The organism is Leclercia sp. TB492 (assembly GCF_049974505.2).
Taxonomy (GTDB): Bacteria; Pseudomonadota; Gammaproteobacteria; order Enterobacterales; family Enterobacteriaceae; genus Enterobacter; species Enterobacter adecarboxylatus_C.
On record NZ_CM127572.1, the window covers coordinates 2,849,944 to 2,963,329 of the forward strand.

Sequence of the window (113,386 nt, forward strand, 5' to 3'; positions counted from 1 at the left end):
CAGCTGCGAACGATGGACCGTATCGGTCTTCGCCTGCTGAATGCGCGCGAGGTAGGCTGAACGGGTCTTTTTCGAGCGCTCAACAATGCGCTGTGTTACCCGTAACAAAGTCGAATTCATAGAAGCTCCTATCATTTATCTGTCCGCGCTCTGGAATTAACAAAGTGTTTAGCAGGCTATAACATCGCTGAAACGCTTGATTGCCGGAGCTCTGGGGCAAAATCGCTTCCGGCAGTGTAATAAAAAAAGCTCCGGGTGGAAATCCACACGGAGCTTAAATGGTTATTTATTGTGCGCTGGCCTGAGCCAGATCATGTTACCGGTAAAATAACCCCTAAGGATTAGCGGTTAATTTACTCAAACTCGTTCCAGGAGCGGCCGTCACGGGTGATCATCGCCACAGAGGCAACCGGTCCCCAGGTACCCGCCTGATACGGTTTCGGTGCATCCTGATCCGCGGCCCAGGCTTCGGTGATGGAGTCGACCCATTTCCACGCCTCTTCCACTTCGTCACGACGCACAAACAGGGCCTGGATCCCACGCATGGTTTCCAGAAGCAGACGTTCGTACGCATCCGCCAGATGGTTCTGGTTGAAGGTTTCGGAGTAGCTCAGATCCAGCTTGGTGGTCTGCAGATTGTGCTTGTGATCCAGGCCCGGCACCTTGTTCAGCACCTGAATATCCACGCCCTCGTCCGGCTGCAGACGGATGGTCAGTTTGTTCTGCGGCAGCTCCTGCCAGGACTCTTTGAACAGGTTCAGTTCCGGATTTTTGAAGTAGACAACCACTTCAGAGCATTTGGCCGGCAGACGTTTACCGGTGCGCAGGTAGAAAGGCACTCCCGCCCAACGCCAGTTGTCGATATCCACGCGGATGGCGACGAAAGTTTCGGTGCTGCTGGTTTTATTCGCGCCCTCTTCTTCCAGATAGCCCGGCACTTTTTTACCCTGGGCGAAACCGGCGGTGTACTGACCGCGGACGGTTTTCTCACGCACGTTGGAGCGATCGATGCGTCGCAGGGACTTCAGCACTTTCACCTTCTCATCGCGAATGCTGTCTGCAGAGAGATCTGACGGCGGTGCCATGGCGATCATGCAGAGGATTTGCAGCAGGTGGTTCTGGATCATGTCGCGCATCTGACCGGCCTGGTCAAAGTAACCCCAGCGCCCTTCAATCCCCACCTCTTCCGCCACGGTGATCTCCACGTGGTCGATAGTGCGGTTATCCCAGTTGTTCACAAACAGGGAGTTGGCGAAACGCAGCGCCAGCAGGTTGAGCACCGTCTCTTTACCGAGGTAGTGGTCGATACGATAAACCTGGCACTCTTCGAAGTATTCCCCGACCTGGTCGTTAATTTCACGGGAGGTCGCCAGCGAGGTACCCAGCGGTTTTTCCATGACCACGCGTGCCGGCTTGGCGTTCAGTTTTGCTTCGCCGAGCCCTTTGCAGATGGCGCCGAAGGTGCTTGGCGGCATGGCGAAATAGTTGATGGTGACGCGATTTTTTTGATCGAGCATCGCGCCCAGATCGGCAAAGGCCGACGTGTCGTTCACGTCGAGGTTGCAGAAATCGAGACGTCCACTCAGCGTATCCCACAAACTTTCATCGATCTTCTCCTTCATGAAAGTTTCCAGCGCTTCGCGCACCACTTTGGTATACGCGTCTTTATCCCAGTCGGCACGGCCCACGCCCAGGATGCGCGTCTCCGGGTGGATCTGACCCGCTTTTTCCAGTTGATACAGGGAAGGCAGCAATTTCCGGCGTGCAAGATCGCCTTTCGCGCCGAAAATGACCAGGTCACATGCCTGGGCTGTTTGCGTTACCGCCATGTCATTCTCCTCAGTTGGATATCCTGGTGCTTTTGCCAGAATATCGTTGTAATTTTATTACATGCACTCTACTGCTTTTATGTCATTCCCGAAACCATTTGCACTTATCCTCGCGTGCGATACGGCGATATTTCGTCAGGGGATCGCCCCGCGCGGGGTAATAACGGTGAAACGGGCGAAACTTTGTTCTGTCAGGCCGTTGCTAAAATCCGACAGCGATCAAGTAATGAAAAAAAACAACAACATTTTTTTCGGGGTTTGCCCTTTTCGGCAAATCACAGGCGTATATTCTTGCTAATTCGAATCGCGATTTCACCCCTTAATGAAATCGTTTCCACCGATGAGCGCCGTGTTAATAATGAACATGCTGGAAAAAATCCAGTTTCAACTGGAACACCTTAGCAAATCCGAGCGAAAAGTGGCTGAAGTAATTCTCGCCGCCCCCGCTCAGGCCATTCATTCCAGCATCGCCACTCTGGCCCAGGAGTCGGGGGTCAGCGAACCGACCGTCAACCGCTTCTGCCGCAGTATGGAGACGCGTGGCTTTCCTGATTTTAAACTGCATCTGGCGCAGAGTCTGGCTAACGGTACCCCCTATGTAAACCGCAATGTCGATGAAGACGACAGCGTGGAGGCCTATACCGGCAAAATTTTTGAATCGGCAATGGCGACGCTGGACCAGGTCCGCCAGTCGCTGGATATGGGGTCGGTTAACCGGGCCGTCGATCTACTGACTCAGGCGAAGAAAATTGCCTTCTTTGGTCTCGGGTCGTCAGCAGCCGTCGCTCACGATGCAATGAACAAATTTTTTCGCTTTAATGTCCCGGTTATCTATTCCGACGACATCGTGCTGCAACGCATGAGCTGTATGAATTGTAACGAAGATGACGTGGTGGTGCTGATCTCGCATACTGGTCGTACCAAAAGTCTGGTTGAGCTGGCCCAGCTGGCGCGTGAAAACGATGCCATGGTAATTGCTCTCACCACCACCGGTACGCCGCTGGCGCGTGAAGCGACGCTGGCGATCACTCTCGACGTGCCGGAAGACACCGACATCTACATGCCGATGGTGTCGCGTCTGGCGCAGTTAACCGTCATCGACGTGCTGGCTACCGGCTTTACCCTGCGCCGCGGGGCGAAATTCAGAGATAACTTGAAGCGCGTCAAAGAAGCGCTCAAGGAATCGCGTTTTGATAAAGAATTGTTCATCAAGGGTGAAGTTCCCTGATCGTCAATTATAAAGTTGTTACTTTTTTCGGCATTCGGTAAGTTTCCTGTTGGTATTACGGCGGACAACGTGCCGAATCATCGTTCACGCAACACCAGGTTGTTTCAGACAACGGAGTATTACATGTCCAGAAGGCTTCGCAGAACCAAGATCGTTACCACCTTAGGCCCGGCTACTGACCGCGATAATAACCTCGAGAAAATCATCGCTGCAGGCGCCAACGTGGTACGTATGAACTTTTCTCACGGGACACCGGAAGATCATAAATTACGTGCAGATAAGGTCCGTGAGATCGCGGCAAAACTGGGACGTCATGTAGCTATCCTCGGTGACCTTCAGGGTCCCAAAATCCGCGTATCGACCTTCAAAGAAGGCAAAGTTTTCCTCAATATCGGTGACAAGTTCCTCCTCGACGCCAACCTGAGCAAAGGCGAAGGCGACAAAGAGAAAGTGGGGATCGACTATAAAGGCCTGCCTGCTGACGTGGTGCCGGGCGATATCCTGCTGCTCGACGACGGTCGCGTTCAGCTGAAAGTGCTGGAAGTTCAGGGCATGAAGGTGTTCACCGAAGTAACCGTTGGCGGCCCGCTCTCCAACAATAAAGGCATCAACAAACTGGGCGGCGGTCTCTCTGCTGAAGCTCTGACCGAAAAAGACAAAGCCGACATTCTCACCGCGGCTGAGATTGGCGTTGACTACCTCGCCGTCTCCTTCCCGCGCTGTGGCGAAGATCTGAACTACGCCCGCCGTCTGGCGCGCGACGCAGGTTGCGATGCCAAAATCGTCGCCAAAGTGGAACGTGCGGAAGCGGTCTGCAGCCAGGACGCGATGGATGACATTATCCTCGCCTCTGACGTGGTGATGGTGGCCCGTGGTGACCTGGGCGTTGAGATTGGCGACCCGGAACTGGTCGGGATCCAGAAGGCGCTGATCCGCCGTGCCCGTCAGCTGAACCGCTCCGTGATCACCGCCACCCAGATGATGGAGTCGATGATCACCAACCCAATGCCGACCCGTGCGGAAGTCATGGACGTGGCGAACGCCGTGCTCGACGGTACCGATGCGGTGATGCTGTCAGCCGAAACCGCTGCCGGCCAGTATCCGGCGGAAACCGTGGCCGCGATGGCGCGCGTCTGCCTGGGGGCAGAGAAGATCCCAAGCATCAACGTCTCCAAGCACCGTCTGGACATTCAGTTCGACAACGTGGAAGAAGCCATTGCGATGTCAGCGATGTACGCGGCTAACCACCTGAAAGGCGTGACCGCAATCATCACCATGACCGAATCCGGCCGTACCGCGCTGATGACCTCGCGTATCAGCTCCGGCCTGCCGATTTTCGCTATGTCCCGTCATGAGCGCACCCTGAATCTGACCGCGCTGTACCGCGGCGTGACGCCGGTGTTCTTCGACAGCAACAGCGACGGCGTGGCGGCGGCGAACGATGCCGTGAATCTGCTGCGCGACAAAGGCTATCTGGTTTCCGGGGATATCGTCATCGTGACCCAGGGCGATGTGATGAGCACCATTGGCTCAACCAACACTACCCGCGTGATGACCGTCGAATAACACGGCGGTTTTGCCGGGTGGCGCTGCGCTTACCCGGCCTACAGGTTCGTAGGCCCGTGCAAGCGAAGCGCCGCCGGGCAAAAAAAATCCCCCGAGACGGGGGATTTTTTATTTCTTGGGATACAGCTCTTTGCGCTTGTAAGGCTCTTTCTCGCCCGGCTTGCGCGTCTTCAGCAGTTTCAGGATCCAGGTGTACTGCTCTACATGCGGTCCCACCAGAATCTCCACCTCTTCGTTCATCCGACGCGCAATGGTGTTGTCGTCGGCGGTGAGCAGATCGTCCATCGGCGGGCGGACTTCAATCGTCAGGCGATGGGTTTTGCCATCGTAAATCGGGAAGAGCGGGATCACCCGCGCCTGGCATACCTTCATCAACCGGCCAATCGCCGGTAGCGTGGCCTTATAGGTGGCAAAGAAATCGACAAACTCGCTATGTTCCGGCCCGTGATCCTGGTCCGGCAGATAATAGCCCCAGTAGCCCTGGCGCACGGATTTGATAAAGGGTTTGATGCCGTCGTTGCGGGCATGCAGGCGGCCGCCAAAGCGACGACGCACCGTATTCCATACATAATCGAAAACCTTGTTCCCCTGGTTGTGGAACATCGCCGCCATTTTTTGTCCCTGCGACGCCATCAGCATCGCCGGAATATCCACGCCCCAGCCGTGCGGCACCAGGAAGATCACCTTTTCGTCGTTGCGACGCATCTCCTCGATGATTTCCAGACCTTTCCAGTCAACGCGGCCGGCGACCTTTTCCGGCCCACGTAACGCCAGCTCGCCCATCATCGCCATCGCCTGTGGCGCGGCGGTGAACATCTCGTCAATGATCGCTTCGCGCTCCGCCTCACTCTTCTCCGGGAAGCAGTAGAAGAGGTTTATCTGCGCGCGGCGGCGGGCGCTTTTACCCAGCTTGCCCGCCAGACGTCCCACTTTACCAAGCAGCGGGTCGCGCACGGATGCCGGAAGCATTGCAATACCGGCAAAGGCATAAACACCCAGCCAGGCGCCCCAGAAGCGCGGATGACGAAAGGATTTCTCAAATTCAGGAATGTATTCACTGTTGTTTTTTTGGGTTTCCATGCTTTTTCCAGGGCGGGTGATGCTTAAAAGAGTAATGCGTTAGTTTAGCGAGGCAGTGCGCAAGGCACAAAAGAAAAAGCCGGTGCAGTAACGCACCGGCTTTTATCGCTGCAGTATTAATTAATACTGAGCTGCGGCATAACCTCTTTGACCTGCGCCAGATAATCGCTACGGTCCTTACCGGTCAACCCTTCAGTACGCGGCAGTTTCGCCGTTAACGGGTTGACCGCCTGCTGGTTGATCCACACTTCATAGTGCAGGTGCGGGCCGGTAGAACGCCCGGTATTGCCCGATAGCGCGATGCGATCGCCACGCTTCACCTTCTGCCCCGGCTTCACCAGCAGCTTACGCAGGTGCATATAGCGGGTGGTGTAGGTACGTCCATGACGCACGGCAACGTAATAGCCGGCGGCACCGCTGCGTTTTGCCATCACCACTTCGCCATCACCGACTGCCAGAACAGGTGTCCCCTGCGGCATAGCAAAGTCCACACCGCGGTGCGGGGCTACGCGGCCGGTAACCGGGTTCAGACGACGCGGGTTAAAGTTCGAGGAGACGCGGAACTGTTTCGAGGTCGGGAAGCGCAAGAAGCCTTTCGCCAGACCGGTCCCGTTGCGATCGTAGAATTTGCCGTCTTCGGCGCGGATCGCATAATAATCTTTCCCGTCAGAGCGTAAACGAACCCCAAGCAGCTGGCTCTGCTCGCGCTTGCCGTCCAGCATTTCGCGGGACATCAGCACCGACCAGGCATCGCCTTTTCTCAGCTTACGGAAGTCCATCTGCCACTGCATGGCTTTGATCACTGAACTGATTTCACCGCTGGTCAGACCCGCTTCACGCGCGCTGGCAACGAAACTGCCGCCGCCTAAGGTGCCTTTGATAGCGCTGTTAACCCAGTCGCCCTGCTGCATTTCGCTGCTCATCTTGAAACCGTTTTCAGCACGATCGTAGGTGCGGGTTTCACGACGGGAGACTTCCCAGGTCAGGCGCTGTAAATCGCCGCTGTCGGTCAGGGTCCATGAAAGCTGCTGACCAATTTTCAGGTTACGCAGATCTTTATCCGCGGCAGCAAGCCGGCTGATTTCACCCATATCGATACCGTACTGGTTAAGCACGCTGCTTAAGGTATCGCCAGTTGAAACCACATATTCATGGACGCCGCTTTCAGGGGCGATTTTGTCATCCAGTTCATCCTGCGGAATAGCTTCTTCTTCCTGCGGGGCCTGGTCGATAGGTTCACTGGCTTCGGGCAACAGTGAGCGGATTTCGTTTCTTTCCAGTTCGATGGTCTTGATAACTGGCGTGGAATTTGGGTGGTAAATATAGGGCCGCCAGACGGCGACCGCTAAGGTGAGAACAGTAAGCGACCCCAGCATGACGCGGTGGGGCCGGGGCAGATTATTAAATGCCAGGGCGACAGAGCGGGCTATCTGTTGCACGTATTCACTTCCTCGTTAATCTCCTTTCAGGCAGCTCGCATACTGGTTCGCCAGTTGGCTGAGGAACTGCGAATAGCTCGCTTTGCTCAACTGGATAGAGGTTCCAAGTGGGTCAAGGGTGCCCATACGCACGGACGTACCCCTTGCCACGGCTTCAACGACCGCTGGCCTGAACTGTGGCTCAGCAAAAACGCAGGACGCTTTCTGCTCAACCAACTGTGTTCTGATTTCATGTAAACGCTGCGCACCGGGTTGAATTTCTGGATTGACGGTGAAATGGCCAAGCGGCGTGAGACCGTAGTGTTTTTCATAGTAGCCATAGGCATCATGAAAAACGAAATATCCTTTACCTTTCAGTGGTGCGAGCTCGGTACCCACCTGCTTGTCGGTTGCGGCAAGTTGTGCCTCAAAATCCTTCAGGTTGGCGTCAAGTTTGGCTCGACTTTGCGGCATAAGTTCCACTAATTTTTCATGGATTGCAACCGCCGAAAGGCGTGCTATCTCTGGGGAAAGCCAAAGGTGCATATTGTACTCACCGTGATGGTGATGCTCGTCACCTTTTTCCCCTTCAGCACTCCCGTGATCGTGGTCATGATCGTCATCATCAGACCCTTTCATGAGCAGCGGTTTCACACCCGTAAGATTAGAAATGTTAACCTGTTTAGCATCCGGCAGCTGGCTTGCAGACTTCTGCATGAAGGCTTCCATCTCTGGCCCAATCCAGACCACTAAGTCTGCGTTTTGTAAGCGTTTTACATCCGAAGGGCGCAGGGAATAGTCGTGTTCAGAGGCACCATCAGGCAGTAACACCTGGGTTTCCGTCACGCCATCTGCAATAGCGGAAGCGATAAAACCGAGCGGCTTAAGCGAAGCGACAACGGCGGCGTTAACATCTTGTGCTGTTGAACCCCAAAGGGCAGCGGATAATGCTGCGAAAAGAAGCGTATTTTTCTGTAACATAATGCGACTATTCATCGTAATGAGTGGGTGGGATGTGATATTATAACATTCGATGACTTCTGCAAGCATAAAATTGACATGACGAATCTGGTAACTATCGAAAACATTTCGGTTTCATTCGGTCAGCGCCGCGTCCTCTCTGACGTTTCGCTGGATTTGAAACCCGGTAAAATTTTGACGCTGCTTGGCCCCAATGGCGCGGGTAAATCGACGCTGGTGCGCGTGGTGCTGGGCCTGGTAGCACCCGACAGCGGCCTTATCAAGCGTGACCGGCAGCTGCGCATCGGCTATGTACCGCAGAAGCTGCACCTGGACGCCACCCTGCCGCTGACGGTCAGCCGTTTTCTGCGTCTGCGTCCCGATACGCGCAAAGAGGACATTCTTCCGGCGCTCAAGCGGGTACAGGCCGGGCATCTGATCGACGCGCCTCTGCAAAAGCTCTCCGGGGGCGAGACCCAGCGCGTGCTGCTGGCCCGCGCCCTGCTCAACAAGCCGCAGCTGCTGGTGCTCGACGAGCCTACCCAGGGGGTGGACGTCAACGGTCAGGTGGCGCTGTATGACCTGATCGATCAGCTGCGCAAAGAGCTGGACTGCGCCGTGCTGATGGTGTCACACGATCTGCATCTGGTGATGGCAAAAACGGACGAAGTGCTCTGTCTGAACCATCACATCTGCTGTTCTGGCACACCGGAAGTGGTCTCCATGCACCCTGAGTTTATCTCGATGTTTGGCCCACGCGGCGCCGAGCAGCTGGGCATTTATCGCCACCATCACAACCACCGCCATGATTTGCAGGGACGCATTGTCCTGCGCCGGGGAAACGGTAACTCATGATTGAATTATTATTGCCCGGCTGGCTGGCCGGGATGATGCTCGCCTGCGCGGCGGGTCCACTGGGCTCGTTTGTCGTCTGGCGTCGGATGTCTTACTTTGGCGATACCCTCGCCCACGCCTCCCTGCTGGGCGTGGCGTTTGGCTTACTGCTGGATGTTAATCCGTTCTATGCAGTGATTGCGGTGACGCTGCTGCTGGCCGCCGGTCTGGTGTGGCTGGAGAAGCGCCCGCACCTGGCGGTGGATACGCTGCTCGGGATCATGGCGCACAGCGCCCTGTCGCTGGGTCTGGTGGTGGTCAGCCTGATGTCCAACATTCGCGTGGATCTGATGGCCTATCTCTTCGGCGACCTGCTGGCGGTGACGCCGGACGATCTGATTGCTATCGCCATCGGGGTGGTAATCGTGCTGGCTATCCTGCTGTGGCAGTGGCGTAACCTGCTGGCGATGACCATCAGCCCGGATTTAGCCTTTGTTGATGGCGTGAAGCTGCAACGCGTCAAGCTGCTGCTGATGCTGGTGACCGCCCTGACCATTGGCGTGGCGATGAAGTTTGTCGGGGCGTTAATCATTACGTCGCTGCTGATCATTCCCGCCGCCACCGCGCGTCGTTTTGCCCGCACGCCGGAGCAGATGGCCAGCGTAGCCGTGGGTGTCGGGATGATTGCCGTGACCGGAGGGTTAACCTTCTCAGCGTTTTACGACACCCCTGCCGGACCGTCGGTGGTGCTGTGCGCGGCAGCGCTGTTTATCTTCAGCATGATGAAGAAACCGGCCAGCTGAGGTAATTAATTGCCCGGTGGCGCTATGCTTACCGGGCCTACAGGATCGCGCTTATCCAGGCCGGATAAGGCGCAGCCGCCCTCCGGCAATTTCCGCAGAGGTTAAGGCATCTCCGGCGGCGTAATGCCAAAGTGATCCCAGGCACGCACCGTCGCCATGCGCCCGCGTGGCGTACGCTGCAAAAAGCCCTGCTGGATCAGGTACGGCTCCAGCACATCTTCAATGGTTTCCCGCTCTTCACCAATCGCTGCCGCCAGGTTATCCAGCCCGACCGGCCCGCCAAAGAACTTGTCCAGCACCGCCAGCAGCAGCTTGCGGTCCATATAGTCAAACCCTTCGGCATCCACGTTCAGCATATCCAGCGCCTGAGCGGCGATCTCATGCGAAATGGAGCCGTCGTGCTTCACCTCGGCGAAATCACGCACCCTGCGCAGCAGTCGGTTCGCAATACGCGGCGTACCGCGGGAGCGCTTCGCCACTTCAAAAGCCCCCTCTTCGCTCATCTCCAGCCCCATGTAGCGCGCGCTGCGGCTGACGATATGCTGGAGGTCGGGCACCTGATAAAACTCGAGGCGCTGCACGATACCGAAACGGTCGCGCAGCGGCGAGGTTAACGAGCCCGCGCGGGTGGTGGCGCCAATCAGGGTGAAGGGCGGCAGATCGATCTTAATCGAGCGCGCCGCCGGGCCTTCGCCAATCATGATATCCAGCTGGTAGTCTTCCATCGCCGGATAGAGCACCTCTTCCACCACCGGTGACAGGCGGTGGATCTCATCGATAAACAGCACATCGTGAGGTTCGAGGTTGGTCAGCATCGCTGCCAGATCGCCCGCTTTCTCCAGCACCGGGCCGGAGGTGGTGCGCAGATTGACGCCCATCTCGTTGGCGACAATGTTGGCAAGCGTGGTTTTCCCGAGCCCTGGCGGGCCAAAAATCAGCAGGTGGTCGAGGGCGTCGCCACGAAGTTTCGCCGCCTGGATAAAGATCTCCATCTGCGAGCGCACCTGCGGCTGGCCAATATACTCATCCAGCAGCTTCGGGCGGATCGCACGGTCCACCAGATCTTCTGTCTGAACGCTGCCTGCCGAGACCAGACGGTCTGCTTCAATCATCCTTTACCTCACAATGCAGCGCGCAGCGCTTCACGAATCAGGGTTTCACTGGTCGCGTCCGGTTTAGCAATCTTGCTGACCATCCGGCTCGCTTCCTGAGGTTTATAGCCCAGCGCCACCAGCGCGGCAACCGCTTCCTGTTCCGCATCGTCTGCTGTCGGGCCGGCAGGTGACGTCAGCACCAGGTCAGCAGCAGGGGTAAACAGATCGCCGTGCAGACCTTTAAAGCGATCTTTCATCTCAACAATCAGGCGCTCGGCCGTTTTCTTGCCGATGCCGGGAAGTTTAATCAGTGCGGCGGGGTCTTCGCGCTCAACGGCGTTAACAAACTGTGGAGCCGACATCCCGGAGAGGATCGCCAGCGCCAGCTTTGGCCCTACGCCGTTAGTTTTGATCAGCTCTTTAAACAGGGTGCGTTCCTGCTTATTGTTAAAGCCAAACAGCAGCTGGGCATCTTCACGCACGACAAAGTGGGTGAAGACAATCGCCTCTTTGCCCGCGTCCGGCAATTCATAGAAGCAGGTCATTGGCATATGCACTTCGTAGCCCACGCCTCCGGCCTCAAGCAGCACTATCGGGGGTTGTTTTTCTAAGATGATGCCTCTGAGTCTGCCTATCACGTGACGCTCCTGCGTTAAGGGCTAAAAGTTACCGCTGCCATAATAAAAAAAGGCTGGATAAACATCCAGCCTGATTTCATATTTAGCGCAATCGACCGCGCGCCAGATTGAGCCGCGACTCGCTTATCTGCATCGCGTTCTGGCTGACGTGGCAGTGGGTAATGGCGATCGCCAGGGCATCGGCGGCATCCGCCTGCGGATTGGCGGGCAGTTTTAACAGGGTTCGCACCATGTGCTGCACCTGGCTTTTGTCTGCTCCACCGTTCCCCACCACGGTTTGCTTGACCTGCCGCGCGGCGTATTCAAACACCGGCAGATCCTGATTTACCGCCGCGACAATCGCCACGCCGCGTGCCTGACCGAGCTTCAGCGCCGAGTCGGCATTCTTCGCCATAAACACCTGTTCGATGGCGAAATAGTCCGGCTGGAACTGGGTAATGATCTCCGTCACGCCCGCGTAGATGAGCTTCAGACGCGACGGCAGATCGTCCACTTTGGTACGGATACAACCGCTGCCAAGGTAGGTCAACTGACGCCCGACCTGGCGGATTACGCCATAACCGGTGATGCGTGAGCCCGGGTCAATACCGAGAATAATCGCCATCACGCCTCTCCGGTTGTCGGTTTACGTTGGGCCATTACAGCGTAGCCGCAACCTCGTCGGAGATTTCACCGTTGTGGTAAACTTCCTGCACATCGTCGCAGTCTTCGAGCATGTCGATCAGACGCAGCAGTTTTGGTGCGGTTTCCGCATCCATGTCCGCTTTGGTGGACGGGATCATGGTGACTTCAGCGGCGTCGGCTTTCAGACCTGCCGCTTCCAGCGCATCACGCACCGCACCCATCTCTTCCCATGCGGTATAGACGTCAATCGCGCCGTCGTCATAGGTCACAACATCTTCAGCACCGGCTTCCAGCGCCGCTTCCATGATCACGTCTTCGTCGCCTTTCTCGAAGGAGATCACGCCTTTTTTGCTGAACAGGTAGGCCACGGAACCGTCGGTACCCAGGTTGCCACCGGTTTTGGTGAAGGCGTGACGCACTTCCGCAACGGTACGGTTACGGTTGTCGGACAGACACTCAATCATCACCGCCGTGCCGCCTGGACCGTAACCTTCATAAATGATGGTTTCCATGTTGGTGTCATCGTCGCCGCCTACGCCACGGGCGATAGCACGGTTCAGGGTGTCACGCGTCATGTTGTTGCTCAGCGCTTTATCGATCGCTGCGCGCAGACGTGGGTTGGAGCCGGCATCGCCGCCGCCCAGACGGGCCGCGGTAACCAGTTCACGAATGATTTTGGTAAAGATCTTACCGCGTTTGGCATCCTGTGCCGCTTTGCGGTGTTTAGTGTTGGCCCACTTACTATGACCTGCCATAAAAAGTTCCTCAAAATTATCCTGCGCCTTTCAGCTTCCAGATGCGTTGGCTGCGCCCGCTCACACCAGTCACTTACCGATGTAAGCTCCTGGCGATTCGCGACCTTGCCGCCTTCCTGGAAACTGAAATGCTTGGAAATTAATTAACATTGATTACAAATTCTTCAATCGCCTGCCGGTTGCTCCACGACTTGGTTAACGACGCGGCCTCGGCCGCGCTAACCCAGCGGTAGGTCAGGTGTTCAGTGAACACGATCTCCCGCTCGTGAGGAAGCGCAAGGCAGAACCAGGATTCCGTATTGCGTTCAGTCCCCGGCGCGTAGCGATGACGTAAATGGCTAAAAATTTCAAAATCCACCGTGCGCTGACAGTCCTTCAGGGTCAGTTGCTCGCGAGCAACGTCAATGGCGACCTCTTCCTTTACTTCGCGCGCGGCGGCCTGCAGCGCGGTTTCACCCTCTTCCAGGCTGCCGGTAACCGACTGCCAGAACGCGGGATCGTCGCGCCGCTGCAACATCAGCACCCGCTTCGTGTCCTGGGCATAAATGACAACTAAGACAGAAACGGGAAGCTTATATGTCATATCAGTTTTTCTCTTCCTTTTTCACCACTTCGATACCCAGCTCGCTCAGTGAGGTTGGGTTAGCAAAGCTTGGCGCTTCGGTCATCAGACAGGCAGCGGCGGTGGTTTTCGGGAAAGCGATAACGTCACGAATGTTGTCGGTACCGGTCAGCAGCATGGTCAGGCGATCCAGACCAAAGGCCAGGCCTGCGTGCGGAGGCGTACCGTACTTCAGGGCATCCAGCAGGAAGCCGAACTTCTCGCGCTGTTCCTGTTCGTTGATACCCAGAATACCGAACACCGTCTGCTGCATTTCCATGCTGTGAATACGCACGGAACCGCCGCCCACTTCGTAGCCGTTGATGACCATATCATAGGCGTTAGCGACCGCGTCTTCCGGTGCCGCTTTCAGTTCTGCCGCGCTCATCTCTTTTGCCGAGGTGAACGGGTGGTGCATTGCGGTCAGACCGCCTTCGCCGTCGTCTTCGAACATTGGGAAGTCGATCACCCACAGCGGCGCCCATTTGGCTTCGTCGGTCAGGTTCAGGTCTTTACCCAGCTTCAGGCGCAGTGCGCCCATTGAATCGGCAACCACTTTCTTGTTGTCCGCGCCGAAGAAGATCATGTCCCCGTCCTGGGCTTCAGTGCGCGCCAGAATGGATTCGACGATCTCAGCGTTGAGGAATTTGGCGACCGGGCTGGTGATGCCTTCAATGCCTTTCGCACGCTCGGTGACTTTGATGTAAGCCAGGCCTTTCGCGCCATAGATCTTAATGAAGTTGCCGTAGTCGTCGATCTGCTTGCGGCTCAGGCTCGCACCGCCCGGCACGCGCAGGGCAGCCACGCGGCCTTTCGGATCGTTCGCCGGGCCGGAGAAGACGGCGAATTCAACGTCTTTCAGCAGGTCAGCAACGTCCACCAGCTCCATCGGGTTACGCAGGTCTGGTTTGTCGGAGCCGTAGCGACGCTCGGCTTCGGCGAAGGTCATGATCGGGAAGTCGCCCAGATCCACACCTTTCACGTCCAGCCACAGGCTGCGCACCAGTGCTTCCATCACTTCACGCACCTGCTCGGCGGTCATGAAGGAGGTCTCGACGTCGATCTGGGTAAATTCAGGCTGGCGGTCAGCACGCAGATCTTCGTCGCGGAAGCATTTAACGATCTGGTAGTAACGGTCAAAGCCGGACATCATCAGCAGCTGTTTGAACAGCTGAGGAGACTGCGGCAGCGCGTAGAATTTGCCTTTATGTACACGGGATGGCACGAGGTAGTCACGTGCGCCTTCCGGGGTCGCTTTGGTCAGCATCGGGGTTTCGATATCGAGGAAACCGTGATCGTCCATAAAGCGGCGCACCAGGCTGGTGATTTTCGCACGGGTTTTCAGGCGATCGGCCATTTCCGGGCGACGCAGGTCGAGATAGCGATATTTCAGACGCGCTTCTTCGGTATTGACGTGGTTGAAGTCCAGCGGCAGTGATTCTGAACGGTTAATGATGGTCAGATCGGTTGCCAGCACTTCGATTTCGCCGGTCGCCATGTCGCTGTTGATGTTCTTTTCGTCACGCGCACGCACGGTGCCGGTCACCTGGATGCAGAACTCATTACGCAGCTCAGACGCCAGCTTTAACGCATCGGCACGATCCGGATCGAAAAATACCTGCACGATGCCTTCACGGTCGCGCATATCGATAAAGATAAGGCTGCCAAGATCACGACGACGGTTGACCCAACCACACAGGGTCACCTGCTGTCCGACGTGGGACTGACGCAGCTGCCCGCAATATTCTGTACGCATGAGATATCCCTTAACTTAGCCGCAGGCTACAAGGTCGCAGCTTTCTGTATGTCAAACTGGATGAAAAAAGGCGGCTATTATACTGGAAATTCCGCCAGACGATAAGAGAGAAGCACGCCAGACGCACGATTGCTGCTCGCATCTTGCATATTCTCACAAAAATTAACAAAAATATCAGACCCACAACATGCCTGGACGCGTAAGGTATTCCGGACGCTAACTTTTTAACAGGAACAACCATGCTTACACTCGACGCTGCCCGTACCGCCCTCGTGGTCATTGATTTACAGGAAGGGATCCTGCCCTTTGCCGGTGGCCCACACACGGCGGATGAGGTGGTCAGCCGCAGCGCACGTCTGGCAGAAAAATGCCGCGCCAGCGGCTCGCCGGTGGTGATGGTGCGCGTGGGCTGGTCTGCGGACTTTGCCGAGGCGCTGAAGCAGCCTGTCGACGCTCAGGGCGCGGCCCATGCCCTGCCGGACAACTGGTGGAACTATCCCGCGTCACTCGGCAAACGCGACAGCGATATCGAAGTGACCAAACGCCAGTGGGGTGCCTTCTACGGCACCGACCTGGAGCTGCAGCTGCGCCGTCGCGGCATTGAGACTATTATTCTGTGTGGGATCGCCACCAACATTGGCGTGGAATCCACCGCGCGTAACGCCTGGGAGCTGGGCTTTAATCTGGTGATCGCCGAAGATGCGTGCAGCACGGCCACCGCCGAGCAGCATCAGGCCAGCGTGACGCATATCTTCCCGCGCATCAGCCGCGTGCGCAGCACCGACGAGATTATCAACGCACTATGATCTATCTGGGTTTACCCCAATGGTCGCACCCGAAATGGGTGCGGCTGGGTATCAACGGTCTTGAAGAGTACGCCCGCCACTTTAACTGTGTGGAGGGTAACACCACGCTGTACGCCCTGCCGAAGGCCGAGGTGGTGGCGCGCTGGCGGGAGCAGACCAGCGACAACTTTCGCTTCTGCTTTAAATTCCCGGCCACCATCTCCCATCAGGCCGCGCTGCGAAACTGCGACGATCTCACCGAAGAGTTTTTCACCCGACTGTCACCGCTGGCCAACCGCATCGGTCAGTACTGGGTTCAGCTCCCCGCCACCTTTGGCCCGCGTGATTTGCCCGCGCTGTGGCAGTTCCTCGACGCCCTGCCCCGGGAATTTACCTACGGCGTGGAGGTTCGTCACCCTGAGTTCTTCATGAAGGGCGACGCGGAGAAAGCGCTCAATCGCGGTCTGCGCGAGCGCGGCGTCAATCGAACGATCCTCGACAGCCGTCCGGTGCATGCTGCCGTGCCGCACAACGAGGCTATTATCGACGCCCAGCGCAAAAAGCCGAAGGTGCCGGTACATGCGGTGATGACCGCCGGCAATCCGATGGTGCGCTTTATCGGCAGCGACAATATGCCGCAAAACCAGGCGCTGTTTACCGTCTGGCTACAAACTCTGGCGAAGTGGGAACAGACCGCCACACCGTACCTTTTTTTACATACTCCCGATATCGCCCAGGCCCCGCAACTGGTCGATGCTCTCTGGCAAGCCTTGCAGGCCGTGGCTCCGTCCATTGGCGACGCCCCCACCATTCCGCAGCAATCTTCTCTTTTCTGATCCCAGCCCCTATCATAGAAGTGCCATCTGCCAAAAAACAGGGAGTTTGTATGGTCTGCGCGCTGTATGCAGTGCTGGGTGCGTTACTGTTAATTAAGTTTTCGTTCGATGTTGCGCGCCTGCGGATGTTGTACCGCGTCTCTTATGGCGACGGTGGGTTTTCGGAGCTGCAAACCGCGATCCGCATTCATGGCAATGCGGTGGAGTACATCCCGGCGGCGCTGATCCTGCTGTTGTTTATGGAAATGAACGGCGCCGAAACCTGGATGGTGCATGTCTGCGGCCTGCTGCTGATCCTTGGGCGCCTGATGCATTACTATGGCCTCCATCAGCGCCTGTTCCGCTGGCGCCGCTCCGGCATGAGCGCCACCTGGTGTTCGCTTGTGCTAATGGTGCTGGCTAACCTGTGGTATATGCCGTGGGAGTTGGTTTTCTCATTGCATTAGCGCACAATACGCCCCTTTATTTTTCCCGGATTTTTACGTTATGTCAGATCGCGACACGCTTTTTTCTGCGCCTATCGCCAGTCTGGGCGACTGGACCTTCGATGAACGGGTAGCTGAAGTCTTCCCGGATATGATCCAGCGCTCGGTCCCCGGCTACTCCAATATCATCTCCATGATCGGCATGCTGGCGGAACGTTTTGTTCAGCCCGACACGCAGGTCTACGATCTGGGATGCTCACTGGGCGCGGCCACGCTGTCGGTTCGTCGTAACATCAAGCACGACGGCTGCAACATAATCGCCGTCGACAACTCCCCGGCCATGGTTGAACGCTGCCGCCGCCATATCGACGCCTGGAAAGCGCCTACCCCGGTAGAGGTGGTCGAAGGTGATATCCGTCATATCGAGATTAAAAACGCCTCGATGGTGGTGCTGAACTTTACCCTGCAGTTCCTCGAGCCCGACGATCGTCAGCTGTTGCTGGACAAAATTTATCAGGGGCTGAACCCTGGCGGCGCGCTGGTGCTGTCGGAGAAGTTCAGCTTCGAAGATGCCACCGTCGGCGAACTGCTGTTCAACATGCACCACGATTTCAAACGGGCTAACGGCTACAGCGAGCTGGAGATCAGCCAGAAGCGCAGCATGCTGGAGAACGTGATGCTGACCGACTCGGTTGAAGCCCACAAAGCCCGCCTGCACAAGGCCGGATTCGAGCACAGTGAGCTGTGGTTCCAGTGCTTTAACTTTGGCTCTCTGGTGGCGCTGAAAGGCGGTAACGCATGATCGATTTCGGTAACTTTTATCAGCTGATTGCTAAAAATCACCTCTCCCACTGGCTGGAAACTCTGCCGGGGCAGATCGCCGCCTGGCAGCGCGAGTCTTTGCACGGCCAGTTTAAGCAGTGGAGTAACGCGGTCGAGTTTCTGCCGGAGATGACCCCGTACAAACTGGATCTCCTGCACAGCGTCACCGCCGAAAGCGAAACGCCCCTGAGCGAAGGCCAGATGCTGCGTCTCGACAAGCTGATGCGCAATCTGATGCCGTGGCGTAAAGGGCCGTTCTCCCTGTACGGCATGAATATCGATACCGAATGGCATTCGGACTGGAAATGGGATCGCGTGTTACCGCACCTGTCCGATTTAACCGGACGCACCATTCTGGATGTCGGCTGCGGTAGCGGCTATCACCTGTGGCGCATGATCGGCGCAGGCGCCCATCTGGCGGTCGGGATTGATCCGATGCAGCTGTTCCTCTGCCAGTTCGAAGCGGTACGCAAACTGTTGGGCAACGACCAGCGCGCGCACCTGCTGCCGCTGGGCATTGAGCAACTTCCCGCGCTGGCGGCGTTTGACACCGTCTTCTCGATGGGCGTGCTTTATCACCGCCGTTCACCGCTGGAACACCTCTGGCAGCTGAAAGATCAGCTTGTCAGCGGCGGTGAGCTGGTGCTGGAGACGCTGGTGATTGAGGGCGATGAAAATGCGGTGCTGGTGCCGGGCGATCGTTACGCCCAGATGCGTAACGTCTACTTTATCCCGTCGGCGCTGGCGCTGAAAAACTGGCTGGCGAAGTGTGGGTTTGTTGATATCCGTATCGCGGACGTCTGCGTTACCACTACCGAAGAGCAGCGCCGCACCGAGTGGATGACCACCGAGTCGCTTGCCGAATTCCTCGACCCGAATGACAGCAGCAAAACGATTGAAGGTTATCCGGCACCAGTACGCGCGGTGTTGATTGCCACCAAACCGTAGCGTTTAGCCGGGTGGCACGCTTTATCCAAAATATTTCAAGTTGCAGCCAGGCGGCAACGCAGCGAATCCCCGGGAGCTTACATCAGTAAGTGACCGGGGTGAGCGAGGCTGCCAACGCAGCTGCAGCTTGAAATATGAAGGATAAATGGACAAAAAAAGGCCCCTGTTGAATTTGCAGGGGCCTGGTACAAACAAGCATCATATTGGGCGACATGATGCGCGGTAAAAACGGTTAGCGGCGATGATATTGTTCGATTATCGCCTTCATCTCTGCAACTGACTCGCCATCCACGCCATAGCGGGAATATTCATCCGCTTCGGCATCCGTCGACATCGACAAGCCTGTGTTGCGATAGCGCATGGGTGACGGCAACCATTTGCCTGCCGAGCTGTGAAGCTCGAATACCCCTGCCTGTAAAAACATTTCCAGGTTGGCGGCGCGAACGCCAGCACCAGCCATTATTATTGGAACACCTGATTGCGCTTTTAGTTCCTTAATTAATGAAATACCTTTTTCGGCGGAAGACTGCTGGCCGGAAGTGAGCACGCGTGCAACCCCCAGTTCCGCCAGATTTTCAAAGGCTTGCTGCGGATTTATGCACATATCAAAGGCGCGATGAAAAGTTACCGCCATCCCCTGCGCGGCGGTCATAATCTGGCGCATGCGCGGCATATCGATATGGCCGTCCTCATTCAGCAGGCCGGTCACCAGCCCCGGGAAACCCAGCTGGTTCACAAGGGCGATATCCTCCAGCATGGCGTCAAATTCGCCCGTGCTGTAGCAAAAATCCCCGCCGCGCGGGCGGATAATCGGGTGAACCGGGATGGTCACCGCCTGACGCACCGATTTCAGCACGCCATAAGACGGGGTCAGCCCGCCCTCTTTCGGGGCCGCACAGAGTTCAATGCGATCGGCGCCGCGTTCCTGCGCGGTCACGGCACACGCCATGCTGTAACAACAGATCTCCAGCAATGCCACGAAACCTCCTTATCTTCAGTTGGGTTTTGCATCATGCCATGCCGCCATACCCGCGACACGGCGTCAGCTCACAAAGTGTCGGGTTTATTCTTCACTGGCGACAATCTGTTCGATGGTCCAGGGGTGAAACTTGACGGTCACGCTGCCGTCGGTAACTGCCAGGGTCGGATTCGGCAGACGTTCGCGATCCCCTTTTGGCGAGCTGGTTTTAACAAAAATCCCGGGCTGGCTTAAGCCCTCGTCGGACAGCAGCGCCAGCGCGCGGGCATTGAGGGTGTCGGGGTCACCAGGCAGCACGATTTCGATGTGCTCCCAGCCTTCGTGGGGATAGCGTTTCTCACCCGGCCACGGCAGTTCAACTACCTCAAAGCGCCAGTGGGCGACGCAGACCGGCTCGTGCAGCTTGAACAGGCAGATCGGACGGCCATTGATGATGTTTTCAGAGAGCAGCTCGCCGCACTGCTCAAACCCGCGCCGCCAGCGATCGGCGGTGGCGTTCTGATGGCAGCGCAGGGAGATATGGTCCGCCGCGAGCGGAGCGATCTCCAGCCCCAGGCGTTCGGCAAGCGCCGTAAAGGCCGCGGTGAAACGCGGTAAATCAGCTGCAATGTCCTGCAGCTCGTCAACAGATTGCCAGTTCGCCATCATTGATACTCTTATCGTCATGCAAAAGCGTTAATTTACTCTGTTGCCCGCCTGCGACCAACCGCTGATTTGAGCCAGTGCTGACGGCAACGGGCAATTGCAGTATACTCCCGGCCTAATTTCTTTAACTGACGCGGCAGCATGATGGTCGCGTCAAAAATGTAAGGTATCCCGGTGAATATTCAGGCTCTTCTCTCAGAAAAAGTCAGTCAGGCACTGATTGCTGCAGGCGCACCTGCAGACTGTGAACCGCAGGTTCGTCAGTCAGCGAAAGTACAGTTTGGCGACTATCAGGCCAATGGCGTGATGGCAGTGGCTAAAAAACTGGGCATGGCGCCGCGACAACTCGCAGAGCAGGTCCTGACGCACCTGGATCTGCAGGGTATCGCCAGCAAAACCGAAATCGCCGGGCCGGGCTTTATCAATATCTTCCTCGACCCTGCCTTCCTGGCGCAAAACGTAGATGCGGCCCTGAAATCCGACCGTCTGGGCGTGGCGCAGCCGCAAGCGCAAACCATCGTCGTCGACTACTCCGCCCCGAACGTGGCGAAAGAGATGCACGTCGGCCACCTGCGCTCCACCATCATCGGTGATGCCTCCGTGCGCACCCTGGAGTTCCTCGGCCACAACGTGATCCGTGCGAACCACGTCGGCGACTGGGGCACCCAGTTCGGCATGCTGATCGCCTGGCTGGAAAAACAGCAGCAGGATAATGCCGGTGAGATGGCGCTGGCGGACCTGGAAGGCTTCTACCGCGATGCGAAAAAGCACTACGACGAAGACGAAGCCTTTGCCGAGCGCGCGCGTAGCTACGTGGTGAAACTGCAGGGCGGCGACGAGTACTTCCGTCAGATGTGGCGCCAGCTGGTGGACATCACCATGTCCCAGAACCAGCTCACCTACGATCGTCTGAACGTGACCCTGACCCGTAAAGACGTGATGGGCGAGAGCCTGTACAACCCGATGCTGGCCGGGATCGTGGCCGACCTGAAAGCCAAAGGGCTGGCGGTCGAAAGCGAAGGCGCAACGGTGGTCTTCCTTGATGAGTACAAAAACAAGGAAGGCGAACCGATGGGCGTCATCATCCAGAAAAAGGATGGCGGCTACCTCTACACCACCACCGATATCGCCTGCGCCAAATATCGCTACGAAACGCTGCATGCGGATCGCGTCCTCTATTACATCGACTCCCGTCAGCACCAGCACCTGATGCAGGCGTGGACCATCGTGCGTAAAGCGGGCTATGTACCGGACTCCGTGCCGCTGGAACACCACATGTTCGGCATGATGCTGGGTAAAGACGGCAAACCGTTTAAAACCCGTGCGGGCGGTACCGTGAAGCTGGCGGATCTGCTGGACGAGGCGCTGGAGCGTGCCCGCCGTCTGGTGGCAGAGAAAAACCCGGACATGCCTGCTGACGAGCTGGAAAAACTGGCGAACGCCGTCGGTATCGGTGCGGTGAAATATGCGGATCTCTCCAAGAACCGTACCACCGACTACGTATTCGACTGGGATAACATGCTGGCCTTCGAAGGCAATACCGCGCCATACATGCAGTATGCCTACACCCGCGTGCTGTCTGTATTCCGCAAGGCAGAGATTGACGAAGCCGTGCTGGCGCAGGCGCAGGTAACCATCAGCGAAGATCGCGAAGCGCAGCTGGCGGCCCGTCTGCTGCAGTTCGAAGAGACGCTGTCTGTGGTGGCCCGCGACGGTACGCCGCATGTGATGTGCGCCTACCTGTACGATCTGGCTGGCCTGTTCTCCGGCTTCTACGAGCACTGCCCTATTCTCTCCGCCGAGAGTGAAGCGGTACGCAACAGCCGCCTGAAGCTGGCGCAGCTGACGGCGAAGACCCTGAAGCTGGGTCTGGATACCCTGGGTATTGAAACCGTCGAACGCATGTAACATCGGTGTCCGGTTAATGCCTGATGGCGCTTCGCTTATCAGGCCTACAAAACCGGGTATCGAAATAACAAAAACCCGGCGCAAGCCGGGTTTGTTGTTTTGTAGCCCCGGTAAGCGCAGCGCCACCGGGGGATACCTGCCGCTATCAGAAATATTTCCGCAGATATTCCGTCAGACACAATATCGCCATCGCCTGACCGTACGGCATCGAGGTCAACGGGATCTGGCGATAGAACTCCAGATCGCTGCCCATCCCGGTACCAAATGACGTTTGCAGCAGTTCACCTTCCGGCGAGATATTCTTCACGATCCCGCGGATGGCTTTCTCGGCCACCTCCGCATACTCCGCCGCCACGTAGCGTTTGCGCACCGCTTTCAGGATCCCGTAGCTGAATCCGGCGGTGGCGGAGGCCTCCAGATAAGAGTTCGGATCGTCGAGCAGCGTATGCCACAGACCGCTCTCGTCCTGATACTTCGCCAGGGCAGCAATCTGCGCATTCAGCACCTGCACCAGATAACGGCGCACGGCGTTGTTTTCCGGCAGGTCCACCAGCTCAAGGAAATCAGGAATAACGATTGTCAGCCAGCTGTTGCCGCGCGCCCAGCGGGCGTTGGCAAAGTTGTGCTGACCGTCGTAGTTCCAGCCGTGGAACCACAGCCCGGTCTCCCGATCCATCAGGTTCTGCACGTGCAGCAGGAACTGATAGACCGCCTCTTCCACGTATTCAGGTTTATTAAGCAGTTTGCCAATCTTCGCCAGCGGCAGGACGGTCATCATCAGGGTGTCGTCCCACATCTGCTGGTGGTTCTCTTCCGCCAGGGTGATGTGCTGCATGCCGCCGTGATCGGTGCGCGGCATCTCAACCATTGCCCACTCGGCCCAGCTCTCCAGCCACGGCAGCCAGGCCGGGTTACGCGTCTCTTCATAGCGATACGCAAGGGTCAAAAACGGTGACATGGTGTTGACGTTTTTGGTGGTGGCCCCTTCGGCAAAGCGCTCGGCAAACCAGCTGTCGATGATATCGCGCATCCCTTCATCCCCGGTCTGGCAGTAATACTGCCAGATGCCGTAGAGACCGACCCCGTGCGTCCACTCCCAGCCCGCCCAGCCTTTGGTGTCGATCACGCGCCCGTCGTCCAGCCGCAGTAAAAACTCGCCGGTTTTATCGTGAATGTTCACCAGGTTATGCGTCACTTTCTGGATCAGCGCTTTCAGCTCATCTCTGGCGATAAAACGCTCTGGCTGACGCAGTAACGGGCTATGTTTGACAGGCCAAACCTTCATAATCTTAACCTCTGTTGTATGTCGAATTCAGTAAAGCACGTTCTTTCACGGACGGTGCAGCGGGTTTATTGCGATTCAGATAGCCGATGTTGTTATTGCCCCACAGGCAGTCGTACGGCATACCGGCCAGCATTTCGACCGTGGCGCGGGCCTGCGGCGTAGCGGCCTCCGGTATCGCACGGCCGGACTCACGCATTTTGGCCGTCTCTTCGCGCAGCGTGCTGTGCGTTTGTAAGTTCAGCTTAAAGCGCAGTGAGACGAGGAAGCCGCAGCACAGGACCAGAATCGTCCCCACGCTCAGGATCATCAGAATGGTGTGGCTTACCCCTTCCGGCTGCACTTTCTGCCCGCTGACAAAGCCGGACATCTGCATGACGATACCCACCAGCATGATGGCTCCCGCCTGCGACGCTTTACGGGTCAGGGTCATGATGCCGGCGAAGATGCCCTCGCGGCGTTGACCGGTGATGACTTCATCGACGTCAGCGATATAGGTGTAGGTGTTCCACGGCACGTAGTTGATCCCGCCGCGACCCAGCCCCGCCAGAGCAGAAACCAGCAGCAGCAGAGCGTAGATATCGCTCATGCCGGCGTAATAGAGCGCGGCATAGGAGATGGATGCCAGACCAAACAGCACCACCACCATGCGGTACGAAGGCGCCGGTCCAAAGCGGATGCACAGCGGGATCATGGCGATGACGGCGAGGAACTGGAAGATGGCCATGGTGCCGAGCAGGTTCGAGGCCATGGAGGCTTCCTGCATCAGGACAAAGACCACGTAGTAGGTGAAGACGGCGTTAAACACGTCCTGCGCGATGTAGCCTCCGAGGTACATCCCCAGATGCTGACGGAAAATTTTGATTCGCAGGGTAGAGCTCAGCTCAACGAACAGACGGTTCAGGCTCTGCCCGAGCGTCAGTTTTTTCTTCTCTTCTTCGGCACGCAGCGCGGCTTCGGTCCACTCTTCACGCGGACGCTCCCAGGTAAAGAACCAGACGAAGGTCAGCATCAGGGCGCAGAGCACTGAGAACACCAGGCTGGCATAGAAGAAGGAGATGGCGTTGTCTTTCCCGAAGTGGGTCAACAGAATACCCGGCAGGAAGGAGGCCAGAATGGCCGACATCTGCGCCATCGAGATACGCGCGCCGGAGAATTTGGTTTTCTGTTTAAAATCATCGGTCATCTCCGGTACCAGGGTTTCGTACGGTACCAGGATCATGGTGTAGACGATATCAAAGATCAGATAGGTCAGCAGGTAGTACCAGAAGCCCATATCCCCGACCCACATCAGCGAGTAGCTGAAGACGCACGGGATGCCGAGCAGAATAAAGAACTTACGACGGCCAAAGCGTTTGCCAAGCCAGGTGGTACCAAAGTTATCGGTCAGGAAGCCCATCAGCGGACTGACAACGGCATCCAGCACCCTTGCCGCAGCAAAGATGAAAGTGGCCTCAATCGGAGAGAGACCGCAGAAGGTAGTATAAAAATATAACAGCCAGGCAGCGGTTAGCGCTGTGGTTCCCGCCCCGAGAAAATCGCCCGATCCGTAGGCCAGATAGTTTGCGAGTCCAATTTTACGTGTTTTCATTACCGTCGACCCTGTAAGTTTCAGATGACTCCCGGTTAGCCCGGAGGGAACGGGAGTGACTACAGGGTTACAGTAAGAGTATCCCTACGCGGATACCTTTCTGTTTCTGCCACCGCCCGGCGGCAACTGGCAAAAATGCAAAGAGATTTACTACGCGCGTCACTCTTTTATAAAACAGCGTTTCTTTTGCTTCAAAAGGCGGGGTCAATTATGCGAGCCAGTCATCAGAATGGGCTGATAACTGGCGAAAAAGCGGGCAGTTAGCGGTAGTTAACGATCACCTCGTTACGCTGCACCTTCAGGGCAGGGATCAGACGGCCCCCGCCGGGTACTTCCCAGATAAAGCGCAGCGGTTCGGCGGCGGGCACATTGTTGAAGGCATTGGTGCTGCCGCTGGCGCCGTCCAGTTCGGTGCAGCGCGCCTGGGAGCATAACCGCACCCGCAGCCCGGCGGGGATTGGGCCATTCAGCTCGTAGCGCCAGACCACCAGGGTCATCAGACCGGATACCGGCTGCTTCGCCGACAGCGGACGGGACGAGGCCGCTACGCCGCGATTGTTAAGGGTCAGGCCGATACTGCTGTCCTGCCAGGCCCCCTCGCCTGCGGCCTGCGCCACCATCGGCAGCGCCAGTAACCAGAGTAGTTTACGCATTATTATTGCCCTCCAATGCTGGCAGTCATGCGGATGTGGCGATTGTCCGAGAGCTCCATATTCGACAGGACCACCAGCTGCGTCAGGCTGCGGCGCAGGAACCGCGACAGTAGCGGACGCAGCGCGTGGTTCACCAGCAGTACCGGCGGCGCGCCGAGCATCTCCTGACGCTGCAACGCCTCCTGGGTTTGCGCCAGCAGACGATCCGCCAGCCCCGGCTCCAGCCCGCCGCCGCCCTGCAACGCCTGCAGCAACAGACGCTCAAGCGGCGTATCCAGCCCAATCACCTGCACCTCGCCGGTACCCGGGAACCACTGCTGGGTAATGGCACGGCCCAGCGCCACGCGCACCACCGCCGTCAGCTCGTGCGGATCGTTTTGCAGCGGCGCATGTTCGGCCAGGGTTTCCAGAATGGTACGCATATCGCGGATCGGCACTTTCTCGTCGAGCAGATTTTGCAGCACTTTGTGCAGCGTGGTCAGGGTCAATACGCCCGGAACCAGATCTTCGGTCAGCTTCGGCATCTCCTGGGTCACGCGATCCAGCAGCTGCTGCGCCTCCTGACGACCAAACAGCTCCGCCGAGAACTGACCGATCAGGTGGTTCAGGTGGGTGGCTACCACGGTACTGGCCTCCACCACGGTATAGCCCTGGATTTGCGCCTGCTCTTTCAGGGCACTTTCGATCCAGATGGCCGCCAGTCCAAAGGCCGGGTCGATAGTTTGTTCCCCCGGCAGCGTTCCCGCCGCCGTACCCGGGTTGATCGCCAGCCAGCGACCCGGATAGGCGTCCCCGCTGCCGATCTCCACCCCTTTCATCAGGATGCGGTAGCGTGCAGGGGGCAGATCCATATTGTCGCGGATATGCACCACCGGCGGCAGGAAGCCCATGTCCTGCGCGAATTTTTTACGGATACTGCGGATACGCCCCAGCAGTTCACCGTCCTGTTGGGCATCAACCATCGGGATCAGGCGATAGCCCACCTCCATCCCCAGCGAATCTTCCAGCTGGACGTCATTCCAGGTGGCTTCCACCGCCTGGGTGTTTTCCGGCATCTTAATCGGTGCAGGCTCGGCCTTCGGTTTGGCTTCACGCCCGCGCAGCCACCAGGCCAGCCCCAGCAGCGCGGCGGTGAACAGCAGGAAGACGAAGTTCGGCATCCCCGGCACCAGGCCCAGCAGCCCCAGTACCGCCGCCGACAGCATCAGCACGTTCGGGTTACTGAACAGCTGAGTTACCATTTGCTCGCCAACGTCCTGATCGGTGGCGACGCGGGTCACGATCACACCGGCCGCGGTGGAGATCACCAGCGCCGGGATCTGGGCCACCAGACCGTCACCGATGGTCAGCAGGGTATAGCTTTCCGCCGCATGGCCCATGCTCATCCCGTGCTGCAGAACCCCGACCAGCAGGCCACCCACCACGTTGATCACCATGATCAGAATACCGGCGATGGCATCGCCGCGAACGAACTTACTCGCACCGTCCATCGAGCCGTAGAAGTCGGCTTCCTGGGTCACTTCTGCACGGCGTTTTTTCGCTTCATCTTCGCCAATCAGCCCGGCGTTGAGATCGGCGTCAATCGCCATCTGTTTGCCCGGCATCCCGTCCAGTACGAAACGCGCGCCCACTTCCGCGATACGTCCCGCACCTTTGGTGATAACCATAAAGTTGATGATCACGAGGATGATAAACACCACGATACCGATGGCGAAGTTGCCGCCCACCAGGAAGTGGCCGAAGGCCTCAACCACCTTACCTGCCGCCGCGCCGCCGGTATGGCCATCCATCAGAATGATACGGGTGGAGGCCACGTTCAGCGCCAGACGTAGCAGCGTGGTAAACAGCAGAATGGTCGGGAATGCGGCGAACTCCAGCGTGCGCTGGGTGAACATCGCCACCAGCAGCACCATGATCGAGAGCGCAATGTTGAAGGTAAAAAGCAGGTCGAGGATGAATGCCGGAAGCGGCAACACCATCATCGACAGAATTAGCAGGATGAGGATCGGCCCGGCCATAATCTGCCATTGAGTCGATTTCAGGTTGCCGGGGAGGCGCAACATTGCCACCAGATTAGCCATCAGTGTCCTTCTCGTTCATAAAATCCAGCGCAGCAGGCACCGGGAGATTCTCAGGTTTCACAGGCCGTTGACCACCGGCCAGACGCCAGCGTTTCAACTGCCATACCCATGCCAGCACTTCCGCCACAGCGGCATACAGCTGGCCTGGGATCTGTTGTCCAATTTCCGCATGGCGATAAAGCGCACGCGCCAGCGGCGGGGCCTCCAGCATCGGAATGCGATTTTCGTTACCAATTTCGCGGATCCGCAGGGCAATCAGCCCAGCCCCTTTCGCCACCACCTTCGGCGCGCTCATTTTGTCTTCGTCATACTGCAGCGCAACGGAGTAGTGGGTCGGGTTGGTGACGATGACGTCCGCTTTCGGCACATCCTCCATCATCCTGCGACGGGCGGCGGCACGCTGCATCTGGCGGATACGCCCTTTAACGTGCGGGTCGCCTTCCATCTGCTTATGTTCATCGCGAAGGTCCTGTTTGGACATCCGCAGTTTTTTGATATGGCTGTAGATCTGGAAGAAAACGTCAAATCCCACCATCGGGATAATGCTCAGCACCACCAGCAGCGAACAGAGCCCCACCAGATCGAGCGCGTTGCTCATCGCGGTCAGCGGAGACTCGCTGATCAGGCGCATCATCTCCGGCCAGTTGTGCCAGATAAAAAATCCGGCCACGCTACCCATCAGCGTGGCTTTCATCAACGCTTTCACCAGCTCAGCGGCGGTTTGCGCCGAGAACATCTTCGCAATCCCGGGCAGCGGGTTCAGTTTTGAGAATTTAAACTGCAACGACTTTCCGCTAAACACCAGCCCGCCCAGCATGATCGGCGATACGAGCGCCACCAGTACGACGCCGGTAATCAGCGGCAGCAGCGCGACCATCGCGCTTTTGATCAGCAGGATAATCTGGCTGAGGATCAGGTTAGGGTCGTTGACCATGCTGTGATCGAAGCGCAACCCGGCCGAGAGCATGCCGGCCAGTCTGCGGGCAAGGGATTCCCCGCCGATCCAGATAATGCACACGCCAACCAGTAAAATCAGCAGCGAGGTGAGTTCTCGGGATCGGGGTATTTGCCCGTCCTCACGCGCTTTTTCAAGTCGGTGGGGTGTGGGGGCTTCTGTTTTGTCGTCGCTATCTTCTGCCACGGCAAGCATCTCGCAGGTAGAGGTCCGGACGCTATGATGCCAAAGCGGGCGCTGAACAATGGGCTAATTAGCGGCGATAAAAGGGCTGATTTAGGGCTTTCGGTTGGGTCAGCGCGTTAATTTATGCCTGTACAGCCTGTTTACAACGGCGTGCCACCAGGGATGCGGCAAGAGACGCAATTTTTTCAGAGTCTTTTGAGGCGCTATTTCTGAGCACCAGGTTCCACTTACTGAGGACCTGTGCGTTAACGACCAGCTCGCTGTCCTGTTTTAAGCGGCCGTTCGATGAAAGCCAGTGCGCCACGTCGCCCCAGTCCCACAGCGGAGACTGACCTTTAATGCGCTGGATAGGGCAAGGAAAATCGCCGCTTCCGCGGGTGCCGTCTTTTAGCATGGCGATTGCCTGGCGCGACATGTTGGTCATTTCGGCTATGTCGCTCAAACCGACAAGGGCGGAGTCGACAGATCCTACGATAGCGCCGATGCCCGCTGATTCGATATTGTCGACCGCTGAGAAGATGGCTGCATCCAGGGATTCAGCTTCACGGTCAAACTCAACGTAGACGGAGCGGCCATATGCGCAAATCAGTGCATCGTCGCAGCCGCTTGCGTACAGCGCATCTTCCAGTCCTTCAGTCTCGTAAGTTACGCCTGATAGGGTCAGAATGAAGTTATAAAGCGCCATAATACCTCTTTGTTTTATCTTCAGACATTTTCTCTTATTCGGTAAAGAGCAGCTGTTGCTGCCCTTTACCGGGCAAAATCAAGGACAGCGTTTTACGTTGCGGATGATTTGCATCGCATGGCTTTCTGCGTTTTTCGGCGTCGACCATACGCTCATTTGGCAATCGCGATGTTCACCTTCAGGATTACCACAGCGTAACTTGCAGAAACAGTGCGCTGAATGACCGGGAGGAACCCAAATCCAGCCTCTCCGGAGGGCATATTCAATTGCCTCCTGAATATGCTTGTTCGGATGTTTCTTCATTAGCCTCCGTTATTAAGATGCTATTATGACTGTTGACATCTGTCAACGATGATTTTATCACTCGACCGTTTGTTGCCTATGGTCAGCAATGACCCTGGTGAGACTATCAGAATGGCTGAATTTGAAATAACGTAAGTCGCGGCAGGTTACTGATTCTGGAAGGATTGTCGTAATAAAGGATGAAAAAGATGCACAAAGAAAAATGCCACCTTTGCAGGTGGCGTTTTTGCCTGGCGGCGCTTCGCTTGCACAGGCCTACCAGGACCGCACAATATTATGATATTGCAGGTTTTGTAGGCCGGGTAAGCGCAGCGCCACCCGGCAATTCCAGCAGATATCAGAACCCTAAGCTGTCCAGCAGGTCGTCGACCTGATCCTGGCTTGCCACGACACCGGCTTTGGTGGTATCGAGCTGCGGGCCATTCAACAGGCTTTCGTTTTCGCGTTGTGGACGCGCGGAAGGTTCCGGCATGTTCTCCAGCAGCACCATCAACAGCTGACGTTCAATCTCCTGGATCACATCCATCATGCGCTTGATCACCTGACCGGTAAGGTCCTGGAAATCCTGCGCCATCATGATCTCCAGCAGCTGCGCGTTGGTGAAGCTGGTATGGCCCGGCACATCGCCAAGGTACTGACGAGTATCGGTGACCAGTTCGCGGGCGTCGGACAGTTCGATTGGATTTTCGAACCACTCATCCCAGCGTTTGGTCAGCGCTTTCGCGCCTTTTTCCATCTCATCCTGATGCGGCTGCGACGCTTCAACACTGTTCAGCGCACGCTCTGCCGCCTGGGCAGTCATTTGCACAACATAATCAAGACGATCGCGGGCATCGGGAATCGCTTCCGCCGCTTCTGCAATCGCCTGATCCAGTCCCAGCTCACGCAGGCTGTCGCGCAGCATGCGCGTCAGGCTGCCGATCCGGGCAATTATGTCGCCGGGTGAATGCTCATCCGTGGGTTTAATCGAAGGCTGCATCATCTCCCGTACCTCACATGCCGAGTTTCTCGAAGATCTTACCGAGTTTTTCTTCCAAAGTTGCAGCGGTGAATGGCTTCACCACATACCCGCTTGCGCCAGCCTGTGCCGCAGCAATAATGTTCTCTTTCTTGGCTTCGGCCGTCACCATCAGCACAGGCAGAGAGGCCATCGCGCCATTTGCACGAATGGTTTTCAGCAGTTCCAGACCATCCATGTTCGGCATGTTCCAGTCGGAAATGACAAAACCAAAGCCGCCGGCATTCAGTTTGTTCAGCGCATCGACACCGTCTTCCGCTTCTTCAACATTATTAAAACCCAGCTCTTTCAGCAGGTTGCGCACGATGCGACGCATGGTGGAAAAGTCATCCACAACCAAAAACTTGAGCTCTTTGTCCGCCATAAAACTACACTCCTCGTTAAATACGTATTGCCTGTCCGGCACTGATTTTTGCCAGCATCTGCTGACTAACCTGACTGAGATCGACCACTTCGCTGACGCCACCCATATTGATGGCCTCGCGCGGCATGCCGAACACTACACAACTTGCTTCATTCTGCGCGATGGTCCAGGCGCCAGCCTGGTGCATCGCAAGCATTCCGGCGGCGCCGTCGTTGCCCATCCCCGTCAGGATCACCCCAACGGCGTTGCGCCCCGCGTGTTTCGCCACCGAATGAAACAGCACATCCACCGACGGACGGTGCCGGTTAACCGGCGGCCCGTCATGAATTTTGATTTGATAGTTTGCACCGCTGCGCGCCAGCTCCATATGCTTGTCCCCCGGGGCGATATAGGCATGCCCTGGCAGAACGCGCTCGCCGTCTTCCGCCTCTTTCACGCTGATCTGACACAATTTGTTCAGACGCTCGGCGAACGAACGGGTAAAGCCTGGCGGCATATGCTGGGTAATCAGAATACCGGGGCTTGAGAGCGGCAATGGCTGGAGTACATGCCGAATTGCCTCTGTTCCCCCGGTGGATGCCCCAATCACCAGTAGTTTTTCCGAGCTTAACAGCGGGCCCGCCTTCAGGGTGACCGGCGCGGCCATCGGCTTGTGCATGGCCACCTGCGCCCGTGCGGCGGTACGAATTTTTTCCGCGATCATCTCGCTGTACGCCAGCATCCCTTCACGAATGCCGAGCTGCGGTTTGGTGACGAAATCCACCGCCCCCAGCTCCAGCGCCCGCAGGGTGATCTCGGAGCCTTTGCCGGTCAGCGAAGAGACCATCACCACCGGCATCGGCCGCAGACGCATTAACTTCTCAAGGAAGTCGATGCCGTCCATACGCGGCATTTCGACATCGAGAGTCAGCACGTCGGGGTTATATTTTTTGATTAAATCCCGGGCTACCAGCGGATCGGGGGCCGTCGCCACCATCTCCATGTCGCTGTGGCTGTTGATAATCTCCGTCATGATCTGGCGCATCAACGCCGAATCATCAACTGACAAGACCCTGATTTTACTCATGCTTTATCCTTACTCAGCGCATATACCGTCTGCCCACGCAGGCTAAACTCGCGCACGAGATTGCTGAAATTCTCCGAGTGCCCGGCAAACAGTAATCCGTCCGGCTTGAGCAACGGTACAAAGCGGCGCAGGATCTCCTGCTGCGTCGTTTTGTCGAAATAGATCATCACATTACGGCAGAAAATGGCGTCAAACGGCCCCGCTACGTTGTACTGTTTCTCCAGCAGATTGACCATGGAGAACTCCACCGCATTCGCCAGTTCGCTGCGCACCCGCACCAGCCCATCGTGCGGGCCGGTGCCGCGCATGAAGTAGCGCTGAAGCTGCTGTGGCGACAAGGTTTTCAGCTCGTCCTGGCGATAGATACCGCTCTGCGCTTTTTGCAGCACTTCGGTATCGATGTCGCTGGCGACCACCTTCCAGCGGCCCGGCGCGGTACCCAGGGTATCGGCCAGGGTGATGGCGAGCGAGTAAGGCTCTTCACCGGTCGAGGCCGCCGCACTCCAGACGCGATACTCGCCGCCGCTGCGGCGGCGGGCATGCTCCGCCAGCACCGGGAAGTGGTGAGCTTCCCGGAAAAAGGCGGTCAGGTTGGTGGTCAGCGAGTTGATAAACGCCTGCCACTCCGCGCTGTTCGGGTTCGCTTCCAGCATGCCGAGGTAGCGACCAAAATCATCCAGCTCGAGCGTGCGCAAGCGACGCACAAGACGGTTGTAGACCATGTCCCGCTTGTGATCGGCAAGCACAATCCCCGCGCGCTGGTAGATTAACTGACATATCCGACGGAAATGCGCATCGGACAGCGCGAGGCGCTGTGTCATCTGTAACAATAATGACGATTGCCCTGAGGGCAGTGGTGATGTCATAGCGCCTTCTTAATCACGTTCAGGTTCCGACTGGAACGGCCTGCGACCGCCCGACTTCTGTAACTGCTTCAACACGTTCATTCACATTAAATACCGCGACCAGCGAGGTCAGATGATCCGCCTGTCCGGCTAACTGGTCGGTGGCGGCCGCGGCTTCTTCTACCAGCGCGGCGTTCTGCTGCGTCACCTGATCCATCTGGCTGACGGCCAGCGCTACCTGCTCGATCCCGCGACGCTGTTCATCGGATGCCGAGGCGATTTCGCCCATAATGTCGTTGACCTGAGTGACCGAACTGACGATTTCAGTCATGGTTTTCGCTGCGGTATCCACCAGCTCCGACCCCTGCTGCACCCGCGACACCGACTCTTCAATCAGCACCTTGATCTCTTTTGCCGCATTGGCGCTGCGGCTCGCCAGGTTGCGCACTTCGCCCGCCACCACCGCAAAACCACGCCCCTGCTCGCCCGCACGGGCGGCTTCCACCGCGGCGTTCAGCGCCAGAATGTTGGTCTGGAACGCAATGCCGTCGATGACGCTGATGATGTCGCCAATCTTCTGTGAACTGGTGGCGATCTGATTCATGGTGTTCGCCACGCGGGAAGCCTGTTCGCCCCCCTTCTTCGCCGTCTGGGCCGCGCTCTTCGCCAGACCGGAAGCCTGACGGGCGTTATCGGCGTTCTGCCCGACGGTGGCGGTCAACTGCTCCATGCTGGCGGCCGTTTGTGCCAGCGACGCGGCCTGCTGTTCGGTGCGCGACGAGAGATCGTTATTGCCTTCGGCAATCTCCGAGATCCCGGTGTGCATGGCATAGCTGCCCTGACGCACCTCGGTTACCGTTTCGCGCAGCGAGCCCTGCATCGCTTTCAGGCTGGCGAAAATAGCCGAAATTTCGTTTTTGCCGTACACCGCCACCGGCCGCGCCAGATCGCCCTTCGCAATGCTGTCGAAATGGCTGCTGATGATCGCCAGCGGCTGAACGATCATCCTGCGTGACCACCACAGCGCGGCGCTGGTCAGTATCGCGGTCAGCACAATCATGGTGGCGAAAATCACGCCGGACATGTGGTAGCTGGTGCGGCTGTCGTTACCCGCGGCCTGCACAAACTGATTTATCTCCTGCTGCCAGGCCTCGGTGCTGGCGTCAAACGCCGCCTGCGACTCCTGTACCGGTGCGGTGAGGAAATCCGACAGCTGGTTGTTTTCCAGCCAGGTCGCCTGATGTTCCAGATCGCTGTACCACTGACTGAACGCACCCTGCATCGCTTTTTTCAGCTCGCTGTCTTTCGCGCCGATCGCTGGCTGTTCGTTAAAGGATTTGAACATGCCGTCAGCCTGCTTCAGGCTGCTGCGCGCGGTGGTCATCAGCGCCTTGATGTCATCAGGCGGATAACTCAGCGCGGTCAGGGTGCCCGCTTTATTCAGCGCCGTGCTGGCCTGCAGCAGAACGGCGCGGCTCTGCGTCAGTAGCGCGCGCTGTTGGTTGCTGCTCTGCATCTCCTGCAAGTTCTGATAACCATCGCGAAAAGCCCAAAACGACAAGCCGTTACTGCCAACCTGCAACACCCCACAGACAATCAAAATCAAAAACAGGGTGGTCGAGATACGAATACGATTTAACATCCACGCTCCCATTTAGCGGCCAGCAGCCGCGATTTAACGTTCGATCAAAATGTTTCCCAGTTATCATCTTTCCCGGTGGTCAGCGCGCGTACGTGGGCCGGTGCATTGACCGGCGCTGCCGGTTGCTGGCTGGCACGCGATGACACCGTTTTTCCAGGTGCAGAAGTAAGACGAAACGCCGAAACGGCCATCTTCAGACGGCTCGCCTGCTCTTCCAGTTGCGCCGCAGCGGTAGCGGACTCCTGAACCAGCGCGGCGTTTTGTTGTGTGACACGATCCATTTCCGATACCGCCAGGGCGACCTGGTCGATACCACGACTCTGCTCATCGGAGGCCGAGGCGATTTCACCCATGATGTCGGTCACGCGCGTTACCGCGTTGACGATGTCATTCATGGTTTCTCCCGCGCTTTCCACCAGCACCGAGCCGGTATCCACGCGCGCGACAGAATCTTCAATCAGGGCTTTGATCTCTTTGGCCGCGTTGGCGCTGCGGCTGGCGAGGTTACGTACTTCTCCGGCCACCACCGCAAATCCACGCCCCTGCTCGCCGGCACGCGCGGCTTCCACCGCGGCGTTCAGCGCCAGGATGTTGGTCTGGAAAGCGATACCGTCGATCACGCTGATGATGTCAGCGATCTTCTTCGAGCTGCCGGCGATGTCGTGCATGGTTTTCACCACGCCATCCACCACCTTGCCGCCGCGCTGTGCGGTTTCCGAGGCGCTGTTCGCCAGCTGTGACGCCTGACGGGCGTTATCGGCGTTCTGCTTCACGGTAGCAGTGAGCTGCTCCATGCTCGCCGCGGTCTCTTCCAGCGCCGATGCCTGCTGCTCGGTGCGGGAGGAGAGATCGTTGTTGCCCATCGCGATTTCGCTGGTGCCGGTGTAGATGGCATCCGAGCCCTGGCGCACGTTAGCAACCGTCTCGCTCAGGGAGCGCTGCATATGGTCCACGGTGACGGCCAGCTGGGTGATTTCACTGCGCCCGGCGATGGTCAGGCTCTGAGTCAGATCGCCGCTGGCAATCTGGCGAATATGGTCGATAACGCGATTTAACGGATTGAGCAGGGTATGGCGAATGCCGTACCAGACCCCTACCAGCACGATCGCCAGCGCCAGGGCGAGGATCCCCATCTGCCATTTGGCAAAGGTGTAATCTTTCACGCTGGCGTTGAATGCTTCCTGGTTACGCGCATCGGACGCGGTAACATAATCCCGCAGGGCGGTGCCCAGCGCGTTCTGCTTTGACTGGGTGGCCTGGGCGAAATAGGCGTCCATATTGCCGCTCTCGAGGAACTGGATCAGCTCCGTCAGCGCCGCGGCATACTCCTGGTATTTGTCATTGATGGTCTGACTCACCTGCGCCATCGACGGCTGTGGCGTGATGGCGCTGTAAGCCTTGAAGTGTTTGTCCGCTTCCGCCAGCGTCGTGCGGGCGCTGTTGATCAGTTCAGGTTGCGGCTTAGCGGGATCCGTCGCCATGCGCGCGGAGGCGCGGCTCAGGTTGATGCGCGTTTGCAGCAGGTAATCCCAGGTGGAGGTGATTTCGCTTTGTTGAACGCGGAATTCGTTAGAAACCGCAAAACTGTCCTGGTTGGCTTTAATAGAAGAGAAAAACAGACTGCCGGAAACGAGCTGTAACAGAGCGAAGACAGCCAGCACCAACATCAGCATTGTAACAACGCGCATACGGTTCAACATACAACACCTTCTTATGAATTTGTTCTCGGTGTTATCGGCACAACTGACGGGAACTTTACATTTGCGAAAGGGAAAAGCGTGGGTCAGAACGCGACGTCGACGACCAGGGTGTCGCTATAGCTACCGGCGGGAGGAGTGGCCTGATTCGTCAGGACGCGGGCGGTGTAGTTGTAGCTGCGTAACAGCCCGTCGGCGCTCACCTGCGAAGAGGCACCGCTGGACCAGCGTTCGCTGCCGCTGCTTCCCCAGCGATTGGCGGTCGCTTCTTTATAGATCTCATAGCTCATGCGGTTATTGCCACTGGCCATCCGGCGCACGTTATTGCTGGCGTTAGCACCGTTATTGATGCCGATGGTATAGACGCTGCCTTTGGTGCAGGTCACCGAGATGGCCTGCGAGACGGTGGGAAAATTCTGCACCAGCGGCGCGCTGTTGAAGTTGACGTTCGGGGTGGTCATGGCGCTGCAGTCGTTGGTGACCGTCATGTTGAGGGTGATGCTGGTCAGCACGGTGCCGGTTTGCGGCGTGGTACATAATCCCAGCGCGCCCAAAAAGCAGACGTTGTAGCTTACGCTGAAGTTGAGGGTCACCTGATAGGGCCCGGCGCTGACGTTCTGTCCGGCGAGGGTGCGAAAATAGAGCGGGATGTTGTACTGGTTTGAACCGAGCAGAGTTAACAGCGATGTACCGTTCCAGGTGTAGCTCTTGCCTGTCAGCACTTCGCTGCTGCTGTTGCACGTAGACTGGCCGCACAGACGGATAGGGATCGCATCGGTGATAGCGGCGTTATCGGTGCGCTTCATCGTGCCGCGGCTGTTGGCGGCAATCGTGGCTCCGGTGAAGGTGAGGGTCACCGAATCGTTGGTCAACAAACTGAGCACCTTATCGCAGTTCACCACCAGCGTGCCGGTGGTTGCCACTTCATTGCTGCCGCTGAGGGCAAACGAGGTCACGCTGCCAAAGCTGGCATTGACGGTGCTGACCCGGCAGGCTCCCCAGCTGGTCGCCGAAAAGAGAAGCAATCCTACCAACAGAAGCAGGCGTTTCATGGCTGCACCCGGCAGGTCAGCGGACCGTAAGTTTGCAGCTTATGCTCCGGGTTCGCCGCCAGCGTCAGGGTGACATGGCAGCCTTTGCCCTCCGGCGTGATGACGTCGAGCGGGTTGACGTCCGCCAGATCTTCCAGCCAGGCGATGCCATCATAGCCCACCACCACCGGCTTGCGCCCCTGGCGTCGCACCTGGCTGCCCAGCGGGATCGCCTCCCCTGCCCCGTCGTGGAGGATCACGCTGGCGACCCGCTCCTGCTCCATCGGGAAATCCACCAGATAGCCGCTGTTACGCCGCAGGGCGATGCGGCGTTCGGTCTCCTTCAGGCGGGTATCGGCGGGTAAATTAAGGGTGTTAATGCTGTAGCTGGCCGGGTAATAGGCGGATACGCCGCTGATCAGCAGATAACCGTTGCGGTTGGTTTTGCCCACCGGCTGGTTCTCATAGCTGACCGGCACGTCCGGCTGCCCGTCGGTGCTGACGACCACAAAGGCGTCGTTGATTTTGTTGGCGGCAAACAGCTCCCCGTCCATCAGCACTACCGCGCCCATCGCCTCGCCCCACCAGGTCATCATGTCGCGCTCGCCGTAGCCGCCGCCCTGCAGCTCAATATTGTTGTTACGCCACCCCAGGGTGGCCTGCTGATAGTTGCTGGCCTGCGACTGGCGCGCCCACGCCATATTCCAGCTGAAGCCACCGTCGGTGGGCATGGAGTGGTTATAGTTGAGCCGCTGGGTGCTGCCGGCATCCGGGGTGTTTTCCAGGGTGATTGCGGCGCTGTCGCGCTCCCCCAGCGGGATCTGCAGCGACAGCGCCACCGTCCAGTCGCCCTGCTGTCGATCCCGGCTGGCGGCGAGATAAATACTGCTGCTGCCCCATAGATTACGGCTCCAGGAGAGGTTCAGCAGCTCGGTTTTCTTATCGTCGAAACTCTGTACGCCGATCCATGCCGCGCCGATATTGCCATAGTCGCCAAGGTTAAAGGTCAGGGAATACTGATCGGTATTGCGGCTCAGGCTGGCGATGGGCTGGTCGTGTTCATCGTAGACGGTCGGCTGGTCGTAGAGCGCGAGGTTGCCGAAGCCGCGATCGCGACGGCTGTGCTGGGTGGCAATGCTGAAGGCGTTGGTGCTGTACTGGTAGCCCCAGTTGACCTGCCCGCCGGTTTCGCCGCGCATCTTGCTTTGCGTCCAGGCGCTGTTCACCACCCCCAGACGCCCCAGCTTGACGATGGTTCCGGCCCCGCCCAGCGCCAGCTCCTCCGCCCCTTCAACGTGGCCTTCCAGCGTCAGCCAGTCGGTAAGCCCGTAGCGGTATGAGCCGCTGCCCGCCGCCGGGCCGTAGTCAAAATTCTTGATGCCGTAGTTGCGGCGCAGACTGCCGAGGGTCATGGCCCCGTCGCTAAGCCCCTGGCGAAGCAGATCGCTGGTGACGTAGAACGGCATGGTGGTACTCACCTGGCGGCCCAGCGCATCGGTAGTGACCAGCACCGCATCCCCCGCGCCGTTGATGTAGGGCAGATTGGTGAGGGTGAACGGCCCCGGCTGCAAACGGGTGGAGCCCGCCCGGTAGCCGTTGACGAACAGATCCACCGAGGTGGGCACCGCCGCTTCACCCGAGAATTCGGGCAGCGGCCAAGTGACGAGGTCCGGGCGCAGGGAGAAATCGCGGCCGTAGCTGATGCCGCCCATGCGCACGCTGCTGCTCCAGCTCAGGGCATCGCTGATCACATCCCCGGCGGTCCAGGTGGTGGCGTCTTCTTCATCGGTGATCGTCAGGGTGGTGTCGTAGCGCACGTACCCTTCTTCCTGACCGCTGCCGCCGGACAAGTTTTTCCGCACATAGCCGGTGGAGGATAACGATCCCCGGTCGTCAAAATAGCGAAACTCATGCCACAGGGAGGCCTGGCCGCCGCTGTGTTCGGTGTGGTTGGTATAGAAGTCGTAGTTGAGCAGCGCCCCTTTACCAAAATGGGGGGTGCTGCGCGCCATCTGGCCGCTGAAGGGGGTGACGCGCGCGCCAATCCACTCCCGCGGAACGCTGAGCAGCAGCCGTTGCCCGGTGCTGTCATACTCGGCGCGCACGTCCGTCAGACGGCTGACGTTCACCTCTCCCGGCGGGACGTGTTCGGCGGGTAATCCGGCGCGGCGCAGATCGGCGCTGGCGACCAGATACTCCTCCTGCCGCCGGGTGACGGGCACCACCAGCCCGGTATCGTAATGGTTGACGATCAGCACCAGCTGGAATACGGCCTCGTCACTCATTGACTGCGGCACCGGCGGCGGAGGCAACATATCGTCACCGGGATCGGCCCAGCTTGCGGAACTGACGCAGAGCAGGATTAGCATCGACGGCTTCAGTTGACGGGGGCCGACTGCCATTGCGTGTCCCGGGCATTAATTTGCGCACGCATCTGGCCCGGGTGGTCCATCCCTGACGGTAGCGGCCAGCTGCGGGCGCTGCCCGGCAGCACGTAACCCAGCAGGCCATCTGCCAGAGTGCGACGCTGCCCCCCCTGTTGCAGCGTCACCTGACTGAGTCGGACATGCACATCGCCCTGATTACGGACCTGCAAGGCCGGCTGGCCATTCTCGCGGACCACCCGCCAGTTGAGATCCCGCGTCTCGACCAGCGCATGGTGCGCGCCGTCCTTAATGGTGGCAATTCCCTGCCCGTAGACAAACAGCGGAATGGAGTAACGCATCTGCAGCTTCAACCCCATCTGCGGGGTCTCCTTATCCTGCGGCTGGGGGATCTCATCCACGATGATGCGGTAGGCTTGCTCCACCCCCATCGGCACCTCGCTCTGTTTAATCAGGCGGATTAACTGCTTGCTGCCCTTAGCGATAGCGACAATCGGCGGGCTGGCCACCACCTCCTGCTGGGCGGTGTAGCGTTCGAGACCGTTTTCCTGCCGCCAGCGCACAATCCGCACCTGCATGGTGGTGGCGCTGGTGCCCTGGTTCTGCACCCACAGCTCCGTGGCTTTGGTATCCGCCGACAGCCACGGGTCGATGGGCCACAGCAGAATGGTGGCCGCCCCGTGGGCGGTATTGAGCGTCGCGCCCAGCGCCATCAGCAGACAGAGCGTGCGATATCCCGAAAATGCCTTCATTGTCCTTCTCCCTTTGTCACCACGACAGGGTCACGGTGAGTTGATCGGAATAATTTCCGGCCGGGCTGAACCCGGTCAGAAGCGCCACACCAAAAAGCGGTAGCGCAATGTTGTTGCTGTTGGTGTAAGCCACAGACACCGCCTGGTTAACCCCGATCTCACTGTTGGCCGCCAGGGAACTGCTGCTGTACAGGCGGTACGGCACCTGATTTGTCCCGCCGGCCCGCTGCATATTGCGCACCGAGGTGTAGTGCTGACCGCCGTCGATACTCATGCTCAGCGCCACGCCGGGCGTACAGGCGATGGACAGCGCGCCGTTCGGCACAAAGCTGGTATTCACCGCTCCCCGCTCCACCCCGTTACGGGTGCCAAAGTCCAGGGTACCCAGAAGACCACCGCTGCCTGCGGCGACCGAACAGCCGGGGGTGATGGTGGCGCTCACCTGAAAGGATTGCGTCGTCACCGCATGTCCGTTTCCCGCCGCAAGCAGCAGCATGCTCAGGACAAAAAAAGCGCGCAGCCTGCCCTCTCCCGTATGTCGGAGCGTTTGTTTATCCACGCTCATTGAAACGTGCTGGCGCTAATAGGTGACGCTGACGTTAATGGTGTCGGTGTAGGTGCCGGGCACCACGGTGACGCTGTTGCCCCCGCCGGTAATGCGGCCATACAGGGTGTAGCTGTCGACGCCCCCGGCGGTAGAGGTCACCGGCAGCGGGGCGTTGTTGGCGATGATGTTGTTAAACCCGCCGTCGCTGAACAGGCTGTAAGCCACGCCCTGGCTGGTGTTGGCGGTATTGACCAGATAGCGTGCAGGGGTTCCCGGGGTGCCGACTACGGTGCCGGGGGCCGTGGAATTGGTGTTACCGGTGATCGCCACCGTGTAGCTGGCGGTGGTACATTGAATGGTGAAGGTGTTGCCGCCGCTGGCCCCGGTCAACTGGGTGGTCAGCGTGGAGAAGGTCGCCGGATGGGTACCGAAATCGAGAGTACCGAAGTTAATGCCGTCCTGCGTGCGAACCGTTAATCAGACACCCGTTGGTCAACGTCAGGGTCGCGCCAATAGTGCCGCTGCTGGTGACAGCCTGGCTATTGCTGGCGGCCATCGCCATAAGTCCACCGGTAAACAGCATCAGGAGCTTTTTGTTCATTTTCCACCCTCCAGAAAATGTCACATGGGGTTATCATTTTTTGTGATAACACTCAGTCTGTTAGCACCCTTCATGCCGCTGCCGGGTGGTTATTGTGAAATTTAGTTTAAGGTTTCGTTCTCAACCACTTTTCACCCTTTGACTCATACTTTTACCGTATTGACACCTATTTACAAATAAAAACAATCAGATAAGAAATGTCATTCGCCGTATTTTAAGCCTGACTGGAAGATATATTGGTGAAAATGTGATCTTAATCACAATATATCGCCACGGAGTTATTAACAAAATTAATAAATATTAAAAAAATATTGAAAAGCACGCTTTTTTACTTCAATTTAGGTTATGAATCATTCACGCGCTGAATAATAAAAAATTAGATACATCAGCTAATAATTTCATCTTTCTGTTAATGAGGTACTTTGGTGGCAAGTGCAAACCGACTCACGATCTTTATCGTGGTCTTTATGCTGGCGGGCATTCTGTCCGGGGCAGTCATTCATGAGTATGCGTCAGCTGACGCGATCGCAGCCTGGTCAGACAACATCACTTTACTGACCGATATCTTTTTACGCCTGATCAAAATGGTGATCGCACCGCTGGTGTTCAGCACCCTGACGGTGGGAATTATGCGCCTGGGCGAGACCGCCACCATTGGCCGCGTGGGCGGTAAAGCGATGGTCTGGTTTATCAGCTCCTCAGTACTCTCCATTCTGGTCGGATTGTTTATCGTTACCCTGTTACACCCGGGCAGCTGCCTGAATCTGGCCATCCCGGCCGGCACGGTGGATACGGGGCTGGCGACCAGCGGCATGTCGCTGAAAGGTTTCCTTTCCCATACCATCCCCACCAGCATTGCCGGGGCGATGGCCAATAACGAGATCCTGCAGATTGTGGTGTTCTCGATGTTCTTCGGCATTGGCGGCGCGTCGCTGGGGGAGAAATTTAATGCCCCGCTGGTGGCCGCGCTGGACGTGGTTTCCCACATTATGCTGAAAGTGACTGGCTACGTGATGTACGTTGCGCCGCTGGCGATCTTCGCCGCTATCTCCTCGGTGATCGCCACCCAGGGGCTGGGGATCCTGCTTAACTACGCCTCGTTTATTGGCGGCTACTATCTGGCAATCGTCCTGACCTGCCTGGTGCTGGTGGCGGTAGGCTATATGGTGCTGAAAAACGAGATCTTCCGCCTGGTGAGCATGCTGAAAGATCCGGTGCTGGTGGCCTTTACCACCAGCAGCTCCGAAGCCGCCTACCCGAAAACCCTGGAGCAGCTGACCCGCTTTGGCTGCTCGCGCAATATCGTCTCGTTCGTACTGCCGATTGGGTATTCGTTTAACCTGGTGGGTTCGATGGTCTACTGTTCGTTTGCCTCGATGTTTATCGCCCAGGCGTACAATATTCAGCTGACGTTTTCGGAAATCACGGTGCTGATGTTGACCCTGATGCTGGCCTCAAAAGGGATTGCCGGGGTGCCGCGCTCGGCGCTGGTGGTGCTGGCTGCCACTATCCCGAGTTTCCATATTCCGGTGGCGGGGATTTTGCTGCTGATGGGGATCGATCACTTCCTGGATATGGGGCGGTCCGCGATTAACGTGCTGGGGAACGGCGTGGCGACGGCGATGCTGGCGCAGAATGAAGGGCTGCTGGAGGATGAGGTTGAGCTGGCTAGCCAGGAAGCCTAAGTTGTTGTGTAGCATCATGTAATTGATGTGGAAAGGTTCCGTTCACCTTATGTCCAGCAGAATATGAAATGAACGGAACCTGTGAACGTGATAAGGGGGCCACCGCGGCCCCCTTATCAATCCCCGCGGCCCCGCGACGAAATCGGTGCTTCGCACTACGCTCACCTCCCGACCGACTGCCTGCGGTCGGCTCAACTCGACATCCTGTCTCGCTTCGCCTCTGGCCGCCTTCCCTGGCGTCCAGCCCTTGTCATCCGGTCTCCGGTTCGCCGATTTCAGCGGGGACTCAACACCCGTGCCATATTCAAACCGCAGAGAAGGTTGAGGGAGCGAAAGTCCGGCTGAAAATCGCTGAGGCGTTGACCGCAGGCCGGGGCGAGGCGCATGGATGCGCCGAGAGGGCGTGACCTACATGGATGTAGGATCACGCCCGACCCGATAGCCGAAGGGAATAAGCCGAAGGCACCGCGAAGCGGCGATTTTCTTTGCCGGGAGCCGGGATTGTTAAGGGGGCGGCGGTAGCCCCCTTAACACGTTCACCGCAGCGGGGGAAACATAAAGCAAAAAAGCCGTAGTGAACGGAACAATTCCACTACAGCCTCATGTACTAAAAGGTTAGCCTGGCGGCCAGCCTCATCACGCTACATGACTCGCCGCTACATCCAGCAGCGCCATCTCGTCGCTGTTCAGCAGCTTCTCGATATTCACCAGAATCAGCATCCGGTCACCGAGCGCGCCCAGACCGGTCAGGTATTCGGTGGAGAGCGTGACGGCAAATTCCGGTGCCGGGCGGATCTGCTCGGCAGTCAGGGAGAGCACGTCAGACACCCCGTCAACCACGATCCCGACCACACGCTGGCCCAGATTGAGCACGATCACCACGGTGTTGTCATCATACTCGACGTCGCCCTGGCTGAACTTCACGCGCAGGTCGACGATAGGCACGATAACGCCACGCAGGTTAGTCACGCCTTTGATGAAATCTGGCGTGTTGGCGATGCGGGTCACCTGATCATAGCCACGGATTTCCTGCACTTTAAGAATATCGATACCGTATTCTTCGTCACCTAAAGTGAAAACCAGGAATTCCTGCCCTGATGGCTCGCCGGCCAGCTTGGTTACATTACTCATACCGGTCATTTTTTTACCTTCTTAACTGAATCAGGCGGCTGTGTGCGCCATACGTTGTTCACGATTTAATCCCTGAAGCGCCGAAACATCGACGATCAGCGCCACGCTACCATCACCCAGGATGGTGGCGGCTGAAATGCCTGGCACCTTGCGGTAGTTGCTCTCGAGGTTCTTCACCACCACCTGATGCTGACCAATCAGCTGATCGACCAGCAGGGCATAGCGGCGGCCCGCGCTTTGCAGGATCACCACGATCCCTTGCGTGGCTTCGGTTTTGGCACCGCCCACGTCGAACACTTTCCACAGCTCCACCAGCGGCAGGTATTCACCACGCACTTCCAGTACGCGCTCCCCGCCCGCCAGCGGATGCAGATCTTCTTCACGCGGCTGCAGCGATTCCATCACCGCGTTCAGCGGCAGGATAAAGACTTCGTCCGCCACTTTGACCGACATGCCGTCAAGGATCGCCAGCGTCAGCGGCAGCAGGATACGGATGGTGGTACCTGAGCCCTGCTTAGACTTGATCTCAACGTGGCCGCCCATCTCCTGGATGTTACGTTTCACCACGTCCATGCCCACGCCACGGCCGGAGACGTCCGTCACCTGCTCGGCGGTGGAGAAGCCCGGGGCGAAGATCAGCATACCTACTTCTTCGTCGGTCATATTTTCGTTGACCGCCATCCCCTGCGAGATCGCCTTCGCCAGGATACGCTCGCGATTCAGGCCTGCGCCATCGTCGGTCACTTCGATACAGATGTTCCCGCCCTGATGTTCCGCCGACAGGATCAGGTTCCCGACCGGGGATTTCCCTGCGGCAACGCGGTTTTCCGGCAGCTCGATCCCGTGGTCGAGGCTGTTACGCACCAGGTGCGTTAACGGGTCGATAATGCGCTCAATCAGGCTCTTATCCAGCTCGGTGGAGCTGCCCATCAGCGTCAGTTCGATTTGCTTATTCAGCTTACCGGCCAGGTCGCGGACCAGACGCGGGAAGCGGCTGAAGACGTACTCCATCGGCATCATACGGATGGACATCACCGATTCCTGCAGATCGCGGGCGTTGCGCTGCAGCTGGCCCATGCTGGTGATCAGATCGCCGTGGTTCACCGGGTCCAGTTCGTTAGAACGTTGGGCCAGCATCGACTGGGTGATCACCAGTTCGCCGACCAGGTTGATCAGCTGATCCACCTTCTCAACGGCCACGCGGATACTGGTCGATTCGCTGGAGCGGGCAGCCGGCTTCTCACGTTCGCCACGGTTTGGCGCGGCAGGTTCGCCCGGGACGGCTTTCAGCGCCGGCGCAGCAGGTGCGACAGCCGGTACCGCCGGTGCAGCTTCAACAACCTCAGCCACTTCAGCCGATCCGGCAGGCGGTGCATCCGCTACCGCTTCAAAGTCGATCTGTTCAGGCTCAATCACAAAACAGAGCACCGCGACCACGTCATCTTTGCTGATGCCGCCATCGAGGGTGGCGGCCAGGGTGTCCTTGCCCTTCACCACGTTGCTCAGCGTCGCCAGATTGCTCAGCTCCTCTTCCAGCAGATTCACTTCGCTCTCTTTCAGGCCGGAGAGCACCACGCGCACGCGGTCATCTGCGGCGGGTGCCGCCGCCGGGGCGGCGTCCACGACGCTCAGTTTCGCCGGGCTGACGGCAACGGCTGCCGTCTCGCCTTTGGCTTCCAGCGCTAACTGACGCAGGGCGTGGCAGATATATTCAAAGCTGGCAGCGTCCGGCTCTTGCGAGCTTTTATAGGCATCGAGCTGTTCCTGCATAATATCTTTCGTTTCCAAAAACAGGTTAATAATGTCGGTATTGAGCTGCATCTCACCGCGTCTGGCCTCATCCAGCAGGTTCTCCATCAGATGGGTCGTCTCCTGCAGAATGGTAAAGCCAAACGTACCGGCGCCTCCTTTTATGGAGTGGGCTGCACGAAATATGGCGTTGAGCTGCTCTGAATCCGGTGCCTCGGGCACCAGGTCCAGCAGATGTTGCTCCATATCCGCCAACAGTTCGTCGGCTTCATCAAAAAACGTCTGGTAAAAATCGCTAATATCCATGCTCACGCTATCACCTCGGATTGGCTGGTGGCGATGTTGGAACGGCAGCCGACGGCACAGGGCCTGGCTGTTTTAAATCATCCAGTGACTCATTCTGACTTTCGGCGTTTTCATGCAGGATGGCCTGCTCCGCCTGCTTGTTGAGCACTAAGAGACTAATACGACGGTTGATGGCATCTTCCGGCCCGCGGTCAGTCATGCGCATGGTTGCGGCCATGCCGACGACCCGCAGCACCTTGCCATCGTCCAGCCCGCCGATCACCAGCTCACGACGGGATGCGTTAGCACGATCCGCAGAGAGCTCCCAGTTGCTGTACCCTTTTTCGCCACCGGCGTAAGGGAAGTCATCGGTGTGACCGGAAAGACTGATTCGGTTTGGGATGCCGTTCAACACCGGGGCAATCCCGCGCAGGATGTCGCGCATATAGGGTTCTACTTCGGCGCTGCCGGTTTTAAACATTGGTCGGTTCTGGCTGTCGATAATCTGAATGCGCAGCCCCTCCTGAACGAGGTCAATCTTCAGGTGCGGACGCAGGGCGCGCAGCTTTGGATCCGCTTCGATCAGCTGATCCAGATCGCCGCGCAGTTTCTTCAGGCGCGCCTGTTCCATACGTCTTTTCAGTTCGTCAACGTTGGGCTCGCGTTTCACTTCACCTTGCTGCTGGGTGTAATCATCGCCGCCGCCCGGGATCGGGCTTTCACTGTTGGAGATACGCGGACCCGTCGACACCGCCGTCGCCAGCGGAGTGCGGAAATATTCTGCTATCTGAATCAGCTCTTTCGGGCTTGAGATAGAGATCAGCCACATCACCAGAAAGAACGCCATCATCGCGGTCATAAAGTCCGCATAGGCGATCTTCCAGGAGCCATGGGAGCCTCCCCCATGCCCTTTATGCTTGCGCTTTTTGACTATGACGATGGGATGGGACTGGTTTTTCATGCGTCCTCATTGCTCGTCTGCTGGTTTGGATTCTTCACCGCGCGCACGTGCTCTTCGAGTTCGACAAACGATGGACGCTCGCTGGAGTACAGGGTTTTACGGCCAAACTCTACCGCGATTGGCGGCGCATAACCGTTGAGGTTGGAGAGCAGCGTGATTTTGACGCACTGCATCATTTTGGTCGTTTCAGCGCTCTTCTGGCGTAATACGGTCGCCAGCGGGGAGATAAAACCGTACGCCAGCAGGATGCCGAGGAAGGTCCCCACCATGGCGTGGGCGATCAGCGCCCCCAGCTCTGCCGCCGGGCGATCCGCAGAGGCCAGGGCGTGAACCACACCCATTACCGCTGCTACGATACCGAACGCTGGCAGAGAATCGCCCACCATCGCCAGGCTGTTGGCCGGCACTTCCGCTTCGTTTTCGTGGGTTTCGATCTCTTCGTCCATCAACGCTTCGATTTCGAAGGTGTTCATGTTGCCGCTGATGATCAGGCGCAGATAGTCGACGATAAACTCGAGCATCATCGAGTCCGCGAGGATCCGCGGATAGCTGGCGAAGATCTCGCTCTCTTTCGGATTCTCAATATCACGTTCCAGAGAGAACATCCCCTGTTGACGCGACTTGGCCATCAGGCGATAGAGCAGCGCCAGCAGGTCCATATACATACTTTTGGTGTATTTCGAACGACGGAACAGTAACGGTAACGCTTTTAACGTTCCCTTGATCGCCTTGCCGTTGTTGCCAACGATAAATGCACCCACCCCTGCACCACCGATTATGATCAGTTCGGCCGGTTGATAGAGTGCCCCAAGGTGCCCGCCGGTCATCATATAACCGCCGAAAACTGTACCGAGAACTACCAGGTAACCTAATACGATAAGCACGACATCATCCTTCCGCTAGTGACTTTAGCCAGGATACACAGTTCGGGGTTTACCCGTCCGCGGGGCAAAAAAAAGCAGCGGTAATTGCTTACCGCTGCTGGAATCTTGCCCATACGTTCGGGTTAAACAGCCTGTTCGATCTGTTCATCCAGCAGTTGTGGATTACTATCGGCAACATCCCGGGAAAGTTTACGTCTTTTTACCGCGCGAGACGGTGGTTGGCACAAACTGCAGGCAAAGCTGCCAGCGGGCTGATGTGCGTGGGTGATAAAGTTACCGCTGCAGCAGTTGCAGCGCGATAACTCAAGCAATCCGCTTTCAACAAAACGCACCAGCGTCCATGCGCGGGTCAATGCCAGCAAAGGGCCTTCTTCAGGCTGCGGGCACTGCTCGAGGTAAAGTTTGTACGCTTTAATCACCGCATCAACGCCGCTGCATAAGCCGGTCTTGAGCAGGTACTGCCAGGCATTACAGAACATGGAAGCATGAATATTCTGCTCCCACGTCATAAACCAGTCGGTGGAAAATGGCAGCATGCCTTTTGGCGGCGGGCTACCACGTAATTCTTTATAGAGTTTGATAAGACGACCACGGCTCAGCTGTGTCTCGCTTTCAAGCATCTGTAAACGAGCACCAAGCGTAATCAGTTCCATCGCCAATTGAATGTCACGCGCTTCCTGAACAATGCTCTTCTCACTCATTGTTATGCCCTTTTCTTACGGGCTGCGTCATCAGGCTGGCTGATTTCGTTAAGCAAACGGGTAGAAAGCAAAATACCGGTGTGAACCTGCTGCAGATCGTCCACGCGGGACTCCTGAGTCAGCTGCGTCACCGTCTGGTGATTATCGAAACGGAACTGACAAACTAACTGATTAGTTTCGGCCAGTTTAACCATCTGTGGCAGCGTTAAACCGCCAAGTGTTGTCGCCATCTCTTCATGAATACCCAGACGGAACATCGCCGAGGCTTTGTCCTGGCTAATCAAACGTTGTGCAAGCAATAAATATGACAGGTTGATGTCATAGATGTGTTTTAGCAATTCGGATGTGTTCATTTATCCCTTCCCGAATAACACTATATTCTTGTGCGGTAGACCGCACCCCGTGATGTCGCCGGGAAAACCCCGGTAAAAAAAGAAGAAAAGGCTAAAACGCATAGTTGAATTAAGTTCTGTATTGATGAATCACGTAAAAAAACAATAATTGCTTCCTGACAGTTATCACTTCTTACAATTAACTAAGATTTTTCCTAATTCGGTGCAACTCTACCCGTCCGGTGTAGGACATACAATGCGGCCTCGCCCGAAATTTAAAATAAATGTGATCTACGTCACATAATTTAAGTGAATTGGAACCAAAAATCCATCAGCATCACTTCTAAATTGTCTGTTTTATGAGCAAATAGCACCAGGATATATTCTGTATGGACGAATATTCATGCAGAAGTATGAACAAACCCGGCACGTTACTTGCCGGGGGTTGACAACTTACAAAATTGCAAAAACCATACGTATATCTAAGATAGAAACAGCAATATAACTTATTGAAATATAATAAATAAAACCAGGGTAAATACGTAAGTAATTTCTTTCGTTTACGGTTGAGTGGTTGTTGCAGGGGCGTTAATCCCCTTGTTTTTGCGAGGGTTTCAATTGTATGATTTACGTTAAGAACCCTGTTTTACCCCCAGCAGGAGGGGTTAGCGCTATTCATTACATAAGAATATTTAATGAATAATTATGATAAGCATCACATGAATGTCATTTTATGCTCTTGCGCCAGTAAAAAAATCGCGCTAAAGCTGAGGAATCGCTAATGTACAGATACGTCTGGAGGGTACGATGAGTTACTCCCATATCCTTGTTTCTGTTTCTGTTTCCCCTGAAAGCCATCAACTGGTCGCCAAAGCGGTCGCGATCGCTCGTCCGACCCAGGCACGCATCACTCTGGTCACCCTTTCTGCCGATCCTGAGATGTACAACCAACTGGCCGCACCGATGCTGGAAGATATTCGTGGCGTTATTCAGGAGGAAACCCAGCAATTTCTGGCCGATCTTATTGCCCGCGCAGAATATCCCATTGCGCAAACACTCTGTGCGACAGGCGAAATAAGCGAGCAGATATTTGATATATGTCAAAAACAGAACGTAGACCTGGTGATATGCGGAAATCATAACCACAGCTTTTTTTCGCGTGCAGCCTGTTCCGCAAAAACAATAGTTAGCAACAGTAAAGTGGATGTGCTGTTAATTCCACTCAGCGCAGTTTAATGCGCTGAGTGGAATATTATTCAGGCAAGTTTAGGGAAGGTTGCGACCTTTTTTTGCAGGTTGCTCTCCACGCTGCGGGGCGTGATCTGATTCAGATCGTCAATAAAACGCGCCTGCCAGCGGTCAATATCATTCTCGCGAATGACTTTCATCATTTCCGCATGGCGTGAGATACGCTCCGTGAGCGGCATATTCAGCGCCCGGTGCAGGGCGTTGGCCACATCATCCCGATCGTAAGGATTGACGATCAGCGCTGAGGTGAGCTCATTGGCGGCACCGGCAAACTGCGACAGCACCAGAACCCCGGGGTCGGTCGGATCCTGCGCGGCAACGTACTCCTTCGCCACCAGGTTCATACCGTCACGCAGCGGCGTCACCAGCCCGACATCAGCATAGCGGAACACTTTCATCAGAATTTTGCGTTCAAAATGCTGGTTGAGGTAGAACAGCGGAGTCCAGCCCAGCTGGCCGTAGCGGCCATTGATGCGCCCGGCTTCGTTTTCAAGCTGGTGTCGAATGTCCTGATAGGCCTGGACCTCGCCACGCGAGGTCGGCGCGATTTGGGTATAGCGGATCTTACCGTGGTGCTCGGGATATTTCTCCAGCAGGGTCTCATAGGCCTGAAAACGTTCCGGCAACCCTTTTGAATAATCCAGACGCTCAACGGAAAAGATGTTTTTAACGTTCTTGAGCTCTTCTTTAAGCTGCGCAAGCTTAGGCGGCAGCGGCCCGGAGGCTTGCTCAACAATCTCGTCCGGCTCAATGCCGATAGGATAGACCTCGGTGCGGAAGCGCTTGCCCCAGGCAGAGTGCGAATCATCGTCATGGGCCGTCAGCCGCGTTTTGCTGGCCACGCTGTCGAGGAAGGCCAGGCGGTCGTTTTCGGTCTGGAAGCCCAGCAGATCGTAATCACAAAGATCTTCCAGCAGTTCGTCGCTGGGCGGTAGCGCGTTGAAGATCTCCGGCGTCGGGAAAGGAATATGCAGGAAGAAGCCGATGCGGTTGTTGACGCCGCGCTTACGCAGCTCGCTGGCAAACGGCAGCAGATGGTAATCATGCACCCACACCGTGTCGTCCTGCTGGACTAACGGCTGTAACTTATCGGCCAGCAGGCTATTCACCCGCGAGTATCCTTCCCAGGCCTCGCGCTTAAACTTCACCAGGTCCAGGCGATAGTGAAAGGCCGGCCACAGTACGGCGTTAGAGAACTGGCTGTAATACTCATCGTAATTCTGTTCACTGAGATTAAACGAGGCCCAGGTGATGTTTCCGCGTGTCACCTTTTTTAGCGGTTTTTCCTCATTACCAATCTCTCCACTCCAGCCAAACCAGAGCCCCCCCGTACTTTTTAACGCCCCCAGCACCCCTACCGCCAGGCCACCTGCGCTGGCTTTTTTGTCGTCCGGGGGAGCGATGCGATTAGAAACTACGATCAAGCGACCCATAAGGTTTTCTCCTGTTAATTTGCGCTATTTCTTTTTCTTGTTGATGATTAGCGGCTTTTATTACCCATTGCCAGACATCGGGTACCGTTGCCAGCCGCCAGCTGGCTTTGGTCTCACCCGCGCCGACTTTCACTGATATCCCTTTAAGCTGGTTAACTACCTCAAAGCCATGCTCGTCGGTCAGGTCATCGCCAAAGAACACCGGCGTTCTGCCGAGGAAAGGCGCTTCATGCATAAAGGCAGAAATGGCTTCGCCTTTGTGGATGCCCCTCGGTTTGATTTCGACCACGCATTTACCCGGCTGAAGTGACAGCTGCGGGTTGTCATGGACCACCTGTTCCGCCAGGTTAAACACTTCCTTCTCATACTGGGGCGCCTGGCGATAGTGGAGCGCAAACGCCATCCCTTTAGCCTCCAGCTCGGTGCCAGGCAGATATAAAAGCGCCGTCGTCAGCTGCGCATGCAGCGTCTGGACCAGATCCGGAGGAAGGGTAACGGTTTGCAGATGACCATGGATGTCGCGGCGCTCCGCCCCGTGTACACCGGCAAGCGGAAAACGGTAAGGTCCGGCGAGCTGATCCAGCTCGGCGATTGAACGCCCTGATATCAATGCCAGTGCCCCCTGGTTCAGCTGCGCGAGCTGATTCAGCGCCTCTAACACTTCTACGGGAACTGCCACCTCATCGGGGTGCGGCTTGATGGTTGCCAGGGTCCCGTCGAGGTCAAAAAAGTACGCATAGTTTTCAGTTAGTAACGGCGGTGAAGTTAACGTATCGGCCACCCTGATCCTCCTTACAGTTGGCGAGATGAAAAACTGTTAACATCTCAGTAGCCATGTAAGTATAGACAGTGTGACGGCGCTCGCCATTTGACAACCCCCTTCCCGCTGCGGCTGGAAAGGGGGTTAAGGTCGCGACTACACTTAAAAGTTAGGTCGTGGAAGGCAGGAAAACGGGTTAAAGGGTGCGCTTGGCTTTTTGTTTGTAACGGTCGAAGATCACCGCTGCAAGCAGGATCAGGCCACGTACCACGTACTGCGAGAACGGGGAGATGTTCAACAGGTTCATGGCGTTCTCTACCGTCCCAAGAATCAGGATCCCCGCCACCACATATGAGATTTTTCCGATGCCGCCTTTCAGCGATACGCCACCTAAAACGCAGGCAGAGATAACAATCAGCTCATAACCGATGGAGGTCATCGGCTGGCCGCTGGTCATGCGCGAGGCCAGGATAATCCCCGCCGCCGCCGACACCAGACCGGAGAGCACGAAGATGATGATCTTGGTGCGTACCACCGGGACACCGGCCAGACGTGCCGCCTCTTCATTACCGCCAATCGCCAGGGTATTACGGCCAAAGGTGGTTCTGTTCAGCAGGAAACCAAAGATAATCAGGCAGCCCACCGTCAGCCAGATAGGCGCAGGCAGACCGAGCCAGTTGGCGTAGCCGAGGGTAAAGAAGCGCTCGTCTTCAATCCCCACCGCTTTACCGTCAGAGATGATATAGGCCAGCCCGCGTACGATCTGCATGGTGGCAAGGGTGGTGATCAGGGCGTTGATTTTCAGACGCGCAATAACAAAGCCGTTCACCAGCCCGCTGAGTACCCCGAGCAGCAGCCCGGCCGCGACGCCAATCCACAGGCTCTCGGTCATGTTGATGACCACCGCGGTGGTGACCCCGGCGCAGGCGATAACCGAGGCGACCGACAGGTCGAAATCGCCAGACGCCAGACAGAACAGCATTCCGCAGGCGACCATACCGGACATGGAGATCGCCAGCCCCAGCCCCTTCATATTAATGAAGGTGGCAAAGTTAGGCACAAAGATGGCGCAGCCGAGGAACAGTACGGCGAAGACCACCAGCATGCCGTATTGATCCCAGATCCGCCCAAAGCTGAAGGCCGATTTCGGCGCTCCGGATGTAGTGACAGAGGACATCTTATTCTCCTTACTCAGGCGACAGCCTGGCTGACTTTAGGCATGGCGAGGCTTAAGGCCTGCTGTTCGTTCGCCTGTTCATGTAGCAATTCACCGGCAATGGCCCCTTCACGCATCACCAGGATACGGTCGGCCACACCCAGCACTTCCGGCAGATCGCTGGAGGCGAAGAGCACCGCCACGCCGCGTTTTGCCAGGGCGTATATCACGTTATAAATTTCGTGCTTCGCCCCCACGTCGATACCGCGGGTCGGTTCATCCAGCAGGATCACCTTCATCTCTTCCGACAGCCAGCGGCCAAGGATCGCCTTCTGCTGGTTACCGCCCGAGAGGTTCATGATCAGCTGTTCCGCGCCCGGGGTTTTAATGTTCAGCGCGCGAATGTGGTGATCGGCATTGCTGACCTCCCACGTATCGTTAATCAGGCACCCGGCGCGAATGGTCTTGCGGCGCGCCGAGATGTTGATGTTGTCCCGCACCGAGTGCACCGGGATAATCCCCTCGGCTTTACGGTCTTCCGGGCAGAGCATCATCCCTGCGCGAATGGCGTGCGCCGGTTTCTGGATATCGACCGGTTGTCCGTCGATAAAGACCTGACCGCCGGTGATGCGGGTCCCGCCAAACAGCCCTTTCATCAGCTCGCTGCGCCCTGCCCCCACCAGCCCGAACAGGCCGACGATTTCTCCGCTGCGCACGGTAAGGCTGACCGGCAAGCGTACGCCCGGGGCTTTTACCTCTTCCAGACGCAGCAGCTCACCGCCGTACTGGCGCGGCTCCCAGTGATAGATATCCCCTAGCTCGCGCCCCACCATCGCCTGCACCAGCTGGTCGTGGTTAACCTGCTGCATATCGGTGAAGGTGCGAACATAACGGCCATCTTTAAACACGGTGATGGCATCGCTGAGAGCGAAGATCTCTTCCATACGGTGCGACACGTACAGAATGATACGACCCTCTTTACGCAGCTCGCGGATCACCCGGAACAGGTTGTCGATTTCACGCGCCGACAGGGAGCTGGTCGGTTCATCAAAGGCAATGACTTTGGCATTGCGCGCCAGCGCTTTGGCGATCTCCACCATCTGCCACTGGCCGATGGAGAGATATTTGAGTGGGGTCTGCGGGTCGATATCCAGCCCGAGGTGCTTCAGCTGCAGACCGGCTTCATAGTTGAGCAGCGAACGGTTCACAAAACCGCCTTTGTGCGGGAGCTGCCCAAGGTAGATGTTTTCCGCGACCGTCATCTCCGGCACCAGATGCAGTTCCTGATAGATGATGGCGACGCCGGCATTCAGCGCGGCGGTGGTGTCCGCAAACGCCACCTCTTTGCCCTGTATCGCCAGGGTACCCGTTGTGGGGGCGTAGTTGCCGCTGAGGATCTTCAGCAGCGTGGATTTTCCGGCGCCGTTCTCCCCCATCAGGGCATGAACCTGACCCGGGTAGCAGTCAAAGCTGATGTCGGTCAGCGCGTTGACACCGGGGAAGGTTTTGCCGATGCCGCGAAAAGAGAGATACGGTTCAGACTGTTGCATAACGTCTCCGAGGATCGAGTAGTGAACGTCTGGCCCCCCTGGCTTGCGGGGGGCGCAATCACAGTAAATTACTTACCGCCCAGTCCTTTTTTCTCCAGCTCGGCTTTGAAGTTGTCACGGGTGATCAGCACCACGTCGGTTACTTCAGTAAATTTCGCCGGTTCTGCCCCTTTGGTCACCCAGTTGTAGAGCATTTCGCTGGATTTGTAGCCGTGTACGTCCGGGCTTGGCAGCAGGGAGCCGTAGAAGCCGGTAGCCTGTGCTTTCGAGAGTTCGCTTACCGCATCCACGCCGTTGATGCCGATGCCGATCACGTCAGCCGCTTTGAAGCCCTGGCCTTCGGTGGCGCGCACGCCGCCGAGCACGGTGTTGTCGTTCATCCCGACCACCAGCCAGTGTTTCACTTCAGAGTGCTGGACCAGCATGGAGTTGGCCGCATCGAAGGCGCCCGGGATATCGTTAGATTTGGTAGGTACTTTGTAGATCTGTTTTTCCGGGAAACCGGCGGCTTTCAGGGCATCCATTGAGCCGGTGGTGCGACGGCGCGCGGTATCAAGCTCGTCGGCGGTAATGGCCATCACGGCGGTGTCTTTCACATCCCAGCCGCGTTTTTGCATCTCTTTATACAGCTCCTGGCCCTGACGCTCGCCGATTTTGGTCGCCGCCATCATCACCAGCGGCACGGTATCCATTGGATTGCCTTTGGCGTTGACGAACTGATCGTCCACCGCAATGACCTTCATGTCATAGCCGCGCGCTTTCGCCACGATGGCGGAGCCCAGTTTCGGATCCGGAGTACAAATGACAAACCCTTTCGCGCCGCTGGCCGCCAGGCTGTCGATGGCGTTCAGCGTTTTTTCACCGTCCGGCACGGCAATTTTAATCACTTCAAAGCCCAAATCTTTCCCGGCTTTGTCAGCGAATTTCCACTCCGTCTGGAACCATGGCTCTTCCGGCTGCTTCACCAGGAAACCGAGCTTTAAGTTCTCCGCCATAGCGGATTGTGACATAACGGCAGCCAGACCGATGGCCGCCAGCGCTTTAGTAAATTTGTGCATGGTTAACTCCAGCTTTAGCGTTCTAATATGTAGGGGAAACAACATCTCAATTCTGTTTAATCGGACTTAAAACAAGGCATTAGCGCCAACCGTGTTTAAAGCGCATTTGCTTGAGATAGTTTTAGCGGGAAATTAATCATCCATAAGAGAGCGCCATCACACCGCAGAATTACAGTAATTGCGTACATACATTCAGCGAAAAATGACATAAATACGGAGATATTTGTCAGACAAATAGAAAGGGATAAAGCAGATTAGTCCATAAGATCAGCTAAGATATCCTTGTTAGACGGGCGCACGCGCGCCCGGAGATCTTACCAGGGATAGTAGATGTGATCGGCGTGGTCGCGCACCGGCGCTTCGTCGCCTAACAGGCGGGCAGAGAGGGTCAGCGCGAAGTCGAAGGCATGGCCCAGACCTTTGCCGCTGATGAGGTTGCCGTCTTCCACCACCGGGGCATCAACATACACGCCGTCCTGCACGGCCTGCCAGAGATCGCCTGAACAGACATAGCGACGGCCTTTTAATAAACCGTTCCCGCCCAGCACACGCGCGGCCGCGGAACAGATGGGCGCGATAATCCTGCCCGCTTCGTCATGGGCGGCAATAAAACGCAGCACCCCGGCGCTGGCGGCGAGGTTCACACTGCCCTGCGGCCCGCCCGGTAAAACAACGGCGTCGTAGTAACAGTCGATTTTCTCACTCAGGGTGCTGTCCGCGACCATCGGGATATTATGGTAGCTCACCACCGCGCGCGATTCGGCGCAGGCCAGGGTTTCTACCTCAATGTTGAGACGGCGCAGGATATCAACGGTGATGATCGCTTCCGCCTCTTCAAATCCGGGTGCCAGCAGCACCGCAACGTTTGCCATAGTGAACTCCGTTAGATAAAAACATAAAACAACGTTTCATTTTCACAGAGTGCGGGGCGGCAAACTTCCTGCTGGATCACATAACACGCTATTTATTGCAAAAATGATCCTGCTCAATTTTCGTCAGGTGTAAAAAAAGATTAATAGCAAGAATTATCTCTATCCCGTCTTACGGGAATAATTATTAATTTACTTGCTAAGCGCATATTCTAGTGCTACCGAATAAAACATTAAACGGCGTTATCGGTCAACCTGCCTTATATTTATACATAAGCTTAAATATCATTAGCTTATGAATCACCATATTCCCGTCATTCCTCACTAAACCTTTCACTGTTTTAAATTGCCGATGGGAAGTAAGGTTTAGTAAGAATATATTTATAAGGATTTTCTTATAAACCAACCGCTGTTATGATGATTTTTACCCGATGCCTGAAATGAATATGGGATCACATACAGGGAAAACAGAATGCTTTTATTCTGTAGTGAACTATCGTTAATGATGATTATTTTTTAGGTTACATAAACGAAGAAAAGGGAATGGATATGGCTGTCTCGGATATGATTACCAAGCTCAATACGCAGATGAACCTGGAGTTTCACGCGTCAAATCTCTCTTTGCACCTCAGCGAGTGGTGTTCAGAACATCAGCTTACCGGTTCCGCGACCTTCCTGCGCACCCAGGCGCAGAGCAACGTCACGCAGATGATGCGCGTTTTTGATTTTCTGAAAGCCTCAGGCGCCATGCCGGTTCTGAAGCCCGTGGATATGACGGACGAAGACTGTAATGGTCTGGAAGCCGTTTTCCAGCGCACGCTGGAAGAGTATGAGCAACGCTGTCTGACCCTGACTCAATTAACGGATGAAGCGCGGAAGATGCAGGATATCTCCACGCTCAACTTCCTGCATGATATTGAAAAGGAACAGCAGCAGGATGGGTTGTTACTGAAAACTGTCCTTGATGAAGTTCGTCAGGCACGTCGCACCGGCATGGGTATGGAACAGACCGATCGCCACCTGCTTAACGTCGTCAACTGCCAGCACCACTGATTCTGCACTTCACGTTCATTACCCGGCCTGTGCCGGGTAATTTTGTTACAAAAACGCAACCAAGCCTTTGCTTTTATTAATCTTTAACAAATCCGATCTGGCTCCCACCGAATAACCCTTCTCCGTGTAATGATTTGCGAAACTTTCATTTTCACAGACGAGGGATACGTATGATTAGCGTTGAATTTATTGTCATTATTCTGTGCCTGTTAATCGGCACCCGGTTTGGAGGAATGGGGCTGGGGCTGATAAGCGGCATTGGCCTTTTTATTCTCAGCTTTGTCTTTGGGCTCCAGCCCGGTAAGCCCCCGGTAGATGTCATGCTGACGATCCTTGCGGTCATTGGCTGTGCGGCCACGCTTCAGACCGCCGGGGGGCTGAATGTAATGATGCAGTTTGCCGAACGGCTGCTGCGGCGGCATCCGCAACACATTACCCTGCTCGCTCCTTTCACGACCTGGATGCTGACCTTTCTGTGCGGCACAGGCCATGTGGTCTATACCATGTTCCCGATTATTGCCGATATCGCGCTGAAAAAAGGGATCCGTCCCGAGCGTCCGATGGCGGTGGCGTCCATTGCTTCGCAGATGGCGATCACCGCCTCTCCGGTGTCGGTTGCCGTCGTGTCGCTGGTGTCTATTCTTGCCGCGCAGCACGGCGTGGGTCAGGCATTTGGCATTCTTGAGATCCTCGCGATTTCGGTCCCGGCCTCGCTGGCGGGAGTGGCGATTGCCGCCCTCTGGAGTCTACGCCGTGGCAAGGATCTGGCCGACGACGCGGAATTTCAGGCCCGGTTGCAGGATCCTGAGCAGCGTAAGTTCATCTATGGCAGCACCGATACCTTGATGAATCAGCGTTTCCCGAAGCAGGCGTACTGGTCCACCTGGATCTTCTTCGCCGGAATTGCCGTCGTGGTGCTGCTGGGCGCCCTGCCCGAGCTGCGTCCGGCCTTTGAGGTGAAAGGCAAGCTGACGGCGCTGTCGATGAACCTGGTGATCCAGATGATGATGCTGATTGCCGGGGCGGTAATGCTGATGCTCTGCAAAGTGAATGCAGCGGCGATCTCAAACGGGGCGGTGTTTAAGGCCGGGATGGTGGCTATTTTCTCGGTCTTTGGCGTGGCATGGATGAGCGATACCTTTTTCCAGGCGCATCTGGATGAGCTGAAGATGGCCCTTGAAGGCGTGGTGAAAAGCCACCCCTGGACCTACGCCATTGTGCTGTTTCTGGTTTCGAAGCTGGTCAATAGCCAGGCGGCAGCGCTGACGGCAGTTGCGCCGATGGGGTTAATGCTGGGGATTGACCCGAAGATGCTGATTGCTTTCTTCCCCGCGTCATACGGCTATTTCGTTCTGCCGACCTACCCCAGCGACCTCGCCTGCATTGGCTTTGACCGCTCGGGCACCACGCGTATCGGCAAGTTTATTATCAACCACAGCTTTATTCTGCCAGGGCTCATCGGGGTGAGCTGTGCCTGTGCGGTGAGTTATCTGCTGGTGCAGACCTTCCTGTAATCATCATACCGGGCGACTGCGGGTCGCCCGTTCACTTTATTCTCACAAAACCATTTCTAAATTCAAAACGTCGGTTTATTTTAGTGAGACTCGCCCTGCGGCGTGAACTTCAGTTCAATCAGCGCAATGGCTTTCTGAACCGCGCGCAGCGTGACGGGGTCGGCCGAGGCAGGATTGCTGGCGAAATCGATATTTTTGAGCTGGCTGGACATCTTCTCGCGCACCTCAGCCGGGGCGATGATTTCAATCACATCAAGAATTTGTTTGATAACCAGCTGGCATGCAACAACGTCAGAGATCAGTTCCTGATCGGCACTCAGGTTTTGAGACATAGGCTTCTCCTGTTTGAAAGGCCGCCATAGTAGCAAAACGCCTGCCCTGATGCGGCCTGCAGGCACAAAAAAACCTGCCGAAGCAGGTTTTTTTATCAGAACATCGCGCCTGGCGGTACGTCCTTGAAGGTCTTGCAGTAGGATTCGAACATGCTTTTCAGGATTTTGCGCAATTTCATCATTATGCTCCGGCTAAATGTTATGCAGGTGTTATTGTTGATGCGCCTATAATATGACCTGCATCACAAAAATCAATGATTTTGTGATATTCATCACGGCAGTTTATTTAAAATAAAACAGCGTTCCTGTTAAAAACAATGACAAATCAGGTGATTAGCAGCGTATTTGTTCCTGTAAATTTTTAAAAAAATTTTGAAGTGGCAGAGGAAAAATGACCGAAAACATCTCCGGTAAAGCGTCCAGCGGGATCTCTCCCGCTGCGCTGTTAGTCGCGGGCGCGTTCTTTATGGAGTTTCTCGACGGCACGGTGATCGCCACCGCGCTGCCCGATATGGCGAGAAGCTTTGGCGTGCAGGCGGTGGATCTCAACATCGGCATCAGTGCGTATCTCATCACCCTGGCGGTATTAATTCCCGCGAGCGGCTGGATCGCCGACCGTTTTGGGGCGCGTAAAGTCTTCACCCTTGCGCTGGCCATTTTTACCCTCGCCTCGGTGCTGTGCGGCCTTGCCACCAGCGTCGATCAGTTCGTCGCCATGCGCGTCCTGCAGGGGATGGGCGGCGCGCTGATGGTACCGGTTGGGCGGCTGGCGGTGTTGCGCACCACGCCAAAACATCTGCTGATCGCCGCCATCGCCACCCTCACCTGGCCCGCGCTGGTAGCGCCGATTATCGGCCCGCCGCTGGGCGGCTTTATTACCAGCTATGCCAACTGGCGCTGGATTTTCTTTATTAATGTGCCGCTGGGGCTGATTGCCATCGTGCTGGCGCTGCGCATTATCCCGGATATCTATGAAGAGAGCCGTCGCCCGTTCGACACCCCAGGCTTTATCGCCACCTCGGTGGCGATGGTCAGCCTGGTCTGCGCCATGGAGATGATGGGGGCGCAGCAGGTCAATACGGGGATCACCCTGGCGCTGCTGGCTATCGGGGTGGTCACGATGATCTATGCGCTGCGGCTTTTCCGGCGCGCTGAATGGCCGATGATCCGCCTGGATGCCCTGCAGGTGCCCACCTTTCGCGTGACGATGTACGGCGGGTCGCTGTTCCGCGCCTCCATCAGCGCCGTACCCTTTTTGCTGCCGCTGCTGTTTCAGGTGGGATTCGGCATGGATGCGTTCCACTCCGGTCTGCTGGTGCTGGCGGTGTTTGTCGGCAACCTGACCATCAAACCGGCGACCACCCCGCTGATTCGCGGGCTGGGGTTTAAAAAGCTGCTGCTGATCAACGGGGCGCTGAACGTGCTGGCCCTGCTGGCCTGCGCGTTCCTGACGCCGCAAACCCCGGTGTGGGTCATCATGCTGGTGCTCTATCTGGGCGGCGTATTTCGTTCCATTCAGTTTACCGCCATCAGCACCCTCGCCTTTGCCGACGTCCCTTCCCCGCAGATGAGCTATGCCAACACCCTGTTTTCGACCGCCACCCAGCTGGCGGTGGGGCTGGGGATCACCCTCGGCGCTATCGGGATCCGTATCGGCGAACTGTGCAGCGAGATGCTGGGGATTGAAGCGCTACCGGGGATCGGTTTCCGGCTGGCATTTGTGGCGATTGCGCTGGTCTGTCTGCTGGGGATGTTTGATACCCTGCGGCTGGTGAAAGATGCCGGCAGTGCGGTATCCCGCAAGCAGGCATAAAAAAAGCCAGCGCAAGCTGGCTTTTTCCTGGTGTTGGCAACTTAGCCGATAATGCCGCGGACAAAAGCTTCGATCTCTTTATCCTGGCAGTTCTCAAAGAAGCACTGCTGGAAACGCTGACCGGTCACTGCCGTTTTAACCAGCTCTGGATCGATAGCGCGCAGGGTGTCGAGATAGTTCTCTTTAACCACCGCGGCCTTAACCTGGTTCAGAATGCCGGCGTTGCGAACCTGCGGCTCTTTACGCTCTGGCGGATAACCTTCGCCATTACGGCCGGTGAAGGCTTTTTCAAAGATGAAGCGGACGTTCAGCTCTGCACCCCAGCCGAAGCCTTTGGCAAACGGCAGGGAGAGCGCGTTACCGTTGTTGATCTGGGCGAACAGGAAAGCATCCGCCGGATCGATGCAGTAGCCGCACACCACGCCCGGATGGATGTTCAGGGACATCAGCGCGCCCTGGCCGGTACCGCAACCGGTTACCACGAAATCAACCGCTTTCGAGTTCAGCAGAATGCTCGCCATGATCCCCAGGTGAATATAGGTCAGGTGGTGATCGTTTTCGTCGCTCATCCCAACGTTGTAGACCGGGAAACCTTTCTCTTCAGCAACGGCGTTCAATTCCTTGAGGATGATGGCGTTTTTTGGCGCCTGGCTGTTTTCCATCATCAGTGCAATTTTCATTCTTCGTCTCCTGAATGCGATGCGGGGCATCCCGCTGTGAATAGCTTACCTGTTCAACCTTACTACTAAGCAAACACACTTTCAAATTAAGTGAAAAATAGTTTCAAAAAACAAAGATGCGCTCACAATTTTGTACTCAGAGGCGTTTTTGCCACCGACGGATAAAAGGATGGCATAAGATTGAAGGAGCCGGGGTTCGTGGCAAAGAGAAGAGGCAGAACAGGCGTTTAATCCTGGCATTGCGGCGCACATCAGCCGCTAGTATAGATTATTTCAACGCATTCAGAGTGTTCTATGAAGAGATTATGCACTGGCGGCCTGCTCCTGTTACTGGCAGGCTGTAGCGTTACCCGGCAAGCAGAAGTCAGCAGCGTCGACGTCACGTCAGGTGTCGTCATGCTCAATTACGATCAGGCCATGTTGCAGAACGCCCGCTATGACGACTACGTCACCAGCGGCACCGCGACCCGTGAATGCCAGGCGATGGGATACAACACGGCCATGGCCTACGGTCAGCCGGTCAAAACCTGTAGCCTCATCAGCGGCTCGCTGTGCCTCAATGAGACCATGACCATCCAGTATAAGTGTTATGGTTATGCTCCGCCGCTCGTCGTCACGACGTCCGCCTGGTAATAATGCCATTGCCAGCGCTCCCGCTGGCAATAATATTTTAAACACGAAACAGAATAATTCTCATTAATATATTTAAATTACCCGCAATGCGTTTTATTCCCATTCGTATTATGATCGCTTAAATATTTATTTTACTTTTTGCAAATAAATAAATAACAAATTATAGTGACGCTCACGTTGACCAGTTAATAATAAAACGGAGCTACACCATGCTTAAAACTGAAATGATCGACAAGCTTAATGAGCAAATGAATCTGGAGCTGTACTCATCCCTGCTCTATCAGCAGATGAGCGCCTGGTGTAGCTATCACAGTTTTGAAGGCGCGGCGGCATTTATGCGCCGTCACGCGCAGGAAGAGATGAGCCACATGCAGCGTCTCTTTGATTATCTTACCGATACCGGCAGCCTGCCGCGCATCAACCCGGTGGCATCCCCCTTTGCAGAGTACGCATCGCTGGACGAACTGTTCCGCGCCACTTATGAGCACGAGCAGCTGATCACCCAGAAAATTAACGAACTGGTTCATGCGGCCATGACCAGCCAGGATTATGGCACCTTTAATTTCCTGCAGTGGTATGTGGCAGAACAGCATGAAGAAGAAAAGCTGTTTAAATCCGTGCTCGATAAACTGTCGCTGGCGGGTAAATCGGGTGAAGGGTTATACTTTATTGATAAAGAGCTGTCGACGCTCGACGCTCAAAATTAATATTACTGCGGCGCCTTCCGGCGCCGCGTTATTTTTAATGACGACAAATTTTACTTTCGTGCGTTGAAAAACCGGTATCCAGCGGAATAAATTTCCCGCGTGCCGCCAGAAACGCCACCAGCTCCGTCGCGGTCATTTCCGCCGCCGAACAGGTATGAAAACGTGCCGCCTCACCAAAGCGTGCGGTAATTGCCGCCACCAGGCTCGCTTCGGTGTACTGTTCACCGGAATCAATCATCATCGTCAGCACGTCGTGCCCATGTATGGATGCCATAAACCCTCCAGAATGAAAGGCGCAGCCTGACACGTTCCTCCTCTGCCCGCGTTGCGCTGGCGCAGGTTTACATACAGCCGGCACAGCTGGTACAGCGCCAGTCCTGTTTATTCACCGCCTGATAAAACTGACGATAGCTATCGGTTTCCAGCGGGATGGCGTGGTCGAAAAAGAGGTCGGTCAGCCACTCGACGTTCTCAATGATCCACTCATCTTCCTGTAAGCCCTGGGCGAAAGTTTCATCCTCAGGATCGATAATCGAGTAAATCGCCCAGGTACCCATGTCCTTTTCCTGCCGCGCCTCCGGCAGGGCTAACGCCTGCCCCTGCCAGGTGATGATCCAGTGCCCATGACACAATAAATTGCCTGAGCGACTCCATTTTGCACTGAAGGGGTTACTGCCGGTCATCGCCGTCTCACTTTTTTTGATTATTTATAAGAAACGTTTACGTTACGCCTGATTATCGGGCGAAAACATTGTCCTTATGAAGTAGGCGAATACCCCCACTTTCATGGGCATACGACCAGGCCGTCGCTCCGGGTTATTTCCGTAAACATTGTTTTACAGTCGTTGTAACGTCGGTTTGACGAACCTGCGCTTTTCCCTTACTCTGCGCCGCAGATTTTGTCGTGATACAGCAAGGCCGTAGAGGAAAACGTGAAGAACAGAACGCTGGGAAGTATTTTTATCGTCGCCGGAACGACGATTGGAGCTGGAATGCTGGCGATGCCGCTGGCGGCCGCGGGCGTCGGGTTTGGCGTCACGCTGGTATTGCTGGGCGTACTTTGGGCGCTGATGTGTTACACCGCCCTGCTGCTGCTCGAAGTGTATCAGCACGTTCCCGCCGATACCGGGCTGGGGTCGCTGGCCGGCCGCTATCTGGGCCGCTTCGGCCAGTGGATCACCGGCTTCAGCATGATGTTCCTGATGTATGCTCTGACCGCGGCCTATATTAGCGGCGCGGGGGAGCTCATCGCCTCCAGCGTTAACGACTGGTTCAACGCCGATATTACCCCTGCCACCGGGGTGATCTTCTTTACCCTGATTGGCGGCGGCGTGGTCTGCGTGGGCACCTCGCTGGTGGATCTCTTCAACCGCTTCCTGTTCTCGGCAAAAATCCTCTTCCTGGTCGTGATGCTGGCCCTGCTGGCACCGCATATTCATAAGGTCAACTTACTGACCCTGCCGCTGGAGAAAGGGCTGGCGTTGTCGGCCATCCCGGTGATTTTTACCTCGTTCGGTTTTCACGGCAGCGTGCCGAGCATCGTCAGCTATATGAATGGCAACGTGCGCAAGCTGCGCTGGATTTTTATTACCGGCAGCGCCATCCCGCTGGTGGCCTATATCTTCTGGCAGCTGGTCACCCTCGGCAGTATCAACTCTTCGACCTTTATGGGGATGCTGGCGAGCCACACCGGCCTGAACGGGCTGTTGCAGGCCCTGCGTGAAGTGGTTGCGTCGCCGCATGTGGAGCTGGCGGTGCACCTGTTTGCCGACCTCGCCCTGGCAACCTCGTTCCTCGGCGTGGCGCTGGGCCTGTTCGATTACCTTGCCGATCTGTTCCAGCGCAGCCGCACCCTGAGCGGGCGGATGCAGACCGGGGCGATCACCTTCCTGCCGCCGCTGGCGTTCGCCCTGTTCTATCCGCGCGGGTTTGTGATGGCGCTGGGGTATGCCGGGGTGGCGCTGGCGGTGCTGGCGCTGCTGCTGCCGTCGCTGCTGGTCTGGCAGAGCCGTAAGCAGCATGCCACCGGCGACTACCGGGTACCCGGCGGTAAACCGGCGCTGTGTCTGGTCTTCGCCTGCGGGATTGCGATAATCCTTGTGCAGTTTGGCATTGCGGCGGGGTTGTTACCGGAAGTGGGATAAGCAGTTGTGCCGGGTGGCGCTGCGCTTACCCGGCCTACGATAGCTGTAGGCCCGTGCAAGCGAAGCGCCGCCGGGCGCTGTTAATGCAGACAGCAGTTCTTGAATTTTTTACCGCTGCCGCACGGGCAGGGATCGTTGCGGCCGACTTTGGTGCCGTTGATCACCGGCTGCTGGGTGACCGGCTCCTGCGGGTTGGCAATCCAGTAGTTATACAGACGCAGCGCCGCCGGACGAATGTTCTCGATGCTCTGCTGGAACTCCTCTTCGCTGAAGCTGTCCAGACGCTCAAAGTTCTCTTCGGAGCCGTGCAGGGCAATCAAATCCAGATCGGCACGCAGGGATCCCGGCAGGGATGACCAGTCGGTCAACGCCACGCCGCGCATATAGCCGAAGCACCACTCCTCTACCACGGTATAAGTTTCGCCCTCGACGTCGTTCATGCCGAACATCGGTTCAAACTGTTCCGGGTAGTCGCTCAGGCGCTCGGCGATATCGTTCATGTGCTTGAAGCAGAGATCGATAAAGCGGTTCATCTCACGATCGTTCTTCCAGCGCGGAATGTTTTTCTCGCCGCCCCATACCGCCACCAGCCAGCGGTCCGGCTCAACCACCACCGGGCCAGACAGCACCGCGGTCAGCATCCCGTCGAGCTCCGAGACGTCTATAACGGACTCGCCGTCATGACCGTAGGTCATTAAGGTCTCTTCCAGCCACTCCATTTCGGTTTCGTTTAACGGGCCTTCGCTCATGGTAAATCTCCTGCAGAATTGAATTGCGTGCAGGGTAACACAGAAAGCGTGTTGAACTGTCCCCTTCCCCTGCTTATCCCGGGCGCTTTACTGGTGCAAATGCGTTTGAATCGTGACCGTTGCACAACTTATGTGCTTTGTTGTTAATGAGATGTGATCCCCGCTGTAATTTCACTGCGTGGTGCCGGGTGGCTTAAAACGGCGCTCTATACTGAAAATTGTCGAAACACAGGCAATCTGCTGCCGTTCTGGCAACCATTTTGCTTACTGTTGTGCTGAGGGTAAAACCCTCAGGCAATCTCGCCTGTTTCTGCGGTATGTCGTCCGTTTAGTGCATTACGTTTTGAACACGTTTTGGATTGGGTACGCCTCCGGCGTTCGACTACACAGGGTTGTGCCAAAAACCACTCAGAAAAGGTACATAATAATGTCGCTGAAATTGATCAGAAGTCCTCTCTCTATCGTGCTGGCAGGGTGTCTGGTGACGGCGTTTTCCGCCCAGGCTGATATCGTCATTGGCGTGGCTGGTCCCTTCACCGGGCCGAACGCCACCTATGGGGACCAGTACTGGCACGGCGCGACCCAGGCCGCGGAAGACATTAACGCCGCGGGCGGCATTAATGGCGAGAAGATCAAACTGGTGCAGGGCGATGATGCCTGTGAACCGAAACAGGCCGTCTCGGTCGCTAACCGTCTGGTTGACCAGGATAAGGTCAAAGCCGTGGTCGGCCACTTCTGCTCCTCCTCCACCATGCCGGCCTCCGAGGTCTATAACGACGCCGGCGTACTGGCGATCACCCCGGGCTCCACCAACCCGCTCATCACCGAGCGCGGCATGAGCGACATGTTCCGCATGTGCGGTCGTGACGACCAGCAGGGCCAGGTCGCCGCTGATTTCATTATCGATAAGCTGAAAGCCAAACGGGTGGTGATCATTCACGACAAAGACACCTACGGCCAGGGGCTGGCGGATGCCACCAAAGCGGCGCTGGCGAAACGCGACGTTAAGGATGTGATGTACGAAGGCCTGTCGCGGGGCGAAAAAGACTTTAACGCGCTGGTGACCAAAATCGGTGCCCAGAAGCCGGATGTGGTCTTCTTCGGCGGCTGCCACCCGGAAGCGGGCCCGCTGGTGCGCCAGATGCGTGAGCAGGGCGTGCAGGCCAAATTCTTCTCCGGCGACTGTATCGTCAACGAAGAGATGGTTACCGCCGCCGGGGGCGCGCAATACACCAACGGCATCTATATGACCTTCGGCAAAGACCCGCGCCTGATCCCGGAAGGCAAAGCAGTGATCGACAAATTCCGCGCCAGTAAATTCGAGCCGGAAGGCTACACCCTCTACTCCTACGCCTCTATCCAGGCCATTGCTGCGGCCTTTAAAGCTGCGGGCGGTGCCGATCCGGCCAAAGCCAGCGAATGGCTGAAGGCTAATTCGGTGGATACCGTGATGGGCAAAAAATCCTGGGACAGCAAAGGCGACCTGAAAGTCTCCGACTACGTGGTGTACGAGTGGGACGACAAGGGAAAATATAAGGAAGTGCAGTAACGGGACGGAATCACGCTCAACGTCGGTATGGCGACATACCGACGCAGTATAAACATCGGGCCGCGCCCTGAACGGGCGGCCTAAAACACGAGCGCGCGATGATGGAAACTTTCTTTCTGCAGCAGTTAATCAATGGCTTAACGCTGGGGTCGGTCTACGGTTTGATCGCCATCGGCTACACCATGGTCTACGGCATTATCGGCATGATTAACTTCGCCCACGGCGAAGTGTATATGATCTCCGCCTATCTCTGCGCCATCGGCCTGGCGCTCCTCTCCTTCTTCGGGCTGGAATCCTTTCCGCTGCTGATCCTCGGTACGCTGGTGTTCACCATCGTGGTGACGGGGGTCTATGGCTGGACCATCGAGCGGATCGCCTATAAACCGCTGCGTAACTCCACGCGCCTGGCCCCGCTGATCTCCGCCATCGGCATGTCGCTGATCCTGCAAAACTACGCCCAAATCAGCCAGGGGCCGCGCCAGCAGGGGGTCCCCACCATGCTCGACGGGGTGCTGCGTTTTCATATTGGCGAGGGCTTTGTGCAGATCACCTACACCAAAGTCTTCATTCTGATCGCCTCGTTCACCGGGATGCTGCTGCTCACCTGGATAATCAGCAATACCCGGCTCGGGCGGATGTGCCGCGCCGTGCAGCAGGATCGCAAGATGGCGTCGATTCTGGGTATCAATACCGACCGGATCATCTCCCTGGTGTTCGTGATTGGCGCGGCGATGGCCGGGCTGGCAGGAGTGTTGATCACCATGAACTACGGCACCTTTGATTTTTACGCCGGTTTTATCATCGGGATTAAAGCCTTTACCGCCGCCGTTCTCGGGGGGATCGGCTCCCTGCCCGGCGCGATGCTGGGGGGCCTGATCCTCGGCATTGCCGAGGCGCAATTCTCCGGCATGGTGAACTCCGACTATAAAGATGTGTTCTCCTTTGGATTGCTGGTGGTGATCCTGATTTTCCGTCCTCAGGGACTGCTTGGCCGCCCTGTTGTGGCCAAGGTGTGAGGGAAAAAAGATGACTGCACAAATCGTTTCGCAACCCGCATCCCACGAGGGGTTTTCGCTTAAGCGCTGTCTTCTCGACGCCATTTTTGCCGGCATGGTGGCGCTGATCGTTTTTGGTCCCATCGCCGGCGTGGTGCTGGATGGCTACAGCTTTAACTTCGAAGGGCGGCGGCTGGCGTGGATCATTGCCACGGTGATGACGGGCCGTTTCTTACTGAGCGCCTTTTTAACCACCGCGCCGGGCCGACGGGTGATGGCCCGCTTCGACAACGATAACTCAGGGGTCTACGTCCGCCCGCCAGAGTACAAAAGCCGGATGCGCTGGATCCTGCCGCTGATTATCGCCCTGGCGGTCTGTTTTCCGTTCGTCGCCACCAAGTACGTGCTGACGGTGGCGATCCTCGGCCTGATCTACGTCCTGCTCGGCCTCGGGCTGAACATCGTGGTGGGGCTCGCGGGCCTGCTGGACCTCGGCTATGTCGCCTTTTATGCCATTGGGGCCTACGGCCTGGCGCTGGGCTATCAGTATCTGGGGCTCGGCTTCTGGACCATGCTGCCGCTGGCGGCGCTGATGGCCGCTGCGGCCGGGGCTCTGCTCGGCTTCCCGGTGCTGCGCATGCACGGCGACTATCTGGCGATTGTGACCCTCGGCTTTGGGGAGATCATCCGCCTGGTGCTGAACAACTGGCTCACCTTCACCGGCGGGCCGAACGGTATCTCCGCCCCACCCCCTACCCTGTTCGGGCTGGAGTTTGGCCGTCGGGCGAAAGATGGCGGCGTGCCCTTCCACGAGTTCTTCAACCTGACCTTTAACCCCAATCTGAAGTTCATCTTTATCTACGCCATTCTGCTGCTGGTGGTGCTGCTGGTGCTGTACATCAAGCACCGCCTGACGCGGATGCCGATTGGCCGCGCCTGGGAGGCGCTGCGTGAAGACGAGATTGCCTGCCGCTCCATGGGCCTCAACCATGTGCTGGTCAAGCTGTCGGCCTTTACCCTCGGGGCCTCTACCGCGGGCATTGCCGGCGTGTTTTTCGCCACCTATCAGGGGTTTGTTAACCCCACCTCGTTCACCTTCTTTGAGTCGGCCCTGATCCTCGCCATTGTGGTGCTAGGCGGGATGGGCTCCACCCTCGGGGTGGTGCTGGCGGCCTTTGTGCTCACCGTCACCCCCGAACTGCTGCGCACCTTCGCCGAGTACCGCGTGCTGCTGTTCGGCGTCCTGATGGTGGTGATGATGATCTGGCGACCGCGGGGGCTGATTCGCATCAACCGTAGCGGCTTCGCGGTGCGAAAAGGAGTGGCGCCATGAACGGGACCATTTTAAGCGTGGAGCATCTGATGATGCACTTTGGCGGCATCAAGGCGCTTAACGACGTGAATCTTGAGGTGCAGCGCGGCTCTATCACCGCCCTGATCGGGCCGAACGGTGCGGGGAAAACCACGGTGTTCAACTGCCTGACCGGGTTTTATAAAGCCTCCGGCGGCAATATTTTGTTCAATACTCGCAGCAAAACGACCAACGTGATTCAGATCCTCGGGCAGAAATTCCAGCCGGGGGACTGGATCAACCCGGCACAGTTCGGCCAGCGTCTGTTTTATAAAATGTTTGGCGGCACCCATCTGGTCAACCGCGCCGGGCTGGCGCGTACCTTCCAGAACATCCGCCTGTTCCGCGAGATGTCGGTGGTGGAGAACCTGCTGGTGGCGCAGCACATGCAGGTGAACCGCAACCTGCTGGCCGGGGTGTTGAACACCTCCGCCTACCGCCGGGCGGAGAGCGACGCCCTGGACCGGGCCTTTTACTGGCTGGAGGTAGTGGATCTGGTGGACTGCGCCAACCGCCTCGCAGGCGAAATGTCCTACGGCCAGCAGCGGCGGCTCGAGATTGCCCGCGCCATGTGTACCGGGCCGGAGATGATCTGTCTCGATGAACCGGCCGCCGGGCTCAACCCGGTGGAGACCCACACGCTGAGTAACATCATCCGTTTCCTGCGCGATCGCCACGACATTACCGTCCTGCTGATCGAACACGATATGGGGATGGTGATGGAGATATCGGATCACATCATCGTCCTCGACCACGGGGATGTGATTGCTCAGGGCAAACCGGAGCAGATCCAGCACGATGAAAAAGTCATTGCCGCCTATCTGGGCACCGATGAAAGCGAGGTCAGCGTATGAGTGAGGCAATGCTGGAGTTTCGTCAGGTGGATGTCTATTACGGGGTGATCCAGGCGCTGAAGCAGGTTTCATTGCAGGTCAACCCCGGCGAAACCGTGGCGCTGATCGGCGCGAACGGGGCGGGCAAATCGACCCTGCTGATGTCCATTTTCGGGCAGCCCAGGGTACGCGACGGGCAAATTCTGTTTTGCGGCGAAGACATCAGCCATAAATCGACCCACTACGTGGCCTCGGGCGGCATCGCCCAGGCCCCGGAAGGACGGCGCATCTTCCCCGATATGACCGTCGAAGAGAACCTGCTGATGGGCACCATCCCCATCGGCAACCAGTATGCGACAGAGGATCTCCAGAGCATGTTTGACCTCTTTCCGCGTCTGAAAGAGCGGCGTAAACAGCGGGCGATGACCATGTCCGGCGGCGAGCAGCAGATGCTGGCTATCGCCCGCGCCTTAATGAGCCGGCCTAAACTGCTACTGCTTGATGAGCCGAGCTTAGGGTTAGCGCCGATAGTGGTGAAGCAGATCTTCCAGACCCTGCGCGAGCTGGCGCGCAACGGGATGACGATATTTCTCGTGGAACAGAACGCGCACCATGCGCTAAAGCTCTCCGATCGTGGATATGTGATGGTCAATGGCCAGATCCGCCTGAGCGGCAGCGGCGAGGAGCTGCTCGGCAATCAGGACGTCAGAAAGGCCTATCTGGGCGGCGTGTAGCCAGGACGATCCCGCCAGTCAGCTCTCCCTGACTGGCATCACTCGTGGAGATCGTCAGGAAGCTGCGCGTACGCCACTTTCTGCTGCTTAAAGTTGGTCACCGAGGGGGAGCCCACATCCTGCTCCGAGACAAAGGGGTATTTCGGGCTTAACTCTTTGGCCTCGATCCCGGTCCAGACGGAGAAGAAATCGAGAAAATCGTTGGCAGAGCGGCGGGCTTTAATCAGGCGATGCTCTTTGTCGTCACTCGACATGATCATAAAGGGCACCTGATAGTTTTGCTGGAAGGCATCACCATGCCCCATATACTGGCCCCCGGTCAGACGGGATTTATAGGTCAGACCGTGATCGGAGAAATAGACCATCGAGAAGCTGTCGCCGGTATTTTGTAGCTGCTGATAAAGCTGTTTTAACAGGGTGTCGGTCTGGGTGATGCTGTAGATGTAGCAGGAGGTCTCTTTCGACTGTACAAATTCGGTATATTTTCCCTGGGTGCGCTCGCAGGCCTGGGGATGCGAGCCCATTAAATGCAGGACGATCAGCTGCGTTTGGCTGTGGCGGGTAGAGAGCACCTGCTGCGTCATCTGCAATAGGGCTTCATCCCGGGGATTATTTTCATCTTCATAATACCCTTTGCGCAAAAACTGCACGTTATTCGCACGCTTCGCAATACTGGCGACAGCGGTATCGTTTTCCCCAATTTGTCCCTGATTGGAGAACCACCAGGTCTGGAATCCTGCGCGGTTTGCCAGCGTGACGAAGTTATTCTGATACTCCGGATTCCCCCCGTTCACCCGGGTCATGGACAGGCCCAGTGAGGTTTGGGTGGAGGCGCTGGAGGAGACAAAATCCGTGAACAACGTACCGTTAACCGTGCTGGCAAAGGGGGTGTTTTTCCACTGCCCGCCAAAAGCCCCCAGGGCATCCCGACGCGCACTTTCACCGATCACCACCACGTAGTTGTGGTAGCGGGGCTTCACCGCCAGCACGGTCCAGTTGTCCTTCATTTTAGCCAGCTCCAGCATGTGTGCTTTTTCCTGCACCACCTCGTGGTTGTTGATCACCACGTCCTTCACGAAGCGGAACACCGGATAGCCCACATCCAGCAGGGTAAAGCTTCCCCAGTGGACCAGGTTTTTCATCGGCGTCATAAAGAAACAGGCGACGCTGAAGGCCAGACAGAGCATATCCACGCGGCGCCACGCCATATGCGGCGTAATTTTACGCCGTAGCGCTACCCCGCCTAGTGCCAGAATAATTAATGAAACCAGATAGCTGTGCCAGGGGAATATCGTCAGGATCTCAACGGATTCAGTCACGTTGGTGGAGTGTAGCGCCAGCAACGTATTAAAATTCGGCGCGCCATAGGCCTGTTGAAACGGGAAGTACATTGCCGCCAGCAGGCTGCACAGGGCAATAAACCCTTTCTGCACGCGCGGCGCGATCCGCCAGAGAACAAATAATACGCAGCTAAAGGCCACCGAATAGATCAGGCTGAAAGAATACCCAAACGAATAATTAATCAGCACGGACTGGAGAAAATAAAAAGCTGTCCATGGATTAAGCGTAATATCGCGGATCCAGAGGGTATATTTACTCGCGGTTATATTCATATTGACCGTAATCCACAATAAGCCGCAGCAAAATGCTGGCGCCAAGGATCAAAAAAACCGCCGGAAAGGCGATATAGGGATAAAAATGGAGCATTTTAGGGAGAAACTTATCCAAAGATAGAGCGCGGGGGTGGGAAAATCAACGTTTTGTCATCTCATCTTCAGCAAATTGAAGCAATATCATCATAATTTATTAATAATTGTGTGGTAGCGCGTCTTTCTCACAATTTAAGAAAGACGCAAAGGCGATAATATGAATTAAACCATCATCAATTATTATTATTTTTACGGTTTTTCAATGCGGTTCACGGTTGCCGTATAGCCCGTTTTCGCCACCGCCTGTAATAACGTCTCCGTCGGGAATCCCTCCGGGACGATGACGTCGGTTTGCCGCGTCTTCAACGACGCTTTCGCTTTTACCACCCCTTCCGTTTCACGCAGGGCCTGGTTGACCGAAATCACGCACAGCGAGCAGGTCATGCCCTGCACGTCCAGCACCACTTTTTCATTTGCAGCCTGCGCGCACAGCGGCAGTAACAGACTCGCGGTTATCAGCAGTCGTTTCATTCCATCACCTCATAATACCAGGCCACCACCGTGGGGTAGAACAGTACCAGCAACAGTACCGGCAGCGAGAGCCAGAACAGCAGACGCATTTGCCTCAGCGTCATCCGCCCGGTACACCACGGCCGCGTTGAAAAATAGAGCCGCCAGAACACCCGCAGCATCAGTGCTGACGAGAGCAGGATCATCGGCACCCGCAGGAACTCAAGCTGGCTGAGGCCGGCAAAACCGGCGGCCGAGAAACCAAACAGCAGATAGAGCAGCGGCCCGACGCAGCACAGCCCGGCGGTGACGGCCGCCGCGGCCGCCGTCAGCAGGGTCAGCCCTGCACCCTTAGCGTTGTTCTGTTGAGACATAGTGGTACGTAAACACCTTTGGATCGTAAAAATTGAGTGGGTCGCCGTCCACCTCGGCATAAGGGTAGCCAAAGTTATTCACCGCGCCCTGCTCCGTCGCCGGGTACAGCTCGAAATCGCGCCCGTAGTTGAAGCCCACCCAGTTCATCTCCCAGTTGCCAAACAGGTACGTATTCACCGCCTGCACATCGGGATCCTGATGGGCTTTTTTCTCCGCCAGACGCATTTTGGTGACGTCCGCCGGATCGCACGGCAGCCAGCCGTATCCCGCCAGATAAAATTCCGCCCGGCAGTGCTGCCCGCCGCTGACGTCGGAGACGCCCGCGCTGTCGGCCTTGCCGAAGGCGCTGGCGGAGTAACGCTCCAGTTTATTGGCCCGGCCCAGGCGGATGCCGAACAGCTCCCGCGCCGGAATGCCGCTGGCCCGCGCCAGGGCGACAAACACCGAGCTGATGTCGGTGCATTTGCCGCTGAGCTTGCCGCTTTGCAAAATGGTGGCCACATCGCCGGTGCCACAGCCAATCACGTCGTTATCGCGCTCCATATGGCTGCTGACCCACTCGTAGATGAGACGCGCTTTCTTCAGCGGATCGGTTTCGCCGGCGGTGATTTTTTGCGCCGTTTCGCGCACCAGTCCATCAACCGGGGTATGGGTTGTCGGCAGCAGGTACGGCTTCACCGCCAGCGGATAGACGATCTGTTCCGGTGCCTGCCAGTGTTTCAGAGCCTCATGCTTCAGCGGCTCCCAGTCTGCCGTTTCGATCTCCAGATCGAGCTGGAGCAGCAGATCGCCGTCGGATTTTGGCCAGGTCGCGAACAGCGTTTTAGCCCCATAGGCGTTGTTGGTGGTGATATACGCCTGCTGGTAGTTACCGCTGAACGTCAGGCCGGTCATCTGCTGAAAGGCGGTATCCACCGGTAACGGGATCCAGAGTTTGACTGTCCCGCTGGAGCCCTGCGGCGGTGCCAGTTTATAGGTTTGTGACAGGACAAAACGACGGCGCATCACCGGCGCGGCGAGCGGAGCGCTGTTTTGCGCCACCGTCTGGCTGGCAACGACCGGGCCTACTAAGCCTGCGGCAGAAAGAAGAACGCTGGATTTAAGAAATTGTCGACGCTGCATGGCTATCTGTCCCTTGTAAATGAATGTTCATCACAGCAGACAGGGGCTGGCGCGGAGTGATAGAGATGATTCATCAATAACAGACCTGTTAACTGTGAATAAAAGATTAAGCGCCGTTATTAGGCGGCATTCTGGCGGGGTTGTACAGGCATGAAGGCAAAAAATCGAGAATAACCGCAACAATTGCAGGGCGAGAGATCGGGATTGGCTAAATAGTGTGCGGCCTGCGCGCCCTCACCCCATCCCTCTCCCTGAATGAAGAGGAACCGACCGCACGCTTATTTTATTCGCGAACAAATATTGGCAATGATTATTCTCACCTAATATTAAAAATGAACACGGCTATCTCAACCAACACATCGTCATTATCACTTTAATTTTTTACCACCCTACAGAGGTATGAGATGAGAAAAATGTGCTTAACAAAATTATTGTCTGCGAGTTTGCTCGGGCTGATGGTTTTCTCCACCGCTGCAATGGCGAAAGAAATTGAAGTGGTTAATATCTCAAAAATAGATGGCATGCCCTGGTTTAATCGCATGGGTGAAGGGGTCACTAAAGCGGGAAGCGACCTCGGGATTAAAGCTTCTCAGGTGGGGCCATCCAGTACCGATGCGCCACAACAGGTCAAAATCATTGAGGACTTAATCGCTAAAAAAGTTTCCGCGATCGGTATCGTGCCTAATGACGCCGATGTTCTCGAGCCGGTATTTAAAAAGGCGCGTGAGGCGGGCATCGTGGTATTAACCAATGAATCCCCGGGGCAACCCAGCGCCAACTGGGATGTGGAAATTATCGATAACCAGAAATTTGCCGCCGACAACGTTGAAGAGATGGCGAAAGCCATTGGCGGTAAAGGGGGCTATGTCATCTATGTTGGCAGCCTGACCGTGCCGCAGCATAACCTGTGGGCGGATCTGTTCGTGAAATACCAGAAAGAGCATTACCCGGAAATGCATGAAGTCACCAACCGGATGCCGGTGGCTGAAAACATCGACGACGCCCGCCGCACCACCATCGATCTGATGAAAGCCCATCCCGACATGAAAGGGATTGTCTCATTTGGTTCTCAGGGGCCTATCGGTGCGGGCCGCGCGGTGAAAGAGAAACGAGCGAAAGGCAAAGTCTTTGTCTACGGCATGATGATCCCATCCCAGGCCGCCTCGCTGATTAAAAGCGGCGATATTGCCATGGGGATCACCTACGATCCGGCTTCTGCGGGTTATGCCATCACCGCCATCGCCGACAAGGTCCTGAAAGGGGAAGAGATTACCCAGGGTCTGGAGATCCCCAACCTCGGTAAAGCGGACGTCGATAGCGATAAACGCATTATCAAGTTCCACAAAGTCCTGCGCGTCACCAAAGAGAATATTGATAGCCTGTATTAATCGGTTGAACCCGCACGCCCTGTCAGGGCGTGCGGCATGAGCCCCTGAGAGGTAGATATGGCGCCCTTTATTTCACTGGGTAAGATCAGCAAAACCTTCTACGGTGTGAAAGCGCTGGATAACATCAACCTGACGCTGGTTCCCGGAGAAGTTCACTGTCTGGCCGGGCAGAACGGTTGCGGTAAATCGACGCTGATTAAAATCATCTCCGGCGTCTATAAACCCGATCCCGGTTTTGAGCTCGCCATCGAGGGTAAACCTTACGCCCATCTTTCACCCATCGACTCCGTTAAAGCCGGAATTCAGGTTATCTATCAGGATCTCTCCTTATTCCCCAATTTAACCGTTGCGGAAAATATCGGTATTCACCAGCACCACCACCATCTGCTGGTCAACAAGCGCGAGATCCGCCGTATCGCAGCGCTGACGATGAAGAGTATCGATGCGAAATTAGATCTGGATGCCAACGTGGACTCCCTGCCCATCGCCCAACGTCAGCTCGTGGCCATCTGCCGGGCGCTGGCCCAGGAAGCCAGGCTAATCATTATGGATGAACCCACCGCCTCGCTGACCATCCAGGAGGTAAAGGGGCTGCTGCGGGTGATCGGCGACCTGAAGAAAAGAAATATCTGCGTGGTTTTTGTCAGCCACCGGCTGGATGAGGTGCTGGAAATCTCCGACCGTATCAGCGTGCTGAAAAACGGCAGCCTGATCGGCACCTTCCCCGCCAGCGAGATCAATAATAAAAAACTGGCGTTCTTGATGACCGGCAAAGAGTTCTCGTATGCGGTGCTGCCGCCGATTGAGAAAATTGGCGAGGTGGCGCTAAAGGTTAATAACCTCACCAAAGCTCAGCAATATAAAGATATCTCTTTTCAGATCCATCAGGGGGAGATCCTCGCCATAACCGGGCTGCTGGGTGCCGGGCGCACGGAGCTCTGCCTCAGCCTGTTCGGTCTCACAAAACCCGATTCCGGTGAGATAGTACTGGAGGGCAAAGTGGTTCATTTCGCCAGCAACCGGGATGCGGTGAAAGCCGGAATTGGCTATGTCCCGGAGGACCGGATGAGCACCGGCCTGGTGATGGATCAGTCGATCAATGACAATATTATTTCGACCATACTGAAGCGGCTAAAAACGCCCTTCAGGCTGTTGGAAAGGTCTAAATCGGACCGCATCGTCGCGGAACTCGTCGAGCAGCTGAGCATAAAAATTGGCAGCGTGGATCTGCCCGTTAACACCCTCTCCGGCGGCAATGCCCAGCGCGTGGCGATTGCCAAATGGCTGGCCATCAACCCTAAAGTACTGATCCTTGACTCGCCCACCGTCGGCGTCGACATTGCCAATAAAGCCGGGATCTACCAGATCATCTCAGCCCTGTCACGCAAGGGGATCGCGGTGCTGATGATCACCGATGAGATCGACGAAGCCTTCTTTAACAGCCATCGGATTTTAGTGATGCGCAAGGGCGAGATCGTCGCGGAGATCCTCCCGGAAAAGACCACAGAGGCCGCGCTGGCAGAGGTCGTCAATGGTTAAGAAAATCGGGGTGAAAACCCATGAGCTGTTCCTCGGGCTGACCATTATTTTGATTGGCGGCTATCTGTCGTTTGCCAGCGCCGATTTTATGACCCTCGGCAATATCTACGACCTGATCAACAACTACGCCATGTTAACCATCCTGGCCTGCGGCCTGTTCATCGTCCTGATCTCTGGCGGGATCGATATCTCATTCCCGGCCATGACCATCATCTCCCAGTACGTTATGGTCACCCTGATACAGGGCACCAGCGGCAACTTTGCCCTGGCGTTTGCGCTGTCAGGCGGGCTGGGTTTACTGCTCGGCCTGGTCAACGCCACGCTGGTTAACCGGCTAAAGGTGCCCTCCATCATCATTACCATTTCAACCCTCAATATTTTTTACGGCCTGCTGCTGTACCTGACCAAAGGAGTCTGGCTGTACAGCTATCCGGAGTGGTTTGAACAGGGGGTGATGCTGTTTAAATTCACCGCTGCCGTTGGCTACGATTACGGTTTAAGCCTGCCAATCCTTACCCTGCTGGTAGTGGTGGCGTTAACCGGCTTTATCATGAACAAAACCAGCATTGGCCGGATGATTTACGCCATGGGCGGCAACCGCGAAGCGGCCTCCCGGATGGGATTCGGCATCTTTAAAATGCAGCTGTTTGTTTACGGCTATATGGGGCTGATGTCCGGCGTGGCCGGCGTGGTCCAGTCCGCGACCGTCTTAACCGTCGCCCCCGACTCCCTGCTGGGCTATGAGCTGACGGTGCTCGCGGCGGTGGTGTTAGGCGGAACCAGTATTGTCGGCGGGCGCGGGACCTTACTCGGCACCCTGTTGGGGGTGATTTTACTGGCCGTGATACAAAACGGCCTCAATCTGACAGGGGTCTCCTCTTACTGGCATACGGTCGTTACCGGTGTGGTGATCGTCACCAGCATCAGCATGACGGCATGGAGTCAGCGCAAAGGTCAGGGAGTAGTAGCATGAACGCCAGAAAAACCCAGGATCGCGTTGAGATTTACCTGAGTGTGTTAATCGCCGTCGTCGTGATTGCGTTTAGCTGCCTTATCCCCTCTGTCTTCTGGTCGTCAGCCAACTTCCAGTCTGTCGCCTCGCAGATGCCGATCCTCGGGGTACTGGCGTTAGCCATGGCGGTCACCATCCTTACCGGTGGGATCAATCTGTCCATCATCGCCACCATGAACGCCTGTGGGCTGGTGATGGCCTGGGTCGCCACGCATTATCCCCCGACCCTGAGCAGTATGCTGCTGGTGCTGGCTGCCGGACTGGCCATGGCTATCGTGATTGGATCGGTTATTGGATTTTTGGTTGCTGTGGTGCGGGTCTCGCCCATTCTGGCGACGCTCGGGATCATGACCCTGCTGAAGGGGATAAATATTCTGATCTCTAAAGGCTCGTCGATCTCGAACTTCCCCGACACCATTCTGGCGATTAACAGTACCAATATCCTCGGCATCCCGCTGCCGTTACTGGTGTTTCTGGCTGTGGTGGCGGTGCTGTGGGTGATCCTCGAAAAATCCGCCTTTGGGCGCACGATCTACCTCATCGGCTCGAATGAACAGGCAACCCACTACGCCGGGATCAACACCCGTAAGACCCTTATCTGGGTTTATATACTTTCATCTGTACTGTGCGTGATTGCCGCGCTGCTGATGATGTCCAAGCTGAACTCGGCCAAGGCCTCTTACGGTGAGTCTTATCTGCTGGTATCGATTCTGGCGGCAGTGCTGGGCGGGGTAAACCCCGACGGCGGCTTCGGCAAGGTCTTTGGCATGGTGATGGCGCTGATCCTGCTGCAGATGCTGGAGAGTGGTCTGAACATTCTTGGGGTGAGTAGCTATATCACCATGGCCCTGTGGGGCGGCCTGCTGCTGGCGTTTATTTTCCTGAAGGGGGCTAATTTGTCGCGCCTGTTCAGCAGGTCCTGATCGTCAGAGGAGCTAATCGGAAAGCGGTCACCCATCGCGAAATGATGTCAGATAAGCCAAATTTCAGGCACAAAAAAACCACCTTTCGGTGGTTTCACGACACTGCTTATTGCTTTGATTATTCTTTGCTTTCCCATGGTAGCCGGAGTGGGACTTGAACCCACACAGCGCGAACGCCGAGGGATTTTAAATCCCTTGTGTCTACCGATTCCACCATCCGGCCTCGGGAAGAAAGTGGAGGCGCGTTCCGGAGTCGAACCGGACTAGACGGATTTGCAATCCGCTACATAACCGCTTTGCTAACGCGCCTTAAATCTTTTGTCTTGCGACTGACACCCGCTATTGCGACTGTCTTAAATTTGGAGCGGGAAACGAGACTCGAACTCGCGACCCCGACCTTGGCAAGGTCGTGCTCTACCAACTGAGCTATTCCCGCAATCATCAAGTCATTGTGCTAATCACTTGATTTTGTTATCGACTAACGAACCGTGCCGTCGTTCGATGCGTTGCATTCTACTTACCTGACGCTTTGAGTCAACGTTATTTTTCTTAACTCAAGATCGTTTGCTGAAAATTACGGCGAAACGATCACTGATCAAGCAAATCGCCGCGTGCAGCGTTCAAATATTGCAACATTGACCAGAGCGTCAGCACTGCGGCGACCATAAACAAGCCGATACCAGCCCACTCCACCCACTCGTTAGGACGCCACAGCATCCACACCAGCGCCGCCATCTGCGCGGTGGTTTTCACCTTGCCGATCCAGGAGACCGCCACGCTGCTGCGTTTACCCAGCTCGGCCATCCACTCGCGCAGGGCCGAGATGATAATTTCACGGGCAATCATGGTAGCGGCAGGCAGTGTCACCCACCAGCTGTGATAATGCTCCACCACCAGCACCATGGCGATGGCGACCATCACCTTATCGGCTACCGGGTCGAGGAAGGCACCGAAACGGGTGCTTTGGTTCCAGCGACGCGCCAGATAGCCGTCAAACCAGTCGGTCACGGCCGCGACAAAAAAGATCAGGGCACAGGCAAAAGGCGCCCAGACGAACGGCAGGTAAAACGCCAGCACAAAGAAAGGGATAAGGACGACGCGGAAAAGCGTTAACAACGTAGGGATGTTTAATCGCATAGTGACGGTAACTGTTTGTTGTCAGTAATTATTAGCCCTATGTTGCTACAGAGCCCTCAATGTTTCAACGAGTAGTAGATCTTTTCTGCCAGCCCCTGCGAAATACCCGGCACTTTTGCAATTTCCTCCACGCTGGCGTTGAGTAATCCTTGCAAACCGCCCATGTATTTCAGCAGCATCTGGCGACGCTTTGGCCCGACCCCTTCGATCGTTTCCAGCGTACTGGTGTTTTTGACCTTTGCCCGTTTCTTACGATGGCCGCCGATCGCATGATCGTGCGACTCGTCGCGAATATGCTGGATCACATGCAGCGCGGGTGAATCCGGCGGCAGGCTAAAGCCCTCCCCTTCCGGCTCCAGGAACAGCGTTTCCAGCCCGGCTTTACGGTCAGTGCCTTTGGCCACGCCCAGCAATAGCGGATGATGCTTATCCCAGGGGACATCCAGCTCGGCAAACACCGATTTTGCCTGGCCGAGCTGCCCTTTACCACCGTCAATGACGATAACGTCCGGGATCTTACTCTCTTCAATGGCTTTGCCGTAGCGACGGCGTAACACCTGATTCATTGCGGCGTAGTCATCCCCGGGGGTGATGCCGGTAATGTTGTAGCGACGGTACTCCGCGCGCAGCGGCCCGTTGGCATCGAACACCACGCAGGAGGCAACGGTCTGCTCACCCATCGTGTGGCTGATGTCGAAACACTCCATCCGTTTCACTTCTGGCAGCTGCAGCGTGGTCGCCAGCGCGGCAAGACGCTGATGAACGGTGGACTGCTGAGACAGTTTGGTGCTCAGTGCCGTCGCCGCGTTCGTGCGCGCCAGCTTAAGGTAACGAGCCCGATCGCCACGCGGTTTGGTCTGAACGTTCACCCGACGACCTGCCAGCTCCGACAGGGAATCGGACAGCAGCGTCTTATCGCTCAAATTAAAATCGAGCAAAATTTCCGACGGCAGGGTTCGCATCTGGCTGCCCTGCAAATAGAACTGGCCGACAAAGGTCTCCACCACTTCGCCCAGCTCGGTGCCGCCCGGCACTTTCGGGAAGTAGCTGCGGCTGCCCAGCACCTTGCCCTGACGGATAAACAGCACATGCACACAGGCCATGCCTGCATCAAAGGAGACGCCAATCACGTCCAGGTCATCGCCGGTATTGGAGACAAACTGTTTTTCCGTGACCCGACGTACGGCCTGGATCTGATCGCGGATCCGCGCCGCCTCTTCAAAGTTCAGCGCCTGGCTGGCCTTCTCCATGCGGGCAATCAGCTGGGTCAGGACCTGATCGTCTTTACCGGCGAGGAACAGGCGCACATATTCTACCTGCTGCGCATACTCCTCTTCGCTGACCAGCCCTTCCACACAGGGCCCGAGGCAACGACCAATCTGATACTGCAGACAAGGGCGGGAGCGGTTGCGGTAGACGCTGTTTTCGCACTGGCGAATCGGGAAGATCTTTTGCAGCAGCGCCAGCGTTTCCCGCACGGCATAACCGTTAGGGAACGGGCCGAAGTACTCGCCTTTCGCATGTTTAGCGCCGCGATGGGTCGCCAGACGCGGATGGGTGTCGCTGCTGAGAAAGATAAACGGATAGGATTTGTCATCGCGCAACAGCACGTTATAACGCGGCTGATAGAGCTTGATGTAGTTATGCTCCAGCAACAGCGCTTCGGTCTCCGTGTGGGTCACAGTGACATCGATCTGCTGGATCTGAGCGACCAGCGCTTCTGTTTTGCGGGAGGCAAGATTGCTGCGGAAATAGCTGGAAAGTCGCTTTTTGAGATCTTTCGCTTTTCCGACGTAGATAACCGTCCCGCCGGCGTCATACATCCGGTAGACGCCTGGCTGGCTGGTAACAGTTTTCAGGAAAGCACTGGATTCAAACACATCACTCACTGACTAATTAGGGTCTCGGCATTGCACAGACCATGACGGATGGCCAGGTGAGTGAGTTCAACGTCGCCATGTATGTTCAGTTTACTGAACATACGGTAGCGGTAGCTGTTCACCGTTTTCGGGCTGAGATTAAGCTGCTCGGAGATCTCATTCACCTTTTGGCCTTTGGTAATCATCAGCATAATCTGCAATTCGCGCTCAGACAAACTGGCAAAGGGTGATTCGGTCTTTTCTGGCTCAATCTGGCTGAGTGCCATCTGCTGTGCGATATCAGAAGCGATATAGCGCTGCCCGGAAAATACGGAGCGGATCGCATTAACCATCTCCTGGGGAGCTGCGCCTTTGCTTAAATAGCCAGCAGCGCCAGCCTGCATTACTTTTGCAGGAAGGGGATTTTCAGTATGAACCGTCAGCATGATCACTTTGGTATCAACAAAGGATCGCGCGATTTTGCGCGTCGCTTCCAGGCCGCCGATGCCGGGCATGTTCATGTCCATCAGGACAACATCAGCGCTATTCGATCGGCACCATTTTACGGCATCTTCACCGCAGCAGGCCTCACCAGCGACTTTAATACCTTTTATATCTTCAAGAATGCGTCGTATCCCTGCGCGCACCAGTTCGTGGTCATCAACAAGAAGGACGTTGATCAAAGGAAATTCTCCAGAATAGGGATAACGGCTACAGACAGTTAATTCGGCATATATTAACGGTTTTTATCCGAAACTGAAAACGTTAAAAAAAGCATGGCTTCGACAATGCTCTCTTTTTTGGAAATTAAGTTGTACATCAACTGGAAACGGAAGCCTTGCGCGATGCGCCTTCGGCCACTTTTTTTAGGCGGATGTTTTCAAAAACTTACAAACTTTAAGCACTCTATTAATGCTGTTAAAATACACCTTTTAAATTTGTAACAATAATTAACTTCCATCCTACCTTCGTTAAACAATTAACCCACACTAAAGTCTTAGAAAATTCAGCGTTAATGTTTGTTCATTTGAATAAACAAAACGGGAGAAAGTACAAAAAACAAGCACTGCGTTTTTCCTGACGGCTTGTGATATACTCCGCCGCCTTAACTTTGATCTATGCGCTTAAGCGCTGTTTTTATCACGAGGAAAATAAATGAGCACACCTGATTTCGCCACTGCGGAGAATAATCAAGAACTGGCACAGGAAGTCTCCTGTCTGAAATCCCTGCTGACCCTGATGCTGCAGGCGATGGGTCAGGCGGACGCCGGCCGTGTGATCATTAAGATGGAACGCCAGATTGCCCAGATGGAAGACCAGGCTCAGGCCGAGGTATTTTCCAGCACCGTTAAGCAGATCAAGCAAGCTTACCGTCAATAAAACAAAAACGGCTGAACGCAGTGCATTCAGCCGTTTACTCGCCTGCCACGCAGAACAGAAGTGTAGTCAGATAATCCCCGTCGCTGCCGCATAGCACGCTATCTGCGTCTTGTTTGGCGCATTGAATTTCTTCTGCATATTTTTCTGATGGAAGTTCACCGTATTTTCAGAAATAGAAAGAATGATGGCTATTTCTGCCGATGTTTTCCCTTCCGCCGTCCATTTCAGAATCTCTTTCTCGCGCTTGCTGAATTTCATCTCCGGTGGCATCACCATTTCATGTTCCAGCCGTAGCAGCGTGGTCAACGCCAGTTGCACCAGAATTTGCAGACGCAATTCAACCACTTCACCCGCCATAAGGTTCACGGACAGACTGGTACTGGAGACCGACAGAAATCCCATCGCATGATTAGGCAGCATCAGGCACTGGGTGATCCCTTTACGCAGCCCGTGGTCGCGCGCGCCATCCCATAACGGTTGCGCCTCTGCAAATAAGGCATCGTTCCAGGGTAAATGCCCGTGAACGAAATTCTCAGGTTTGAGCACCGGATCGATGGTAAAGAAATTTTCTGCGTGATACTGGGCCATCCACTGTTGCGGATAGGTCGAATGTACCGAGACTTTAGGCCGCGTGAAAGGTACCGGATGACGAACGCAGAGGGAAAAGAAATCGTACCCCAGGTTCTGAGTTTGTCGCTGAAGTTCGGGATATACCTCGTCGGCAGAAGTCATCTCCTGAAAACGGAGGAAGCATTCCCGTCGCCATGTGAAAAAATCTAAATCCTTCATACTGACCGAATTAAGCCCCTGTAAAAGATAATCATTATTATGGATTCTTAAACTAACACATAAATCTTATTTATATGTATAAAATATCGACCCAACGATAATTATCTACACATTTTATACACTTAGGGCGGTTAAGACGGGATAAAATCAGGATGGCATTCATAGCCTGGGTGAATATATTGCTCCGGCGTTTAATTCCGGAGCAATTGAGAACAAATATGCTACTGCATGAGGAATTTTTCGAGGAATTGCCGGGTGCGCGGCTGCTGAGGATCGGCAAACAATGATTTTGCCGGCCCCTGCTCAACGATACGCCCCTGATCCATAAATATGGCCCTGTCCGCCACGTCGCGGGCAAAACTCATCTCGTGGGTGACGATCACCAGGGTACGCTTTTCCTGCGCCAGCTGACGAATGGTGTTCAGCACTTCCCCCACCAGCTCCGGATCCAGCGCCGACGTCGGTTCATCAAAGAGGATCACGTCAGGACGCATCGCCAGCGCGCGGGCAATCGCCACCCGCTGCTGTTGGCCGCCGGAGAGACGACGCGGGTAGCTGCTCTCCTTGCCGGAAAGCCCTACCTTCGCCAGCAGCTCGCGGGCGCGGGCGGTGGCCTCCTCTTTCGGTTCGCCTTTGACAATCACCGGCCCTTCAATGATATTCTCCAGCACCGTGCGATGTGGAAACAGATTAAAGCTCTGGAAGACGAAGCCAACGTGCTGACGCAGACGGCGGATCAGTCCCTTTTGCTGGCTCAGCGACCTGCCGGTATCAATGGTGATCTCCCCCACGCGAATGGTGCCGCCTTCCGGGTGTTCCAGCAGGTTGATACTGCGCAGCAGCGTGGTTTTACCGGAGCCGCTTGGCCCGATGATCGCCACCACTTCGCCCTCCTGCACTTCCAGGTCGATCCCGTGCAACACCGTCTGGCCGTGAAATTTCTTCACCAGGTTTTTAACGTCGATAGCACTCATTTCGGATCACGCTCCTGGCGGTTAAGCTGGTTTTCAAAATAGTTTTGCAGCGCCGACAGCACTGTCGCCATCACCCAGTAAATCAGCGAGGCGGCCAGGTACATGGTGAAAACCTCCAGCGTGCGCGAGGTGATCAGCTGCGCCTGGCGGAACAGCTCCGGCACCTGAATGGTGGCCGCCAGCGAGGTGTCTTTCACCAGGCTGATAAAGCTGTTGCTCAGCGGCGGCAGCGCTACCCGGGCAGCCTGGGGCAGGATTGCCCGGCGCAGGGTTTGCCATGGGGTCATGCCGATACTGGCTGCAGCTTCCCACTGCCCTTTTTCAATAGAGGAGATCGCCGCGCGCAGGGTTTCCGCCGCATAGGCAGCAGTATTAAGCGACAGACCGATCATTGCCGCCGGGATGGGATCCAGCTCAATGCCAAACTGCGGCAGGCCGTAGTAAATCATGAAAAGCTGGGCAATCAGCGGCGTGCCGCGGAAGATGGAAATATAAAAACGCGCCAGCCAGCGCACGGGCAGCAGAGGCGACAGGCGCATCAGCGCCAGAACAAAGCCCAGCAGCAGCCCAAAAAACATCCCGCCAATACTCAGTTGCAACGTAAACACCGCACCTTTCAGCAGGTAAGGCAACGAATCCATCACCAGTTGAATACTTTCTTGCATTATGATTTTTCTGCCTGTGATTTAGACGTGAGGATGGTAGGCAAAGAGAGCCGGCGCCCCGCCAGTATGAATAAACAGAATCGGCCCTTCATCCTTAAAACGCTTCTGGCTGATGCCGTCGATCAGACCCGCCATCGCTTTACCGGTATAGACCGGATCCAGCAGGATCCCCTCCAGACGTGCCAGCAGTTTGACCGCCTCCGTGCCTTCGTCATTCGGCGTGCCGTAACCCGGCGCGAAGTAGTCATCCCACAGAATGATATCGGCGCTGGCGCTCACCTCCAGCTGCCGGGCCACTGCCTGCTGTAACGTGACCACTTTTGGTTTCTGGTCAGCTACGCTGCGCGACACGGTGATGCCAATCAGCTCGACGTCCGGCATCAACTGCTCCAGCCCTACCGCCAGCCCGGCATGCGTTCCTGCGCTACCGGAGGCGACCACCACCGAGGAGAGGCCCACGGCCCCTTCGCACTGCTGGGCGATCTCCAGCGCGCTTTCGACGTAGCCCAATGCCCCCAGGGCGTTCGAACCGCCCACCGGGATCACATACGGGCGAAAGCCCTGAGCTTCCACGCGGGTGGCCAGTTCACTCAGCTGCGCCACCGGGTCGGTCAGCGCATCGCACATTTCAATCTGCACGTTGAACAGGTCCAGCAGCAGACGGTTGCCGTTGCTGAGGTAGTTTTCTGCCTTTGTGCCAATCGGGTTTTCCAGCAGAGCGATACAGTGCAGGCCCAGCTTTGCCGCAACGGCCGCGGTCTGGCGCACGTGGTTGGACTGGATTGCCCCCGCGGTAATCAGCGTGTCGGCCCCTTCCCGCAGGGCATCCGCCGCGAGGAACTCCAGCTTGCGCAGCTTGTTGCCGCCCATCGCCATCGGCGTCACGTCATCACGTTTGATAAGGATGTCGCGCCCGAGGTAGTCCGATAAGCGCGGCAAATACTCCAGTGGCGTCGGGGCGCCAATAAATTCAAGGCGCGGAAAACGCGTTAGATTCTGTAATGACATGAAAACCTCCATAACCCTGTCTAAGTCTGTCTTTTTTTATTATGCACGTTGCTGGCGAGGAAATAAAAAAGGCGCTTATCAAAGCGCCTTTTTTTGCATTCAACTGCTTACTTTGTGACGTCTGCCCCGAACCATTTCTCGGAGAGCGCCTTCAGGCTGCCGTCTTTCTGCATATCGGCAATCGCACCGTCGACGGCTTTCACCAGGTCGTCGTTGTCTTTGCGGATCGCAACGCCAGCTTCCTGACGGGAGAAGGCATCACCAGCAACCGCGAGGGTGTCTTTGGTTTTCTTCACCAGATCCAGCGCCGCCAGGCGGTCAACCAGAATGGCGTCGATACGGCCTACGCGCAGATCCTGGTATTTGGTCGGGTCATCGTCATAGGTACGGATATCGACGCCCTGCACGTTCTGGCGCAGCCACTCTTCGTAATTGGTCCCCAGACCGACACCGACTTTTTTGCCTTTCAAATCGGCAGCAGATTTAATGGTGCCTTCGTTGCCTTTCTTCACCAGCGCCTGGATACCGGAGACGGTATACGGGGTGGAGAAATCATATTTTTTCTTACGCTCGTCAGAGATGGTGACCTGGTTAATCACCACATCAATACGTTTGGAGTCCAGCGAGGCCAGCATGCCGTCCCATTTGGTCGGCTTCAGCGACGCTTTCACGCCGAGGTGTTTCGCCAGCTCTTCGGCAAACTCCACTTCAAACCCGGTCAGTTTACCGTCGTCACCCTGGAAGCTGAACGGAGGATAAGTGCCTTCCAGCCCAACCAGCAGCGTGCCGCGCTCTTTGACTTTATTTAACAGACCTTCTGCCGCGAACGTTTTCACGCTCATACCGGCTACCAGCGCAACGGCCATTACACCCATCAGCGCCTGACGACCCAGAAGTGCAAATTTCATACTTACCCCGATATCATTGGAATTTTGATTGTAGTGTAGGGCGTTCGGCCGCAAGGTCAAACACGACTGCGCTACATGTTATTCATTTTTAATATATATCAGAAGTTGTTTCGCGGTGGACTTTCTGCTTTGGCGTCACCGGCATTTGCGCTTTAAATTGTGCATACTTGCGCAGTGCAATCCGGTAGTTGTTGGTGCTGGTCGCAGGCAGCCATGGCTCAAGATTCTCATCCAGATAGCCGCTGGTCAGTAACTCACGGGAGATACGCTGCGTGGTCAGATGCTGGCCCAGGCGACGCAGACGTACGACATATTCGCGCACCGTGCCATGGCTCATCTCTGTTTGCTCAAACAGAAATTGCTTAAAGCCGATGATATCGAAGAAGTCGCTCTGCTCTTTGCAGTGCAGATCGCCACAAAAACGACACAGCGCCACCCACTCCTTCTGCTCTTCCAGCCATCCGGCTTCATCCAGCAAAGTATCGAGACGGGAAATCGCAATTTTATTGACGATTTCGCCGCGACGAACCAGCGTGATGCGATCGAGCAACTTATGGCAGTGCGCGCAATGCGTCTGGCTGTGTTTAAAGTCTTTCAGGTAGCGGCTTAATGGCCGTCTTTTTGATTGCTGCACCGTCATGATAACTCCTGGTTGTCAATACGTTGTGCGGCATTTAACGGGTGATATGCATCACCTATAACTTACCCAGCTTGGTACGTAAGCGTTTAATGGCCTGGCTGTGCAGCTGGCTAACCCGCGACTCCCCTACTTCCAGTACGGCACCAATCTCCTTAAGATTGAGCTCCTCCTGGTAATAGAGAGTCAGCACCAGCTGCTCGCGTTCCGGTAAAGCTTCGATGGCTTCCATCACGCGCTGGCGTACATTGCCTTCCATTAACTGGTGCAATGGGTTTTCCTGCTGATGATCGTCCGTCACCAGTTCGATGCTATCGCCATGCTCTTCGCGCCACTCGTCATAGGAGAAGAGTTGGCTATTGTTGGTATCGAGCAACATCTGGCGATAGTCAGCCGTTGAGATCCCCAGACGCTCCGAAACTTCCGTTTCCGTTGCGTTACGTCCGAGCTCTTGTTCCAGCTGCCCCATTGCTTGCGCGACTTCGCGTGCATTGCGTCGAACGCTGCGCGGCACCCAATCCCGGCTGCGCAGTTCGTCGAGCATCGCACCACGAATACGCTGTACTGCGTAAGTCGTAAATGCCGTTCCTTGCAGAGCGTCGTACCGGTCAACTGCATTCAATAACCCGATACCGCCCGCTTGTAGCAGATCGTCCAGTTCCACACTCGCCGGTAGCCGCACCTGAAGCCGCAATGCTTCATGACGCACCAGCGGAACATAACGCTGCCACAGCGAGTGTTTATCCATTACACCTTCAGCGGTATAGAGTGAATTCACGATAAACAGCCCTGCGTTAGTTGAGTTATCGGCATGATTATCCGTTTCTGGAGGGTTTTTAATCGTGTGAATAGGGGGGGGAATGGGGGGTTATTTGGGGGTTATTGGTTTTCTGGAAAGTAAAAAACCCCGCCGGAGCGGGGTTTGAGCATCGTCAGGCTATTAACCCTGCAGCAGAGACAGAACCTGCTGAGGAACCTGGTTAGCTTTAGCCAACACGGAGTTACCGGCCTGCTGGATGATCTGCGCTTTAGACATATTTGACACTTCGGTCGCATAGTCGGCGTCCTGAATACGGGACTGCGCTTCAGACAGGTTGGTGGTGGTGTTGTTCAGGTTGGTTACCGCAGAATCCAGACGGTTCTGTACAGCACCCAGGGAAGAACGGAATTTGTCGATCTGGCTGATTGCATCGTCCAGCGCTTTCAGTGGATCAGCGGTAGTTTCTGATTTGCTCGTGGTGTCCGTTGTTAATTTACCGTCGGCAGTTTTGTAAACTGTTTTTCCATCTTCAGGATTTTGAGCGGTCGAGATTGTCCCATCTGCTTGAGCAAAATAGACAGGGGCGGTATCACTAAGCGCACCATTTTTTATGAAACCATCGCTAGTTCCATCAGCTGCCACGGTATAAGTTTTAGCAGTGGCACCAGTACCTACGTCAGCAGTATAGGCATTGTTTTTAAGTGCCTTAGCAAAGGTATCACCATCAATTTTAATATTTTTGGCTGTAACGGTAGTAGTGCCGGTAGTGCCTGACGTTACAAACGTACCTTTATCGGTTTTGATGGTTGCTACTACATCATTAGCGACCAAATCATCTAAAGTTGCTGCTGCATCTCCAGCGGCATTGTTTTTAGTTAAATTACCAGTAGCGTCTAAATAAAGCGTAGCATTATCATCTGCTGCAGTAATTTTACCGGTTTTATCAATATTGACTTTTTGATCTTTACCGCCAATTGAAACTGTTGCGGAAGTAGTATCACCAGCTTCAGGATTCAAAAACGCAGTAAGATCAGTACTTTCAACGTTTGTTACATCTGCATTCGCAGTATATGAATTGCTATCAGCATCATAGTTATATTGTACAGCAGCGCCTGGTGTACCAAAACCTACATCTGCGTTAGTTGTAATACTGCTGCCTTTGTTGCTTACAACTGCGTTCAACACATCTGAAGAAGCAGCTTTCGCATCGGTGTTAGTATATTGAGTAACGCCTACGCCAACTGTCACGCCAGTAAAGCCAGCCATATCTTTTAACGTTGCAGCGGTATTTGCCGTTTCGCCTTTACCATTAACGTTAAAGCCAGTCAGCTTCAGCGTATCAGAGTCGATTTTTTTCAGGTCGATAGTGATGGTCTGACCATCGTTCGCGCCAACCTGAATTTTCATGGAGCCGTCTTTTGCCAGCACGTTCACGCCGTTGAACTGGGTCTGACCAGATACACGGTCAATTTCGTCCAGACGGGATTTGATTTCGTCCTGGATGGAGTCCAGGTCAGACTGGGAGTTGGTGCCAGTAGAAGACTGAACAGTCAGCTCACGGATACGCTGTAAGTTGTTGTTGATTTCAGACAGTGCGCCTTCAGTGGTCTGTGCAACGGAGATACCGTCGTTGGCGTTACGAGCTGCCTGAGTCAGACCTTTAATGTTAGAGGTGAAACGGTTAGCAATCGCCTGGCCAGCAGCGTCATCTTTTGCGCTGTTGATACGCAGACCGGAAGACAGACGCTCAATGGCAGTAGACATTGAAGACTGGTTTTTGTTGATGTTGTTCTGAGTGATCAGCGAGAGGCTGTTGGTATTAATGACTTGTGCCATGATTTCGTTTCCTGTTGTTCATCAAATCTTGAGTTAGATTTGGGTTTCCACCCTTCGGCTTCTTCGCCATCAAGAGTGTTATCGTCTGGTCCAAAACAACCTTTAGAATTTTTTTACGAATCTCATGATTTTTTTTAGTCACGGAAATACTCCTCTCTATTCCCGCTTTTCTCGCCATTAAAAAAAGAAATAAACCGTAAACTTTGTTCCGTTAACGCCGATAACCCCTTTATTCGTTTTACGTGTCGTTACTTTAAGGAACTAAAATGGCAAGTATTTCTTCGTTGGGAGTCGGCTCTGGTCTGAAGTTAGGTGATATTCTGGATAGTCTGACCGCCGCACAAAAAGCGCAGTTGACCCCGATCTCTAATCAGCAGTCTTCCTATACGTCAAAACTTAGCGCTTACGGCACGATGAAAAGCGCCCTGGAATCTTTTCAGACCGCCAATACCGCATTAAGTAAAGCCGATCTGTTTACGGCCACGACGACGACCAGCAGCAGCACGGCATTCAGCGCGACCACCACAGGCAGCGCGCTGCCCGGGAAATACACCATTGAAGTCACGCAGCTTGCCAAGGCGCAAACCCTGACAAGTGGCATACAGAAAGACAATAAAGCGGCCCTCGCCACCAGCGACAGCAAGATCACGATTCAGCAAGGCGGCGATAAAAAACCGGTCACCATTGATATCAGCGCGGCGAACTCCTCGCTGACCGGGATCCGCGACGCAATCAACAAAGCCGATGCCGGCGTCAGTGCCAGTATCATTAACGTCGGGAACGGTGAATATCGCCTGTCTATCACCTCGAAAGAGACCGGTGAAGCCAACGCGATGAAGATTAGCGTCAGCGGAGACACCGCGCTGCAGTCCTTTATGGGCTACAACGGCACCAAAGGCGACAGCAGCAATGGCATGGAAGAGAGCGTGACCGCGCTGAATGCCGAGCTGAAGGTCAATAACGTTGATATCGTAAACAGCAGCAATACCATCAGCGATGCGCTGGAAGATATTACCCTGAACCTGAGCGACGTCACGACCGGTAACCAGACCTTAACGATTGCTACCGACAACACCAAAGCGACAAAAGCGATTAATGACTGGGTGACGGCCTATAACGCGCTGCAGGACACCTTCAGCAGCCTGACCAAATATACCGCCGTCGATGCCGGGGCCGATGCCCAGAGCAGCAGCAATGGCGCCTTGCTGGGTGATACCACGTTACGCACCATCCAGACTCAGTTAAAGAGCCTGCTGAGCAGCTCTGTAGGCGGTTCCACCATTAAAACGCTGTCGCAGGTAGGCATCACCACCGATCCGGATAGCGGCAAGCTTGAAGTGAATGCAGACAAACTGAGTGCGGCCATGAAAACCAGCGCTTCAGGGATCAAAGATCTGCTGATTGGTGACGGTAAAACGACCGGTATCACTACCACCATTGGCAAAAGCACCACCAGCTGGCTCTCCAGTACCGGCATTATCCAGGCCGCAAAAGATGGCGTCAGCAAAACGCTGAACAACTTAACAACGCAGTACAACGCAGCCAGTGCCCGAATCGACACCATGGTCGCGCGCTACAAAGAGCAGTTTACCCAGCTTGACGTGATGATGAACTCGCTGAACTCCACCAGCAGCTATCTGACTCAGCAGTTCGAAAACACCAGCAGCAAAAATTAATCTGAACCGAGGGGATTAACATGTACGGCGCAAAAGGCACGCAAGCCTACGCAAAAATTGAGGTTGAAAGTGCGGTGATGAGTGCCAGCCAGCAGCAGCTGATTATCATGCTGTTTGATGGTGCACTCAGCGCGCTGGTCCGTGCGCGTCTGTTCCTGCAGGACGGTAACATCCCGGCAAAAGGCCAGGCGCTTTCCAAAGCCATTAACATTATCGAAAACGGGCTGAAACTGGGCCTGGATGAAGATAATGGCGATGAGCTAACACAAAACCTGATTGGCCTTTATGCCTATATGGTCCGCCGTCTTCTGCAGGCGAATGTGCGCAATGATGTCAGCGCCATCGAAGAAGTGGAAAACCTGCTGCGCAATATCGCAGACGGCTGGAAGGAAGCGGCCGGCTCGCCACATCTGATTCAGGACGCCGTCTAATGACCACAGCACCGCAACTCTACACCCTTTATCAGCAGTTACTTGATCACAGCAAGTTAATGCTGCGGCTCGCCAGTAATGGCTTGTGGGATGAACTGATCGCCTGTGAAACCGATTATGTTAATGCGGTGCATACGCTGGCACGTGTCACTCAGGAATCTGAACTCTCTCTGCAGTTACAGGAGCAGCTCAGGCCCACCCTGCGTGGGATCCTGGATAACGAAAGCCAGGTCAAAGCGCTATTGCAGAGCCGGATGGATGAACTGTCAAAAATGGTGGGCCAAACGTCCATCCAAAAATCAGTTCTCTCCGCTTACGGCAAACAGGGGGGCCACATTCTGGTGCCCCAGGCGACTCAGGAATAGCGATTATCCTGACGTACGAAAAGGTTTCGCTTCGTACGTCAGGCATTTCTGCAAACTGTATTCCATACTAGAGATCCGCGATCTCATGGAAACGGTTCATGAAAAACCCCACTCTCTTACAGTTTTTCCATTGGTATTACCCTGACGGCGGTCAACTCTGGCCGGAAGTGGCCGAGCGCGCCGACCTTCTCAACGACATTGGCATCAACATGGTCTGGCTGCCCCCGGCGTACAAAGGGGCGTCCGGTGGATATTCCGTCGGTTACGACTGCTACGATCTCTTCGATCTCGGCGAGTTCGATCAAAAAGGATCCATTCCCACCAAATACGGTGACAAAGCGCAGCTGCTGGCCGCTATCGGGGCATTAAAGCGCAACGACATCGCGGTGCTGATGGACGTGGTGGTCAACCACAAGATGGGTGCCGACGAGAAAGAGGCCATCCGCGTCCAGCGGGTCAACGCCGACGATCGCAATCAGATTCACGAAGAGATTGTCGAGTGTGAAGCCTGGACCCGCTACACCTTCCCGGTGCGCGCCGGACAGTACTCGGAATTCGTCTGGGATTACAAATGCTTCAGCGGCATCGATCATATCGAAAACCCCGATGAAGACGGCATCTTCAAGATCGTTAATGATTACACGGGTGATGGCTGGAACGATCAGGTCGATAACGAGATGGGGAACTTTGATTACCTGATGGGCGAAAACATCGATTTTCGTAACCGTGCGGTGACCGAGGAGATCAAATACTGGGCGCGCTGGTTGATGGAGCAGACCCAGTGCGACGGCTTCCGTCTGGATGCGGTGAAACATATTCCGGCATGGTTCTATAAAGAGTGGATCGAGCATGTGCAGGAAGTTGCGCCGAAACCGCTGTTTATCGTGGCGGAATACTGGTCTAAAGATGTCGATAAATTGCAGCACTATATCGATCAGGTGGATGGACAAACCATGCTGTTTGACGCCCCGCTGCACATGAAATTTCACGAAGCCTCGTTGCAGGGGCGTGATTACGACATGAGCCAGATCTTTACCGGCACGCTGGTAGAAGTCGATCCCTTCCACGCGGTGACGCTGGTAGCTAACCACGACACTCAGCCGCTACAGGCGCTGGAGGCTCCGGTCGAAGCCTGGTTTAAGCCGTTGGCCTACGCGTTGATTTTGCTCCGGGAGAACGGAGTGCCGAGCGTCTTCTATCCCGATCTGTACGGTGCAAGCTATGACGACACCGGCGGTGACGGCGAGATGTACCATATCGAGATGCCGGTGATTGAACAGCTCGACCAGCTGATCCTCGCCCGCCAGCGTTTTGCCCATGGCGTTCAGACCCTGTGGTTCGATCACCCTAACTGTATTGCCTTCAGCCGCAGCGGCACCGATGAGGATCCGGGCTGCGTGGTCGTGCTCTCGAACGGCGATGAGGGTGAAAAGACCCTGACGCTGGGTGAGAACTACGGCAACAGAAGATGGAAAGATTTTCTCGGCAACCGGGAGGAGATCGTCACCACCGACGAAACCGGCACTGGCGTGTTTACCTGCAACGGGGGCAGCGTCAGCGTCTGGGTGATAGAGGACGTACTCTAAGCTATGGGAAGCCGGGCGGCGCTACGCTTGCCCGGCCTACATATCGCTTATGGCAGCTTACTTTCCAGCGGGTTTTTACTCAGATAATTTGTGCACTCAACGGTGGGCCGCTCGACGCGCTGCAGAATCATTCCGTCATACTCAATGGCGGAGCCTTCCCTTTCCAGCGGGTAGATATCCAGTTTGCTGGTGACGTTATAAAAATCATTCGAGCGCAGCATGATTTTACCCGGCACGGCCACCACGCGCTGCCACTGGCGGCAGTCGAGGGTATCCCCCTCTTGCGTCACCACCAGCGTAGCGATCGCTTCCGGGCTGACCATTCTGCTTTGCGGCCCTTTCGACTGCCAGTACCCTGCCAGCTCAGCCGGAACGGGATGCTTGATCACGTCCTGATATCTGTCGACCTGCACACAGCCAGTTAACGCCAGCAGCCCCGCCATCATTGCTATTTTTTTCATCATTTTTCCATTTATGCAGAAAAAAACAGTGTGGCATTAAAGCGAGACTGGTGCCAGCACCAGAGGAACTAAACCTGCATCGACATGACGTCCTGATACGCCTGCATCAGCTTATTACGCACCTGAATGCCCATCTGCATCGATACCGACGCTTTTTGCAAATCGGTCATCACATCGTTGAGACCAATGCCCGGCACGCCCATGGTGAATTTTTCGCCCTGCACGCGCGCCGCGGTTTGCGTGTCGCTTATCCGGTCCAGCGCCGCATGCAGTTGACCCGCGAAGCTGACCGTCGACTGCACGTCAGCCACGTTCTGATTACGGGCGGTCATTGCCGTTGCCTGCAACTGACTAATGACGCCTTCAATCCCCTGTATTGCCATGACTTTCCCCTGATGGATTTTTACGCGCTCAAGAGTACCAGTCTGTCAATGAGATAAAGGCGCTAAATAGCGTTAAAAAACCAGGTTATTTGACCCATAGAAATTCCCGTTTCATCAAATAATGGCACAGCCATGATTATGGAATTTTTGTTGTGTTTGCCGACCCGGGAGTCTGTTTTGTTTCTCCACACGAATAATGAAATCCACGATGAGCCACGAGGTGCGCTATGAGTGCGTCAGCAACATCCAGCCCTCAAACTAAATCTCTCGAATGGATGAGCCGCCTGCGCGCGAACCCTAAAGTGCCGTTGATCGTGGCAGGTGCCGCCGCTATCGCTATTGTTGTCGCGATGGTCTTATGGGCCAAACAGCCTGACTATCGCACGCTGTTCAGCAACCTCTCGGACCAGGATGGCGGCGCTATCGTCACCCAGTTAACCCAGATGAACGTCCCCTACCGTTTCTCGGATAATGGCGGCGCGCTGGAAGTCCCAGCCGATAAAGTTCACGAACTTCGCTTACGTCTTGCCCAGCAAGGTCTGCCGAAAGGCGGCGCGGTAGGCTTTGAACTGCTGGATCAGGAAAAATTCGGTATCAGCCAGTTCAGCGAGCAGGTTAACTACCAGCGCGCGCTGGAGGGCGAACTGGCCCGCACCATCGAAACCCTCGGCCCGCTGAAAAGTGCCCGCGTGCACCTGGCAATGCCAAAACCAACCCTGTTTGTCCGCGAACAAAAAGCCCCTTCGGCCTCCGTTACCGTCAATCTGCAGCCTGGCCGTGCGCTGGATGAAGGGCAGATCAGCGCCGTGGTCCATCTGGTCTCAAGCGCCGTAGCGGGTTTACCGCCGGGTAACGTGACCCTGGTGGATCAGATGGGTCGCCTGTTAACCAAATCCAACACCAGCGATCGCGATCTGAATGACGCGCAGCTGAAATATGCCACCGACGTGGAAAACCGCGTTCAGAGCCGTATCGAAGCCATCCTCGGCCCGATTGTCGGGACCAGCAACGTTCATGCCCAGGTCACCGCGCAGATCGATTTTGCGGATAAAGAGCAGACGGAAGAGCAGTATCGTCCGAACGGCGATGCCGCTCAGGCCGTGATGCGCTCGCGTCAGGTGAATGAAAACTTACAAATCGGCGGCCCGAACGCGGGCGGCGTACCGGGTGCGCTCTCTAACCAGCCAGCCCCGGCCAATACCGCGCCGATTAACGCCCCGGCGCAGAACCAGCAGAACGGTCAGCAGGGCGCGCAGCAGCAGCAAACCGCAGCGGCGGCCAACGCTGGCCCGCGGACCAGCAGCCGCAACGAAACCACTAACTACGAAGTCGATCGCACCATCCGTCACACCAAAATGAACACCGGTGATGTGCAGCGTCTCTCCGTGGCGGTCGTCGTCAACTACAAAACCCTGCCGGATGGTAAGCCCCTGCCGCTGACCACCGAGCAGATGAAGCAGATCGAAGACCTGACCCGTGAAGCCATGGGTTATTCAGAGAAACGGGGCGATACCCTTAACGTCGTGAACTCGCCGTTCAGCGCCGTTGACGATACCAGCGGTGAACTGCCGTTCTGGCAGAAGCAGGCATTTATCGAGCTGCTGATTGAAGCCGGTCGCTGGTTGCTGGTGGTGATTGTTGCCTGGCTGCTGTGGCGTAAAGCGGTACGTCCGCAGCTTGTACGCCGCGCAGAAGAGGCCAAAGCGCTGCAAGAGAGAACCCTGCTGCGCGAAGAGACACAGGAAGCGGTGGAAGTGCGCCTCAGCAAAGACGAACAAATGCAGCAACGCCGTGCTAACCAGCGCATGGGCGCTGAAGTGATGAGCCAGCGTATTCGCGAAATGTCAGATAACGATCCGCGCGTCGTGGCGCTGGTCATTCGCCAGTGGATGAGTAACGAAAATGAGTAACCTTACCGGAACGGATAAAAGCGTCATCCTGCTGATGACCATTGGCGAGGACCGGGCGGCAGAGGTGTTCAAACACCTCTCCCAGCGTGAAGTGCAGGTTCTCAGCTCGGCGATGGCCAACGTGCGTCAGATCTCCAACAAGCAGCTGACCGAAGTGCTGGCGGAGTTTGAGCAGGAAGCCGAACAGTTTGCGGCGCTCAACGTCAACGCCAACGAATACCTGCGTTCGGTGCTGGTCAAGGCGCTCGGGGAAGAGCGCGCCGCCAGCCTGCTGGAGGATATTCTCGAGACCCGCGATACCGCCAGCGGTATCGAAACGCTCAACTTTATGGAGCCGCAGACCGCCGCCGACCTTATTCGCGACGAGCATCCGCAGATCATCGCCACTATCCTGGTCCACCTCAAGCGTGGTCAGGCGGCCGATATTCTGGCGCTGTTCGACGAACGTCTGCGTCACGATGTGATGCTGCGTATCGCCACCTTCGGCGGCGTCCAGCCGGCGGCGCTGGCGGAACTGACCGAAGTACTGAACGGTCTGCTCGACGGCCAGAACCTCAAGCGCAGCAAAATGGGCGGCGTGAGAACGGCGGCAGAAATTATCAACCTGATGAAAACGCAGCAGGAAGAGGCCGTCATTACCGCGGTGCGCGAGTTCGACGGCGAACTGGCGCAGAAAATTATCGACGAGATGTTCCTGTTCGAAAACCTGGTCGACGTGGACGACCGCAGTATCCAGCGCCTGCTGCAGGAAGTGGACTCCGAATCGCTGCTTATCGCCCTCAAAGGCGCCGAACAGCCGCTGCGCGAGAAGTTCCTGCGCAACATGTCCCAGCGTGCGGCGGATATCCTGCGCGACGACCTTGCCAACCGTGGCCCGGTGCGTCTGTCTCAGGTGGAAAACGAACAAAAAGCGATCCTCCTTATTGTGCGTCGTCTGGCCGAAACCGGCGAGATGGTGGTAGGCAGCGGCGAGGATACCTATGTCTGATGAACTGCCGTGGAAGGTCTGGACGCCGGATGACCTCTCCCCTCCTCGCGCGGAATTTGTCCCTGCCAACCTCGACTCCGACGGGATGGATGAGGAGAACGCAGAGCCTGAACTGAGCGAAGAGGAGCTGCGCGCGCAGCAGCTGGCGCAGATCCAGATGCAGGCCCACGATCAGGGCTACACCGCCGGCGTAAACGAAGGCCGGCAGAAAGGTCACGACCAGGGCTATCAGGAAGGGCTGGCCCAGGGTATGGCGCAAGGGTTAGAGCAGGCGCGCTCACAGCAGGCGCCGATCCATGCCCGGATGCAGCAGCTGGTCAGCGAGTTCCAGAATACGCTGGACGCGCTGGACAGCGTTATCGCCTCGCGCCTGATGCAGATGGCGCTCGAGGCGGCACGTCAGGTGATCGGCCATACCCCGCCGGTAGATAACTCGTCGCTGATTAAACAGATCCAGGGTCTGCTGCAGCAGGAGCCGCTGTTCAGCGGCAAACCACAGCTGCGCGTCCACCCGGACGATCTGCAGCGAGTGGAAGAGATGCTCGGCGCGACCCTGAGCCTGCACGGCTGGCGCCTGCGCGGCGATCCGACCCTGCATCACGGCGGCTGCAAAGTCTCTGCCGATGAAGGGGATCTGGACGCCAGCGTGGCAACCCGCTGGCAGGAACTGTGCCGCCTGGCAGCACCGGGAGTCATCTGATGACCGCACGCCTCACCCGCTGGCTCAACAGTCTCGACAATTTTGAAGCGAAGATGGCGCAGCTGCCGTCCGTTCGCCGTTATGGTCGCTTAACACGCGCCACCGGCCTGGTGCTGGAGGCGACCGGCCTGCAACTGCCGCTGGGGGCCACCTGCATTATCGAACGCCAGGACGGGAACGAGATCCGCGAAGTCGAGAGCGAAGTGGTTGGCTTTAACGGCCAGCGTCTGTTCCTGATGCCGCTGGAAGAGGTGGAGGGCGTTCTGCCCGGCGCGCGCGTTTACGCCAAAAACCTATCCGCCGACGGACTGCACAGCGGCAAGCAGTTGCCGCTCGGCCCGGCGCTGCTCGGGCGGGTGCTGGACGGCGGCGGTAAACCGCTCGATGGTCTGCCCTCCCCCGATACCGCCGAAACCGGGGCGCTGATCACGCAACCCTTTAACCCGTTGCAACGTACGCCGATCGAGCACGTGCTGGATACCGGCGTGCGCCCGATCAACGCCCTGTTGACCGTCGGTCGCGGCCAGCGTATGGGCCTGTTCGCCGGCTCCGGCGTCGGCAAATCGGTGCTGCTCGGGATGATGGCCCGCTATACCCAGGCCGACGTTATCGTGGTGGGGCTGATTGGCGAGCGTGGCCGTGAAGTCAAAGATTTTATCGAGAACATCCTCGGTGCCGAAGGGCGCGCCCGGTCGGTGGTGATTGCCGCCCCGGCGGATGTCTCTCCCCTGCTGCGTATGCAGGGTGCCGCCTACGCCACGCGCATCGCGGAAGATTTCCGCGATCGGGGTCAGCATGTCCTGCTGATCATGGACTCCCTGACCCGTTATGCGATGGCGCAGCGTGAAATCGCCCTGGCGATCGGTGAACCGCCGGCGACCAAAGGCTATCCGCCTTCGGTATTTGCCAAATTACCGGCGCTGGTTGAACGCGCCGGTAACGGCATCAGCGGCGGCGGCTCGATTACCGCGTTTTATACGGTTCTGACCGAAGGCGACGATCAGCAGGATCCGATTGCCGACTCGGCGCGTGCGATCCTCGATGGTCACATCGTCCTGTCGCGCCGTCTGGCCGAAGCGGGCCACTACCCGGCGATTGATATCGAAGCCTCGATCAGCCGCGCAATGACGGCGCTGATTAGCGAGAAGCACTACGCCCGTGTGCGTAACTTTAAGCAGCTGCTCTCCAGCTTCCAGCGCAACCGCGATCTGGTCAGCGTCGGCGCCTATGCCAAAGGCAGCGACCCGATGCTCGACAAGGCAATAGCCCTGTGGCCGCACCTTGAGGCGTATCTGCAACAGGGTATTTTTGAAAAAGCCGACTGGGAAAGCTCGATCCAGGCTCTGGAGATGATTTTCCCGCAGGTGTAACAGAATAGAGGGCGAATGTCATGGCACAACACGGCGCATTAGCCACGCTGAAAGATCTGGCCGAGAAAGACGTTGATAATGCCGCACAGCAGCTTGGCGCGATGCGCCGCGGGCATCAACAGGCGGAAGAACAGCTGAAGATGTTGATCGACTACCAGCATGAGTATCGCACCAACCTCAACATGGACATGGCCCAGGGTATCGGCAGCCAGCGCTGGATTAACTATCAACAGTTCATCCAGACGCTGGAGAAAGCCATAGATCAGCATCGCCAGCAGGTGTTTCAGTGGACCGAGAAGGTTGACCGGGCCCTGAACTTCTGGCGTGAGAAGAAGCAGCGTTTACAGGCCTGGCAAACCTTGCAGGATCGCCAGCTTGCCGCAACAACCCTGGCGGAAAGCCGTCTCGATCAGAAAAAAATGGATGAATTTGCCCAGCGCGCAACAATGAGGACACCGGAATGATCACCCTTCAACAACTGCTTTCGGGCGACACCGACCTTACGGGCGGCGTCCGGGGCGGAAAAGCGGCCGACGGCGCGCAGGACTTTCTTGCCCTGCTGGCGGGCGCGTTAAGCGATGCCAAAGGCCAGGGCAAAGAGGCCGGGCTGACGCTGAACGATCTGCAGACAGCGGGCGGCAAGCGGGCAAGCGTGGCGCTGAAAGCCGACGCCATCGATGCTGATACCGACGCCGGAAAGCTGGCCGAACTGCTGGCGCATCAGGATCTCAGCGTCACCGACGAGGGCGTCACCCAGCCCGGTCTGAGCACCGGCCTGCTGCCCGCGCTTAAAGGCGACGTACTGAAGAGCCTGACCCAGGCGGCCAAAGAGGCCGACAGCAAAACCGAGCTTAGCGATGACGAGCTGGCGGGATTAAGCGCCCTGATGGCAATGCTGCCTCACCAGCAGACGGCCACCGCCGCCGCACCTCAGCCGGTGAGCGCCGGGGGCCTGGACGTTGATGCCGCCCTGACCAGCGATCATGGCCGTCAGCCTGCGCTGGATACCGATGCCCTGCGCAGCGCCAAAGCCGTAGCCCAGGATAAAGATGCGGCATTAGCCTCCGACTCTCAGCTGACGCCAGCCGTTGCCGCGTCCACCACAAAGCAGGCGGCAGAGAGCGCGCCGTCCCCGACCGGGCCAACCGTCACTATGGGGCCGATTGTCAGCAATCTTACCTCGGCGCAACCGACCTTTGCCGCAGCGCCCGTGGTCAGCGCCCAGTTGGGCAGCAACGAGTGGCAGCAGACCATCAGCCAGCACATCACCCTGTTCACCCGCCAGGGCCAGCAGAGCGCCGAGCTGCGTCTGCATCCGGAGGATCTGGGTCAGGTACAAATTACGCTCAAGCTGGATGATAACCAGGCGCAGCTGCAGATGGTGTCAGGCCATAGCCACGTTCGTGCGGCGCTGGAAGCGGCCCTGCCGGTGCTGCGTACCCAGCTGGCGGAAAACGGCATTGAGCTGACGCAAAGCAGTATCAGCAGTGAAAACTTTAATGGCCAACAGCAGGCCTCCTCTCAGCATCAGCAGCAAACTTCCCGCTCCGGGGCGCCGGGCGGATTTGATGAAGAGAGCGATGAGCTGCTGGCAGTGCCTGCCTCCCTGCAGTCCGCGGCACGTGGAAACAACGCTGTCGATATCTTCGCCTAAACCTAAACGCCAGAGGTAGCGTGATTATCCCCGTCTTTTCGACCCTTTGACGGCGAGCGGACACGGGATAATCACCCCATTAGCAGTCCCGAAACAGGAAGCACGAATCAGATGACTGACTCCGCCATCACCAAGAAAAGTAAGCGTTCCATCTGGATCCCGCTTCTGGTGTTAATTACGCTCGCCGCCTGCGCTACCGCAGGTTACAGCTACTGGCGCATGAATAAAGCACCGTCAGCCGCAGCCAAAGCGGAGCCACCACCGCCGGCGGCCCCGGTCTTTTTCGCACTGGATACTTTTACCGTTAATCTGGGTGATGCCGAGCACGTGTTCTACGTGGGCATTACGCTGCGTCTGAAAGACGAGGCCACGCGCGCACGTCTGAGTGAATATCTGCCGGAAGTGCGCAGCCGTCTGCTGCTGCTGTTCTCGCGTCAGGATGCCGCGCAGTTGTCTACCGATGAAGGTAAACAAAAACTGGTGGTAGACATTAAGCAAACGCTGGCCGCGCCTCTGATAAGCGGTCAACCTAAGCAGGAAGTCACTGACGTTCTGTATACAGCTTTCATTCTGCGGTAACGACATGGGCGACAGTATTCTTTCTCAGGCGGAAATCGATGCGCTGCTTAACGGCGACAGCGATAAGACCGACGATCCAAAACCGGGTAAAGTGGGCGAAAGTGACATTCGCCCCTACGATCCCAATACCCAGCGTCGCGTGGTGCGCGAGCGTCTGCAGGCGCTGGAGATCATCAACGAACGTTTTGCCCGTCAGTTCCGTATGGGGCTGTTTAACCTGCTGCGTCGTAGCCCGGATATCACCGTCGGCGCGATCCGCATTCAGCCGTATCATGAGTTCGCCCGTAACCTGCCGGTACCGACGAACCTCAACCTGATCCATCTGAAACCCCTGCGCGGCACGGGTCTGTTCGTCTTCTCGCCAAGCCTGGTGTTTATCGCCGTGGATAACCTGTTCGGCGGCGACGGACGTTTCCCGACCAAAGTGGAAGGCCGCGAGTTTACCCATACCGAACAGCGCGTCATCAACCGCATGCTGAAGCTGGCCCTTGAAGGCTATAGCGACGCGTGGAAAGCGATTCATCCGCTGGACGTGGAGTATGTCCGTTCCGAGATGCAGGTGAAGTTCACCAACATCACCACCTCGCCAAACGACATCGTGGTTAACACCCCGTTCCACGTGGAGATCGGCAACCTGACCGGTGAGTTCAATATCTGCCTGCCGTTCAGCATGATTGAACCGCTGCGCGAAGTGCTGGTGAACCCGCCGCTGGAAAACTCCCGCCATGAAGATCAGAACTGGCGTGAGAACCTGGTGCGCCAGGTTCAGCACTCCCAGCTGGAACTGGTAGCGAACTTTGCCGACGTCCCGCTGCGTTTATCGCAGATCTTAAAATTAAAACCCGGAGATGTGCTGCCGATCGAAAAACCCGATCGCATCATTGCCCATGTGGATGGCGTGCCCGTGCTGACCAGCCAGTATGGCACCGTGAACAATCAATACGCGTTACGCGTTGAGCACCTGATTAACCCGATTTTGAATTCTCTGAATGAGGAACAGCCCAAATGAGTGATATGAACAATCCGTCCGATGACAACAACGGAGCACTGGACGATCTGTGGGCTGAGGCGTTAAACGAACAAAAAGCACCGGCCAGCAAAAGCGTTGCCGATGCGGTGTTCCAGCAGCTGGGCGGCGGTGACGTCAGCGGCACGCTGCAGGATATCGATCTGATTATGGATATCCCGGTCAAGCTGACCGTGGAGCTGGGTCGTACCCGAATGACCATCAAAGAGCTGCTGCGCCTGACGCAGGGTTCCGTGGTGGCGCTGGATGGTCTGGCCGGTGAGCCGCTGGATATTCTGATCAACGGCTACCTGATTGCCCAGGGTGAAGTCGTGGTTGTCGCCGATAAATACGGCGTGCGTATCACCGACATCATCACCCCGTCCGAACGTATGCGTCGTCTGAGCCGCTAAACATGAAGACCCAGGCCACCGTCTCTCAACCCTCTGCAGTGCCCGGTTCGCCGCTGCTGCAGGTCAGCGGTGCGCTGCTGGGGATCATTGCTTTTATTTTGATCGTCGCCTGGCTGGCAAAACGCGTCGGCCTGGCGGGTAAAACCGCCGGTGCGCGCGGGCTGAAGCTTACGGCCAGCACCTCGCTGGGGCCGCGCGAACGCGTGGTGATCGTGGAAGTGGAAGACGCCCGGCTGGTGCTGGGTGTGACCGCCTCGCAAATCAATATCCTGCATACATTGCCGCCTGCGCCGGTCTCTGAAGGGAGCAGCCCAGAGGTTCCACCGGATTTTCAGTCCGTGATGAAGAGTTTGCTTAAGCGTTCCGGGAGATCGTGATGCGCCCTGTTTTATCCCTTGCGCTTGCAGGCCTTGGCCTGTTTGCTCCCGCCGTGTACGCCCAGTTGCCAGGCCTGATCTCCACGCCGATGGCCGGGGGCGGCCAGAGCTGGACCCTGCCGGTTCAGACGCTGGTGTTTATCACCTCGCTCACCTTTATCCCGGCAATCCTGCTGATGATGACCAGCTTCACCCGCATCATCATCGTCTTTGGTCTGCTGCGTAATGCCCTGGGCACCCCTTCGGCACCGCCGAACCAGGTTCTGCTCGGTCTGTCCCTGTTTTTGACCTTCTTCATTATGTCGCCGGTGATCGACAAGATTTATGTCGATGCGTATCAGCCGTTCAGCGAAGACAAGATCTCAATGCAGGTGGCGCTGGAGAAAGGGGCGCAGCCGCTGCGAGAATTTATGCTGCGTCAGACCCGCGAATCAGACCTGGCCCTGTTTGCCCGTCTGGCCAACGCCGGGCCGATTCAGGGTCCGGAAGCGGTGCCGATGCGCATTCTGCTGCCCGCCTACGTCACCAGCGAGCTGAAAACCGCCTTCCAGATTGGTTTTACGATCTTCATTCCGTTTTTGATTATCGACCTGGTGATCGCCAGCGTGCTGATGGCGCTGGGGATGATGATGGTGCCTCCGGCAACCATTGCCCTGCCCTTCAAGCTGATGCTGTTTGTGCTGGTGGACGGCTGGCAGCTGCTGGTCGGCTCGCTGGCGCAAAGTTTCTACAGTTAAGGAGCGCGCAATGACGCCAGAATCGGTCATGATGATGGGCACGGAAGCGATGAAGGTCGCGATCTCCGTTGCCGCTCCCCTGCTGCTGGTGGCCCTGGTCACCGGTCTGATTATCAGTATCCTGCAGGCCGCCACGCAGATTAACGAAATGACCCTGTCATTTATCCCGAAAATCATCGCCGTGTTCGTGGCGATCATTGTTGCCGGGCCGTGGATGCTGAACCTGATGCTGGATTACATGCGTAATCTGTTTACCAACCTGCCGTACATCATCGGCTAGCTATGCTGCAAATTACCAGCGATCAATGGCTTGAGTGGCTCGGCCTCTACTTCTGGCCCCTGCTGCGCATTCTGGCCCTGATCTCCACCGCGCCGATCTTCAGTGAACGGGCGATCCCCAAGCGGGTAAAAATCGGCCTTGGCATTCTTATTACCATCATCGTTGCCCCGAGCCTGCCGCCGGTGAACGTGCCGATTTTTTCGGCCCCGGCGCTGTGGGTTGGGCTGCAGCAGATCCTGATTGGCGTGGCCATCGGCTTTACCATGCAGTTTGCCTTTGCCGCCGTGCGTACTGCCGGAGAGCTGATCGGTTTGCAGATGGGCCTGTCGTTCGCCACCTTCTTCGACCCGGGCAGCAGGCTCAACATGCCGATCATCGCCCGTATTATCGACCTGCTGGCAATGCTGCTGTTTCTGGCCTTTGATGGTCATCTGTGGCTGATTTCAATACTGGTGGACACATTCCATAGCCTGCCGATTGGCGGCGAGCCGGTGAACAGCAACGCCTTTATGGCCCTGACCCGCGCGGCCGGAATGATCTTCCTCAATGGCCTGATGCTGGCGCTACCTGTTATCACCCTGCTACTGACCGTCAACCTCGCGCTGGGTTTACTGAACCGTATGGCTCCCCAGCTCTCGGTGTTTGTTATTGGTTTCCCAATCACCCTGACCGTCGGTCTTTTGCTTATTTCCCTGTTAATGCCCCTTATTGCACCTTTCTGCGAACGCTTATTCAGTGAGGTATTTAATCTGCTGAGCAATATCCTGAGCGAACTGTCGACAAAGTAATAACCCCTGTGTTTTATATTGTCTCTTTGAGGATATTCCTAAAATAAGAATTGAGAAACATCTGCCAGGATATATCTGGTGCGGCCTGAATGTTTTTACCCACCTCACAATATTAAACATTTACTTTACTTTAAGATGTTTCCTGGCAAATTATACGTAACTTTACGGGATAGTGAGTTCGCCTGAAAGTCCTTGTAATGCTCACAGGTAATTATTTATTCCATCCCGTATGGCTGTTATAGAGCTCTCAGGCCGATGGTAAATTATCGTTATGCATTGAGTGAGGGTATGCCATGTCAACGATCATTATGGATTTATGCAGTTACACCCGGCTAGGGTTAACCGGGTATCTGGCCAGCAGAGGGGTAAAGAAAAAAGACATCAACGACGTACATAACGTTGACGGACTTGCCGCCGCGTGTGAGGCCCTGGCGCCAGGTGTGGTGTTTATTAATGAGGACTGTTTCATTCACGATCCTGCCAACAGTCAGCAAATAAAGCACATCATTAATCAACATCCCGGCACGCTGTTTATTGTATTTATGGCAATTGCCAATCTTCATTTCGACGAATATTTACGGGTACGTCAGAATCTTCTGATTAGTTCGAAATCCATTAAGCCCGAGTCACTGGATGACCTGGTGGGGGATTATTTAAGCAAAGAGATAAAGAATGTAGCGGAATTTAATTTTCCGACTTTATCATTAAGCCGGACTGAATCCAGTATGCTGCGAATGTGGATGGCAGGACAGGGAACCATTCAGATATCCGATCAGATGAATATCAAAGCCAAGACCGTTTCGTCACATAAAGGAAATATTAAAAGGAAGATAAAAACGCATAATAAGCAAGTGATCTATCATGTCGTCCGTCTGACAGACAATGTGACCAACGGAATCTACGTTAACCTGCGTTAACCCCCTCCCCTTTTCAATTATTCCCCGATCTCTGGCTATGCCAGAGATTTTTCCCTGCTGTAAACGGGTCGGGCCAGCCCGCGCTACCCGACACGGGCCTTACTCCTGGCTTTCGACGAAAATGCCGTCAGGGTGGCCAAGCTCGTTAAAGAACCAGATCCCGAGCGGATAATCTTCCAGTGAGACCAGATACATCGTGCCTTCATTAAACTGCTCAACTGCCAGGACAACACCCGGGCGGCGCGGCCCGCCGTCCGTTTTGACTGTCACCCGATCGTTAACCTTCATAGAATCCTCCTCTGGTTTTGAGCCAGTGTAGAACAAAACGTGAAAACTGGCAGCGTGTTGCCGCGTGATTGGCGCTTTTATCGGCGGTCTATACTAATAACTTCACCCCGTGAAATGAGGAGTAAGTGATGAAGACCGCAAAAGAGTACAGCGAAACGGCAAAACGCGAAGTGAACGTTGACGTTGATGCCCTGCTCGCCGCGATCAATGAAATCAGCGAGAGTGAGGTAAAACGGATCGAGGATGACCCTACCCGCGTGAGAGTGAATGACCGGGATTATCACACCTGGCGCGAGCTGGCTGAGGCGTTCGAGCTCGATATCCATGATTTTAGCGTGACGGAAGTTAATCGCTGAGGCGAAAAAAATCCCGGTCATGGGGTGACCGGGATCAAACTTGCTTATGCAAGAAGCACTTGTAAATTCGTTACACCAGGAAATCTGATGTCGTGATGACATTATCTGCAAAATTTTTGTAAGACAAGGATATATTTTTCACATTTATAGTTACTACACGAAATTAAAGTTTTAGTTATGGTTGCCAACAAGCCTGGGACGCGGCCTGAACGGGATCGGTTCCATAAGAGAAACTTTTCCGCTCTGTTTTTTTAAGATAAATCTTATCTGCAACCTTCATCTGTTACGGGAGATGCTATGCCTTCACTTGAGGACCCGCTGCTCATCTATAGCGATCTGGATGGCACGCTACTGGATATTCATACCTACGACTGGCAGCCTGCGGCCGGCTGGCTGGAGAGGTTGCAGGACCATCAAATCCCGATCGTTCTCTGCAGCAGCAAAACGGCGGCTGAAATGCTGGAGATCCAGAGCGATCTCGGGCTGGATGGCCTGCCCTTTATTGCCGAAAACGGCGCGGTGATCCAGCTGGATGTACGCTGGAACGACCATCCCGACGCCCCCCGGCTGATCAACGGCGTTCCCCATACCGACATCGTCCAGGTAATCAATCAGCTGCGCGACGATGCAGGCTACAGGTTCACTACCTTCGATGATGTCGACGATCGGGTGATTAGCGAGTGGACCGGGCTCAGCCGCGAACGCGCGATGCTGGCGCGGCTGCACGAAGCCTCGGTAACGCTGATCTGGCGCGACAGCGACGAAAAAATGGCGGCCTTTGAGGCGGCGCTGCTAGAACTGGGGCTGAAGTTTGTTCAGGGCGCGCGCTTCTGGCACATCCTCGATGCCCGGGGCGGTAAAGATCAGGCCATCAGCTGGCTCAACGAGCAGTACCTGCAGCGCGACGGCATGCTTCCTACAACCTTAGGCCTGGGTGACGGGCCAAACGATGCCCCTCTGCTGGACAGCGTGGACCTGGCGGTGGTGGTCAAAGGGATTAACCGCCAGGGCGTACAGCTGAAAAACGACGACCCTGAGCGGGTTTACCATACCCAACAGCCCGGCCCTGCGGGCTGGCGTGAAGGGCTGGATCACTTCTTCTCGTCCTGACCAACAACCTGGTTGCGTCCTCGCTGTTTCGCCTGGTAGAGACGGGCGTCAGCGATGGACTGCAGCTGCTCAAAGTCATAATTATCGCTTTCACGGGCGCTGCTGACGCCGATCGACACGCTGATCCGCGCCGTCTGGCTCTTTTTCACCAGGATTTCGCGGTCGTTGATGCGCGCGCGGATCCGCTCTGCAATCCGCATCGCCTCTTCAGGCCCGGCCCCCGGCAGGACGACGCAAAACTCTTCGCCCCCCACGCGCCCGGCGACGTCAGCCTCCCGTATCGTGCTGGTGATTAACCTGGCCGCATGGGTGAGCACCTTGTCGCCCGCCTGATGACCATACCTGTCGTTAACGCTTTTAAAATGGTCAAGATCCAACTGCATTACCGAGTAGGGCTGATGCTGCTGTTCGCATCTTTTCGCCAGCGCTTTCGCCCGCTCAAACAGCGCGCCGCGGTTATTGATCCGCGTCAGAGGGTCGTGCCATGCCTGCCACTGGAGCGAGTGTTGCAGCCGGTACATGTTGCTGACCATCCGGCGGATCACAAACCATGAACCAATCAGCATCGCGGTGAACAGCAGCCACAGCAGCGTCAGGGCAATCGTAATGCTGCCAAAATCGCCGTGCGCCCCTTCCCGTAAGGTGTGAATGCGCAGCAGAACACCGTCGAAGTGGTCCAGATGCTGCCAGTTAACGTAACGGCTCCCCAGCCGAATCTCCCCTACGGTATCGTTCTCAAGCGTGCTGGCAATTTGTGCCCGCTCACGCTCGTCAAAATGGTTCACATGACTGGCGACGCTCTCCGAGGTGGCGAGCAGAGTAAAACTGTTGTCGTAGAGCTGGAACTCCCCTTCGCCGTTATCCCCTACCGCATCCTGGAGCAGTTTCTTAAGCCCCTGGAAGGTAAAATCAATCGCCAGCACGCCGTACCAGTCACGTTGATAGTCGACCGGCATGCTGACGTTAACAATTTTTTCATTTATCAGCGTAAGCCAACGCACGCTGCGGGGCCGATTATCGCGCTCTGATTGTTGGGTAAACCACGGGCTGGTCACCAGCTGATAATAGCGGGTGGGAATGTCGCGTACGGTATCGATTGGATCGGTCGAGACATAAAACCCCGCACGCGAGACATAAACGATGCGCTTCGCGTGCGCCGCCGGGGCATTAATCCGCAGCAAATAGCCCATTTCAAAGGCAGCGCTCATCTCCTTTTCGAGCCGTTCGTCGTCGCGTATCAGGCTGGTGGTCTGCTGTACAAACGCATCGGAAATGCCGTTCAGCGGTAAAGTACGCCGCTCGTCGAAGGCCAACTGCCAGAAAGGTTTGTTTCGCAGGTCATTGAAACGGGAGACCGTGTCGTGCAGCACAGGCGCGGCCAGCGGAGTTTCAAGGGCATCCTGCATGCCGTTACGAAAGAAGAGCAGCTTTTCG

At 56.2% G+C, this 113,386-nt stretch carries 115 protein-coding genes, 3 tRNA genes and 1 pseudogene (2 of these 119 running past the window's edge); 48 read left to right on the forward strand and 71 right to left on the reverse strand.

Translation table 11 applies throughout. The annotated features are described in order from the left end of the window. Positions 1–120: the beginning of a phosphogluconate dehydratase gene (edd, locus tag ACP4QI_RS13500; RefSeq protein WP_156264053.1), read on the reverse strand. Its footprint begins 1,692 nt before the window's first position; the window shows 120 of its 1,812 coding nt (coding positions 1–120); its start codon is at positions 118–120; its stop codon lies beyond the left edge, outside the window. A 233-nt stretch (positions 121–353) separates the two neighbouring features. Next, a complete protein-coding gene (gene zwf / locus ACP4QI_RS13505) occupies positions 354–1,829 on the reverse strand; it encodes a glucose-6-phosphate dehydrogenase (RefSeq protein WP_142489966.1) in 1,476 nt (491 codons plus the stop codon). A gap of 322 nt (positions 1,830–2,151) precedes the next feature. Here zwf and ACP4QI_RS13510 point away from each other — a divergent pair, with 322 nt between their 5' ends. Both ACP4QI_RS13510 and pyk read left to right on the forward strand, forming a co-directional pair. Then, on the forward strand, positions 2,152–3,057 hold the full coding sequence (locus ACP4QI_RS13510) for a MurR/RpiR family transcriptional regulator (RefSeq protein ID WP_142489967.1): 906 nt from the start codon (positions 2,152–2,154) through the stop codon (positions 3,055–3,057). Between the two features lie 123 nt (positions 3,058–3,180). Then, the gene (pyk, locus tag ACP4QI_RS13515; protein ID WP_106993322.1) at positions 3,181–4,623 is read left to right on the forward strand and encodes a pyruvate kinase; all 1,443 of its coding nucleotides are present in this window, start codon (positions 3,181–3,183) and stop codon (positions 4,621–4,623) included. Positions 4,624–4,731: 108 nt separating this feature from the next. Here the strand turns inward: pyk and lpxM are convergent, their stop codons facing one another. From lpxM to znuA, 3 genes are all read right to left on the reverse strand, one after another. Further along, positions 4,732–5,703 (reverse strand): lauroyl-Kdo(2)-lipid IV(A) myristoyltransferase, encoded by a 972-nt coding sequence (gene lpxM, locus ACP4QI_RS13520; protein WP_285111258.1) that lies wholly within the window; start codon positions 5,701–5,703, stop codon positions 4,732–4,734. Between the two features lie 116 nt (positions 5,704–5,819). Then, positions 5,820–7,142, reverse strand: a complete 1,323-nt coding sequence (gene mepM / locus ACP4QI_RS13525) for a murein DD-endopeptidase MepM (protein WP_142489969.1) — start codon at positions 7,140–7,142, stop codon at positions 5,820–5,822. A 15-nt stretch (positions 7,143–7,157) separates the two neighbouring features. After that, on the reverse strand, positions 7,158–8,102 hold the full coding sequence (gene znuA, locus ACP4QI_RS13530) for a zinc ABC transporter substrate-binding protein ZnuA (RefSeq protein WP_142490116.1): 945 nt from the start codon (positions 8,100–8,102) through the stop codon (positions 7,158–7,160). A 78-nt stretch (positions 8,103–8,180) separates the two neighbouring features. Here znuA and znuC point away from each other — a divergent pair, with 78 nt between their 5' ends. Together znuC and znuB are read left to right on the forward strand one after the other, a co-directional pair. Then, a complete protein-coding gene (gene znuC, locus ACP4QI_RS13535) occupies positions 8,181–8,936 on the forward strand; it encodes a zinc ABC transporter ATP-binding protein ZnuC (RefSeq protein ID WP_426495320.1) in 756 nt (251 codons plus the stop codon). Further along, a complete protein-coding gene (gene znuB / locus ACP4QI_RS13540) occupies positions 8,933–9,718 on the forward strand; it encodes a zinc ABC transporter permease subunit ZnuB (protein ID WP_142489971.1) in 786 nt (261 codons plus the stop codon). The genes znuC and znuB overlap by 4 nt, the downstream gene beginning before the upstream one ends. Positions 9,719–9,819: 101 nt before the next feature. Here znuB and ruvB read toward each other — a convergent pair whose 3' ends face one another. The 6 genes from ruvB to aspS form a co-directional block, all read right to left on the reverse strand. Continuing rightward, positions 9,820–10,830 carry a Holliday junction branch migration DNA helicase RuvB gene (gene ruvB / locus ACP4QI_RS13545; RefSeq protein WP_142489972.1) on the reverse strand — a complete coding sequence of 337 codons (1,011 nt, stop codon included), beginning with the start codon at positions 10,828–10,830 and terminating at the stop codon, positions 9,820–9,822. Positions 10,831–10,838: 8 nt separating this feature from the next. Beyond that, positions 10,839–11,450: a Holliday junction branch migration protein RuvA gene (gene ruvA, locus ACP4QI_RS13550; RefSeq protein ID WP_142489973.1), complete on the reverse strand. Its 612-nt coding sequence runs from the start codon at positions 11,448–11,450 to the stop codon at positions 10,839–10,841. Positions 11,451–11,532: 82 nt separating this feature from the next. Next, on the reverse strand, positions 11,533–12,054 hold the full coding sequence (ruvC, locus tag ACP4QI_RS13555) for a crossover junction endodeoxyribonuclease RuvC (RefSeq protein WP_039030827.1): 522 nt from the start codon (positions 12,052–12,054) through the stop codon (positions 11,533–11,535). Positions 12,055–12,088: 34 nt separating this feature from the next. Further along, entirely contained in the window at positions 12,089–12,829 is a 741-nt protein-coding gene (locus ACP4QI_RS13560; protein WP_032611949.1) for a YebC/PmpR family DNA-binding transcriptional regulator, read from the reverse strand. 139 nt (positions 12,830–12,968) lie between these two features. Then, positions 12,969–13,412, reverse strand: a complete 444-nt coding sequence (gene nudB / locus ACP4QI_RS13565) for a dihydroneopterin triphosphate diphosphatase (RefSeq protein ID WP_142489975.1) — start codon at positions 13,410–13,412, stop codon at positions 12,969–12,971. A gap of 1 nt (position 13,413) precedes the next feature. Next, on the reverse strand, positions 13,414–15,186 hold the full coding sequence (aspS, locus tag ACP4QI_RS13570; RefSeq protein ID WP_285128024.1) for an aspartate--tRNA ligase: 1,773 nt from the start codon (positions 15,184–15,186) through the stop codon (positions 13,414–13,416). A 239-nt stretch (positions 15,187–15,425) separates the two neighbouring features. Here aspS and ACP4QI_RS13575 point away from each other — a divergent pair, with 239 nt between their 5' ends. The 5 genes from ACP4QI_RS13575 to cmoB are packed head-to-tail and all read left to right on the forward strand — an operon-like array spanning position 15,426 to position 19,002. After that, the gene (locus ACP4QI_RS13575; protein ID WP_285128025.1) at positions 15,426–15,992 is read left to right on the forward strand and encodes a hydrolase; all 567 of its coding nucleotides are present in this window, start codon (positions 15,426–15,428) and stop codon (positions 15,990–15,992) included. Beyond that, a complete protein-coding gene (locus tag ACP4QI_RS13580) occupies positions 15,989–16,807 on the forward strand; it encodes a DUF72 domain-containing protein (protein WP_426495319.1) in 819 nt (272 codons plus the stop codon). The genes ACP4QI_RS13575 and ACP4QI_RS13580 overlap by 4 nt, the downstream gene beginning before the upstream one ends. 50 nt (positions 16,808–16,857) lie before the next feature. Further along, positions 16,858–17,253, forward strand: a complete 396-nt coding sequence (locus tag ACP4QI_RS13585) for an MAPEG family protein (protein ID WP_138369354.1) — start codon at positions 16,858–16,860, stop codon at positions 17,251–17,253. A 40-nt stretch (positions 17,254–17,293) separates the two neighbouring features. Further along, complete coding sequence (gene cmoA / locus ACP4QI_RS13590; RefSeq protein ID WP_142486228.1) at positions 17,294–18,034, forward strand: carboxy-S-adenosyl-L-methionine synthase CmoA; 741 nt, start codon at positions 17,294–17,296, stop codon at positions 18,032–18,034. Further along, positions 18,031–19,002 (forward strand): tRNA 5-methoxyuridine(34)/uridine 5-oxyacetic acid(34) synthase CmoB, encoded by a 972-nt coding sequence (gene cmoB, locus ACP4QI_RS13595; RefSeq protein WP_142486229.1) that lies wholly within the window; start codon positions 18,031–18,033, stop codon positions 19,000–19,002. The genes cmoA and cmoB overlap by 4 nt, the downstream gene beginning before the upstream one ends. A gap of 232 nt (positions 19,003–19,234) precedes the next feature. Here cmoB and cutC read toward each other — a convergent pair whose 3' ends face one another. Then, on the reverse strand, positions 19,235–19,981 hold the full coding sequence (gene cutC / locus ACP4QI_RS13600; protein WP_426495318.1) for a copper homeostasis protein CutC: 747 nt from the start codon (positions 19,979–19,981) through the stop codon (positions 19,235–19,237). Positions 19,982–20,065: 84 nt separating this feature from the next. Next, positions 20,066–20,626 (reverse strand): VOC family protein, encoded by a 561-nt coding sequence (locus ACP4QI_RS13605; RefSeq protein WP_231313901.1) that lies wholly within the window; start codon positions 20,624–20,626, stop codon positions 20,066–20,068. Positions 20,627–20,800: 174 nt separating this feature from the next. Between ACP4QI_RS13605 and argS the strand changes: the two genes are divergently transcribed. Further along, the gene (gene argS / locus ACP4QI_RS13610; RefSeq protein ID WP_142486232.1) at positions 20,801–22,534 is read left to right on the forward strand and encodes an arginine--tRNA ligase; all 1,734 of its coding nucleotides are present in this window, start codon (positions 20,801–20,803) and stop codon (positions 22,532–22,534) included. A 145-nt stretch (positions 22,535–22,679) separates the two neighbouring features. Here argS and bglB read toward each other — a convergent pair whose 3' ends face one another. From bglB to ACP4QI_RS13700, 18 genes and pseudogenes are all read right to left on the reverse strand, one after another. Then, positions 22,680–23,819 (reverse strand): beta-galactosidase BglB, encoded by a 1,140-nt coding sequence (gene bglB, locus ACP4QI_RS13615; protein ID WP_285128028.1) that lies wholly within the window; start codon positions 23,817–23,819, stop codon positions 22,680–22,682. A 4-nt stretch (positions 23,820–23,823) separates the two neighbouring features. After that, on the reverse strand, positions 23,824–25,407 hold the full coding sequence (locus ACP4QI_RS13620) for an MFS transporter (RefSeq protein WP_142486234.1): 1,584 nt from the start codon (positions 25,405–25,407) through the stop codon (positions 23,824–23,826). Between the two features lie 260 nt (positions 25,408–25,667). Then, a complete protein-coding gene (gene flhE / locus ACP4QI_RS13625) occupies positions 25,668–26,060 on the reverse strand; it encodes a flagellar protein FlhE (RefSeq protein ID WP_285128029.1) in 393 nt (130 codons plus the stop codon). 2 nt (positions 26,061–26,062) lie between these two features. Next, the gene (flhA, locus tag ACP4QI_RS13630) at positions 26,063–28,141 is read right to left on the reverse strand and encodes a flagellar biosynthesis protein FlhA (RefSeq protein WP_142486238.1); all 2,079 of its coding nucleotides are present in this window, start codon (positions 28,139–28,141) and stop codon (positions 26,063–26,065) included. After that, a complete protein-coding gene (gene flhB / locus ACP4QI_RS13635) occupies positions 28,134–29,282 on the reverse strand; it encodes a flagellar biosynthesis protein FlhB (protein ID WP_142486239.1) in 1,149 nt (382 codons plus the stop codon). Before flhB ends, flhA begins: the two co-directional genes overlap by 8 nt. Before the next feature lie 121 nt (positions 29,283–29,403). Then, complete coding sequence (locus tag ACP4QI_RS13640; RefSeq protein WP_426495317.1) at positions 29,404–29,967, reverse strand: helix-turn-helix transcriptional regulator; 564 nt, start codon at positions 29,965–29,967, stop codon at positions 29,404–29,406. A 78-nt stretch (positions 29,968–30,045) separates the two neighbouring features. After that, positions 30,046–30,270: a hypothetical protein gene (locus ACP4QI_RS13645; RefSeq protein ID WP_142486241.1), complete on the reverse strand. Its 225-nt coding sequence runs from the start codon at positions 30,268–30,270 to the stop codon at positions 30,046–30,048. Positions 30,271–30,607: 337 nt separating this feature from the next. Further along, positions 30,608–31,252 carry a protein phosphatase CheZ gene (cheZ, locus tag ACP4QI_RS13650; protein ID WP_142486242.1) on the reverse strand — a complete coding sequence of 215 codons (645 nt, stop codon included), beginning with the start codon at positions 31,250–31,252 and terminating at the stop codon, positions 30,608–30,610. A 10-nt stretch (positions 31,253–31,262) separates the two neighbouring features. After that, positions 31,263–31,652, reverse strand: coding sequence for a chemotaxis response regulator CheY (gene cheY / locus ACP4QI_RS13655; protein WP_039030844.1), 390 nt, complete (start codon positions 31,650–31,652; stop codon positions 31,263–31,265). Between the two features lie 16 nt (positions 31,653–31,668). After that, on the reverse strand, positions 31,669–32,718 hold the full coding sequence (locus ACP4QI_RS13660; RefSeq protein ID WP_142486243.1) for a protein-glutamate methylesterase/protein-glutamine glutaminase: 1,050 nt from the start codon (positions 32,716–32,718) through the stop codon (positions 31,669–31,671). Further along, positions 32,715–33,584, reverse strand: a complete 870-nt coding sequence (gene cheR / locus ACP4QI_RS13665) for a protein-glutamate O-methyltransferase CheR (protein ID WP_142486244.1) — start codon at positions 33,582–33,584, stop codon at positions 32,715–32,717. Before cheR ends, ACP4QI_RS13660 begins: the two co-directional genes overlap by 4 nt. Positions 33,585–33,603: 19 nt before the next feature. Then, entirely contained in the window at positions 33,604–35,205 is a 1,602-nt protein-coding gene (gene tap, locus ACP4QI_RS13670) for a methyl-accepting chemotaxis protein IV (protein ID WP_156264087.1), read from the reverse strand. A 44-nt stretch (positions 35,206–35,249) separates the two neighbouring features. Next, positions 35,250–36,905 (reverse strand): methyl-accepting chemotaxis protein II, encoded by a 1,656-nt coding sequence (gene tar, locus ACP4QI_RS13675; protein ID WP_426495316.1) that lies wholly within the window; start codon positions 36,903–36,905, stop codon positions 35,250–35,252. 83 nt (positions 36,906–36,988) lie between these two features. Continuing rightward, positions 36,989–37,954 carry a Csu type fimbrial protein gene (locus ACP4QI_RS13680; RefSeq protein ID WP_285128033.1) on the reverse strand — a complete coding sequence of 322 codons (966 nt, stop codon included), beginning with the start codon at positions 37,952–37,954 and terminating at the stop codon, positions 36,989–36,991. Further along, positions 37,951–40,335 carry a fimbria/pilus outer membrane usher protein gene (locus tag ACP4QI_RS13685; RefSeq protein WP_142486248.1) on the reverse strand — a complete coding sequence of 795 codons (2,385 nt, stop codon included), beginning with the start codon at positions 40,333–40,335 and terminating at the stop codon, positions 37,951–37,953. The genes ACP4QI_RS13680 and ACP4QI_RS13685 overlap by 4 nt, the downstream gene beginning before the upstream one ends. Continuing rightward, the gene (locus tag ACP4QI_RS13690; RefSeq protein ID WP_426495315.1) at positions 40,311–41,069 is read right to left on the reverse strand and encodes a fimbrial biogenesis chaperone; all 759 of its coding nucleotides are present in this window, start codon (positions 41,067–41,069) and stop codon (positions 40,311–40,313) included. Before ACP4QI_RS13690 ends, ACP4QI_RS13685 begins: the two co-directional genes overlap by 25 nt. Positions 41,070–41,085: 16 nt before the next feature. Then, positions 41,086–41,634, reverse strand: a complete 549-nt coding sequence (locus ACP4QI_RS13695; protein WP_142486250.1) for a Csu type fimbrial protein — start codon at positions 41,632–41,634, stop codon at positions 41,086–41,088. A gap of 15 nt (positions 41,635–41,649) precedes the next feature. Continuing rightward, positions 41,650–42,199 (reverse strand): annotated as a pseudogene (locus ACP4QI_RS13700) (SCPU domain-containing protein). A 443-nt stretch (positions 42,200–42,642) separates the two neighbouring features. On the opposite strand from ACP4QI_RS13700, the gene ACP4QI_RS13705 reads away from it, so the two are divergent. After that, entirely contained in the window at positions 42,643–43,902 is a 1,260-nt protein-coding gene (locus ACP4QI_RS13705) for a dicarboxylate/amino acid:cation symporter (protein ID WP_426495314.1), read from the forward strand. A 636-nt stretch (positions 43,903–44,538) separates the two neighbouring features. Here the strand turns inward: ACP4QI_RS13705 and cheW are convergent. The 6 genes from cheW to flhD form a co-directional block, all read right to left on the reverse strand. Next, positions 44,539–45,042: a chemotaxis protein CheW gene (gene cheW, locus ACP4QI_RS13710; RefSeq protein ID WP_032611989.1), complete on the reverse strand. Its 504-nt coding sequence runs from the start codon at positions 45,040–45,042 to the stop codon at positions 44,539–44,541. 21 nt (positions 45,043–45,063) lie between these two features. Beyond that, on the reverse strand, positions 45,064–47,094 hold the full coding sequence (gene cheA / locus ACP4QI_RS13715) for a chemotaxis protein CheA (RefSeq protein WP_426495313.1): 2,031 nt from the start codon (positions 47,092–47,094) through the stop codon (positions 45,064–45,066). A 4-nt stretch (positions 47,095–47,098) separates the two neighbouring features. Further along, positions 47,099–48,028: a flagellar motor protein MotB gene (motB, locus tag ACP4QI_RS13720; protein ID WP_142486254.1), complete on the reverse strand. Its 930-nt coding sequence runs from the start codon at positions 48,026–48,028 to the stop codon at positions 47,099–47,101. Then, positions 48,025–48,912 (reverse strand): flagellar motor stator protein MotA, encoded by an 888-nt coding sequence (gene motA / locus ACP4QI_RS13725; RefSeq protein ID WP_142486255.1) that lies wholly within the window; start codon positions 48,910–48,912, stop codon positions 48,025–48,027. Before motA ends, motB begins: the two co-directional genes overlap by 4 nt. 122 nt (positions 48,913–49,034) lie before the next feature. Continuing rightward, entirely contained in the window at positions 49,035–49,613 is a 579-nt protein-coding gene (gene flhC, locus ACP4QI_RS13730; protein WP_039030857.1) for a flagellar transcriptional regulator FlhC, read from the reverse strand. A gap of 2 nt (positions 49,614–49,615) precedes the next feature. After that, on the reverse strand, positions 49,616–49,966 hold the full coding sequence (flhD, locus tag ACP4QI_RS13735) for a flagellar transcriptional regulator FlhD (RefSeq protein ID WP_142486257.1): 351 nt from the start codon (positions 49,964–49,966) through the stop codon (positions 49,616–49,618). A 786-nt stretch (positions 49,967–50,752) separates the two neighbouring features. Between flhD and uspC the strand changes: the two genes are divergently transcribed. Then, on the forward strand, positions 50,753–51,181 hold the full coding sequence (gene uspC, locus ACP4QI_RS13740) for a universal stress protein UspC (protein ID WP_426495312.1): 429 nt from the start codon (positions 50,753–50,755) through the stop codon (positions 51,179–51,181). 20 nt (positions 51,182–51,201) lie between these two features. On the opposite strand, the gene otsA is transcribed toward uspC, so the two are convergent. The 6 genes from otsA to ACP4QI_RS13770 form a co-directional block, all read right to left on the reverse strand. Continuing rightward, complete coding sequence (gene otsA, locus ACP4QI_RS13745) at positions 51,202–52,626, reverse strand: alpha,alpha-trehalose-phosphate synthase (RefSeq protein ID WP_142486259.1); 1,425 nt, start codon at positions 52,624–52,626, stop codon at positions 51,202–51,204. Continuing rightward, positions 52,601–53,407, reverse strand: coding sequence for a trehalose-phosphatase (gene otsB, locus ACP4QI_RS13750; RefSeq protein ID WP_231312007.1), 807 nt, complete (start codon positions 53,405–53,407; stop codon positions 52,601–52,603). Before otsB ends, otsA begins: the two co-directional genes overlap by 26 nt. Positions 53,408–53,582: 175 nt before the next feature. Then, complete coding sequence (gene araH, locus ACP4QI_RS13755) at positions 53,583–54,563, reverse strand: arabinose ABC transporter permease AraH (RefSeq protein WP_142486261.1); 981 nt, start codon at positions 54,561–54,563, stop codon at positions 53,583–53,585. A gap of 14 nt (positions 54,564–54,577) precedes the next feature. Beyond that, entirely contained in the window at positions 54,578–56,092 is a 1,515-nt protein-coding gene (gene araG, locus ACP4QI_RS13760; protein ID WP_142486262.1) for an L-arabinose ABC transporter ATP-binding protein AraG, read from the reverse strand. Positions 56,093–56,160: 68 nt separating this feature from the next. Next, complete coding sequence (gene araF / locus ACP4QI_RS13765) at positions 56,161–57,150, reverse strand: arabinose ABC transporter substrate-binding protein AraF (RefSeq protein WP_156264095.1); 990 nt, start codon at positions 57,148–57,150, stop codon at positions 56,161–56,163. Positions 57,151–57,464: 314 nt separating this feature from the next. Next, a complete protein-coding gene (locus ACP4QI_RS13770; RefSeq protein ID WP_426495311.1) occupies positions 57,465–58,022 on the reverse strand; it encodes a DJ-1/PfpI family protein in 558 nt (185 codons plus the stop codon). Positions 58,023–58,568: 546 nt separating this feature from the next. Here ACP4QI_RS13770 and ACP4QI_RS13775 point away from each other — a divergent pair. Continuing rightward, entirely contained in the window at positions 58,569–59,072 is a 504-nt protein-coding gene (locus tag ACP4QI_RS13775; protein ID WP_142486265.1) for a non-heme ferritin-like protein, read from the forward strand. A 170-nt stretch (positions 59,073–59,242) separates the two neighbouring features. Further along, on the forward strand, positions 59,243–60,586 hold the full coding sequence (locus ACP4QI_RS13780) for an anaerobic C4-dicarboxylate transporter (RefSeq protein ID WP_142486266.1): 1,344 nt from the start codon (positions 59,243–59,245) through the stop codon (positions 60,584–60,586). A gap of 80 nt (positions 60,587–60,666) precedes the next feature. Here the strand turns inward: ACP4QI_RS13780 and ACP4QI_RS13785 are convergent, their stop codons facing one another. Further along, the gene (locus ACP4QI_RS13785) at positions 60,667–60,918 is read right to left on the reverse strand and encodes a DUF2766 family protein (protein WP_039030868.1); all 252 of its coding nucleotides are present in this window, start codon (positions 60,916–60,918) and stop codon (positions 60,667–60,669) included. Between the two features lie 95 nt (positions 60,919–61,013). Next, positions 61,014–61,097: a stress response protein AzuC gene (azuC, locus tag ACP4QI_RS13790; protein ID WP_098946254.1), complete on the reverse strand. Its 84-nt coding sequence runs from the start codon at positions 61,095–61,097 to the stop codon at positions 61,014–61,016. A gap of 212 nt (positions 61,098–61,309) precedes the next feature. Here azuC and ACP4QI_RS13795 point away from each other — a divergent pair, with 212 nt between their 5' ends. Beyond that, complete coding sequence (locus ACP4QI_RS13795) at positions 61,310–62,731, forward strand: MFS transporter (protein ID WP_426495310.1); 1,422 nt, start codon at positions 61,310–61,312, stop codon at positions 62,729–62,731. Positions 62,732–62,772: 41 nt separating this feature from the next. Here the strand turns inward: ACP4QI_RS13795 and ACP4QI_RS13800 are convergent, their stop codons facing one another. Further along, positions 62,773–63,411 carry an RpiB/LacA/LacB family sugar-phosphate isomerase gene (locus tag ACP4QI_RS13800; protein WP_032612023.1) on the reverse strand — a complete coding sequence of 213 codons (639 nt, stop codon included), beginning with the start codon at positions 63,409–63,411 and terminating at the stop codon, positions 62,773–62,775. A 294-nt stretch (positions 63,412–63,705) separates the two neighbouring features. Between ACP4QI_RS13800 and yecR the strand changes: the two genes are divergently transcribed. After that, entirely contained in the window at positions 63,706–64,044 is a 339-nt protein-coding gene (yecR, locus tag ACP4QI_RS13805; protein ID WP_156264099.1) for a YecR family lipoprotein, read from the forward strand. A 209-nt stretch (positions 64,045–64,253) separates the two neighbouring features. Next, a complete protein-coding gene (ftnA, locus tag ACP4QI_RS13810) occupies positions 64,254–64,751 on the forward strand; it encodes a non-heme ferritin (RefSeq protein ID WP_231312004.1) in 498 nt (165 codons plus the stop codon). 34 nt (positions 64,752–64,785) lie between these two features. Here ftnA and ACP4QI_RS13815 read toward each other — a convergent pair whose 3' ends face one another. Continuing rightward, positions 64,786–65,025, reverse strand: a complete 240-nt coding sequence (locus ACP4QI_RS13815; RefSeq protein ID WP_156264100.1) for a YecH family metal-binding protein — start codon at positions 65,023–65,025, stop codon at positions 64,786–64,788. 67 nt (positions 65,026–65,092) lie between these two features. Then, complete coding sequence (locus ACP4QI_RS13820) at positions 65,093–65,434, reverse strand: hypothetical protein (protein ID WP_231312003.1); 342 nt, start codon at positions 65,432–65,434, stop codon at positions 65,093–65,095. A 249-nt stretch (positions 65,435–65,683) separates the two neighbouring features. Here ACP4QI_RS13820 and tyrP point away from each other — a divergent pair, with 249 nt between their 5' ends. Beyond that, the gene (tyrP, locus tag ACP4QI_RS13825; protein WP_426495309.1) at positions 65,684–66,895 is read left to right on the forward strand and encodes a tyrosine transporter TyrP; all 1,212 of its coding nucleotides are present in this window, start codon (positions 65,684–65,686) and stop codon (positions 66,893–66,895) included. An 80-nt stretch (positions 66,896–66,975) separates the two neighbouring features. Here the strand turns inward: tyrP and ACP4QI_RS13830 are convergent, their stop codons facing one another. Then, the gene (locus ACP4QI_RS13830; protein WP_231312001.1) at positions 66,976–67,644 is read right to left on the reverse strand and encodes a YecA/YgfB family protein; all 669 of its coding nucleotides are present in this window, start codon (positions 67,642–67,644) and stop codon (positions 66,976–66,978) included. A gap of 427 nt (positions 67,645–68,071) precedes the next feature. Here ACP4QI_RS13830 and ACP4QI_RS13835 point away from each other — a divergent pair, with 427 nt between their 5' ends. From ACP4QI_RS13835 to ACP4QI_RS13855, 5 genes are all read left to right on the forward strand, one after another. After that, the gene (locus ACP4QI_RS13835; RefSeq protein WP_142486274.1) at positions 68,072–69,193 is read left to right on the forward strand and encodes a branched-chain amino acid ABC transporter substrate-binding protein; all 1,122 of its coding nucleotides are present in this window, start codon (positions 68,072–68,074) and stop codon (positions 69,191–69,193) included. A 101-nt stretch (positions 69,194–69,294) separates the two neighbouring features. Continuing rightward, positions 69,295–70,209 carry an ABC transporter permease subunit gene (locus ACP4QI_RS13840; protein ID WP_059309089.1) on the forward strand — a complete coding sequence of 305 codons (915 nt, stop codon included), beginning with the start codon at positions 69,295–69,297 and terminating at the stop codon, positions 70,207–70,209. Positions 70,210–70,219: 10 nt separating this feature from the next. Further along, positions 70,220–71,521: a high-affinity branched-chain amino acid ABC transporter permease LivM gene (gene livM / locus ACP4QI_RS13845; RefSeq protein ID WP_142486275.1), complete on the forward strand. Its 1,302-nt coding sequence runs from the start codon at positions 70,220–70,222 to the stop codon at positions 71,519–71,521. Beyond that, a complete protein-coding gene (locus ACP4QI_RS13850) occupies positions 71,518–72,393 on the forward strand; it encodes an ABC transporter ATP-binding protein (RefSeq protein ID WP_142486276.1) in 876 nt (291 codons plus the stop codon). Before livM ends, ACP4QI_RS13850 begins: the two co-directional genes overlap by 4 nt. Further along, a complete protein-coding gene (locus tag ACP4QI_RS13855; RefSeq protein ID WP_142486277.1) occupies positions 72,390–73,106 on the forward strand; it encodes an ABC transporter ATP-binding protein in 717 nt (238 codons plus the stop codon). Before ACP4QI_RS13850 ends, ACP4QI_RS13855 begins: the two co-directional genes overlap by 4 nt. A 38-nt stretch (positions 73,107–73,144) precedes the next feature. Here the strand turns inward: ACP4QI_RS13855 and ACP4QI_RS13860 are convergent, their stop codons facing one another. The 4 genes from ACP4QI_RS13860 to ACP4QI_RS13875 form a co-directional block, all read right to left on the reverse strand. Continuing rightward, positions 73,145–74,719 (reverse strand): phosphoethanolamine transferase, encoded by a 1,575-nt coding sequence (locus tag ACP4QI_RS13860; protein ID WP_426495308.1) that lies wholly within the window; start codon positions 74,717–74,719, stop codon positions 73,145–73,147. A 285-nt stretch (positions 74,720–75,004) separates the two neighbouring features. Beyond that, positions 75,005–75,286 (reverse strand): heavy-metal-associated domain-containing protein, encoded by a 282-nt coding sequence (locus ACP4QI_RS13865; RefSeq protein ID WP_156264106.1) that lies wholly within the window; start codon positions 75,284–75,286, stop codon positions 75,005–75,007. Then, positions 75,283–75,639: a mercuric transporter MerT family protein gene (locus ACP4QI_RS13870; protein ID WP_426495307.1), complete on the reverse strand. Its 357-nt coding sequence runs from the start codon at positions 75,637–75,639 to the stop codon at positions 75,283–75,285. Before ACP4QI_RS13870 ends, ACP4QI_RS13865 begins: the two co-directional genes overlap by 4 nt. Then, positions 75,617–76,762 (reverse strand): transglutaminase-like domain-containing protein, encoded by a 1,146-nt coding sequence (locus tag ACP4QI_RS13875; RefSeq protein ID WP_285128042.1) that lies wholly within the window; start codon positions 76,760–76,762, stop codon positions 75,617–75,619. Before ACP4QI_RS13875 ends, ACP4QI_RS13870 begins: the two co-directional genes overlap by 23 nt. Before the next feature lie 404 nt (positions 76,763–77,166). Between ACP4QI_RS13875 and ACP4QI_RS13880 the strand changes: the two genes are divergently transcribed. The 4 genes from ACP4QI_RS13880 to ACP4QI_RS13895 are packed head-to-tail and all read left to right on the forward strand — an operon-like array spanning position 77,167 to position 81,624. Further along, positions 77,167–78,150, forward strand: a complete 984-nt coding sequence (locus tag ACP4QI_RS13880) for an autoinducer 2 ABC transporter substrate-binding protein (RefSeq protein WP_426495306.1) — start codon at positions 77,167–77,169, stop codon at positions 78,148–78,150. A gap of 57 nt (positions 78,151–78,207) precedes the next feature. Further along, entirely contained in the window at positions 78,208–79,689 is a 1,482-nt protein-coding gene (locus ACP4QI_RS13885; protein WP_231311991.1) for a sugar ABC transporter ATP-binding protein, read from the forward strand. Continuing rightward, entirely contained in the window at positions 79,682–80,662 is a 981-nt protein-coding gene (locus tag ACP4QI_RS13890) for an ABC transporter permease (protein ID WP_426495305.1), read from the forward strand. The genes ACP4QI_RS13885 and ACP4QI_RS13890 overlap by 8 nt, the downstream gene beginning before the upstream one ends. Beyond that, complete coding sequence (locus ACP4QI_RS13895) at positions 80,659–81,624, forward strand: ABC transporter permease (RefSeq protein WP_426495304.1); 966 nt, start codon at positions 80,659–80,661, stop codon at positions 81,622–81,624. Before ACP4QI_RS13890 ends, ACP4QI_RS13895 begins: the two co-directional genes overlap by 4 nt. 136 nt (positions 81,625–81,760) lie before the next feature. Here the strand turns inward: ACP4QI_RS13895 and ACP4QI_RS13900 are convergent. From ACP4QI_RS13900 to uvrY, 6 genes are all read right to left on the reverse strand, one after another. Beyond that, a tRNA-Leu gene (locus ACP4QI_RS13900) sits at positions 81,761–81,847 on the reverse strand. Between the two features lie 12 nt (positions 81,848–81,859). Further along, positions 81,860–81,933: transfer RNA gene (locus ACP4QI_RS13905), tRNA-Cys, on the reverse strand. Between the two features lie 51 nt (positions 81,934–81,984). Beyond that, positions 81,985–82,060: transfer RNA gene (locus tag ACP4QI_RS13910), tRNA-Gly, on the reverse strand. Positions 82,061–82,212: 152 nt separating this feature from the next. Then, complete coding sequence (gene pgsA / locus ACP4QI_RS13915) at positions 82,213–82,761, reverse strand: CDP-diacylglycerol--glycerol-3-phosphate 3-phosphatidyltransferase (protein ID WP_032612063.1); 549 nt, start codon at positions 82,759–82,761, stop codon at positions 82,213–82,215. A 56-nt stretch (positions 82,762–82,817) separates the two neighbouring features. Further along, positions 82,818–84,650: an excinuclease ABC subunit UvrC gene (gene uvrC / locus ACP4QI_RS13920; RefSeq protein WP_142486286.1), complete on the reverse strand. Its 1,833-nt coding sequence runs from the start codon at positions 84,648–84,650 to the stop codon at positions 82,818–82,820. Beyond that, positions 84,647–85,303 (reverse strand): UvrY/SirA/GacA family response regulator transcription factor, encoded by a 657-nt coding sequence (gene uvrY, locus ACP4QI_RS13925; RefSeq protein ID WP_142486287.1) that lies wholly within the window; start codon positions 85,301–85,303, stop codon positions 84,647–84,649. The genes uvrC and uvrY overlap by 4 nt, the downstream gene beginning before the upstream one ends. A gap of 472 nt (positions 85,304–85,775) precedes the next feature. Here uvrY and ACP4QI_RS13930 point away from each other — a divergent pair, with 472 nt between their 5' ends. After that, on the forward strand, positions 85,776–86,000 hold the full coding sequence (locus tag ACP4QI_RS13930) for a DUF2594 family protein (RefSeq protein ID WP_103180123.1): 225 nt from the start codon (positions 85,776–85,778) through the stop codon (positions 85,998–86,000). A gap of 66 nt (positions 86,001–86,066) precedes the next feature. Here the strand turns inward: ACP4QI_RS13930 and sdiA are convergent, their stop codons facing one another. The 8 genes from sdiA to ACP4QI_RS13970 form a co-directional block, all read right to left on the reverse strand. Beyond that, positions 86,067–86,789 carry a transcriptional regulator SdiA gene (gene sdiA / locus ACP4QI_RS13935; protein WP_142486288.1) on the reverse strand — a complete coding sequence of 241 codons (723 nt, stop codon included), beginning with the start codon at positions 86,787–86,789 and terminating at the stop codon, positions 86,067–86,069. 221 nt (positions 86,790–87,010) lie between these two features. Then, the gene (gene tcyN / locus ACP4QI_RS13940) at positions 87,011–87,763 is read right to left on the reverse strand and encodes an L-cystine ABC transporter ATP-binding protein TcyN (RefSeq protein WP_142486289.1); all 753 of its coding nucleotides are present in this window, start codon (positions 87,761–87,763) and stop codon (positions 87,011–87,013) included. Further along, positions 87,760–88,428: a cystine ABC transporter permease gene (gene tcyL, locus ACP4QI_RS13945; protein ID WP_142486290.1), complete on the reverse strand. Its 669-nt coding sequence runs from the start codon at positions 88,426–88,428 to the stop codon at positions 87,760–87,762. The genes tcyN and tcyL overlap by 4 nt, the downstream gene beginning before the upstream one ends. A gap of 21 nt (positions 88,429–88,449) precedes the next feature. Continuing rightward, entirely contained in the window at positions 88,450–89,436 is a 987-nt protein-coding gene (gene dcyD, locus ACP4QI_RS13950) for a D-cysteine desulfhydrase (protein WP_426495303.1), read from the reverse strand. 107 nt (positions 89,437–89,543) lie between these two features. Then, a complete protein-coding gene (gene tcyJ / locus ACP4QI_RS13955; RefSeq protein WP_285128048.1) occupies positions 89,544–90,344 on the reverse strand; it encodes a cystine ABC transporter substrate-binding protein in 801 nt (266 codons plus the stop codon). 88 nt (positions 90,345–90,432) lie between these two features. Beyond that, positions 90,433–90,984, reverse strand: a complete 552-nt coding sequence (gene fliZ / locus ACP4QI_RS13960) for a flagella biosynthesis regulatory protein FliZ (protein ID WP_426495302.1) — start codon at positions 90,982–90,984, stop codon at positions 90,433–90,435. Between the two features lie 55 nt (positions 90,985–91,039). Then, the gene (fliA, locus tag ACP4QI_RS13965) at positions 91,040–91,759 is read right to left on the reverse strand and encodes an RNA polymerase sigma factor FliA (protein ID WP_032612078.1); all 720 of its coding nucleotides are present in this window, start codon (positions 91,757–91,759) and stop codon (positions 91,040–91,042) included. Between the two features lie 162 nt (positions 91,760–91,921). Further along, a complete protein-coding gene (locus ACP4QI_RS13970) occupies positions 91,922–93,577 on the reverse strand; it encodes a FliC/FljB family flagellin (protein ID WP_445730294.1) in 1,656 nt (551 codons plus the stop codon). Between the two features lie 266 nt (positions 93,578–93,843). On the opposite strand from ACP4QI_RS13970, the gene fliD reads away from it, so the two are divergent. From fliD to amyA, 4 genes are all read left to right on the forward strand, one after another. After that, on the forward strand, positions 93,844–95,253 hold the full coding sequence (gene fliD, locus ACP4QI_RS13975; protein ID WP_426495300.1) for a flagellar filament capping protein FliD: 1,410 nt from the start codon (positions 93,844–93,846) through the stop codon (positions 95,251–95,253). 20 nt (positions 95,254–95,273) lie between these two features. Continuing rightward, on the forward strand, positions 95,274–95,684 hold the full coding sequence (gene fliS / locus ACP4QI_RS13980; RefSeq protein ID WP_156264139.1) for a flagellar export chaperone FliS: 411 nt from the start codon (positions 95,274–95,276) through the stop codon (positions 95,682–95,684). Beyond that, complete coding sequence (gene fliT, locus ACP4QI_RS13985; RefSeq protein ID WP_156264140.1) at positions 95,684–96,049, forward strand: flagella biosynthesis regulatory protein FliT; 366 nt, start codon at positions 95,684–95,686, stop codon at positions 96,047–96,049. Before fliS ends, fliT begins: the two co-directional genes overlap by 1 nt. Before the next feature lie 98 nt (positions 96,050–96,147). Beyond that, positions 96,148–97,635 (forward strand): alpha-amylase, encoded by a 1,488-nt coding sequence (amyA, locus tag ACP4QI_RS13990; protein WP_285111234.1) that lies wholly within the window; start codon positions 96,148–96,150, stop codon positions 97,633–97,635. Between the two features lie 47 nt (positions 97,636–97,682). On the opposite strand, the gene yedD is transcribed toward amyA, so the two are convergent. After that, positions 97,683–98,096, reverse strand: coding sequence for a lipoprotein YedD (yedD, locus tag ACP4QI_RS13995; protein ID WP_426495299.1), 414 nt, complete (start codon positions 98,094–98,096; stop codon positions 97,683–97,685). 68 nt (positions 98,097–98,164) lie between these two features. Further along, the gene (fliE, locus tag ACP4QI_RS14000) at positions 98,165–98,479 is read right to left on the reverse strand and encodes a flagellar hook-basal body complex protein FliE (protein WP_142486302.1); all 315 of its coding nucleotides are present in this window, start codon (positions 98,477–98,479) and stop codon (positions 98,165–98,167) included. 227 nt (positions 98,480–98,706) lie between these two features. On the opposite strand from fliE, the gene fliF reads away from it, so the two are divergent. The 14 genes from fliF (at position 98,707) to rcsA (ending at position 110,198) form a co-directional block, all read left to right on the forward strand. Further along, on the forward strand, positions 98,707–100,389 hold the full coding sequence (gene fliF / locus ACP4QI_RS14005; RefSeq protein WP_142486303.1) for a flagellar basal-body MS-ring/collar protein FliF: 1,683 nt from the start codon (positions 98,707–98,709) through the stop codon (positions 100,387–100,389). Next, on the forward strand, positions 100,382–101,377 hold the full coding sequence (fliG, locus tag ACP4QI_RS14010; RefSeq protein ID WP_156264144.1) for a flagellar motor switch protein FliG: 996 nt from the start codon (positions 100,382–100,384) through the stop codon (positions 101,375–101,377). The genes fliF and fliG overlap by 8 nt, the downstream gene beginning before the upstream one ends. Next, positions 101,370–102,077 (forward strand): flagellar assembly protein FliH, encoded by a 708-nt coding sequence (gene fliH / locus ACP4QI_RS14015; RefSeq protein WP_142486305.1) that lies wholly within the window; start codon positions 101,370–101,372, stop codon positions 102,075–102,077. Before fliG ends, fliH begins: the two co-directional genes overlap by 8 nt. After that, positions 102,077–103,447, forward strand: coding sequence for a flagellar protein export ATPase FliI (gene fliI / locus ACP4QI_RS14020; RefSeq protein WP_142486306.1), 1,371 nt, complete (start codon positions 102,077–102,079; stop codon positions 103,445–103,447). Before fliH ends, fliI begins: the two co-directional genes overlap by 1 nt. A 20-nt stretch (positions 103,448–103,467) precedes the next feature. After that, the gene (gene fliJ / locus ACP4QI_RS14025) at positions 103,468–103,911 is read left to right on the forward strand and encodes a flagellar export protein FliJ (protein WP_426495298.1); all 444 of its coding nucleotides are present in this window, start codon (positions 103,468–103,470) and stop codon (positions 103,909–103,911) included. After that, the gene (gene fliK / locus ACP4QI_RS14030) at positions 103,908–105,101 is read left to right on the forward strand and encodes a flagellar hook length control protein FliK (RefSeq protein WP_426495297.1); all 1,194 of its coding nucleotides are present in this window, start codon (positions 103,908–103,910) and stop codon (positions 105,099–105,101) included. The genes fliJ and fliK overlap by 4 nt, the downstream gene beginning before the upstream one ends. Positions 105,102–105,212: 111 nt before the next feature. Continuing rightward, positions 105,213–105,680 carry a flagellar basal body-associated protein FliL gene (gene fliL / locus ACP4QI_RS14035; RefSeq protein WP_156264147.1) on the forward strand — a complete coding sequence of 156 codons (468 nt, stop codon included), beginning with the start codon at positions 105,213–105,215 and terminating at the stop codon, positions 105,678–105,680. A gap of 4 nt (positions 105,681–105,684) precedes the next feature. Continuing rightward, the gene (fliM, locus tag ACP4QI_RS14040; protein ID WP_142486310.1) at positions 105,685–106,689 is read left to right on the forward strand and encodes a flagellar motor switch protein FliM; all 1,005 of its coding nucleotides are present in this window, start codon (positions 105,685–105,687) and stop codon (positions 106,687–106,689) included. Beyond that, complete coding sequence (gene fliN / locus ACP4QI_RS14045; RefSeq protein WP_032612268.1) at positions 106,686–107,099, forward strand: flagellar motor switch protein FliN; 414 nt, start codon at positions 106,686–106,688, stop codon at positions 107,097–107,099. The genes fliM and fliN overlap by 4 nt, the downstream gene beginning before the upstream one ends. A gap of 2 nt (positions 107,100–107,101) precedes the next feature. After that, complete coding sequence (gene fliO, locus ACP4QI_RS14050; RefSeq protein WP_142486312.1) at positions 107,102–107,476, forward strand: flagellar biosynthetic protein FliO; 375 nt, start codon at positions 107,102–107,104, stop codon at positions 107,474–107,476. Beyond that, positions 107,476–108,213, forward strand: a complete 738-nt coding sequence (gene fliP / locus ACP4QI_RS14055) for a flagellar type III secretion system pore protein FliP (RefSeq protein WP_142486313.1) — start codon at positions 107,476–107,478, stop codon at positions 108,211–108,213. Before fliO ends, fliP begins: the two co-directional genes overlap by 1 nt. Before the next feature lie 10 nt (positions 108,214–108,223). Continuing rightward, positions 108,224–108,493, forward strand: a complete 270-nt coding sequence (gene fliQ / locus ACP4QI_RS14060; RefSeq protein WP_142486314.1) for a flagellar biosynthesis protein FliQ — start codon at positions 108,224–108,226, stop codon at positions 108,491–108,493. A 2-nt stretch (positions 108,494–108,495) separates the two neighbouring features. Beyond that, the gene (gene fliR, locus ACP4QI_RS14065) at positions 108,496–109,281 is read left to right on the forward strand and encodes a flagellar biosynthetic protein FliR (protein ID WP_142486315.1); all 786 of its coding nucleotides are present in this window, start codon (positions 108,496–108,498) and stop codon (positions 109,279–109,281) included. Positions 109,282–109,574: 293 nt separating this feature from the next. Then, on the forward strand, positions 109,575–110,198 hold the full coding sequence (rcsA, locus tag ACP4QI_RS14070) for a transcriptional regulator RcsA (RefSeq protein ID WP_426495296.1): 624 nt from the start codon (positions 109,575–109,577) through the stop codon (positions 110,196–110,198). Between the two features lie 99 nt (positions 110,199–110,297). Here the strand turns inward: rcsA and dsrB are convergent, their stop codons facing one another. Next, positions 110,298–110,486, reverse strand: coding sequence for a protein DsrB (gene dsrB / locus ACP4QI_RS14075; protein ID WP_185902371.1), 189 nt, complete (start codon positions 110,484–110,486; stop codon positions 110,298–110,300). Between the two features lie 128 nt (positions 110,487–110,614). On the opposite strand from dsrB, the gene yodD reads away from it, so the two are divergent. Then, complete coding sequence (gene yodD, locus ACP4QI_RS14080) at positions 110,615–110,842, forward strand: YodD family peroxide/acid resistance protein (protein WP_039032546.1); 228 nt, start codon at positions 110,615–110,617, stop codon at positions 110,840–110,842. Positions 110,843–111,139: 297 nt separating this feature from the next. Next, the gene (locus ACP4QI_RS14085) at positions 111,140–111,952 is read left to right on the forward strand and encodes a mannosyl-3-phosphoglycerate phosphatase-related protein (RefSeq protein ID WP_231311966.1); all 813 of its coding nucleotides are present in this window, start codon (positions 111,140–111,142) and stop codon (positions 111,950–111,952) included. Here the strand turns inward: ACP4QI_RS14085 and dgcQ are convergent. Next, positions 111,934–113,386 carry the 3' portion of a cellulose biosynthesis regulator diguanylate cyclase DgcQ gene (gene dgcQ, locus ACP4QI_RS14090; protein WP_426495295.1) on the reverse strand. The gene runs 218 nt beyond the window's last position, so only the last 1,453 of its 1,671 coding nucleotides appear in the window; the start codon falls outside the window, past its right edge — the gene reads right to left on this strand; its stop codon occupies positions 111,934–111,936. The genes ACP4QI_RS14085 and dgcQ overlap by 19 nt on opposite strands.

Coding starts and splice junctions, on each gene's coding strand:
- zwf (WP_142489966.1), bottom strand. CDS start 1,829: ATGGCGGTAACGCAAACAGCCCAGGCATGTGACCTGGTCATTTTCGGC.
- ACP4QI_RS13510 (WP_142489967.1), top strand. CDS start 2,152: ATGAAATCGTTTCCACCGATGAGCGCCGTGTTAATAATGAACATGCTG.
- pyk (WP_106993322.1), top strand. CDS start 3,181: ATGTCCAGAAGGCTTCGCAGAACCAAGATCGTTACCACCTTAGGCCCG.
- lpxM (WP_285111258.1), bottom strand. CDS start 5,703: ATGGAAACCCAAAAAAACAACAGTGAATACATTCCTGAATTTGAGAAA.
- znuA (WP_142490116.1), bottom strand. CDS start 8,102: ATGTTACAGAAAAATACGCTTCTTTTCGCAGCATTATCCGCTGCCCTT.
- znuC (WP_426495320.1), top strand. CDS start 8,181: ATGACGAATCTGGTAACTATCGAAAACATTTCGGTTTCATTCGGTCAG.
- znuB (WP_142489971.1), top strand. CDS start 8,933: ATGATTGAATTATTATTGCCCGGCTGGCTGGCCGGGATGATGCTCGCC.
- ruvB (WP_142489972.1), bottom strand. CDS start 10,830: ATGATTGAAGCAGACCGTCTGGTCTCGGCAGGCAGCGTTCAGACAGAA.
- ruvC (WP_039030827.1), bottom strand. CDS start 12,054: ATGGCGATTATTCTCGGTATTGACCCGGGCTCACGCATCACCGGTTAT.
- ACP4QI_RS13560 (WP_032611949.1), bottom strand. CDS start 12,829: ATGGCAGGTCATAGTAAGTGGGCCAACACTAAACACCGCAAAGCGGCA.
- nudB (WP_142489975.1), bottom strand. CDS start 13,412: ATGACATATAAGCTTCCCGTTTCTGTCTTAGTTGTCATTTATGCCCAG.
- aspS (WP_285128024.1), bottom strand. CDS start 15,186: ATGCGTACAGAATATTGCGGGCAGCTGCGTCAGTCCCACGTCGGACAG.
- ACP4QI_RS13575 (WP_285128025.1), top strand. CDS start 15,426: ATGCTTACACTCGACGCTGCCCGTACCGCCCTCGTGGTCATTGATTTA.
- ACP4QI_RS13580 (WP_426495319.1), top strand. CDS start 15,989: ATGATCTATCTGGGTTTACCCCAATGGTCGCACCCGAAATGGGTGCGG.
- ACP4QI_RS13585 (WP_138369354.1), top strand. CDS start 16,858: ATGGTCTGCGCGCTGTATGCAGTGCTGGGTGCGTTACTGTTAATTAAG.
- cmoA (WP_142486228.1), top strand. CDS start 17,294: ATGTCAGATCGCGACACGCTTTTTTCTGCGCCTATCGCCAGTCTGGGC.
- cmoB (WP_142486229.1), top strand. CDS start 18,031: ATGATCGATTTCGGTAACTTTTATCAGCTGATTGCTAAAAATCACCTC.
- ACP4QI_RS13605 (WP_231313901.1), bottom strand. CDS start 20,626: ATGGCGAACTGGCAATCTGTTGACGAGCTGCAGGACATTGCAGCTGAT.
- bglB (WP_285128028.1), bottom strand. CDS start 23,819: ATGAAGGTTTGGCCTGTCAAACATAGCCCGTTACTGCGTCAGCCAGAG.
- ACP4QI_RS13620 (WP_142486234.1), bottom strand. CDS start 25,407: ATGAAAACACGTAAAATTGGACTCGCAAACTATCTGGCCTACGGATCG.
- flhE (WP_285128029.1), bottom strand. CDS start 26,060: ATGCGTAAACTACTCTGGTTACTGGCGCTGCCGATGGTGGCGCAGGCC.
- flhA (WP_142486238.1), bottom strand. CDS start 28,141: ATGGCTAATCTGGTGGCAATGTTGCGCCTCCCCGGCAACCTGAAATCG.
- ACP4QI_RS13640 (WP_426495317.1), bottom strand. CDS start 29,967: ATGGCGCTTTATAACTTCATTCTGACCCTATCAGGCGTAACTTACGAG.
- ACP4QI_RS13645 (WP_142486241.1), bottom strand. CDS start 30,270: ATGAAGAAACATCCGAACAAGCATATTCAGGAGGCAATTGAATATGCC.
- cheZ (WP_142486242.1), bottom strand. CDS start 31,252: ATGATGCAGCCTTCGATTAAACCCACGGATGAGCATTCACCCGGCGAC.
- cheY (WP_039030844.1), bottom strand. CDS start 31,652: ATGGCGGACAAAGAGCTCAAGTTTTTGGTTGTGGATGACTTTTCCACC.
- ACP4QI_RS13660 (WP_142486243.1), bottom strand. CDS start 32,718: ATGAGTAAAATCAGGGTCTTGTCAGTTGATGATTCGGCGTTGATGCGC.
- cheR (WP_142486244.1), bottom strand. CDS start 33,584: ATGACATCACCACTGCCCTCAGGGCAATCGTCATTATTGTTACAGATG.
- tap (WP_156264087.1), bottom strand. CDS start 35,205: ATGTTAAATCGTATTCGTATCTCGACCACCCTGTTTTTGATTTTGATT.
- tar (WP_426495316.1), bottom strand. CDS start 36,905: ATGTTGAACCGTATGCGCGTTGTTACAATGCTGATGTTGGTGCTGGCT.
- ACP4QI_RS13680 (WP_285128033.1), bottom strand. CDS start 37,954: ATGAAACGCCTGCTTCTGTTGGTAGGATTGCTTCTCTTTTCGGCGACC.
- ACP4QI_RS13685 (WP_142486248.1), bottom strand. CDS start 40,335: ATGGCAGTCGGCCCCCGTCAACTGAAGCCGTCGATGCTAATCCTGCTC.
- ACP4QI_RS13690 (WP_426495315.1), bottom strand. CDS start 41,069: ATGAAGGCATTTTCGGGATATCGCACGCTCTGTCTGCTGATGGCGCTG.
- ACP4QI_RS13695 (WP_142486250.1), bottom strand. CDS start 41,634: ATGAGCGTGGATAAACAAACGCTCCGACATACGGGAGAGGGCAGGCTG.
- cheW (WP_032611989.1), bottom strand. CDS start 45,042: ATGACCGGTATGAGTAATGTAACCAAGCTGGCCGGCGAGCCATCAGGG.
- motB (WP_142486254.1), bottom strand. CDS start 48,028: ATGAAAAACCAGTCCCATCCCATCGTCATAGTCAAAAAGCGCAAGCAT.
- flhC (WP_039030857.1), bottom strand. CDS start 49,613: ATGAGTGAGAAGAGCATTGTTCAGGAAGCGCGTGACATTCAATTGGCG.
- flhD (WP_142486257.1), bottom strand. CDS start 49,966: ATGAACACATCCGAATTGCTAAAACACATCTATGACATCAACCTGTCA.
- uspC (WP_426495312.1), top strand. CDS start 50,753: ATGAGTTACTCCCATATCCTTGTTTCTGTTTCTGTTTCCCCTGAAAGC.
- otsA (WP_142486259.1), bottom strand. CDS start 52,626: ATGGGTCGCTTGATCGTAGTTTCTAATCGCATCGCTCCCCCGGACGAC.
- araH (WP_142486261.1), bottom strand. CDS start 54,563: ATGTCCTCTGTCACTACATCCGGAGCGCCGAAATCGGCCTTCAGCTTT.
- araG (WP_142486262.1), bottom strand. CDS start 56,092: ATGCAACAGTCTGAACCGTATCTCTCTTTTCGCGGCATCGGCAAAACC.
- araF (WP_156264095.1), bottom strand. CDS start 57,150: ATGCACAAATTTACTAAAGCGCTGGCGGCCATCGGTCTGGCTGCCGTT.
- ACP4QI_RS13770 (WP_426495311.1), bottom strand. CDS start 58,022: ATGGCAAACGTTGCGGTGCTGCTGGCACCCGGATTTGAAGAGGCGGAA.
- ACP4QI_RS13775 (WP_142486265.1), top strand. CDS start 58,569: ATGGCTGTCTCGGATATGATTACCAAGCTCAATACGCAGATGAACCTG.
- ACP4QI_RS13780 (WP_142486266.1), top strand. CDS start 59,243: ATGATTAGCGTTGAATTTATTGTCATTATTCTGTGCCTGTTAATCGGC.
- ACP4QI_RS13785 (WP_039030868.1), bottom strand. CDS start 60,918: ATGTCTCAAAACCTGAGTGCCGATCAGGAACTGATCTCTGACGTTGTT.
- azuC (WP_098946254.1), bottom strand. CDS start 61,097: ATGAAATTGCGCAAAATCCTGAAAAGCATGTTCGAATCCTACTGCAAG.
- ACP4QI_RS13795 (WP_426495310.1), top strand. CDS start 61,310: ATGACCGAAAACATCTCCGGTAAAGCGTCCAGCGGGATCTCTCCCGCT.
- ACP4QI_RS13800 (WP_032612023.1), bottom strand. CDS start 63,411: ATGAAAATTGCACTGATGATGGAAAACAGCCAGGCGCCAAAAAACGCC.
- yecR (WP_156264099.1), top strand. CDS start 63,706: ATGAAGAGATTATGCACTGGCGGCCTGCTCCTGTTACTGGCAGGCTGT.
- ftnA (WP_231312004.1), top strand. CDS start 64,254: ATGCTTAAAACTGAAATGATCGACAAGCTTAATGAGCAAATGAATCTG.
- ACP4QI_RS13815 (WP_156264100.1), bottom strand. CDS start 65,025: ATGGCATCCATACATGGGCACGACGTGCTGACGATGATGATTGATTCC.
- ACP4QI_RS13820 (WP_231312003.1), bottom strand. CDS start 65,434: ATGACCGGCAGTAACCCCTTCAGTGCAAAATGGAGTCGCTCAGGCAAT.
- ACP4QI_RS13830 (WP_231312001.1), bottom strand. CDS start 67,644: ATGAGCGAAGGCCCGTTAAACGAAACCGAAATGGAGTGGCTGGAAGAG.
- ACP4QI_RS13835 (WP_142486274.1), top strand. CDS start 68,072: ATGTCGCTGAAATTGATCAGAAGTCCTCTCTCTATCGTGCTGGCAGGG.
- ACP4QI_RS13840 (WP_059309089.1), top strand. CDS start 69,295: ATGGAAACTTTCTTTCTGCAGCAGTTAATCAATGGCTTAACGCTGGGG.
- livM (WP_142486275.1), top strand. CDS start 70,220: ATGACTGCACAAATCGTTTCGCAACCCGCATCCCACGAGGGGTTTTCG.
- ACP4QI_RS13850 (WP_142486276.1), top strand. CDS start 71,518: ATGAACGGGACCATTTTAAGCGTGGAGCATCTGATGATGCACTTTGGC.
- ACP4QI_RS13855 (WP_142486277.1), top strand. CDS start 72,390: ATGAGTGAGGCAATGCTGGAGTTTCGTCAGGTGGATGTCTATTACGGG.
- ACP4QI_RS13860 (WP_426495308.1), bottom strand. CDS start 74,719: ATGAATATAACCGCGAGTAAATATACCCTCTGGATCCGCGATATTACG.
- ACP4QI_RS13865 (WP_156264106.1), bottom strand. CDS start 75,286: ATGAAACGACTGCTGATAACCGCGAGTCTGTTACTGCCGCTGTGCGCG.
- ACP4QI_RS13870 (WP_426495307.1), bottom strand. CDS start 75,639: ATGTCTCAACAGAACAACGCTAAGGGTGCAGGGCTGACCCTGCTGACG.
- ACP4QI_RS13875 (WP_285128042.1), bottom strand. CDS start 76,762: ATGCAGCGTCGACAATTTCTTAAATCCAGCGTTCTTCTTTCTGCCGCA.
- ACP4QI_RS13880 (WP_426495306.1), top strand. CDS start 77,167: ATGAGAAAAATGTGCTTAACAAAATTATTGTCTGCGAGTTTGCTCGGG.
- ACP4QI_RS13885 (WP_231311991.1), top strand. CDS start 78,208: ATGGCGCCCTTTATTTCACTGGGTAAGATCAGCAAAACCTTCTACGGT.
- ACP4QI_RS13890 (WP_426495305.1), top strand. CDS start 79,682: ATGGTTAAGAAAATCGGGGTGAAAACCCATGAGCTGTTCCTCGGGCTG.
- ACP4QI_RS13895 (WP_426495304.1), top strand. CDS start 80,659: ATGAACGCCAGAAAAACCCAGGATCGCGTTGAGATTTACCTGAGTGTG.
- pgsA (WP_032612063.1), bottom strand. CDS start 82,761: ATGCGATTAAACATCCCTACGTTGTTAACGCTTTTCCGCGTCGTCCTT.
- ACP4QI_RS13930 (WP_103180123.1), top strand. CDS start 85,776: ATGAGCACACCTGATTTCGCCACTGCGGAGAATAATCAAGAACTGGCA.
- sdiA (WP_142486288.1), bottom strand. CDS start 86,789: ATGAAGGATTTAGATTTTTTCACATGGCGACGGGAATGCTTCCTCCGT.
- tcyN (WP_142486289.1), bottom strand. CDS start 87,763: ATGAGTGCTATCGACGTTAAAAACCTGGTGAAGAAATTTCACGGCCAG.
- tcyL (WP_142486290.1), bottom strand. CDS start 88,428: ATGCAAGAAAGTATTCAACTGGTGATGGATTCGTTGCCTTACCTGCTG.
- dcyD (WP_426495303.1), bottom strand. CDS start 89,436: ATGTCATTACAGAATCTAACGCGTTTTCCGCGCCTTGAATTTATTGGC.
- tcyJ (WP_285128048.1), bottom strand. CDS start 90,344: ATGAAATTTGCACTTCTGGGTCGTCAGGCGCTGATGGGTGTAATGGCC.
- fliZ (WP_426495302.1), bottom strand. CDS start 90,984: ATGACGGTGCAGCAATCAAAAAGACGGCCATTAAGCCGCTACCTGAAA.
- ACP4QI_RS13970 (WP_445730294.1), bottom strand. CDS start 93,577: ATGGCACAAGTCATTAATACCAACAGCCTCTCGCTGATCACTCAGAAC.
- fliD (WP_426495300.1), top strand. CDS start 93,844: ATGGCAAGTATTTCTTCGTTGGGAGTCGGCTCTGGTCTGAAGTTAGGT.
- fliS (WP_156264139.1), top strand. CDS start 95,274: ATGTACGGCGCAAAAGGCACGCAAGCCTACGCAAAAATTGAGGTTGAA.
- fliT (WP_156264140.1), top strand. CDS start 95,684: ATGACCACAGCACCGCAACTCTACACCCTTTATCAGCAGTTACTTGAT.
- amyA (WP_285111234.1), top strand. CDS start 96,148: ATGAAAAACCCCACTCTCTTACAGTTTTTCCATTGGTATTACCCTGAC.
- yedD (WP_426495299.1), bottom strand. CDS start 98,096: ATGAAAAAAATAGCAATGATGGCGGGGCTGCTGGCGTTAACTGGCTGT.
- fliE (WP_142486302.1), bottom strand. CDS start 98,479: ATGGCAATACAGGGGATTGAAGGCGTCATTAGTCAGTTGCAGGCAACG.
- fliF (WP_142486303.1), top strand. CDS start 98,707: ATGAGTGCGTCAGCAACATCCAGCCCTCAAACTAAATCTCTCGAATGG.
- fliG (WP_156264144.1), top strand. CDS start 100,382: ATGAGTAACCTTACCGGAACGGATAAAAGCGTCATCCTGCTGATGACC.
- fliH (WP_142486305.1), top strand. CDS start 101,370: ATGTCTGATGAACTGCCGTGGAAGGTCTGGACGCCGGATGACCTCTCC.
- fliI (WP_142486306.1), top strand. CDS start 102,077: ATGACCGCACGCCTCACCCGCTGGCTCAACAGTCTCGACAATTTTGAA.
- fliJ (WP_426495298.1), top strand. CDS start 103,468: ATGGCACAACACGGCGCATTAGCCACGCTGAAAGATCTGGCCGAGAAA.
- fliK (WP_426495297.1), top strand. CDS start 103,908: ATGATCACCCTTCAACAACTGCTTTCGGGCGACACCGACCTTACGGGC.
- fliL (WP_156264147.1), top strand. CDS start 105,213: ATGACTGACTCCGCCATCACCAAGAAAAGTAAGCGTTCCATCTGGATC.
- fliM (WP_142486310.1), top strand. CDS start 105,685: ATGGGCGACAGTATTCTTTCTCAGGCGGAAATCGATGCGCTGCTTAAC.
- fliN (WP_032612268.1), top strand. CDS start 106,686: ATGAGTGATATGAACAATCCGTCCGATGACAACAACGGAGCACTGGAC.
- fliO (WP_142486312.1), top strand. CDS start 107,102: ATGAAGACCCAGGCCACCGTCTCTCAACCCTCTGCAGTGCCCGGTTCG.
- fliP (WP_142486313.1), top strand. CDS start 107,476: ATGCGCCCTGTTTTATCCCTTGCGCTTGCAGGCCTTGGCCTGTTTGCT.
- fliQ (WP_142486314.1), top strand. CDS start 108,224: ATGACGCCAGAATCGGTCATGATGATGGGCACGGAAGCGATGAAGGTC.
- fliR (WP_142486315.1), top strand. CDS start 108,496: ATGCTGCAAATTACCAGCGATCAATGGCTTGAGTGGCTCGGCCTCTAC.
- rcsA (WP_426495296.1), top strand. CDS start 109,575: ATGTCAACGATCATTATGGATTTATGCAGTTACACCCGGCTAGGGTTA.
- dsrB (WP_185902371.1), bottom strand. CDS start 110,486: ATGAAGGTTAACGATCGGGTGACAGTCAAAACGGACGGCGGGCCGCGC.
- yodD (WP_039032546.1), top strand. CDS start 110,615: ATGAAGACCGCAAAAGAGTACAGCGAAACGGCAAAACGCGAAGTGAAC.
- ACP4QI_RS14085 (WP_231311966.1), top strand. CDS start 111,140: ATGCCTTCACTTGAGGACCCGCTGCTCATCTATAGCGATCTGGATGGC.